Annotated in this window: 115 protein-coding genes, 2 tRNA genes and 1 pseudogene (2 of these 118 only partly in view); 72 read left to right on the top strand and 46 right to left on the bottom strand. The window is 55.7% G+C overall.

Annotated features, from left to right (window positions below; translation table 11 throughout):
• A pseudogene (locus O1722_RS14850) lies at window positions 1–174 on the bottom strand (winged helix-turn-helix transcriptional regulator) (its annotated part extends 6 nt beyond the left edge of the window); the annotation flags it as partial.
• 82 nt (window positions 175–256) lie between these two features.
• Between O1722_RS14850 and agp the strand changes: the two are divergent.
• Window positions 257–1,498 carry a bifunctional glucose-1-phosphatase/inositol phosphatase gene (gene agp / locus O1722_RS14845; protein WP_033487264.1) on the top strand — a complete coding sequence of 414 codons (1,242 nt, stop codon included), beginning with the start codon at window positions 257–259 and terminating at the stop codon, window positions 1,496–1,498.
• Between the two features lie 32 nt (window positions 1,499–1,530).
• Here the strand turns inward: agp and O1722_RS14840 are convergent, their stop codons facing one another.
• The gene (locus tag O1722_RS14840) at window positions 1,531–1,758 is read right to left on the bottom strand and encodes a YccJ family protein (RefSeq protein ID WP_032670920.1); all 228 of its coding nucleotides are present in this window, start codon (window positions 1,756–1,758) and stop codon (window positions 1,531–1,533) included.
• 18 nt (window positions 1,759–1,776) lie between these two features.
• Window positions 1,777–2,373, bottom strand: a complete 597-nt coding sequence (wrbA, locus tag O1722_RS14835; RefSeq protein WP_033487263.1) for an NAD(P)H:quinone oxidoreductase — start codon at window positions 2,371–2,373, stop codon at window positions 1,777–1,779.
• 390 nt (window positions 2,374–2,763) lie between these two features.
• Between wrbA and O1722_RS14830 the strand changes: the two genes are divergently transcribed.
• The 4 genes from O1722_RS14830 to O1722_RS14815 all read left to right on the top strand — a co-directional run bounded on the left by O1722_RS14830 (window position 2,764) and on the right by O1722_RS14815 (window position 4,821).
• Window positions 2,764–2,934, top strand: coding sequence for a con-10 family general stress protein (locus O1722_RS14830; protein WP_001273664.1), 171 nt, complete (start codon window positions 2,764–2,766; stop codon window positions 2,932–2,934).
• A gap of 116 nt (window positions 2,935–3,050) precedes the next feature.
• Complete coding sequence (locus O1722_RS14825) at window positions 3,051–3,950, top strand: DMT family transporter (RefSeq protein WP_033487262.1); 900 nt, start codon at window positions 3,051–3,053, stop codon at window positions 3,948–3,950.
• Window positions 3,951–4,023: 73 nt separating this feature from the next.
• Window positions 4,024–4,293, top strand: coding sequence for a type II toxin-antitoxin system TacA family antitoxin (locus O1722_RS14820; RefSeq protein ID WP_015570876.1), 270 nt, complete (start codon window positions 4,024–4,026; stop codon window positions 4,291–4,293).
• Window positions 4,294–4,299: 6 nt separating this feature from the next.
• The gene (locus O1722_RS14815) at window positions 4,300–4,821 is read left to right on the top strand and encodes a GNAT family N-acetyltransferase (protein WP_033487261.1); all 522 of its coding nucleotides are present in this window, start codon (window positions 4,300–4,302) and stop codon (window positions 4,819–4,821) included.
• 58 nt (window positions 4,822–4,879) lie between these two features.
• On the opposite strand, the gene rutG is transcribed toward O1722_RS14815, so the two are convergent.
• The 7 genes from rutG to rutA are packed head-to-tail and all read right to left on the bottom strand — an operon-like array spanning window position 4,880 to window position 10,314.
• Window positions 4,880–6,202 carry a pyrimidine utilization transport protein G gene (gene rutG, locus O1722_RS14810; RefSeq protein WP_032670921.1) on the bottom strand — a complete coding sequence of 441 codons (1,323 nt, stop codon included), beginning with the start codon at window positions 6,200–6,202 and terminating at the stop codon, window positions 4,880–4,882.
• Between the two features lie 21 nt (window positions 6,203–6,223).
• A complete protein-coding gene (rutF, locus tag O1722_RS14805; protein WP_015570873.1) occupies window positions 6,224–6,715 on the bottom strand; it encodes an NADH-dependent FMN reductase RutF in 492 nt (163 codons plus the stop codon).
• A gap of 12 nt (window positions 6,716–6,727) precedes the next feature.
• Window positions 6,728–7,318: a malonic semialdehyde reductase gene (locus tag O1722_RS14800; protein ID WP_017693662.1), complete on the bottom strand. Its 591-nt coding sequence runs from the start codon at window positions 7,316–7,318 to the stop codon at window positions 6,728–6,730.
• Between the two features lie 9 nt (window positions 7,319–7,327).
• On the bottom strand, window positions 7,328–8,128 hold the full coding sequence (gene rutD / locus O1722_RS14795) for a pyrimidine utilization protein D (protein ID WP_023296287.1): 801 nt from the start codon (window positions 8,126–8,128) through the stop codon (window positions 7,328–7,330).
• A gap of 7 nt (window positions 8,129–8,135) precedes the next feature.
• The gene (rutC, locus tag O1722_RS14790) at window positions 8,136–8,522 is read right to left on the bottom strand and encodes a pyrimidine utilization protein C (RefSeq protein ID WP_058686648.1); all 387 of its coding nucleotides are present in this window, start codon (window positions 8,520–8,522) and stop codon (window positions 8,136–8,138) included.
• 11 nt (window positions 8,523–8,533) lie between these two features.
• Window positions 8,534–9,223: a pyrimidine utilization protein B gene (rutB, locus tag O1722_RS14785; protein ID WP_023296288.1), complete on the bottom strand. Its 690-nt coding sequence runs from the start codon at window positions 9,221–9,223 to the stop codon at window positions 8,534–8,536.
• Window positions 9,223–10,314, bottom strand: coding sequence for a pyrimidine utilization protein A (gene rutA, locus O1722_RS14780; RefSeq protein WP_033487259.1), 1,092 nt, complete (start codon window positions 10,312–10,314; stop codon window positions 9,223–9,225). Before rutA ends, rutB begins: the two co-directional genes overlap by 1 nt.
• A 245-nt stretch (window positions 10,315–10,559) precedes the next feature.
• Here rutA and rutR point away from each other — a divergent pair, with 245 nt between their 5' ends.
• Window positions 10,560–11,198, top strand: a complete 639-nt coding sequence (gene rutR / locus O1722_RS14775; protein WP_033487258.1) for an HTH-type transcriptional regulator RutR — start codon at window positions 10,560–10,562, stop codon at window positions 11,196–11,198.
• Here rutR and O1722_RS14770 read toward each other — a convergent pair.
• Both O1722_RS14770 and putA read right to left on the bottom strand, forming a co-directional pair.
• Complete coding sequence (locus O1722_RS14770) at window positions 11,195–11,590, bottom strand: lysozyme inhibitor LprI family protein (protein WP_017384770.1); 396 nt, start codon at window positions 11,588–11,590, stop codon at window positions 11,195–11,197. The genes rutR and O1722_RS14770 overlap by 4 nt on opposite strands.
• Before the next feature lie 100 nt (window positions 11,591–11,690).
• A complete protein-coding gene (gene putA / locus O1722_RS14765) occupies window positions 11,691–15,653 on the bottom strand; it encodes a trifunctional transcriptional regulator/proline dehydrogenase/L-glutamate gamma-semialdehyde dehydrogenase (protein ID WP_033487257.1) in 3,963 nt (1,320 codons plus the stop codon).
• Between the two features lie 422 nt (window positions 15,654–16,075).
• Between putA and putP the strand changes: the two genes are divergently transcribed.
• Window positions 16,076–17,584, top strand: coding sequence for a sodium/proline symporter PutP (putP, locus tag O1722_RS14760; RefSeq protein WP_017384768.1), 1,509 nt, complete (start codon window positions 16,076–16,078; stop codon window positions 17,582–17,584).
• A gap of 72 nt (window positions 17,585–17,656) precedes the next feature.
• Window positions 17,657–18,076 carry a DUF3574 domain-containing protein gene (locus O1722_RS14755; protein WP_033487255.1) on the top strand — a complete coding sequence of 140 codons (420 nt, stop codon included), beginning with the start codon at window positions 17,657–17,659 and terminating at the stop codon, window positions 18,074–18,076.
• 72 nt (window positions 18,077–18,148) lie between these two features.
• Here O1722_RS14755 and O1722_RS14750 read toward each other — a convergent pair whose 3' ends face one another.
• Complete coding sequence (locus O1722_RS14750) at window positions 18,149–19,333, bottom strand: NupC/NupG family nucleoside CNT transporter (RefSeq protein WP_017384766.1); 1,185 nt, start codon at window positions 19,331–19,333, stop codon at window positions 18,149–18,151.
• Window positions 19,334–19,584: 251 nt separating this feature from the next.
• Here O1722_RS14750 and efeU point away from each other — a divergent pair, with 251 nt between their 5' ends.
• The 5 genes from efeU to O1722_RS14725 all read left to right on the top strand — a co-directional run bounded on the left by efeU (window position 19,585) and on the right by O1722_RS14725 (window position 26,088).
• Complete coding sequence (efeU, locus tag O1722_RS14745) at window positions 19,585–20,418, top strand: iron uptake transporter permease EfeU (protein ID WP_017384765.1); 834 nt, start codon at window positions 19,585–19,587, stop codon at window positions 20,416–20,418.
• 40 nt (window positions 20,419–20,458) lie between these two features.
• Entirely contained in the window at window positions 20,459–21,586 is a 1,128-nt protein-coding gene (efeO, locus tag O1722_RS14740; protein WP_033487253.1) for an iron uptake system protein EfeO, read from the top strand.
• 3 nt (window positions 21,587–21,589) lie between these two features.
• Complete coding sequence (gene efeB, locus O1722_RS14735) at window positions 21,590–22,873, top strand: iron uptake transporter deferrochelatase/peroxidase subunit (protein WP_023296295.1); 1,284 nt, start codon at window positions 21,590–21,592, stop codon at window positions 22,871–22,873.
• A 499-nt stretch (window positions 22,874–23,372) separates the two neighbouring features.
• The gene (gene phoH / locus O1722_RS14730; RefSeq protein WP_033487252.1) at window positions 23,373–24,164 is read left to right on the top strand and encodes a phosphate starvation-inducible protein PhoH; all 792 of its coding nucleotides are present in this window, start codon (window positions 23,373–23,375) and stop codon (window positions 24,162–24,164) included.
• A 418-nt stretch (window positions 24,165–24,582) separates the two neighbouring features.
• A complete protein-coding gene (locus tag O1722_RS14725; RefSeq protein WP_017384761.1) occupies window positions 24,583–26,088 on the top strand; it encodes an alanine/glycine:cation symporter family protein in 1,506 nt (501 codons plus the stop codon).
• Window positions 26,089–26,332: 244 nt separating this feature from the next.
• On the opposite strand, the gene O1722_RS14720 is transcribed toward O1722_RS14725, so the two are convergent.
• From O1722_RS14720 to O1722_RS14710, 3 genes are all read right to left on the bottom strand, one after another.
• A tRNA-Ser gene (locus tag O1722_RS14720) sits at window positions 26,333–26,420 on the bottom strand.
• A 137-nt stretch (window positions 26,421–26,557) separates the two neighbouring features.
• Entirely contained in the window at window positions 26,558–27,235 is a 678-nt protein-coding gene (locus O1722_RS14715) for an isochorismatase family protein (protein WP_003858068.1), read from the bottom strand.
• Between the two features lie 19 nt (window positions 27,236–27,254).
• The gene (locus O1722_RS14710) at window positions 27,255–28,115 is read right to left on the bottom strand and encodes a pirin family protein (RefSeq protein WP_033487251.1); all 861 of its coding nucleotides are present in this window, start codon (window positions 28,113–28,115) and stop codon (window positions 27,255–27,257) included.
• A 109-nt stretch (window positions 28,116–28,224) separates the two neighbouring features.
• Between O1722_RS14710 and O1722_RS14705 the strand changes: the two genes are divergently transcribed.
• A complete protein-coding gene (locus tag O1722_RS14705) occupies window positions 28,225–29,130 on the top strand; it encodes a LysR family transcriptional regulator (protein ID WP_017384759.1) in 906 nt (301 codons plus the stop codon).
• A gap of 120 nt (window positions 29,131–29,250) precedes the next feature.
• On the opposite strand, the gene O1722_RS14700 is transcribed toward O1722_RS14705, so the two are convergent.
• Window positions 29,251–29,338, bottom strand: a tRNA-Ser gene (locus tag O1722_RS14700).
• 229 nt (window positions 29,339–29,567) lie between these two features.
• Here O1722_RS14700 and ghrA point away from each other — a divergent pair.
• The 4 genes from ghrA (at window position 29,568) to O1722_RS14680 (ending at window position 32,481) form a co-directional block, all read left to right on the top strand.
• Window positions 29,568–30,506, top strand: a complete 939-nt coding sequence (gene ghrA / locus O1722_RS14695; protein ID WP_032670148.1) for a glyoxylate/hydroxypyruvate reductase GhrA — start codon at window positions 29,568–29,570, stop codon at window positions 30,504–30,506.
• A gap of 84 nt (window positions 30,507–30,590) precedes the next feature.
• Window positions 30,591–31,328 (top strand): phosphatase, encoded by a 738-nt coding sequence (locus tag O1722_RS14690; RefSeq protein ID WP_033487250.1) that lies wholly within the window; start codon window positions 30,591–30,593, stop codon window positions 31,326–31,328.
• Between the two features lie 19 nt (window positions 31,329–31,347).
• Window positions 31,348–31,902 (top strand): TorD/DmsD family molecular chaperone, encoded by a 555-nt coding sequence (locus tag O1722_RS14685; RefSeq protein ID WP_017693653.1) that lies wholly within the window; start codon window positions 31,348–31,350, stop codon window positions 31,900–31,902.
• Window positions 31,903–31,998: 96 nt separating this feature from the next.
• On the top strand, window positions 31,999–32,481 hold the full coding sequence (locus O1722_RS14680; protein ID WP_072203222.1) for a DUF1097 domain-containing protein: 483 nt from the start codon (window positions 31,999–32,001) through the stop codon (window positions 32,479–32,481).
• Window positions 32,482–32,524: 43 nt separating this feature from the next.
• Here the strand turns inward: O1722_RS14680 and csgG are convergent, their stop codons facing one another.
• The 4 genes from csgG to csgD are packed head-to-tail and all read right to left on the bottom strand — an operon-like array spanning window position 32,525 to window position 34,872.
• Window positions 32,525–33,358 carry a curli production assembly/transport protein CsgG gene (gene csgG, locus O1722_RS14675; protein WP_003858055.1) on the bottom strand — a complete coding sequence of 278 codons (834 nt, stop codon included), beginning with the start codon at window positions 33,356–33,358 and terminating at the stop codon, window positions 32,525–32,527.
• A 26-nt stretch (window positions 33,359–33,384) separates the two neighbouring features.
• The gene (gene csgF / locus O1722_RS14670) at window positions 33,385–33,801 is read right to left on the bottom strand and encodes a curli production assembly/transport protein CsgF (protein WP_003858054.1); all 417 of its coding nucleotides are present in this window, start codon (window positions 33,799–33,801) and stop codon (window positions 33,385–33,387) included.
• A 26-nt stretch (window positions 33,802–33,827) separates the two neighbouring features.
• On the bottom strand, window positions 33,828–34,217 hold the full coding sequence (gene csgE, locus O1722_RS14665; RefSeq protein ID WP_003858052.1) for a curli production assembly/transport protein CsgE: 390 nt from the start codon (window positions 34,215–34,217) through the stop codon (window positions 33,828–33,830).
• 4 nt (window positions 34,218–34,221) lie between these two features.
• Window positions 34,222–34,872: a biofilm master transcriptional regulator CsgD gene (gene csgD, locus O1722_RS14660; protein WP_017384754.1), complete on the bottom strand. Its 651-nt coding sequence runs from the start codon at window positions 34,870–34,872 to the stop codon at window positions 34,222–34,224.
• 743 nt (window positions 34,873–35,615) lie between these two features.
• Between csgD and csgB the strand changes: the two genes are divergently transcribed.
• The 5 genes from csgB (at window position 35,616) to ymdB (ending at window position 38,046) form a co-directional block, all read left to right on the top strand.
• Window positions 35,616–36,071 (top strand): curli minor subunit CsgB, encoded by a 456-nt coding sequence (gene csgB / locus O1722_RS14655; RefSeq protein WP_017384753.1) that lies wholly within the window; start codon window positions 35,616–35,618, stop codon window positions 36,069–36,071.
• A gap of 39 nt (window positions 36,072–36,110) precedes the next feature.
• Window positions 36,111–36,566: a curli major subunit CsgA gene (csgA, locus tag O1722_RS14650; RefSeq protein ID WP_003858043.1), complete on the top strand. Its 456-nt coding sequence runs from the start codon at window positions 36,111–36,113 to the stop codon at window positions 36,564–36,566.
• A 56-nt stretch (window positions 36,567–36,622) separates the two neighbouring features.
• Window positions 36,623–36,955 (top strand): curli assembly chaperone CsgC, encoded by a 333-nt coding sequence (csgC, locus tag O1722_RS14645; protein WP_017384752.1) that lies wholly within the window; start codon window positions 36,623–36,625, stop codon window positions 36,953–36,955.
• Between the two features lie 153 nt (window positions 36,956–37,108).
• A complete protein-coding gene (locus O1722_RS14640) occupies window positions 37,109–37,429 on the top strand; it encodes a type 1 fimbrial protein (RefSeq protein WP_017384751.1) in 321 nt (106 codons plus the stop codon).
• Between the two features lie 80 nt (window positions 37,430–37,509).
• Entirely contained in the window at window positions 37,510–38,046 is a 537-nt protein-coding gene (ymdB, locus tag O1722_RS14635; RefSeq protein ID WP_015570849.1) for an O-acetyl-ADP-ribose deacetylase, read from the top strand.
• 41 nt (window positions 38,047–38,087) lie between these two features.
• Here ymdB and mdoC read toward each other — a convergent pair whose 3' ends face one another.
• Window positions 38,088–39,227 (bottom strand): glucans biosynthesis protein MdoC, encoded by a 1,140-nt coding sequence (mdoC, locus tag O1722_RS14630; protein ID WP_017384749.1) that lies wholly within the window; start codon window positions 39,225–39,227, stop codon window positions 38,088–38,090.
• Between the two features lie 255 nt (window positions 39,228–39,482).
• Between mdoC and mdoG the strand changes: the two genes are divergently transcribed.
• The 3 genes from mdoG to O1722_RS14615 all read left to right on the top strand — a co-directional run bounded on the left by mdoG (window position 39,483) and on the right by O1722_RS14615 (window position 43,869).
• Complete coding sequence (gene mdoG / locus O1722_RS14625; RefSeq protein WP_015570847.1) at window positions 39,483–41,036, top strand: glucans biosynthesis protein MdoG; 1,554 nt, start codon at window positions 39,483–39,485, stop codon at window positions 41,034–41,036.
• Window positions 41,029–43,557 carry a glucans biosynthesis glucosyltransferase MdoH gene (gene mdoH / locus O1722_RS14620; RefSeq protein ID WP_003858032.1) on the top strand — a complete coding sequence of 843 codons (2,529 nt, stop codon included), beginning with the start codon at window positions 41,029–41,031 and terminating at the stop codon, window positions 43,555–43,557. Before mdoG ends, mdoH begins: the two co-directional genes overlap by 8 nt.
• A gap of 84 nt (window positions 43,558–43,641) precedes the next feature.
• Complete coding sequence (locus O1722_RS14615; RefSeq protein WP_003858030.1) at window positions 43,642–43,869, top strand: YceK/YidQ family lipoprotein; 228 nt, start codon at window positions 43,642–43,644, stop codon at window positions 43,867–43,869.
• A gap of 7 nt (window positions 43,870–43,876) precedes the next feature.
• Here the strand turns inward: O1722_RS14615 and O1722_RS14610 are convergent, their stop codons facing one another.
• The 3 genes from O1722_RS14610 to O1722_RS14600 form a co-directional block, all read right to left on the bottom strand.
• The gene (locus O1722_RS14610; RefSeq protein WP_015570844.1) at window positions 43,877–44,251 is read right to left on the bottom strand and encodes a MysB family protein; all 375 of its coding nucleotides are present in this window, start codon (window positions 44,249–44,251) and stop codon (window positions 43,877–43,879) included.
• A 79-nt stretch (window positions 44,252–44,330) separates the two neighbouring features.
• Window positions 44,331–45,566: a multidrug efflux MFS transporter MdtG gene (gene mdtG, locus O1722_RS14605; protein ID WP_017384746.1), complete on the bottom strand. Its 1,236-nt coding sequence runs from the start codon at window positions 45,564–45,566 to the stop codon at window positions 44,331–44,333.
• A gap of 141 nt (window positions 45,567–45,707) precedes the next feature.
• Window positions 45,708–46,634 carry a Kdo(2)-lipid IV(A) acyltransferase gene (locus O1722_RS14600; RefSeq protein ID WP_003858019.1) on the bottom strand — a complete coding sequence of 309 codons (927 nt, stop codon included), beginning with the start codon at window positions 46,632–46,634 and terminating at the stop codon, window positions 45,708–45,710.
• Window positions 46,635–46,852: 218 nt separating this feature from the next.
• On the opposite strand from O1722_RS14600, the gene trhO reads away from it, so the two are divergent.
• Complete coding sequence (gene trhO / locus O1722_RS14595) at window positions 46,853–47,902, top strand: oxygen-dependent tRNA uridine(34) hydroxylase TrhO (RefSeq protein WP_015570841.1); 1,050 nt, start codon at window positions 46,853–46,855, stop codon at window positions 47,900–47,902.
• A 38-nt stretch (window positions 47,903–47,940) separates the two neighbouring features.
• On the opposite strand, the gene O1722_RS14590 is transcribed toward trhO, so the two are convergent.
• The 9 genes from O1722_RS14590 to mdtH all read right to left on the bottom strand — a co-directional run bounded on the left by O1722_RS14590 (window position 47,941) and on the right by mdtH (window position 54,603).
• On the bottom strand, window positions 47,941–48,519 hold the full coding sequence (locus O1722_RS14590) for a YceI family protein (RefSeq protein WP_033487248.1): 579 nt from the start codon (window positions 48,517–48,519) through the stop codon (window positions 47,941–47,943).
• A 1-nt stretch (window position 48,520) separates the two neighbouring features.
• Window positions 48,521–49,087: a cytochrome b gene (locus O1722_RS14585; RefSeq protein ID WP_017384743.1), complete on the bottom strand. Its 567-nt coding sequence runs from the start codon at window positions 49,085–49,087 to the stop codon at window positions 48,521–48,523.
• A gap of 226 nt (window positions 49,088–49,313) precedes the next feature.
• Window positions 49,314–49,427 (bottom strand): YceO family protein, encoded by a 114-nt coding sequence (locus O1722_RS14580; protein WP_003858014.1) that lies wholly within the window; start codon window positions 49,425–49,427, stop codon window positions 49,314–49,316.
• A 50-nt stretch (window positions 49,428–49,477) separates the two neighbouring features.
• The gene (gene solA / locus O1722_RS14575; RefSeq protein WP_033487247.1) at window positions 49,478–50,596 is read right to left on the bottom strand and encodes an N-methyl-L-tryptophan oxidase; all 1,119 of its coding nucleotides are present in this window, start codon (window positions 50,594–50,596) and stop codon (window positions 49,478–49,480) included.
• A gap of 114 nt (window positions 50,597–50,710) precedes the next feature.
• Window positions 50,711–50,965, bottom strand: coding sequence for a biofilm formation regulator BssS (gene bssS / locus O1722_RS14570; protein WP_015570838.1), 255 nt, complete (start codon window positions 50,963–50,965; stop codon window positions 50,711–50,713).
• A 274-nt stretch (window positions 50,966–51,239) separates the two neighbouring features.
• A complete protein-coding gene (gene dinI, locus O1722_RS14565; RefSeq protein WP_003858011.1) occupies window positions 51,240–51,485 on the bottom strand; it encodes a DNA damage-inducible protein I in 246 nt (81 codons plus the stop codon).
• 75 nt (window positions 51,486–51,560) lie between these two features.
• Window positions 51,561–52,607: a dihydroorotase gene (gene pyrC / locus O1722_RS14560; protein ID WP_017384740.1), complete on the bottom strand. Its 1,047-nt coding sequence runs from the start codon at window positions 52,605–52,607 to the stop codon at window positions 51,561–51,563.
• Between the two features lie 128 nt (window positions 52,608–52,735).
• Window positions 52,736–53,296, bottom strand: coding sequence for a lipoprotein (locus tag O1722_RS14555; protein WP_023305855.1), 561 nt, complete (start codon window positions 53,294–53,296; stop codon window positions 52,736–52,738).
• 98 nt (window positions 53,297–53,394) lie between these two features.
• The gene (mdtH, locus tag O1722_RS14550; protein ID WP_003858008.1) at window positions 53,395–54,603 is read right to left on the bottom strand and encodes a multidrug efflux MFS transporter MdtH; all 1,209 of its coding nucleotides are present in this window, start codon (window positions 54,601–54,603) and stop codon (window positions 53,395–53,397) included.
• A 236-nt stretch (window positions 54,604–54,839) separates the two neighbouring features.
• On the opposite strand from mdtH, the gene rimJ reads away from it, so the two are divergent.
• From rimJ to murJ, 4 genes are all read left to right on the top strand, one after another.
• Window positions 54,840–55,424: a ribosomal protein S5-alanine N-acetyltransferase gene (gene rimJ, locus O1722_RS14545; protein WP_003858007.1), complete on the top strand. Its 585-nt coding sequence runs from the start codon at window positions 54,840–54,842 to the stop codon at window positions 55,422–55,424.
• A gap of 9 nt (window positions 55,425–55,433) precedes the next feature.
• Entirely contained in the window at window positions 55,434–56,084 is a 651-nt protein-coding gene (locus tag O1722_RS14540; RefSeq protein WP_032670133.1) for a YceH family protein, read from the top strand.
• 2 nt (window positions 56,085–56,086) lie between these two features.
• Window positions 56,087–57,010 carry a Gfo/Idh/MocA family protein gene (locus O1722_RS14535; protein WP_100151268.1) on the top strand — a complete coding sequence of 308 codons (924 nt, stop codon included), beginning with the start codon at window positions 56,087–56,089 and terminating at the stop codon, window positions 57,008–57,010.
• Between the two features lie 129 nt (window positions 57,011–57,139).
• The gene (gene murJ / locus O1722_RS14530; RefSeq protein ID WP_023303424.1) at window positions 57,140–58,675 is read left to right on the top strand and encodes a murein biosynthesis integral membrane protein MurJ; all 1,536 of its coding nucleotides are present in this window, start codon (window positions 57,140–57,142) and stop codon (window positions 58,673–58,675) included.
• A 59-nt stretch (window positions 58,676–58,734) separates the two neighbouring features.
• Here the strand turns inward: murJ and flgN are convergent, their stop codons facing one another.
• The 3 genes from flgN to flgA all read right to left on the bottom strand — a co-directional run bounded on the left by flgN (window position 58,735) and on the right by flgA (window position 60,211).
• Entirely contained in the window at window positions 58,735–59,160 is a 426-nt protein-coding gene (flgN, locus tag O1722_RS14525; protein WP_003858003.1) for a flagella biosynthesis chaperone FlgN, read from the bottom strand.
• A gap of 4 nt (window positions 59,161–59,164) precedes the next feature.
• Window positions 59,165–59,458: a flagellar biosynthesis anti-sigma factor FlgM gene (flgM, locus tag O1722_RS14520; protein WP_033487243.1), complete on the bottom strand. Its 294-nt coding sequence runs from the start codon at window positions 59,456–59,458 to the stop codon at window positions 59,165–59,167.
• Window positions 59,459–59,551: 93 nt separating this feature from the next.
• A complete protein-coding gene (gene flgA / locus O1722_RS14515; RefSeq protein ID WP_023303425.1) occupies window positions 59,552–60,211 on the bottom strand; it encodes a flagellar basal body P-ring formation chaperone FlgA in 660 nt (219 codons plus the stop codon).
• A 157-nt stretch (window positions 60,212–60,368) separates the two neighbouring features.
• On the opposite strand from flgA, the gene flgB reads away from it, so the two are divergent.
• The 11 genes from flgB to flgL all read left to right on the top strand — a co-directional run bounded on the left by flgB (window position 60,369) and on the right by flgL (window position 70,268).
• Window positions 60,369–60,785: a flagellar basal body rod protein FlgB gene (flgB, locus tag O1722_RS14510; RefSeq protein ID WP_003857999.1), complete on the top strand. Its 417-nt coding sequence runs from the start codon at window positions 60,369–60,371 to the stop codon at window positions 60,783–60,785.
• Between the two features lie 3 nt (window positions 60,786–60,788).
• Window positions 60,789–61,193, top strand: coding sequence for a flagellar basal body rod protein FlgC (flgC, locus tag O1722_RS14505; RefSeq protein WP_003857997.1), 405 nt, complete (start codon window positions 60,789–60,791; stop codon window positions 61,191–61,193).
• A gap of 11 nt (window positions 61,194–61,204) precedes the next feature.
• On the top strand, window positions 61,205–61,915 hold the full coding sequence (gene flgD, locus O1722_RS14500; RefSeq protein ID WP_003857994.1) for a flagellar hook assembly protein FlgD: 711 nt from the start codon (window positions 61,205–61,207) through the stop codon (window positions 61,913–61,915).
• A gap of 26 nt (window positions 61,916–61,941) precedes the next feature.
• A complete protein-coding gene (gene flgE / locus O1722_RS14495; protein ID WP_033487242.1) occupies window positions 61,942–63,192 on the top strand; it encodes a flagellar hook protein FlgE in 1,251 nt (416 codons plus the stop codon).
• 20 nt (window positions 63,193–63,212) lie between these two features.
• Window positions 63,213–63,968: a flagellar basal body rod protein FlgF gene (locus O1722_RS14490; protein WP_003857990.1), complete on the top strand. Its 756-nt coding sequence runs from the start codon at window positions 63,213–63,215 to the stop codon at window positions 63,966–63,968.
• Between the two features lie 11 nt (window positions 63,969–63,979).
• Entirely contained in the window at window positions 63,980–64,762 is a 783-nt protein-coding gene (gene flgG / locus O1722_RS14485; RefSeq protein ID WP_000625853.1) for a flagellar basal-body rod protein FlgG, read from the top strand.
• A 57-nt stretch (window positions 64,763–64,819) separates the two neighbouring features.
• Window positions 64,820–65,518, top strand: coding sequence for a flagellar basal body L-ring protein FlgH (gene flgH / locus O1722_RS14480; RefSeq protein WP_003857987.1), 699 nt, complete (start codon window positions 64,820–64,822; stop codon window positions 65,516–65,518).
• A 12-nt stretch (window positions 65,519–65,530) separates the two neighbouring features.
• On the top strand, window positions 65,531–66,628 hold the full coding sequence (locus O1722_RS14475; protein ID WP_015570830.1) for a flagellar basal body P-ring protein FlgI: 1,098 nt from the start codon (window positions 65,531–65,533) through the stop codon (window positions 66,626–66,628).
• The gene (gene flgJ / locus O1722_RS14470) at window positions 66,629–67,582 is read left to right on the top strand and encodes a flagellar assembly peptidoglycan hydrolase FlgJ (RefSeq protein WP_033487239.1); all 954 of its coding nucleotides are present in this window, start codon (window positions 66,629–66,631) and stop codon (window positions 67,580–67,582) included.
• Between the two features lie 75 nt (window positions 67,583–67,657).
• Window positions 67,658–69,298, top strand: coding sequence for a flagellar hook-associated protein FlgK (gene flgK, locus O1722_RS14465; protein ID WP_033487237.1), 1,641 nt, complete (start codon window positions 67,658–67,660; stop codon window positions 69,296–69,298).
• 16 nt (window positions 69,299–69,314) lie between these two features.
• Window positions 69,315–70,268: a flagellar hook-associated protein FlgL gene (gene flgL, locus O1722_RS14460; RefSeq protein WP_017384730.1), complete on the top strand. Its 954-nt coding sequence runs from the start codon at window positions 69,315–69,317 to the stop codon at window positions 70,266–70,268.
• 75 nt (window positions 70,269–70,343) lie between these two features.
• Here flgL and O1722_RS14455 read toward each other — a convergent pair whose 3' ends face one another.
• The gene (locus tag O1722_RS14455) at window positions 70,344–71,555 is read right to left on the bottom strand and encodes an MFS transporter (protein ID WP_032670128.1); all 1,212 of its coding nucleotides are present in this window, start codon (window positions 71,553–71,555) and stop codon (window positions 70,344–70,346) included.
• Between the two features lie 94 nt (window positions 71,556–71,649).
• On the opposite strand from O1722_RS14455, the gene O1722_RS14450 reads away from it, so the two are divergent.
• Entirely contained in the window at window positions 71,650–72,603 is a 954-nt protein-coding gene (locus O1722_RS14450) for a LysR family transcriptional regulator (protein ID WP_017693641.1), read from the top strand.
• 40 nt (window positions 72,604–72,643) lie between these two features.
• Here O1722_RS14450 and rne read toward each other — a convergent pair whose 3' ends face one another.
• Window positions 72,644–75,760: a ribonuclease E gene (gene rne, locus O1722_RS14445; RefSeq protein WP_023303426.1), complete on the bottom strand. Its 3,117-nt coding sequence runs from the start codon at window positions 75,758–75,760 to the stop codon at window positions 72,644–72,646.
• A gap of 570 nt (window positions 75,761–76,330) precedes the next feature.
• On the opposite strand from rne, the gene rluC reads away from it, so the two are divergent.
• Entirely contained in the window at window positions 76,331–77,278 is a 948-nt protein-coding gene (gene rluC / locus O1722_RS14440) for a 23S rRNA pseudouridine(955/2504/2580) synthase RluC (RefSeq protein ID WP_003857970.1), read from the top strand.
• Window positions 77,279–77,355: 77 nt separating this feature from the next.
• On the opposite strand, the gene O1722_RS14435 is transcribed toward rluC, so the two are convergent.
• Complete coding sequence (locus tag O1722_RS14435; protein WP_033487236.1) at window positions 77,356–77,940, bottom strand: Maf family protein; 585 nt, start codon at window positions 77,938–77,940, stop codon at window positions 77,356–77,358.
• Between the two features lie 140 nt (window positions 77,941–78,080).
• Here O1722_RS14435 and yceD point away from each other — a divergent pair, with 140 nt between their 5' ends.
• From yceD to ptsG, 14 genes are all read left to right on the top strand, one after another.
• Window positions 78,081–78,602 carry a 23S rRNA accumulation protein YceD gene (gene yceD / locus O1722_RS14430; RefSeq protein ID WP_003857966.1) on the top strand — a complete coding sequence of 174 codons (522 nt, stop codon included), beginning with the start codon at window positions 78,081–78,083 and terminating at the stop codon, window positions 78,600–78,602.
• A 16-nt stretch (window positions 78,603–78,618) separates the two neighbouring features.
• Window positions 78,619–78,792, top strand: coding sequence for a 50S ribosomal protein L32 (rpmF, locus tag O1722_RS14425; protein WP_003857964.1), 174 nt, complete (start codon window positions 78,619–78,621; stop codon window positions 78,790–78,792).
• A gap of 81 nt (window positions 78,793–78,873) precedes the next feature.
• On the top strand, window positions 78,874–79,908 hold the full coding sequence (plsX, locus tag O1722_RS14420; RefSeq protein WP_017693638.1) for a phosphate acyltransferase PlsX: 1,035 nt from the start codon (window positions 78,874–78,876) through the stop codon (window positions 79,906–79,908).
• Between the two features lie 6 nt (window positions 79,909–79,914).
• The gene (locus O1722_RS14415) at window positions 79,915–80,868 is read left to right on the top strand and encodes a beta-ketoacyl-ACP synthase III (protein ID WP_017384725.1); all 954 of its coding nucleotides are present in this window, start codon (window positions 79,915–79,917) and stop codon (window positions 80,866–80,868) included.
• Window positions 80,869–80,883: 15 nt separating this feature from the next.
• Complete coding sequence (fabD, locus tag O1722_RS14410) at window positions 80,884–81,813, top strand: ACP S-malonyltransferase (RefSeq protein ID WP_015570824.1); 930 nt, start codon at window positions 80,884–80,886, stop codon at window positions 81,811–81,813.
• Between the two features lie 12 nt (window positions 81,814–81,825).
• The gene (gene fabG / locus O1722_RS14405; protein WP_003857956.1) at window positions 81,826–82,560 is read left to right on the top strand and encodes a 3-oxoacyl-ACP reductase FabG; all 735 of its coding nucleotides are present in this window, start codon (window positions 81,826–81,828) and stop codon (window positions 82,558–82,560) included.
• Between the two features lie 154 nt (window positions 82,561–82,714).
• Window positions 82,715–82,951, top strand: coding sequence for an acyl carrier protein (acpP, locus tag O1722_RS14400; protein ID WP_003857954.1), 237 nt, complete (start codon window positions 82,715–82,717; stop codon window positions 82,949–82,951).
• A gap of 91 nt (window positions 82,952–83,042) precedes the next feature.
• Complete coding sequence (gene fabF, locus O1722_RS14395) at window positions 83,043–84,284, top strand: beta-ketoacyl-ACP synthase II (protein WP_032104090.1); 1,242 nt, start codon at window positions 83,043–83,045, stop codon at window positions 84,282–84,284.
• Window positions 84,285–84,405: 121 nt separating this feature from the next.
• A complete protein-coding gene (gene pabC / locus O1722_RS14390; protein ID WP_033487235.1) occupies window positions 84,406–85,215 on the top strand; it encodes an aminodeoxychorismate lyase in 810 nt (269 codons plus the stop codon).
• Window positions 85,216–85,217: 2 nt separating this feature from the next.
• A complete protein-coding gene (gene yceG, locus O1722_RS14385) occupies window positions 85,218–86,240 on the top strand; it encodes a cell division protein YceG (RefSeq protein WP_017384722.1) in 1,023 nt (340 codons plus the stop codon).
• Window positions 86,230–86,871, top strand: a complete 642-nt coding sequence (gene tmk, locus O1722_RS14380) for a dTMP kinase (RefSeq protein ID WP_015570821.1) — start codon at window positions 86,230–86,232, stop codon at window positions 86,869–86,871. Before yceG ends, tmk begins: the two co-directional genes overlap by 11 nt.
• On the top strand, window positions 86,868–87,872 hold the full coding sequence (gene holB, locus O1722_RS14375; RefSeq protein ID WP_017384721.1) for a DNA polymerase III subunit delta': 1,005 nt from the start codon (window positions 86,868–86,870) through the stop codon (window positions 87,870–87,872). The genes tmk and holB overlap by 4 nt, the downstream gene beginning before the upstream one ends.
• Window positions 87,873–87,882: 10 nt before the next feature.
• The gene (locus O1722_RS14370; RefSeq protein WP_017384720.1) at window positions 87,883–88,677 is read left to right on the top strand and encodes a metal-dependent hydrolase; all 795 of its coding nucleotides are present in this window, start codon (window positions 87,883–87,885) and stop codon (window positions 88,675–88,677) included.
• A gap of 297 nt (window positions 88,678–88,974) precedes the next feature.
• Window positions 88,975–90,408 (top strand): PTS glucose transporter subunit IIBC, encoded by a 1,434-nt coding sequence (gene ptsG / locus O1722_RS14365; RefSeq protein ID WP_003857942.1) that lies wholly within the window; start codon window positions 88,975–88,977, stop codon window positions 90,406–90,408.
• Between the two features lie 141 nt (window positions 90,409–90,549).
• Here the strand turns inward: ptsG and fhuE are convergent, their stop codons facing one another.
• The gene (gene fhuE, locus O1722_RS14360; RefSeq protein WP_033487233.1) at window positions 90,550–92,739 is read right to left on the bottom strand and encodes a ferric-rhodotorulic acid/ferric-coprogen receptor FhuE; all 2,190 of its coding nucleotides are present in this window, start codon (window positions 92,737–92,739) and stop codon (window positions 90,550–90,552) included.
• A gap of 353 nt (window positions 92,740–93,092) precedes the next feature.
• Here fhuE and hinT point away from each other — a divergent pair, with 353 nt between their 5' ends.
• From hinT to O1722_RS14320, 8 genes are all read left to right on the top strand, one after another.
• Window positions 93,093–93,452: a purine nucleoside phosphoramidase gene (hinT, locus tag O1722_RS14355; protein WP_006809243.1), complete on the top strand. Its 360-nt coding sequence runs from the start codon at window positions 93,093–93,095 to the stop codon at window positions 93,450–93,452.
• 1 nt (window position 93,453) lies between these two features.
• On the top strand, window positions 93,454–93,828 hold the full coding sequence (locus O1722_RS14350) for a YcfL family putative periplasmic lipoprotein (protein WP_003857939.1): 375 nt from the start codon (window positions 93,454–93,456) through the stop codon (window positions 93,826–93,828).
• Window positions 93,829–93,841: 13 nt separating this feature from the next.
• Complete coding sequence (gene lpoB / locus O1722_RS14345) at window positions 93,842–94,486, top strand: penicillin-binding protein activator LpoB (RefSeq protein ID WP_085929697.1); 645 nt, start codon at window positions 93,842–93,844, stop codon at window positions 94,484–94,486.
• The gene (gene thiK, locus O1722_RS14340) at window positions 94,467–95,291 is read left to right on the top strand and encodes a thiamine kinase (RefSeq protein ID WP_017384718.1); all 825 of its coding nucleotides are present in this window, start codon (window positions 94,467–94,469) and stop codon (window positions 95,289–95,291) included. The genes lpoB and thiK overlap by 20 nt, the downstream gene beginning before the upstream one ends.
• A gap of 11 nt (window positions 95,292–95,302) precedes the next feature.
• The gene (gene nagZ / locus O1722_RS14335) at window positions 95,303–96,328 is read left to right on the top strand and encodes a beta-N-acetylhexosaminidase (RefSeq protein WP_003857934.1); all 1,026 of its coding nucleotides are present in this window, start codon (window positions 95,303–95,305) and stop codon (window positions 96,326–96,328) included.
• 31 nt (window positions 96,329–96,359) lie between these two features.
• The gene (gene ycfP, locus O1722_RS14330) at window positions 96,360–96,902 is read left to right on the top strand and encodes an alpha/beta hydrolase YcfP (protein WP_006809239.1); all 543 of its coding nucleotides are present in this window, start codon (window positions 96,360–96,362) and stop codon (window positions 96,900–96,902) included.
• A 236-nt stretch (window positions 96,903–97,138) separates the two neighbouring features.
• Complete coding sequence (locus tag O1722_RS14325; protein WP_017693633.1) at window positions 97,139–98,443, top strand: NAD(P)/FAD-dependent oxidoreductase; 1,305 nt, start codon at window positions 97,139–97,141, stop codon at window positions 98,441–98,443.
• A 193-nt stretch (window positions 98,444–98,636) separates the two neighbouring features.
• Window positions 98,637–99,176, top strand: a complete 540-nt coding sequence (locus O1722_RS14320) for a glycine zipper 2TM domain-containing protein (protein WP_017384715.1) — start codon at window positions 98,637–98,639, stop codon at window positions 99,174–99,176.
• 60 nt (window positions 99,177–99,236) lie between these two features.
• On the opposite strand, the gene O1722_RS14315 is transcribed toward O1722_RS14320, so the two are convergent.
• A complete protein-coding gene (locus O1722_RS14315) occupies window positions 99,237–99,872 on the bottom strand; it encodes a TetR/AcrR family transcriptional regulator (RefSeq protein WP_033487231.1) in 636 nt (211 codons plus the stop codon).
• Window positions 99,873–100,117: 245 nt separating this feature from the next.
• Between O1722_RS14315 and bhsA the strand changes: the two genes are divergently transcribed.
• Entirely contained in the window at window positions 100,118–100,375 is a 258-nt protein-coding gene (gene bhsA / locus O1722_RS14310) for a multiple stress resistance protein BhsA (protein WP_006809234.1), read from the top strand.
• Window positions 100,376–100,452: 77 nt separating this feature from the next.
• Here bhsA and ldtC read toward each other — a convergent pair whose 3' ends face one another.
• From ldtC to O1722_RS14295, 3 genes are all read right to left on the bottom strand, one after another.
• Window positions 100,453–101,418, bottom strand: coding sequence for a L,D-transpeptidase LdtC (gene ldtC / locus O1722_RS14305; protein WP_017693632.1), 966 nt, complete (start codon window positions 101,416–101,418; stop codon window positions 100,453–100,455).
• A 145-nt stretch (window positions 101,419–101,563) separates the two neighbouring features.
• Window positions 101,564–105,010 carry a transcription-repair coupling factor gene (mfd, locus tag O1722_RS14300; protein ID WP_033487229.1) on the bottom strand — a complete coding sequence of 1,149 codons (3,447 nt, stop codon included), beginning with the start codon at window positions 105,008–105,010 and terminating at the stop codon, window positions 101,564–101,566.
• A 417-nt stretch (window positions 105,011–105,427) separates the two neighbouring features.
• A complete protein-coding gene (locus tag O1722_RS14295; protein ID WP_023296315.1) occupies window positions 105,428–106,501 on the bottom strand; it encodes an acyltransferase family protein in 1,074 nt (357 codons plus the stop codon).
• Between the two features lie 256 nt (window positions 106,502–106,757).
• On the opposite strand from O1722_RS14295, the gene lolC reads away from it, so the two are divergent.
• The 5 genes from lolC to cobB are packed head-to-tail and all read left to right on the top strand — an operon-like array spanning window position 106,758 to window position 111,697.
• Complete coding sequence (lolC, locus tag O1722_RS14290; protein ID WP_033487228.1) at window positions 106,758–107,957, top strand: lipoprotein-releasing ABC transporter permease subunit LolC; 1,200 nt, start codon at window positions 106,758–106,760, stop codon at window positions 107,955–107,957.
• Window positions 107,950–108,651 (top strand): lipoprotein-releasing ABC transporter ATP-binding protein LolD, encoded by a 702-nt coding sequence (gene lolD, locus O1722_RS14285; protein ID WP_015570809.1) that lies wholly within the window; start codon window positions 107,950–107,952, stop codon window positions 108,649–108,651. The genes lolC and lolD overlap by 8 nt, the downstream gene beginning before the upstream one ends.
• Complete coding sequence (gene lolE, locus O1722_RS14280) at window positions 108,651–109,895, top strand: lipoprotein-releasing ABC transporter permease subunit LolE (protein ID WP_032619921.1); 1,245 nt, start codon at window positions 108,651–108,653, stop codon at window positions 109,893–109,895. Before lolD ends, lolE begins: the two co-directional genes overlap by 1 nt.
• A gap of 54 nt (window positions 109,896–109,949) precedes the next feature.
• Complete coding sequence (nagK, locus tag O1722_RS14275; RefSeq protein ID WP_032670943.1) at window positions 109,950–110,861, top strand: N-acetylglucosamine kinase; 912 nt, start codon at window positions 109,950–109,952, stop codon at window positions 110,859–110,861.
• A gap of 14 nt (window positions 110,862–110,875) precedes the next feature.
• The gene (gene cobB / locus O1722_RS14270; RefSeq protein ID WP_006809226.1) at window positions 110,876–111,697 is read left to right on the top strand and encodes a Sir2 family NAD+-dependent deacetylase; all 822 of its coding nucleotides are present in this window, start codon (window positions 110,876–110,878) and stop codon (window positions 111,695–111,697) included.
• Window positions 111,698–111,731: 34 nt separating this feature from the next.
• Here the strand turns inward: cobB and potD are convergent, their stop codons facing one another.
• A protein-coding gene (gene potD, locus O1722_RS14265) for a spermidine/putrescine ABC transporter substrate-binding protein PotD (protein ID WP_015570806.1) crosses the window boundary here: on the bottom strand, window positions 111,732–112,306 show its 3' portion. The gene runs 460 nt beyond the window's last position; the window shows 575 of its 1,035 coding nt (coding positions 461–1,035); its start codon lies beyond the right edge, outside the window; the stop codon is at window positions 111,732–111,734.

The following is a 112,306-nucleotide window of genomic DNA, read 5'->3' as shown; positions in this document are numbered from 1 at the left end:
GTAGCGCGCGTCGCGAACAATCAGCAGCGACCACCAGTCGCCGATAATATCCAGCGAACGGGTGACGGGGCAGGTGCTCTCTTCAAGGCGGGTACGTTTCACAGCGAATTCTCCGGTGGGGTATGGTTTTTTTTCATAAAACTCATCGGCACACGCCGTAAGCACGTTAATCATCAGTTTGAGAAATGCTTCCCGAAAAACCTGTCACGGATCTGTCACACTCTGGGCGACATTAAAAACGTGTGAGGAATTAGGGATGAGAAAAGCACTACTCGCAGTTGCCGTGGCAGGTACCCTTTCCGTGACCTTTGGCGCACAGGCGCAGGACACGCCGGACGGCTATCAGCTGGAACAGGTGCTCATCATGAGCCGCCACAACCTGCGCGCGCCGCTTGCCAATAACGGCAGCGTGCTGGAGCAGTCCACGCCGAAGCAGTGGCCGGAGTGGGACGTCCCGGGTGGACAGCTCACCACCAAAGGTGGCGTACTGGAAGTGTATATGGGTCACTATATGCGCGAGTGGCTGGCAGAGCAGGGGATGGTGAAGACGGGTGAATGCCCGCCAGCGGATACCGTCTATGCCTACGCCAACAGCCTCCAGCGCACCGTGGCGACCGCACAGTTCTTTATCACCGGCGCGTTCCCCGGATGCGATGTTCCTGTGCATCACCAGGAAAAAATGGGCACCATGGACCCCACCTTCAATCCGGTCATTACCGATAACTCCCCTGAGTTTCGCGAGAAAGCGCTGAAAGCGATGGAGACGGAACGGCAGAAAATGCAGCTGGATGAAAGCTACAAACTGCTGGAACAGCTGACAAACTACAGCGACTCGCCGTCCTGCAAGGAGAAAAAAGTCTGCTCCCTGACGGAGGCGAAAGATACGTTCAGCGCCGATTATGAAAAAGAACCGGGCGTCTCCGGGCCGCTGAAGGTGGGTAACTCGCTGGTGGATGCGTTCACGCTACAGTATTACGAAGGCTTCCCGACAGACCAGGTGGCCTGGGGGGAAATCAAAACCGATCAGCAGTGGCGCGTGCTGTCGAAGCTGAAAAACGGCTATCAGGACTCGCTGTTTACGTCGACGGAGGTGGCGCAGAACGTGGCTAAACCGCTGGTGAAGTACATTGATAAAGCGCTGGTGACCGACCAGGCAAAAGCGCCAAAAATCACCCTGCTGGTGGGGCATGACTCTAACATCGCCTCGCTGCTGACCGCGCTGGACTTCAGGCCTTATCAGCTGCACGACCAGCAGGAACGAACCCCGATTGGCGGTAAAATTGTCTTCCAGCGCTGGCATGACAAAAACACTAATCAGGAGCTGATGAAAATTGAGTATGTCTACCAGAGTTCAGATCAGCTGCGTAACGCCAGCGTACTGTCGCTGCAATCCCCTGCGCAGCGCGTGACGCTGGAGCTGAAGGGCTGTCCGGTGGATGGCAACGGCTTCTGTCCTGTCGATAAATTCAATGCGGTGATGAACAACGCGGCGAAATAGAAGATAACCCCCCGCGTGGGCGGGGGGAACGTTCAGACGTTTTTACGTTCGATGGTTTGCTCGCCCCAGAACAGCGAGTCTTTGTCGGTTTTTTCGAAGGCGCGAACCAGCACTTCATCGTTGCCTTCTTCCCAAATCTGCTCAGCCAGCTTTTCGTCATAATTGGCGACTTCAAAGATGGCTTCGGCAATCTCCGGAGAGGTATTGCGTAAACTTGCCCATTCGCCCACGTGGTGAGCTTTGGATTCGTGAGTTGGCATACTTGTCCTCCTGTTGGGTTAGCCGTTCAGTTTTTTGGCAAGACCCGCGACGTATTCACCCTGATAGCGGGCGATTGAAAGTTCTTCATTGCTTGGCTGACGTGAACCATCGCCACCGGCAATGGTGGTCGCACCATACGGTGTCCCGCCACGAACCTGGGAAACATCGAACAGTTCCTGCGCGCCGTAGCCAATCGGCACAATCACCATCCCATGATGGGCAAGAGTAGTCCAGGTGGAGGTGATCGTCTGCTCCTGGCCGCCGCCCGTGCCGGTAGAGCTGAACACGCTGGCCAGCTTGCCGTATAACGCGCCGGAGGCCCAGAGCCCGCCCGTCTGGTCGAGGAAGGTGCGCATCTGGCCGGACATATTGCCGAAGCGGGTCGGGGTGCCGAAGATAATGGCATCATAGTCCGCGAGCTCCTGCGGGGTGGCGACCGGGGCGTTTTGTGTTTTCCCCCCGGCTTTGGAGAAGGCTTCCGCCTGCATGGTTTCCGGTACGCGTTTAACCACGACCTCAACGCCGTCTACTCTGTTTGCGCCTTCTGCTACTGCGTGAGCCATGGTTTCAATGTGTCCATACATGGAATAATAGAGCACCAGAACTTTTGCCATTTTGCATCACTCCTCGTTGGTTTTTCTTACAGCGGATCGCTGCGTTCCTTTAAAGATATGACATCACAGCCAGACTGCAAAAATGAACGGCATTTCTTTGATATATAACAATATCTTTTGGTTACGCGCCTTGTAGCAAAATGAAACAACTTTCGCGGCGCGGATTTTCAAAATATAAGAATGGCTTATGAATGACTTCACCGATATTACATACGAAAGGCTGAGATCATGTTGCAGAATATTACCTCTCGCTTGCCGGATAGCCGCATTACACTAAGCTTAGTTTCACGCGGCACAGATAAAGGCACTGTCCTTGAGCCGCGAGGTGAAAGAATCCTCTTTTACTGAATGCAATATGATGTCTAATGTTTCACACTCTGGAGGTTAGAGATGGCAAACCATCGTGGTGGTTCAGGTAATTTCGCTGAAGACCGTGAAAGAGCATCAGAAGCAGGTCGTAAAGGTGGCCAGTCTAGCGGGGGCAACTTTAAAAACGACCCTCAGCGCGCATCAGAGGCTGGTAAAAAAGGGGGTAAAAATAGCCACGGCAGCAACAAGTAGTACGCCGGGTTAACTCCCTGCCGCCGGGTTTCCCGGCGGTTTTTTTATGTCTGCTACATTGAACTGTCATCAAAGGCATCGCACACTACAGGATTGATTCTTCGTGCTGGTGTCCCATGTCCGTTTCCCGTTTTACCTTCTCCATTAAGCCTCAGGAAGCCATCCTGATTTTGATCACCATGTTCTGGGGCGGAACCTTTCTTGCTGTTCAGTACGCGGTCACGATGAGCGATCCGTTTTTCTTCGTGGGGCTGCGCTTTGCAACCGCGGCGATTGCCGTGGCGCTTATTTCGCTGAAAACCCTGCGCGGGTTGACCCTGAGAGAGCTTAAGGCGGGTGTCGCCATTGGTGTGGCGATTGCCATGGGCTACAGCCTGCAAACGTGGGGGCTCCAGTCTATCTCCAGCAGTAAATCCGCCTTCATCACCGCCATGTACGTACCGCTGGTGCCGCTGTTGCAGTGGCTGTGCCTCGGCAGAATGCCGGGCCTGATGTCGTGCATTGGCATCGTGCTGGCGTTCATCGGCCTTATTTTATTAGCCGGGCCGGAAAATAATCTGCTGGCGCTGGGGCCGGGGGAGATCATCACTCTGGTGGGGGCCGTCGCCATTGCGGCAGAAATTATCCTGATTAGCGCCTGGGCAGGAAAAGTGGACGTCAAGCGGGTGACGGTGGTGCAGCTTACCACCGCGTCGCTGGTGGCGTTCGCGACGATGGTGCCGGCAGGGGAGTCCGTCCCGCCGATGTCTACCGGGCTTATCGTCGTGGCGCTGGGCATTTTCAGCGCCATTATCCAGGTCACCATGAACTGGGCGCAGCGCAGCGTATCCCCAACTCGGGCGACGGTCATTTATACCGGTGAACCGGTATGGGCGGGTATTTTCGGGCGACTCGCCGGGGAGCGTCTGCCCCTGCTGGCGCTGGTGGGCGCGGCGTTTATTGTTCTCGGCGTGCTGGTGAGTGAGTTAAAGCTCAGAAAGCGTCGGAATGCGGTGAACGATTTAACGGCCGAATAAGCTTTTGATTGAAATAAAGGGCAGGTTTAACTACGATGTGTACGGATGAAAACCGTACACGATAAATGAAACCATGCCAGCACTCAAAAAACAGCGTATCGATCTTCGCCTGTCGGACGAAGACAAAACAATGATTGAAGAAGCGGCAGCGATGACCAACCAAACGATCACCCAGTTTATGGTGAACAGTGCGTCAGAGCGTGCTGCCGAAGTCATCGAACAGCATCGGCGTCTCGTATTAAACGAAGCCTCATGGATTGCCGTTATGGATGCCATCGACAATCCGCCAGAGCCAAATGAACGCCTGAAGCGAGCGGCGAAACGTCTTCGAAACATGGAGTGAAGCGTCGTGGCAAATCTCACGATCGAAATGTTATCAGAGGGAACCGATTACGATTTCGGCGATTTCGATTGTGGTGAACCCTCGCTAAATGCCTTCCTTACCGAGCACCTGGTACGTCAGCACGGCGGGCGTATTTTACGCGGCTACCTGCTTAAAGAACGCGACCATCCGCGTGTCCTGGGCTATTACACACTCTCGGGAAGTTGCTTTGAAAAAGCGATGCTTCCTTCAAAGACTCAGCAGCGCCGCATCCCATACAGCAACGTCCCCAGCGTGACGCTGGGGCGTCTGGCTGTCCATAAAGAACTCCAGGGAAACGAGTGGGGAACAACGCTTGTCACACACGCTATGCGCGTTGTTTATCTGGCGTCGCAGGCTGTTGGCGTCCACGGAATTTTTGTGGATGCGCTTAACGAACGGGCCAAACGATTTTATCTGAAGCTGGGGTTTATCCCGTTGGCAGGTGAAAACAGCAGTTCGCTGTTCTTCCCCACGCAATCTATCGAACGACTGTTTGAGCAGTCGTGATCGCTCTTAAGGAACATGCACGTCGGGTAAGGCGTCGCCGTCACCCGACGTGCAGATTTCATGGATCCTGAGTCGCCACGGCGCCCTGCGGCGCGGCAGCCACCCGGCGGCTCAGCAGGGCGTTGAGCAGGATCGCGCCGAAGGTCGCCGTGCCAATCCCGCCCACCGTAAACCCGCCCAGCGTCAGGGCGAAATCACCCGCCCCCAGCACCAGCGTTACCGCCACCATGATCAGGTTACCGTTCTGGCTCAGATCAACATGATTCTGCACCCAGATACGTGCCCCTGCCACGGCAATCAGACCAAATACCACAATCGAGGCGCCGCCAATCACGGGGGCCGGGATGGTGTGGATCAATGCGCCGAATTTCGGGGAAAAGCCGAGCAGCATCGCCATCACCGCCGCCGCCACGAAGACCAGCGTCGAGTAGACTTTGGTCACAGCCATCACGCCGATGTTTTCCGCGTAGGTCGTCACGCCGCTGCCGCCGACCGAGCCGGAGAGCATGGTCGCCAGACCGTCTCCCACAAACGCCCGCCCCATATACGGATCCATATTGCGCCCGGTCATTCCCGCTACGGCTTTCAGGTGGCCCAGGTTTTCAGCCACCAGAATCACCGCGACAGGCGCGATGAGCATCATCGCCTGAGCGTTAAAGGTGGGTGAGGTCATCTGCGGCAGGCCGAACCAGGCGGCCTGGTGAATCAGTGTGAAATCAACCGGTTTGCCGAGACCGAACACGTTCGCCAGCAGCGCGTAGACCAGACAGGCCGCAATCAGCCCGACCAGGATCAGCAGACGCTGGATCATGCCGCGCGTAAAGACCGCCACCACGCCGATGCACAGCACCGTTATCACCGCCATCCAGCTTTCAAACGGCGAGCCGGATACGCTCTTCACCGCAATCGGCGCGAGGTTCAGGCCTATCGCCATCACCACCGCCCCGGTGACGACGGGGGGCATCATCCGCTCGATCCAGCGCGTGCCGACTTTCATCACCACCAGACCGGTCAGGGTGTAGACCAGCCCACAGGCGATAATGCCGCCGAGGGCCACGCTCAGGTTGGGGTTAATACCCTGACCGTTAAACCCGGTCGCTGCAATGACCACCCCCACGAAGGCGGCGCTGGAGCCCAGATAGCTGGGCACACGCCCGCCGGTGACAAAAAAGAACAGCAGGGTACCCATACCCGACATCAAAATGGCGAGGTTAGGATCCAGCCCCATCAGCATGGGCATCAGCACCGTCGCACCAAACATCGCGACCGCATGCTGCACGCCCATCACCATGGTCTGCCCGAGCGGGAGCCTTTCATCCGGCGCGACCACGCCTTCTTCTGTGGAGGTCGATTTCAACTGCCAGTGGGGAAGTCCGAACATGATCTGTCTCCTGAATGCGGATTAACAGGCGGGTCGCATAAGTGCGTGATAGCCGCGGTCGAACCACACCAGCCCTTGCGGCGCCGGGTGGCGTACAATGGATACGATGTCGCAAAACAGAATGTCGTGAGTGCCAACGCTCACCACCTGGCTGATGCGGCAGTCGAACGAGGCCAGCGCATTTTCCAGACGCGGGCAGCCCGTGTCGCCTGTCTGCCAGCGGGCAGCGGCAAAGCGGTCCGCCATCGGCGTTTTTCCGCCAAACAGGTTGGATAAAGGCTCCTGTCCGGCACTCAGCGTGTTAACGCACAGGGTGCGGTTCTCGCTGAAAATCGGCCAGACCGACGCGCCGCGGTTCAGGCACACCAGCAGGGTAGGCGGGGAATCCGTGACGCTGCATACCGCGCTGGCGGTGAAGCCCGCCAGGCCTGCCGGGCCGTCGGTGGTAATGATATTGACCGCTGCGCCGACGCAGGCCATAGCGTCGCGAAAGGTTTGTTTATCCGGTGTCATCACGTTCGCTCCTTACGCCAGCCCGCAGGCATCGTCAAAGGCCAGACGCGGCAGGCGTCCGTAAAGTTTGGTCGTATCGCCATAGCCGATGTTAATCAGCAGATTGCTTTTGAGTAGCGTGCCCGTGAAAAAGGCCGCGTCCACTTTTTCCCGGTCAAAACCCGACATCGGCCCGGTGTCCAGCCCGAGCGCGCGGCAGGCGAAAATCAGGTACGCGGCCTGCATTGAGCTGTTGCGAAAGGCGGTCTCTTCCGCCAGCGCGGGGCTGGAGGTAAACCAGCTTCTGGCATCGCCGTGTGGGAACAGTTCAGGCAGGCGCTCATAAAACTCGCTGTCCCAGGCGACAATCGCCGTGACCGGGGCAGTGAGCGTTTTCTCAAGGTTGCCGCTGGAGAGCGCCGGGCGCAGCTTCTCTTTTCCTTCCGGGCTTCGCACAAACACAATGCGCGCCGGGGAGCAGTTGGCGGACGTCGGCCCCCATTTCATCAGGTCATAAATCTCGCGCAGCGTCTCGTCACTGACCGGTATATCCAGCCAGCCGTTATGGGTACGTGCGCCGGTAAACAGCGTTTCCAGCGCGGCGGGCGTGATGGCTTCGCTCATTCAAGCTCCTTACAAAGCGGGTTCTGGGCTGTGCAGCAGGCTGGCAAGCCCGTTCAGCAGCAGAGTGTTAAAGATGTCCGGCGCGGTCACATTGCAGGCATGCCCGCCCTGGCGCATGACCGTTTTGCGGGCGTGCGGGAGGGCGGCGTGCAGTTCAGCGGAGCAGACGGACGGCACCAGCAGATCGTCGGTGGAACAGATAATCTGTACGGGGCAGCGAACGCGTGCAGCGTGGCGGCTGAAATCGGCCTGTTTCAGGGCATGCAGCCTGCGCAGCAGATTGGCTTTGCCCTGAAAATGGGCCAGCGCCAGCGCGTGCTCGGCCTCCAGCCGCGGGGCGCGGGCGGCCATCCAGTCTGCCGGGTAGAGGAACAACGGCTGTGCCTCTACCCACGCCTGCGCGCCGCCCGCATGCAGCAGACGTTCGCGAACGTCAAAACAGCGGCGGGTATGGGCATTGAGGGTCAGCCAGCCGTTGACGCAGACCAGCGCGGTGAGGGCGTCGGGCTTATCGATGGCCAGCCGCAGGCCGACCAGCGCCCCCAGCGCGTGGCCGACCACGCAGTAACGGGCGATCCCGGCCTCGGCTAACGCCAGCGCAAGCTCGTCAGCCATGTGTGCGAGGGTGTAGTCTTCCGGCAGGGTATCCGGGTTATTCCCCGTGCCCCGCTGGTCGTAGCACACCACCTGATACTCCTGCCCCAGCACGGCGAGCTGGGGCAGCCAGTAGCTGCCGCTGCCGCCGAGCCCGGCAATCAGCACCACCACGGGCGCGCCCGCAAAGGGGGGCGGTGAAATGGACAGTTTCATGGCCGCCTCACTTCGCGATGTGCGCAACGGTGGCAATTTCAACCAGCGCTTCGGGCTTTACCAGCCCGCACTGGATGCAAAACCGCGCCGGTTTATCGCTGGGGAAAAACTCCGCGTAAATCTCGTTAATCGCGGCGTAGTTTTTCCAGTCGGTGATAAAGATGCTGTTGAAGGTCACGTCCTCCATAGTGCCACCCGCCGTTTCGATCACGGTTTTGATCGTCTCCAGCACGTGGCGGGTTTGCGCCTTTGGGTCATCGATAAACACCACGTTGTTGTCTTTATCAAACGGCAGCGTGCCCGATACATACACCACGCCGTCGGCGAGGGTGCCGGGCACAAACGGGGCAATCGGGGTGCTGGTGCCCGGCGGAATAATCACGGATTTCGGCATAGCGGTTCTCCTCAGGCGATGCGGGCGAGCGGGGGATCCAGCGCGTCGCAGAAATCATTGACGTTACTGACCCAGCCAAAAAAGGTTTCGATATTGAACAGGGCGGCTTTCTGGGCAAAATCCGGCCCGGCCTGATGGGTGGCATCCTCCAGTACCACCCCAAAATACTCGAGGAAAAAGCCGTCGCGCAGGGTCGACTCCACGCACACGTTGGTGGCGATGCCGGTGAACACCAGATGACGAATGCCCCGGCTGCGCAGCAGGCTGTCGAGCGGGGTATTGAAAAAGCCGCTGTAGCGCGGTTTCGGCAGCACGATATCGCCGGCCTCCGGTACCAGCTCATCCACCAGCTGATAATCCCAGCCGCCTTTCGCCAGCAGCGTGCCCTGGAGTTCGGGCCGTTGGCGCATGGTTTTCAGGGCGTTGGATTTGTGAAAGTTGGGTGAGCCGGGACCGCCAGCCTCGACGTACTGGTCGTCCCAGCCGTTCTGGAACCAGACGATCAGCATGCCCGCAGCACGTGCGGCGCTCACGGCGGTTTTGATGTTCTCAATCACCGGCTGCGTGGTGGAGACGTCAAACCCGGCCAGATCCAGATACCCGCCTTTACTGGCATAGGCGTTTTGCATATCCACCACGATCAGCGCGCTGCGCTGCGCGTCTAAGGTAATGGCTTCCGGGCGAGCGTTGAGGGTCGTCATTACGCCACCTCCTTCGTCACGGCAGGGATGTGGGCGCGGCACTGCATCAGCGGCTGAATGCGCTCGCCGAAAGTTTCCACGCCGGTGAGAAAATTATCGAAGGTCAGCAGCACGCCTTCGGCGCCGGGCACGGCAGCCACTTCGTCGAGCATTCTGGCCACGCTGGCATACGAGCCAACCAGGGTGCCCATGTTGATATTGACGGCAGACGTCGGGTCGGCCATCTGGCGAACGTTGGTGTCCGCGCCGGAGCGGGTATCCTTCTGGCTCTGCTCGGTAAGCCAGCTCAGCGCTTCGTCATCCGCGCCGTCCTTGTATCGTTCCCATTTGGCGCGCGCGGCGTCGTCGGTTTCGTCGGCAATCACCATAAACAGCACGTAGGAGCCCACGTCGCGCCCGGTTTTGTCGGCGGCCGCTTTCATACGTGCCGCGGTGGGCGCGAAGGCGGCCGGGGTGTTAACGCCTTTGCCGAAGCAGAAGTTGAAGTCGGCGTATTTCGCCGAGAATTCCATTCCCGCGTCGCTCTGTCCGGCGCATATCACCTTCATCGGCACCGACGGCTGCGGGCTGACGCGGCAGTCGTTCATGGTAAAGAAGTCGCCTTTGAAATCGCTTTTGCCGGTGCCCCATAGATCGCGCAGCACCTGCACATATTCAGTCAGGTAGTCGTAACGACGGGAGAAGTAATCGTCCCCCGGCCAGATCCCCATCTGCTCGTACTCCGGCTTTTGCCAGCCGGTGACCAGGTTAACGCCAAAGCGCCCGCCGGAGATGGAGTCGATGGTGGAGGCCATCCGCGCCACGATTGCCGGGGGAAGGGCAAGGGTGGCGGCGGTGGCGTAAATCTGGATGCGCGAGGTTACCGCCGCCAGGCCCGCCATCAGGGTGAAAGACTCCAGGTTGTGGTCCCAGAATTCGGTCTTACCGCCGAAACCGCGCAGCTTGATCATCGAGAGCGCAAAGTCGAAGTGGTAGTGCTCCGCTTTCTGCACGATGGCTTTATTCAGCTCAAAGGTCGGCATGTATTGCGGGGCAGTGGTCGAGATAAGCCAGCCGTTGTTGCCGATCGGTACAAATACGCCAATTTTCATCACGAACCTCTCTTCATTACGTCGCAGGTGTCACGATGTTTTTGCAAAGGCAGTGCCAGTTTTGAAAATCACTTTGTTATTAATGTGTTAAATGATGGTTGTTAAAATTAACAGCGAAAATGTGGACTGGATGGTCAAAATCATTGCACAGAAAACAGGCACTCATGCGCGCTGAGGGTGCAGAAGGTCGTGGCGAGACGGGGGTTTTGCTATGCTGAGCGCAGGACAGAAAATGGAGAGCGAAAATGACACAAGGCGCAGTGAAAACACCCGGTAAACGTTCGCAGGCGGTGAGCGCCAAGAAACAGGCGATCCTCAGCGCTGCGCTGGAGACATTTTCGCAGTTTGGTATTCACGGTACGCGCCTTGAGCAGGTGGCGGAGCAGGCCGGGGTGTCCAAAACCAATCTGCTCTACTACTACCCGTCAAAAGAGGCGCTCTATATCGCGGTGATGCAGCAGATCCTCGATATCTGGCTGGCACCTCTCAAGGCGTTTCGCGAAGAGCTGGCCCCGCTGGTGGCGATAGAGGAGTACATACGCCTGAAGCTGGAGGTATCGCGTGATTACCCGCAGGCATCAAGGCTGTTCTGCCTGGAGATGTTGCAGGGCGCGCCGCTGTTGCAGGCGGAGCTGACGGGAGATCTAAAGCAGCTGGTGGACGATAAATCGGCCATTATTGCCGGATGGGTCGCCAGCGGAAAACTGGCGCCCGTCGATCCGCATCATCTGATCTTCATGATTTGGGCCTCAACCCAGCACTACGCTGACTTCGCGGCCCAGGTCGAGGCGGTGACCGGTAAAACGCTCGAGGACGAGGCGTTTTTCCAGAGCACCCTGGAAAACGTACAGCGGATGATTATCGAAGGGATCCGCGTGCGCTAGTTTCCCGGCGGAAGAGGACAGCTTAAGTCGCCCTCTTCACACTGCATCAGCGTGGCCAGAAACGCTTCGCGCTCCGCGGTTTTCTCCGCCAGACACTGGTTAACAATCATTGGCTGAACGCTCCCACCTTCCGTACCCGAACCGATAAACGCACAGTCCGCGTCGCGCAGGCTAATCCACGCCTGCTGCGCCTTTTTCAGGAGATCGCGCTGAGGCGCTGCCGCACGTTTGATGGCGGCCTGATACGTCTCGTTGAGCTTTTTATCGGCGGCCTGGTACTGCTGCGCGCTACAGGTGTTCAGTTCAAGCTGGGTGGTCGCGTTATCGCACTCGTCGGCCAGCGCGCTGGCGCTCATGAGCAGGGCTGCACCTGCGAGAAATACTCTTTTCATCATCCCCTCCATGTAAAAAAGCCGGATACGCTGTGCTTATCCGGCCTGGGCTATTTTGTCGCCCCGGTAAGCGTAGCGTCACCGGGGAGAGTTTACACGATTAACCGATTGTCATCAGGCTGGCGTTACCGCCCGCCGCCGCGGTGTTAACGCTGAGCGAGCGCTCAACGTACAGGCGCTCCAGCAGCAGGTTGGTCTCCCCGCGGGCGAAGCCCTGCACCGAGACAATCGCGCCGCTGCGGGCCGCCACCTGCTCGCACAGTTCGCGCAGCTGGTCAGAATCACCGTGGTAGATCACCGCGTCAAACGGCTGGGTCAGCAGGGCATCGGCCTTCGCAAAGCGAATGCGGGCCGAGACCGCTTTTGGCAACTTTTTGGCGAGGTCGCGATGCAGGGCATCTTCCGGCCACAGCACCTCACAGCCCGTTGCCGTTGCGGCTGCCAGCTGCACCAGCGCATCCTCCTCGTTATCCGCCACGCACAGCACACGCTCGCGCGGCATCAGCGTCCAGGTGTTGCGCTCACCGGTTGGACCCGGCAGCAGACGCTGTGTTCCCGCCTGCGCCAGCTCGCCGTACTGCTGTGCAATCGCATGCAGCTCGGGACGATTTTCAGCCCACTTAATCAGCGCGTCCAGCGGCTGGGTCAGCACGGCTTTCACCTGCGCATCCACCGGATATTCCGCGTCCTGACGCGCCAGCGTCACGCCCAGCGCATTTTCCGGACGGTTTGCCAGCAGGCGGTACAGATAGAGCGGACCGCCCGCTTTCGGGCCGGTGCCGGAGAGACCTTCACCGCCGAACGGCTGCACGCCCACGACCGCGCCAACCATGTTGCGGTTGACGTACAGGTTGCCGACTTTAGCATTGCCGGTCACCTGGGCAATGGTTTCGTCGATACGGGTATGCACGCCAAGCGTCAGGCCGTAACCCGAGGCGTTGATCTGATCGATCAGCTCGTTGAGGTTGTTACGGTTGTAGCGCACCACGTGCAGTACCGGACCGAAGACCTCTTTTTTCAGCTCGTCGAAGCTTGCCAGCTCAATCAGCGTTGGCGGCACGAAGGTGCCTGTCTGCCACTCGCGGGCATCTTCGCTGTTCTCGCGCACCGCCTGGAACACCGGACGGCCTTTGGCACGCATGGTCTGAATGTGATTTTCAATGTTGGCTTTGGCTTCCGCGTCGATCACCGGCCCGATGTCGGTGGTGAGACGGCCCGGGTTGCCCATGCGGCATTCCGCCATCGCACCGCGCAGCATCTTCAGCGTGTGGTCAGCCACGTCATCCTGTAAGCACAGTACGCGCAGGGCGGAACAGCGTTGGCCCGCGCTGTCGAAGGCAGAGGCCAGCACGTCAACGACGACCTGCTCGGTGAGCGCGGAGGAGTCCACGATCATGGCGTTCATGCCGCCGGTTTCAGCGATCAGCGGGGTAGGACGGCCCTGCGCATCCAGACGGGTGGCGATGTTGCGTTGCAGCAGGGAGGCCACTTCGGTCGAACCGGTAAACATCACGCCGCGTACGCGGTTATCGGAGGTCAGTTTGGCCCCGACCGTTTCACCGCGCCCTGGCAGCAGCTGCACCACGCCCGCCGGTACGCCCGCTTCCAGCAGAATGTTAATGCCCTGGGCGGCGATCAGCGGGGTCTGCTCTGCCGGTTTCGCCAGCACGCTGTTGCCTGCGGCCAGCGCCGCGGCAATCTGGCCGGTGAAGATCGCCAGCGGGAAGTTCCACGGGCTGATACACACCACCGGGCCGAGCGGACGGTGGGTTTCGTTGTCGAAATCATCGCGCACCTGACCGGCGTAGTAGTGCAGGAAGTCGACCGCCTCGCGCACTTCGGCGATGGCGTTGCTGAAGGTTTTACCCGCTTCACGCACCAGAATGCCAATAAGCTGCTGCATCTGATCTTCCATCAGCACCGCCGCGCGTTCCAGAATGGCGGCACGCTCCTGCGGCGGGGTGGCAAACCAGATTGGCGCGTTGTTCACCGCGCTCTCCAGGGCCTGCTCCACTTCCGCTTCCGTGGCTTCGCGCACGTAGCCGACGATATCCTTCGGCTCTGCCGGGTTGATCACCGGCTGCATTTCACCGTCCTCAACGGACTGCTCAAGGATCGGCCTGGCCTGCCACTTCTGCAATGCGCTGTTTAGCAGGGCAGAAGAGAGCGACGCCAGACGGTGTTCGTTGGCGAGATCCAGACCCGCCGAGTTGACGCGACCTGCACCATACAGCTCGCGCGGCAGGGCAATCTTCGGATGCGGCAGACCAATCTGGCCTTCCTGCGCCGCCATCTTCTCAACGGCCTGTACCGGATCGGCCACCAGTTCGTCCAGCGGCAGGGTGGTATCGGCGATGCGGTTAACGAAGGAGGTGTTCGCCCCGTTCTCCAGCAGACGACGCACCAGGTAGGCCAGCAGGGTTTCGTGGGTACCTACCGGGGCATAGATTCGGCACGGACGGTTCAGCTTGCCGTCGGCCACTTTACCGGTCACTTGCTCGTACAGCGGTTCACCCATGCCGTGCAGGCACTGGAACTCGTACTGGCCCGGATAGTAGTTCTGACCCGCGAGGCTGTAGATCGCCGCCAGGGTGTGGGCGTTGTGGGTGGCGAACTGAGGATAAATCAGGTTCGGCACGCCGAGCAGTTTTTTCGCGCAGGCGAGGTAAGAGACGTCGGTATAGACCTTGCGGGTATAGACCGGATAACCTTCCAGACCTTCCATCTGGGCGCGTTTGATTTCGCTGTCCCAGTAGGCGCCCTTCACCAGACGGATCATCAGGCGGCGACGGCTGCGGCTGGCCAGGTCAATCAGGTAGTCAATGACGAACGGACAGCGTTTCTGGTAGGCCTGGATAACGAAACCAATCCCGTTCCAGCCCGCCAGCTCCGGCTCGAAGCACAGTTTTTCCAGCAGGTCGAGGGAGATCTCCAGACGGTCCGCCTCTTCGGCGTCGATGTTGATGCCGATGTCATACTGGCGCGCCAGCAGGGTCAGGGACTTCAGGCGCGGGTAGAGTTCTTCCATCACCCGGTCGTACTGCGCACGGCTGTAGCGCGGGTGCAGGGCGGAAAGCTTGATAGAGATGCCCGGACCTTCATAAATACCGCGACCGTTGGACGCTTTACCGATGGCGTGGATCGCCTGCTGGTAAGAGACCATGTAGGCCTGCGCGTCGGCGGCGGTCAGCGCCGCTTCACCCAGCATGTCGTAGGAGTAGCGGAAGCCTTTGTCTTCCAGCTTGCGGGCGTTCGCCAGCGCTTCGGCAATGGTTTCCCCGGTGACGAACTGCTCGCCCATCAGGCGCATCGCCATGTCCACGCCCTTGCGGATCAGCGGCTCGCCGCTCTTGCCGATGATGCGGTTCAGAGAGCGCGACAGGTTGGCTTCGTTATGGGTGGAGACCAGCTTGCCGGTAAACAGCAGGCCCCAGGTGGCGGCGTTAACGAACAGGGACGGACTGCGGCCAATGTGGGAGTGCCAGTTGCCGTTACTGATTTTGTCGCGGATCAGGGCATCGCGGGTGGCTTTATCCGGAATACGCAGCAGCGCTTCCGCCAGACACATCAGCGCCACGCCTTCCTGCGAGGAGAGGGAGAACTCCTGCAACAGACCCTGCACCATACCGGCGCGTCCGCTGGCGGTTTTCTGGTTACGCAGCTTGTCGGCGAGCTGATACGCGAGGCTGTGCGCCTGAGCGGCAACGGCTTCCGGCAGGCGCGCCTGCTCCAGGAGCATCGGCACGGCGTCGGTTTCGGCACGGCGGTAGGCGCCGGTAATGGCGGCGCGGCTGACGGACTGCGGCAGGATCTGCTCGGCAAATTCCAGGAACGGCTGGTGGTTCTCTTCAACGGCCGTCGCGGCCTCTTCGCTTTCGTTCGCTGCACCCGCCAGCAGGGCAGGCAGCTCCGGCAGACCTTCTTCACTCTCCAGTCTTTCCAGATAGTTAAAAATCGCCTGCTTGATTAACCAGTGCGGTGTGCGGTCGATGCGGGTCGCAGCGGTTTTAATCCGTTCGCGGGTAGCGTCATCCAGCTTAACCCCCATGGTGGTCATCCCCATGCCAAAACTCCTGTTGTTCTGTAATAGCGTTCTGTTGATAGCGTGAAATATCCACCATGTTGCAACTTTGTGCAACCGTGTTAAATGTGACCTGGTCTGCAAGCTGGAAAATGAATGGATTGTTAACGATTAGTTAGCTGTGAAAAAGAACGTGCGGCGGTTTCTGAGCCCAGTTTTTATGCGGTGCTTAACACTTTTTAAAGGTGCAACCCGTAAAAGCGTGAGCGAGTGCAACCTATAGGAAAGACGTATAAAACCAGGGATGAAATTCATGTAAATGCAGTGTTAAATCGTTTGTCAGTGGGATGCGTATACGGCAGGATAGCGCGCCCAACGGAAACACATACACACATCACTACGTTCCGGTGATGACATAACAAGGCAACCCGGACGGTTGTCGCTCGACATTTTGGAGAATTTGAATGGCTATTAGCACACCGATGCTGGTGACATTTCTCGTTTATATTTTTGGCATGATCCTGATAGGGTTTTTGGCATGGCGTTCAACGAAAAACTTTGACGACTACATCCTCGGCGGGCGCAGCTTAGGCCCGATGGTCACCGCACTCTCTGCGGGCGCTTCCGACATGAGCGGCTGGCTGCTGATGGGCCTGCCGGGCGCGATTTTCATCTCCGGTATCTCCGAAAGCTGGATCGCCATCGGCCTGACCGTTGGCGCGTGGATCAACTGGAAGCTGGTGGCAGGCCGTCTGCGCGTGCACACCGAAGCCAACAACAACGCCCTGACGCTGCCGGACTACTTCACCGGACGCTTTGAAGATAACAGCCGTATCCTGCGCATTATCTCCGCGGTGGTGATCCTGCTGTTCTTCACCATCTACTGTGCCTCCGGCATCGTGGCGGGCGCGCGCCTGTTCGAAAGCACCTTCGGCATGAGCTATGAAACCGCCCTGTGGGCCGGCGCCGCAGCAACCATCCTCTATACCTTCGTGGGCGGATTCCTGGCGGTAAGCTGGACCGATACCGTGCAGGCGAGCCTGATGATCTTCGCCCTGATCCTGACTCCGGTGATTGTCATTTTCACCGTCGGCGGCTTTGGCGAATCGCTGGAAGTGATCAAGCAGAAGAGCATCGAAAACGTCGATATGCTGAAAGGGCTGAACTTCGTCGCCATTGTCTCTCTGATGGGCTGGGGCCTGGGCTACTTCGGCCAGCCGCACATTCTGGCGCGCTTCATGGCGGCGGATTCTCACCACACCATCGTTCACGCGCGTCGCATCAGCATGACGTGGATGATCCTGTGTCTGGCGGGGGCGTGTGCGGTCGGCTTCTTCGGTATCGCGTACTTCAACAACAACCCGGCGCAGGCGGGCGCGGTGAACCAGAACGCCGAGCGCGTGTTCATCGAGCTGGCGCAGATCCTGTTCAACCCGTGGATTGCCGGTATTCTGCTCTCCGCGATCCTCGCGGCGGTGATGTCCACCCTGAGCTGTCAGCTGCTGGTGTGCTCCAGCGCCATCACCGAAGACCTCTACAAAGCGTTCCTGCGTAAGGGCGCGAGCCAGAAAGAGCTGGTGTGGGTAGGGCGCTTTATGGTGCTGGTGGTTGCGCTGGTGGCGATTGCGCTGGCGGCAAACCCGGAAAACCGCGTCCTGGGGCTGGTGAGCTACGCCTGGGCGGGCTTCGGTGCGGCATTTGGTCCGGTGGTGCTGTTCTCTGTACTGTGGTCACGCATGACCCGCAACGGCGCGCTGGCGGGGATGATTATCGGTGCGGTAACCGTTATCGTCTGGAAACAGTTCGCGTGGCTGGGCCTGTACGAAATCATTCCAGGCTTCATCTTCGGCAGCCTCGGTATCGTGGTGTTTAGCCTGCTGGGTAAAGCGCCGTCTGCGTCTATGCAGAAACGCTTTGCGGAGGCGGACGCGCACTATCACTCAGCGCCGCCGTCTAAGCTCCAGGCTGAGTAATTTTCCCCTCACCCTAACCCTCTCCCCGGTGGGGAGAGGGGATAGTCCTTTCACCTATGTGAGTCTTCATCAATGAGAATTAAAACAGGGTTAATGGTGGCAGCATTCGTGATGCTGGCGGGCTGTAGCGCACCCGCACAGCACGCGGCGGTGGAAACCTGCAAAGCAGAAAATCAGATGCAGCAGACCACGCTTTATTTCGGCTTAAACCGTCCTGCCGGGGCGCAAATCACAGGCAACGAATGGCAGCAGTTTGTCGACCAGGACGTGACGCCACGCTTTCGCGATGGTTTAACGGTATTTGATGCGCGCGGTCAGTGGCTGGGGAATGATGGAAAAGTGGCGCGCGAGCCGAGCAAGGCATTGATGCTGATCCACGCTAAAGACGCGCAGAGTGAGAAGAATATCGAAGCGTTGCGCGGGATCTATAAGTCACGCTTCGCGCAGGAGTCGGTGATGCGGGTCGACCAGCCGGTGTGCGTGCAGTTTTAATGAAAACGGCGGGATAACCCGCCGTTGTTGTATCGTAGGCCCGTGCAAGCGAAGCGCCGCCGGGCACAAAACTTACAGCACCAACCCCGCAAAGCTCGCCGACAGCAGGCTTACCAGCGTTGCCCCGTATACAAGGCGTAAACCAAACCGCGACACCACGTTACCCTGTTGCTCATTCAGACCTTTTATTGCCCCCGCCACAATGCCAATGGAAGCGAAGTTAGCGAACGACACCAGGAACACGGACAAAATCCCCAGCCCGCGCGGTGACATTTGATGGGCTATTTTTTGCAGCTCGATCATCGCCACAAATTCATTCGCCACCAGTTTAGTTGCCATAATGCTCCCCGCGCTTAAGGCATCGCTCAGCGGAATACCAATAAGCCACGCCAGCGGATAAAACACATAACCCAGAATCTGCTGGAAGCTCATGCCAAATATGCCGGAGAAGAGGGCGTTAATGGCGCTAATAAGGGCGATAAAGCCAATCAGCATCGCCAGAATAATCATCGCCACCTTAAAACCGGCCAGAATATACTCGCCAAGCATTTCAAAGAAGCTCTGGGATTCGTGCAGTTTTTCCAGCCTGATATCCGGCTCCGCTTCCGGGCGGGCCGGGTTAATAACCGAAAGAATAATAAAGGTGCTGAACATGTTCAGGATCAGCGCCGCGACGACAAATCTGGCGTCGAGCATAGTCATATAGGCCCCGACAATCGACAGCGAAACCGTCGACATGGCCGTGGCAGCCATCGTAAACAGACGACGCGAGGAGAGATCGCCCAGCACGCCTTTGTAGGCAATGAAGTTTTCCGACTGACCGAGGATCAGCGAACTCACCGCGTTAAAGGATTCCAGCTTGCCCATGCCGTTCAGTTTTGACAGCAGCGTCCCGATCACCCGAATAAAGATCGGCAGAATACGCCAGTGCTGAAGAATACCAATCAGCGCCGAGATAAAAATAATGGGGCAGAGCACGCCAAGGAAAATGAACGCCAGCCCTTTTTCACCCATCCCGCCAAAGACAAAATTCGTCCCTTCGGCAGCGAATTTAAGCAGCGACTCAAAGAAACCGGAAACGTATTTAATAATAAACAGGCCGCTTTCTGCGTGGAGGAAAAAGAACGCCAGCGCGATTTCGATCACGATCAGCTGTAAAACGAAACGAATACGAATTTTTCGGCGGTCGAAACTCACCAGCCAGGCGAGCGCAAGAATAATCACCAGCGCCAGCAGGAAATGGACAATTTTAAACATGGCTTATTTTCAGTTGGTTTTCGAGGCGGACATTTAGCCACAGCCCCGGTTAACCGTAAATGGGCATTTTCGTTATACCTTATAAACGTAACGGTTACTCAGGCAATTATTACTCCGCAATGCGTTTACATCTGGTCATCAAAACGCAACACATTTCGCTTGTTTTTCTTGTTGCCGTAATGATAATCACTATCACAAGAATTTACTTTTCTTTGCATCAGTTGACCGCGATAAACATTTAAGGTGTCGGCATGTTTGTTCCTTTTCTCATTATGTTACGTGAAGGCCTTGAAGCGGCCCTGATTGTTAGCCTTATCGCCAGTTATCTGAAGCGTACCCAGCGCGGACGCTGGATTGGCGTCATGTGGGTTGGGGTTTTCCTTGCTGCGGCGCTCTGCCTGGGCCTCGGTATCCTCATCAACGAAACCACCGGGGAGTTCCCGCAGAAAGAGCAGGAGCTGTTTGAAGGGATCGTCGCCGTGATTGCGGTGGTGATCCTCACCTGGATGGTGTTCTGGATGCGCAAGGTCTCCCGTAACGTGAAGGTACAGCTTGAGCAGGCGGTGGATAACGCCCTGCAAAAAGGCAACCACCACGGCTGGGCGCTGATCATGATGGTCTTTTTCGCCGTGGCGCGTGAAGGCCTGGAGTCTGTGTTCTTCCTGCTCGCGGCTTTTCAGCAGGACGTGGGCATCTGGCCGCCGCTGGGCGCGGTGCTCGGGCTGGCCACGGCGGTTGTGCTTGGCTTCCTGCTCTACTGGGGCGGCATTCGTCTTAACCTGGGCGCGTTCTTCAAGTGGACCAGCCTGTTTATTCTGCTGGTGGCCGCAGGGCTGGCGGCAGGGGCGATCCGCGCCTTCCACGAAGCGGGTCTGTGGAACCACTTCCAGGACGTGGCGTTCGATCTCAGCAACGTCCTGTCGACCCATTCACTGACCGGTACCCTGCTCGAAGGGATCTTCGGCTACCAGGAAACGCCCAGCGTCAGCGAAGTGGCGATGTACTTTATCTATCTGGTTCCGGCGCTGATCCTGTTCGCTATGCCGCCGCGTACCGGCTCGCAGACGTCGCGCGTAGCGCCGTAAGTGCTGTTTTAGTTACAACATACTTTTAAAGGGAAGAGTCATGGCCATTCAGTTCCGTCGTAGTGCGTTATGCGCAGGCATTACCGCGCTGTTCGTGTCTGCCTTCACCGCTCAGGCGGCAGATATTCCGCAGGTAAAAGTCACCGTCAACGATAAACAGTGCGAGCCGATGACCATCACGGTTAACAGCGGTAAAACGCAGTTTATTATTCAGAACCACAGCCAGAAGGCGCTGGAGTGGGAAATCCTGAAAGGGGTGATGGTGGTGGAAGAGCGCGAGAATATCGCGCCGGGCTTCAGCCAGAAGATGACCGCAAATCTTCAGCCCGGGGAATATGACATGACCTGCGGCCTGCTGACTAACCCGAAAGGTAAGCTGATCGTCAAAGGCGCAGCGACGGCGGACGCGGCCAAAGGCACGGCGCTGCTGAGCCTCGGCGACGCCATTACCGCCTATAAAGCCTACGTCACCAAAGAGACAGCGGACCTGGTGGCAGGCACCAAAGCCTTTACCGACGCGGTGAAAGCGGGCGACATCGAAAAAGCGAAATCCCTGTATGCGCCTACCCGTCAGCACTACGAGCGCATTGAGCCGATTGCCGAACTGTTCTCTGACCTCGATGGCAGCATTGACGCCCGTGAAGACGACTACGAGCAGAAGGCCGCCGATCCGAAATTCACCGGCTTCCACCGTCTGGAAAAAGTCCTGTTTGGCGATAACTCCACCAGTGGGATGGAGAAATACGCCGAGCAGCTCAACAGCGACGTGCTGGAGCTGCAAAAACGCATCAGCGAGCTGGCATTCCCACCGTCGAAAGTGGTGGGTGGCGCAGCGGGCCTGATTGAAGAAGTGGCCGCCAGCAAAATCAGCGGTGAAGAAGATCGTTACAGCCACACCGACCTGTGGGACTTCCAGGCGAACGTCGACGGCGCACAGAAAATTGTCGAGCTGCTGCGGCCTCAGCTGCAAAAAGAGAACGGCGAGCTGCTGGCGAAAGTGGATGCCAACTTTAAGAAAGTTGACGCTATCCTGGCGAAATACCGCACCAAAGACGGGTTCGAAACCTACGACAAGCTGACCGATGCTGACCGTAACGCGCTGAAAGGCCCGATAACCACCCTGGCGGAAGATCTCTCCCTGCTGCGTGGCGTACTGGGTCTGGATTAAGCGATGAACAAGCATGACGAATACGACGTGGCGGAACCTTCCCGACGTCGGTTGTTAAAAGGGGTAGGGGCGCTGGGCGGCGCGTTTGCCCTGGCGGGAGGCTGTCCGGTGGCGCATGCGGCAAAACCGCAAAGCGCCCCTGGCACGCTCTCCCCGGATGCGCGTATGGAAACGCAGCCGTTTTATGGTGAGCACCAGGCGGGGATCCTGACGCCGCAGCAGGCCTCGATGATGCTGGTGGCTTTCGATTCGCTGGCGAGTGATAAAGCCGACCTTGAGCGTCTGTTCAGGCTGTTGACCACGCGTATTGCCTTCCTCACCGCCGGCGGTCCCGCACCGGAAACACCGAATCCGCGCCTGCCGCCGATGGATTCCGGCATCCTCGGCGCGTTTATCGCTCCCGATAATCTGACCATCACCGTGTCGGTGGGGGAATCGCTGTTTGATGATCGCTACGGACTGGCGAAGCAGAAGCCGAAAGCGCTGCAAAAAATGACGCGATTCCCGAATGATTCTCTCGACGCGGCGCTGTGCCACGGCGATCTGCTGTTGCAGATCTGCGCTAATACCCAGGATACGGTGATCCATGCCCTGCGCGATATTATCAAGCACACCCCGGATCTGCTGAGCGTGCGCTGGAAGCGGGAAGGTTTTATCTCTGACCACGCCGCGCGCAGTAAAGGGAAAGAGACGCCGGTCAACCTGCTGGGCTTCAAAGACGGCACCGCCAACCCGGACAGCAGCAATACCGCGTTGATGAAGAACGTGGTATGGGTGACGGCGGATCAGGGCGAACCGGCCTGGGCGGTCGGAGGCACCTATCAGGCGGTGCGTATCATTCAGTTCCACGTGGAGTTCTGGGACCGCACGCCGCTGAAAGAGCAGCAAACTATCTTCGGTCGCGATAAGCAAACCGGCGCACCGCTCGGCATGAAGCACGAGCACGATGAACCCGACTACGCCCGCGATCCGAACGGGGATGTCATCGCGCTGGACAGCCATATTCGCCTCGCCAATCCTCGCACCAAAGAGACGCAATCCAGCCTGATGATGCGCAGGGGCTACAGCTACTCGCTGGGGGTGACCAACTCCGGTCAGCTTGATATGGGACTGCTGTTTGTCTGCTATCAGCACGATCTGGAGAAGGGATTCCTCACCGTGCAGAAGCGGCTCAACGGCGAAGCGCTGGAGGAATATATTAAGCCCATCGGCGGCGGCTATTTCTTTGCCCTGCCCGGCGCGCGTGACGCGAACGCCTGGCTCGCTCAGGGTCTGATAGAAGCCTGATAATCGTCCCTGCGACAGTTCGCGGGGACATTATTTTTTCGAAGGACTATCTTATTGTTATATTTCTGTAATATTTCTATATAAGACTGATTTTCCATGTAGGGGCAGTCCTAAAGTTGCATTCAGGTAAAATAAATGTTGCATTTATGATAATTCCTGATGTACTTAAGAGAAGACAGCGGTAGTTCCCGGCAGTGATGCTAACTCACTATGGAGATCGCGAATGGTTGCGTCCTGTACTGGACAAGGTAAACACATCAACCGCAGTACCCGGCGCGGAGGCTCAGACTCCGGCAGCGATTTCTTCACCACCAAATTCTCTCCTTCACCTCAAGAACCTTTTTCTACCGACGTGCATAACGGTGCGCGTAGCCGTTGTATATCGTCATCCGGTAATGCAAGCAATGGCTTACAAGGAAGCCAACCCTCTGATGTTCGTGCGCATAATCGTGCCGATGCTGGCGCGTGTGATGAATACCAACAACTCAAGGTGCTATCCATGGGAAGACAGAAAGCAGTGATCAAAGCTCGTCGTGAAGCAAAACGTGTGCTGAGACGGGATTCACGTAGCCATAAGCAGCGTGAAGAAGAATCGGTCACCTCGCTTGTGCAGATGAGCGGCGTAGAATCCATTGGCATGGCGCGGGACAGCCGCGATGCATCGCCAATTGTGGCGCGGAATGAAGCTCAGGCGCACTACCTGAATGCTATCGAGAGTAAACAGCTCATCTTTGCAACCGGGGAAGCCGGATGCGGGAAAACCTGGATCAGCGCCGCCAAAGCGGCGGAGGCGCTGATTCATAAGGACGTGGAAAGGATCATCGTTACCCGTCCGGTACTGCAAGCGGATGAAGATCTGGGCTTCCTGCCCGGCGATATTTCCGAGAAGTTTGCCCCGTACTTCAGGCCCGTCTATGACGTGCTGGTGAAGCGGTTGGGCGCTTCCTTTATGCAGTACTGCCTGCGACCAGAGATTGGCAAGGTGGAAATCGCGCCGTTCGCCTATATGCGCGGACGTACATTTGAAAATGCGGTCGTTATTCTTGACGAGGCTCAGAATGTGACCGCTGCGCAAATGAAGATGTTTTTAACGCGCCTCGGGGAGAACGTGACGGTTATCGTCAATGGCGATATTACCCAGTGTGACCTGCCGTCGGGCGTGAAGTCCGGCCTGAGCGATGCCATGTCACGTTTTGAGGAAGATGAGATGATAGGGGTGGTCCACTTCACAAAAGAGGACTGCGTCCGCTCAGCGCTGTGCCAACGAACGCTGGAAGTGTACTCCGACTAAGATCATTTCACATTTTAAGTCATTTCTTCCCGGCGTTATGCCGGGAAGCTTCCTTTATTCCCTCTGCACGCGTGGCTTTTTTAAATCATATTTATTTCCTATAGCATTCAACGGGATTTACGCCCCGTTTTGCGGTAATAATAATATTACTGTTAATTTGCTGCGAACGCTTTTTATACAGGTCACGGAAATGTGATATGTATTTATAATACCCACAAAATATCTATGAATATAATGATCATGCTAATTATTGGTTTAAAATTAAACGTGAATGTTGTCACAGAACATGACTAAGCAGTAAAAATTAAGTTGGTGTCTTTTGGGTAATTATCTATGTTTCGTACTTGTTCAGACAAAATTCTAAAAAGAAACTCGCCAGGGGATCGTTTCCTCTGGAACATCACGCTAAGGGTCATACATGAACGAACTGGTTAGTGCAATTAATGGTGTTATCTGGAGCCCGGCGTTAATATTTTTATGTCTGGGTGTCGGCCTCTATTTCTCGCTGCGTAGTCGCTTTCTGCAATTACGGCATATAAAACTTATGATTACCCTGATGTTTCAGGGGCGTCCTACCGAGGCAGGCGTGTCGTCGTTTCAGGCGCTGACGATGACGCTGGCGGGCCGCGTGGGGACAGGGAATATTGCCGGTGTAGCGACCGCCATTACCTTTGGTGGACCCGGTGCGCTTTTCTGGATGTGGATCGTGGCATTTTTGGGGGCAAGCTCTGCTTTTGTCGAATCCACGTTAGGTCAGGTTTATAAAGAGAAAATTAACGGCGAATATCGTGGTGGTCCTGCCTTTTATATTGAGAAAGGGTTAGGCGTGAAGTGGTACGCATGGTTATTTGCCATCGTAACGATTTTCTCCTGCGGATTATTACTGCCAGGTGTGCAGGCAAACTCTATTGGTGCGAGCCTGGATATTGCCTTTGGTCTGAGCCCAAATGTCACGGCGGCGTTACTTGCTGTGCTGTTGAGTTTTATTATTTTTGGTGGCGTAAAAAGGATTGCCAGCTTTAGCAGTATGGTGGTTCCGTTTATGGCGCTCGGCTATATTATTGTGGCGTGCGTGATTATCGCTATCAATATTGATCAGCTTCCTTCAGTTATATTGCTGATCTGGAAAAGTGCTTTTGGCCTTGAAGCTGGGTTTGGCGCTATTCTGGGCCAGGCCATCATGTGGGGCGTGAAGCGTGGCGTCTATTCCAACGAGGCGGCGCAGGGTACCGGGCCACATGCCTCCTCGGCGGCGGCCGTAAGCCATCCGGTGAAACAGGGGCTGGTTCAGGCGTTCTCCGTGTACATCGACACGCTGTTTGTCTGCTCCGCGACCGGGTTTATGCTGTTGATCACCGGGCTGTATAACGTGCAGGGCGTCGACGGCGCAGCGCTCTATACCGGAATAGCAGGCGTGGCCGCAGGACCGGGATATGTCCAGACGGCAATGGAAAGTATGATGCCGGGCTTCGGTAATTATTTTGTTGCCATCGCGCTGTTCTTCTTTGCCTTCACCACGATCATTGCTTACTACTACATCGCTGAAACGAATATCGCCTACATCAACCGTAAGATTCATCGCCCGTGGCTGACGTTCCTGCTCAAGCTGTGTCTGATGGCTTCGACGGTATATGGCACGGTACGCACCGCGGATCTGGCCTGGGGATTAGGGGATATCGGCGTAGGGCTGATGGCATGGCTCAACATTATTGCCATCGTTCTGTTGCATAAAAAAGCGTTTGCCAGCCTGAAGGATTATGAAATCCAGAATGCACAGGGGTTGGATCCACACTTTGACCCGGTTCGGCTGGGGATTAAAAATGCGGATTACTGGCTGGAGGAGCGTAAGGATGAAGCGGGTTTGAATATTGGCCAGAGACTTGCTCCCGAGGGAAAGCAACCGGCTGGAAAGCTGAATAGCTGAGGAATGGTTGAGACAGGCCCGTGCTTTTGTACGGGCTTTTTTTTGTAGGTGAGGCAGCTCGTGTCGCACCGGGGGGGATTGACTCGCTTCGCTCGCCCTGCGGGCAGCCTGTTCGCTATGCTCTCAGTCTGTCCAACTGGCTGCCGCCAGTTGTCGAACCCCAGTCGGGGGTTCTCATCCCCCCCTTTTCGGAGAATATAAAAGAAAAAAGCCCGTACTTTCGTACGAGCTCTCATCTTAAATATGGCGGTGAGGGGGGGATTCGAACCCCCGATACGTTGCCGTATACACACTTTCCAGGCGTGCTCCTTCAGCCACTCGGACACCTCACCATATTGTTTTGCTGCCTGACCGCTTGGGGGGCAACGGGGCGCTACTATAGGGAGTTGCGCTAAAACGGTCAAGCAGATTTTCAGCATTCGTGCTTGTTCGGTTAAGCCTTAATCAGCTTATGTCGCAGCGCGCAGGATTAACGCTGCGAATCGAGCACTTCGCTATTTTTCACCACGTCCTGCGCTTTGCTGTAGCTTTCGATCAGCAGCTGGTAGGCCGGGAAGATGTGTGTGTACACCTCAGCCCATTCACCCGCATCTTCACGGTTCCACGTGCGCTGAATTTCGGAAGCAACAGCAGCCGTGTCCATCGGCACCACGCCTGCCTGCACTACGCGCGCCAGGGTGATCTCCTGCGCCATTTTGCTGTAGGTGCCGGAGGCATCAATCACCGCAAACACTTTATATCCGTCCGCCACCGCGCTGATGGACGGGAAGGCCATGCAGACGCTGGTGATCGTCCCCGCGATAATCAGCGTTTTGCGCCCGGTGGCTTTCACCGCCGCCACGAACTCCGGGTTATCCCAGGCGTTGATCTCACCCTTGCGTGCCACATACTGTGCGTGCGGCGCGTTGGCGTGGATCTCCGGGATAAGCGGGCCGTTCGGTCCCTGTGGAACCGACGCCGTGGTGATCACCGGGATCTTCGCCAGCGAGGCGATTTTTGCCAGCGCTGCTGCACGGGCGCGCAGCTCAGGCATTGGCATGTCTCCTACGGTCTGGAACAGCCCGCTCTGGTGATCGATAAGCAGCATAACGGCATCGTTTACGTCAATAACGGGACGTGCACCGTTGAAGTTTGCAGGGGTAGACATAATGCGCTCCTTATTACGTTTAGATTTGGCCAAAGCGGCCGGAGTTGAAATCGCGAATAGCCTCGGCAATTTCGGTTTTACTGTTCATCACAAACGGGCCATAGCCCACGATGGGTTCATTCAGCGGCTCCCCGGCCATCAGCAGCACTTTGGCATCGCTGCTGGCTTCGAGATGCAGTTTGTCACCGCTCTGACTCAGCACGACCAGTTGCGCCTCACCGGCAGGCGTGATGCCGTTCACCGTCACGCTGCCTTCAACGACAACCAGCGCCGTGCTCCAGCCTTCGGGCTGATTGAGCGTCAGATGGCTACCCTGGCGCAGCGCGAGATCCCACACGTTCAGCGGTGAGAAGGTATGCGCCGGGCCGGTTACCTCTCCAAAACGGCCAGCAATCACGCGCAATGTTCCGCTGTTATCCGGCAGGGTGACCACCGGGATATCCGCCTGAGTGATGCTCTGGTAGCCAGGCGTCGCCATTTTGTCTTTGGCGGGCAGGTTGACCCACAGCTGCATCATTTTCAGTTCACCGCCTTTCTGCGAAAACGCGCTGGAGTGGAACTCCTCGTGCAAAATGCCTGCGCCTGCCGTCATCCACTGCACGTCGCCTGGGCCAATAACGCCGCCTCTGCCGGTGGAATCACGGTGCTCCACTTCGCCTGAGTAGACGATGGTCACCGTTTCAAAACCGCGATGAGGGTGCTCGCCCACGCCGCGTTTCGCGCCGTCCGCCGGGAAGGTATGCGGTCCGGCGTAGTCCAGCAGCAGGAACGGGCTCAGGGGCTCGCCGTGCGTCTGGTAAGAAAACATCGAACGAACCGGAAAACCGTCACCGACCCAGTGCGGACGAGGTGCGGTATACACGCCTGTTACGTTTTTCATGATTAACTCCTGATGTCCTGTTGATGGAATTAGCTTATATTCAGGGTTAATATCCCGGTAGATAGCAAAAATGACATACACTGTTCCTTAAATGGAACAATGGAGGCGTATGCAGGATCTCAATGATTTTGTATGGTTTGTGAAGGTGGTGGAGCATGGTGGCTTTGCGGCGGCGGGTCGGGCGCTCGATCAGCCTAAGTCGAAACTGAGCCGTAGGATTGCGCAGCTGGAAGAACGCCTGGGCGTTCGGTTGATCCAACGTACCACGCGGCAGTTTGCGGTGACGGAGGTGGGGCAGACGTTCTATCAGCACTGTAAAGCCATGCTGGTGGAAGCTGAAGCTGCGGAGGAGGCGGTGGCTGCTTTACAGGCTGAGCCGCGCGGTATGGTCCGGATCACCTGTCCTGTCACCTTGCTGCACGTTCACGTGGGGCCCATGCTGGCACGGTTTATGGCGCGCTATCCGGGGATCAACCTCCAGCTTGAAGCCACCAACCGCCGGGTCGATCTGGTGGCGGAGGGGGTGGATGTGGCAATCCGCGTTCGTCCTCGTCCGTTTGATGACAGCGATTTAGTATTAAGGGTGCTGGCGGACAGGGGTCACTGTCTGGTTGCCGGGCCGGCACTGATTGAACGGATGGGCAACCCGGCGATGCCCTCTGAACTCAGCGAGTGGCCGGGGTTAAGTATGGGGGCGGGCAAGCACCTGCATAAGTGGGAGTTGAGCGGGCCGGAGGGCGCAAAGGCAGAAATTCACTTCACGCCGCGCCTGGTGACTACCGACATGCTGGCGCTGCGGGAGGCGGCGATGGCGGGCGTGGGCGTGGTACAGCTGCCCATTTTGATGGTGAAGGATCAGCTGGCTTCAGGTGAACTTGTTCGGGTGTTGAATGCCTGGGAACCCAGACGGGAAGTGATCCACGCGGTGTATCCATCCCGGCGCGGCCTGCTGCCATCGGTCAGGACGCTGGTGGATTTTCTCACCGAAGAGTATGCAAAGATGGTTGAAGACTAGCTTTTTGTAGGTCGGGTAAGCGTAGCGCCACCCGACATAAAGAACGCAGGGAGCGAATCTCCTTACGGAGAATATAAAAGAAAAAAGCCCGTACTTTCGTACGAGCTCTTGTCTTGAATATGGCGGTGAGGGGGGGATTCGAACCCCCGATACGTTGCCGTATACACACTTTCCAGGCGTGCTCCTTCAGCCACTCGGACACCTCACCATATTGTCATCCCGTTGTTGTCGGGACGGGCGCTAATGTAAGGAAAAGCCGTACTGCCGTCAACCCACTTTTTCAGTAATTTAGCGTGTTTAGACAAACTTCAGGCAACCTGATTCCGAAATGTGCGAAATGCGCCTCTTTTATCAGCAACGCGGTTTAGCGATAAATTTGTTATGCTGGCAAGCCAGTTGAAAATGAAAATAAAACAGCGCAATAAAAGGCAATGACTATGGATATTATCTTCTATCACCCCACTTTTGATACGGCTTACTGGATTAACGCGCTCACGGCGGCACTGCCTGGCGCACGCGTTCGCGAATGGAAACAGGGCGATAATGAACATGCCGACTACGCGCTGGTCTGGCATCCCCCGGTCGAAATGCTTCAGGGACGCCGTTTGAAGGCGGTGTTTGCTCTTGGTGCGGGTGTGGATTCCATTCTCAGTAAGCTGAAGGCACACCCTGAAATGCTGCCGGAGGATATTCCCCTGTTTCGTCTGGAAGATACCGGTATGGGGCAGCAGATGCAGGAATATGCCGTGAGCCAGGTGCTGCACTGGTTCCGCCGTTTCGACGATTATCAGGCGTTTAAACAGCAATCCCACTGGGAACCGCTTCCGGATTATCAGCATGAAGATTTCACCATCGGCATCCTCGGCGCGGGTGTACTGGGTTCGAAAGTCGCCGAAGCGCTCGCGCCGTGGGGCTTCCCACTGCGCTGCTGGAGCCGGAGCCGTAAGGATTATCCAGGCGTCGAGAGCTTTGCCGGAACGGACGAACTCCCGGCGTTCCTGAAAGGGACTCGCGTCCTTATTAACCTGCTGCCGAATACGGCGGAAACGGTCGGCATTATCAATGGCACGCTCCTCAACCAGTTGGCAGAAGACAGCTACTTAATGAACCTGGCGCGCGGGGTACACGTTGTGGAAGACGATCTGCTGAAAGCGCTGGATAGCGGTAAACTGAAAGGCGCAATGCTGGATGTGTATAGCCGCGAACCGCTGCCAAAAGACAGCCCGCTCTGGGCACATCCGCGCGTGGCGATGACGCCTCATATTGCGGCCGTGACGCGACCGGCGGAGGCCGTGGCGTACATCTCGCATACCATCAGCGAAATAGAGAAGGGCAACGCGGTGACCGGACAGGTCGACAGACAGCGAGGCTACTGAGAGAAACCCGGCGTTCGCCGGGTTTTTGCTAATATTCGCCGCTGATAACTGCTATCCTTTGGAAAAACCGCAGAGGAGAGAAAGATGTATCCCGTTGACCTGCATATGCACACCGTCGCCAGTACCCACGCTTACAGTAACCTCCATGATTATATCGCTCAGGCGAAGCTGAAAGGCATTAAACTGTTTGCGATAACCGATCACGGTCCGGATATGGCGGATGCGCCGCACTACTGGCATTTTGTGAATATGCGTATCTGGCCACGCCTGGTGGACGGTATCGGGATACTGCGCGGCATCGAAGCGAACATCAAAAATACTGACGGTGAGATTGACTGCACCGGCCCGATGCTGACCTCGTTAGATCTGATCCTCGCCGGCTTCCACGAGCCGGTCTTTGCGCCCCAGGATAAAGAGACCAACACCGCAGCGATGATTGCCACTATTGCCAGCGGCAACGTGCACATTATCAGCCACCCGGGAAATCCGAAATACCCGATTGATATTCAGGCCGTGGCGCAGGTGGCAGCGAAGCACCGCGTGGCGCTGGAGATTAACAACTCCTCCTTTGTTCACTCGCGTAAGGGCAGTGAAGCCAACTGCCGCGAAGTGGCGGCGGCCGTGCGTGACGCGGGCGGCATGGTGGCGCTGGGCTCTGATTCACACATGGCCTTCACGCTGGGTGATTTCAGCGAGTGCCTGAAAATATTGCGGGACGTGAATTTCCCGGAAGAACAGATCCTGAACGTAACGCCGCGTCGTATGCTCGACTTCCTTGAGTCGCGCGGCATGGCGCCGATTGATGAATTTGCCGATCTTTAATTAATAACGGAATAAAAACATGAATGAGTTTTCCATCCTTTGCCGCGTGCTGGGCACCTTATATTACCGCCAGCCGCAGGATCCGCTGCTGGTTCCGCTGTTTACCCTGATTCGTGAAGGTAAACTGGCGCAGAGCTGGCCGCTGGAACAGGATGAGTTGCTGGAACGCTTGCAAAAAAGCTGCGATATGCAGCAGATTTCAACGGATTACAACGCGCTGTTTGTGGGGGAAGAGTGTCGCGTGTCGCCGTATCGTTCTGCCTGGCAGGAAGGTGCGACCGAAGCGGAAGTTCGGGCGTTTCTTTCAGAACGCGGCATGCCGCTGACGGATATGCCTGCCGATCATATCGGTACCCTGCTGCTGGCGGCCTCCTGGATTGAAGATAATGCAGGTGATGATGAGAACGAGGCGATTGAAACCCTGTTCGAAACGTATTTGCTTCCGTGGGTTGGCACCTTCCTGGGTAAAGTTGAAGCCCATGCCACCTCGCCGTTCTGGAGAGCGCTGGCTCCGCTGACGCGTGACGCCATCGCTGCCATGTGGGACGAGCTGGAAGAAGAGAACGAAGAGTGATTTGAATCACAAAAATCCTGCAACGATACATTTCAACTTGCACGTAATGTGCTTCTGATCTCATTTCTATGGTGCGCATCTGCTAAGATGCGCACCATGAACATACTACTTTGTATTGCAATCACGACTGGCATCCTCTCCGGCCTCTGGGGTTGGGTGGCTGTCTCTCTCGGCTTGTTGAGCTGGGCTGGTTTTCTTGGCTGCACGGCCTATTTCGCCTGCCCGCAGGGTGGTCTCAAAGGGCTCTTCATCTCCGGCTGTACTCTGATGAGCGGTGTGATTTGGGCGCTGGTCATTATGAAAGGCAGCGCGCTGGCGCCGCAGGTGGAAATCCTGGGGTACGCCATCACCGGCATTGTGGCCTTCCTGATGTGCGTTCAGGCAAAACATCTGCTGTTGTCCTTTGTGCCCGGCACGTTCATGGGTGCCTGCGCGACCTTTGCGGGGCAGGGGGACTGGAAGCTGGTGGTCCCTTCGCTCATGCTGGGGTTACTGTTTGGCTACGCCATGAAGAACAGCGGCCTCTGGCTTGCGGCCCGACGCGAGAAGAGCCAGAGCGTTCCTGCGGTAAGTAAATAAAAAAAGGCGAGACGGAAATCTCGCCTTTTTTATGCGCCGCCGATTATGACTCCGGCGGCACCGACATCTCACGGTATTTCACCAGCACCGCATTACTCACGTCACTTTTATTCTGAAGATCCCACAAGCCGCGATCGATACCGTCATTAATCAGGAAAATCACGCCGGTTTCGATGGCCGACATCAGACACAGCATGACCGGCTCGTTAGAGGTATAGCCAATTTCACCCTCCAGCAGACGCTGGTAATCGATAAAGCGGAACACCCCGGCCTGCACTTCATAAGAGAGAATCGTTTTGCTGGTGGTCACGGAGGATAATATCTCACCCGTGCTCACGTTAACCACGCGCAGGTTGACGGCAATCTGATCCAGCTGATACTGCGTGTCGGCCCCGATGCCAAAGTAACGCGCACCCGCGCCGCCCGATTTCACGTTACTTTCGTAGCCGATAATCGAGCCTTCCACCATGATATTGGCTGCGGTGAGAGACTGTAGCGGCATGCGGTTATTGACGCCAACGGTACCATTCTCCTGCGCGGCACGAATGATTTTTCGTTCGTTAAGCAGGTTTTGCAGCCCCTGACGTTCCAGCGGGATAAACCAGCGAGAATCTTTCAGGGCGGTGACCAGCATCGCGGTGGCGCTCTGCGGTACGGCCGTCGAGAAGTTACTGGCCGGATACGGTTTGAACTGGCCCGTCTCATCCTGAATGTTATAGACCGAGACGAATATCTTCCCGGTAGGGACCGGCAGATGCGTCAGATCCCGGTAGCTCTGGGCACGAGGCATCAGGGTGGGTTTAGCGGCTTCTTTTGGCGGGGCAGTTAAACAACCGCTTAATAAGCACACTGCAACTAAAATAAAAAAGCGCTGCATAATAATTGTCCTTATTTCGGGGTTGTTTAGAAATCAGTTGAACTGGTCTGCAAACCGGAAACCTGGATTGTCGACGTTTTACCGGTTTTTCGGTCTGTCACATTTAACTGAAGCTGCCCGTCTTTATTGGCAATATCGACGATAAAGTCGTTAGTGACCATCCGGCCGGGTTTTCCGGTATTAATGTTGGTTAATAAGCCACCTAATATTTGCGACTGGATGGCCTGAGTGAAATTATCCAGGGCCGACGGGGTCTCGATACCGAAATCATCGTCATAGCTGGGGTCTTTATAAGAGTTTTGAGCCTGAGCCTGGTTAAGCATAAAGGCTCCGTTATTCGGGTTGCCGCCAAAATTAGGGTTGCGGAACTGGAATGTCATATTTCCGGCCCAGCTCAACGGCGCAATGAGCATTAACGAAATCACTGTGTGTGCGAGACGCATTACAGCCTCCGAAATAGGTGTCGTTGCTAGAACTCATCTTTTGCTAAATCGCCTGTGCTCAAAAGGGCTTTGTCTAACTGTAGGCGGTTAATAGCTTCTTCTGTTTGTGCCAGCGCGAAAGCGACGTTCTGATCGAAGTCTCTTTTCGTTGGGAATAAAAAAGTCTGGTAAATAACGTCCTGATTAGCGGTTATTGTGATCCAGCTTCCCCACCGCGCACTGGGCCGTTCGTTGATGGTTAAGTTACCCGGATAATCGCTTTCCCACTTATCGCTGAAGGCACGATAAAAATCGTGTCCGACAGAGGTGACGGTGTGGTCGGTCAACAGTCCGGGAACTTCCACCTCAACAGCCTGAAGGTTTCCGGCAGCAAGCATAATGCCTGCTGCGGCAATCCAACTTAGGGTGCGTTTCATGCTATTAACGCCTGAGGTTATCGTTTGCCCACGACACCGCCTGCGTGCGATTTTTAACAGCTATCTTTTTGAAAAGATTATAAAGATGCGTCTTAACCGTATTTTCGCTGATAAATAACGAACGGGCGATTTCAATATTTGAAGCACCAATACGCAGTTTGTTCAGGATCTCTTTCTCACGGTGCGTCAAAAGTGCAGATTCTGAACTGTTATAGCGATAATTTCCGGAGTGGGTAATGAGGTAGCTGGCCAGTTTTTGCGAGAAATAACACTCCCCCCGCAATATGCCCTGCAAACCCTCCACGACACGGTTTTCTTCTTCAGTGACGTAAAACACGCCGTTAATATGCGGCCAGCTCTCAATATCGCGGAAAGGATACTCATCAGGCGTATTTAATAACAATACGCGGATATTATTGTTTTTCCTGCTTAAATTATCCTGCCAGTAATGGACCAGTTTTTTATCCGCTTCCATCATATCGAGAAGAATGATGCTGCCAGGAGCGATATCATCAAAAGAACGTTGAATATTATGCAGTTTCCCGTTAAGCGAGAGGCATTGTTTTAAATGCTGCAATAACGCTGTCGCTTGTAGGGAAGGTTTTGTGATCAACAATAATGTATGACCGGGTAAGCTATGGACTTCATTAAACATGATGAAACCCCACGTTATTTATGACACCCGGCAGCTGCCCTCGTATTATTGAAAAAGGCACCAGAAGTACTGACAGGTGTGGCACTGCTGTGTGTAGTTAAAAAACCTTCCTCCAAAGGAGGCGGTAAAATTAAAAACAAATAACGTACTGCTGTTTTCAATCTAGCTATTGCAAACTTTAAAGCAAGTGTTAATCATGTAACAGAATGTAAAATTCGATATTAAGTTGTGTATTTTGCAGGGTAAATAGATTTTAAGATAAGGGGAAAGTTGTACAGGTGTATAAACGTGCATAGATTTTGAAAGTCATACAATATATTATAAAGAATTGAATTATTGAGCTTTTAATTATTGTAAGCCAGCCGGTAAAAAGTATGAACTCAGCTAAAAAGTTAAGACTTCTCTAAGCTGGAAATTTTTCTTAAGAAAACTTGCTTCGTGTCACGCACCGGGCAAAAGACATTGCCATGTTTGTCTGTAGAAGCCGGTACAGGTTGGACAGCCTGTCTCGCTGTTGTCCAGGCGCTCAGACAAGAATTTATTTCTGCATTAGTGGTGTGTCGCGTCGTTTCAGGCGAGATTTACGACTTTGAGGTGAATGAGCATATAAAAATAAGGCACACGGGTGAGATATTAAATATGTTTCGGCAGACATACTCTTTTCCGTAACGCGGCGTTAACAAAACGAATCGCGTTAACGGGTAAAGACATACCTATTTTATAGCCAGGTCCAGGGTGACAGCATGAAAAACAAAATGTTGTTTATGATGTTTACATTACTGGGTGCGCCTGGGTTTGTAATCGCAGGTGATTCAGATTTAGCCAGTTCTGAATATAATTTTGCGATAAATGAATTAAGTAAAGCTTCATACAATCAGGCAGCCATTATTGGTCAACAGGGCTCAGGTAATAATGCTGATGTACGCCAGGGCGGTTCTAAATTGCTGTCCATTATTTCCCAAGAGGGCGGGAATAACCGCGCGCATGTTGATCAGTCAGGGACGTATAACCTTGCTTATATCGATCAGACCGGTAACGGCAACGATGCGAGTATTAAGCAGGGCGCTTTTGGCAACACCGCCATGATTATCCAGAAAGGCTCGGGTAACAGGGCGAATATAACGCAGTATGGTACGCAGAAAACAGCAGTTGTAGTACAGAGACAGTCGCAAATGGCTATTCGCGTTATTCAACGCTAGCGATGTGTGACGCCTTAATCAATCCGATGGGGGTTTACCATGAAACTTTTCAAAGTGGCAGTTATTGCAGCAATCGTAGTTTCTGGCAGTGCTTTCGCAGGTGCGGTACCACAATTTGGCGGCGGCCACGGTGGTGGCTGGGGTGGCGGCAATAACGGCCCTGACTCAACCCTGAGCATTTACCAGTACGGCGGCGGTAACTCCGCGCTTGCTTTGCAGACGGACGCCCGAGATTCTGAATTGACCATTACCCAGCACGGTGGCGGTAACGGCGCAGATGTTGGTCAGGGCTCTGATGACAGTTCTATCGATCTGCTGCAAAAAGGCTTTGGTAACAGCGCCACCATCGACCAGTGGAATAGCAAAGACTCTGTTATCAACGTGAAACAGTTCGGCGGCGGCAACGGCGCGGCGGTAGACCAGACAGCGTCCGGCTCAACGGTGACTGTGCACCAGGTTGGCTTTGGCAACAACGCGACCGCACATCAGTACTGATTCAATTCTGTACCAAAAAACAGGGCATGTGCCCTGTTTTTTTTCGGGAGGATCTCATGAGCACCTTCATTCTCCTTGCTGCGCTTGCCAGCCAGATAACGTTCAGCACCTCACAGCAGGCAAATATGACAACCATTATTCCTCAGGTCACGCTGGCAGACGCCTGCGAATGTCAGGTTGAGGTGTTATCTGTCCGACAGGGGCAAGCGGGACAAAGTACATCGCGGCAGAAAAATACTCTTTTTATACCCGCTAATCAGCCGATTGATTTAACGCGAATCAGTTTAAATATTCGTTCAGGGGATGCGGTAAAAATAATCGTCACCGTTTCCGATGGAAAATCGCTTCATTTATCACAGCAGTGGAACGCACCGGTAAGTACGCTTTAATAATTCATGAAATCAATGATTTAATAAAGTGGCGGCGCTGCACAGGTAAGCTATGCTGATATCAAGAACCCAGTCATCGGGTTGCTTAAATTGATACGTCATAACGGAGCGTTTTTACCCCTCAAGGACGAATTTCATTGAGGAGTACAAATAATGTTCAAATCCGCAGCGTGTATTATTTCTGGTCTGGGACTGATCCTGTCCTCTTTTTTATCTCCGGCTTATTCAGCAACTATAGAAAATGGTGGGGTGATTCATTTTCGTGGCGCGGTGGTCGCTGACCCGTGCGAAGTCACGCCCCGGCATCAGCAGTTTGCGATCTCCTGTCCGGAAAATAACCGTATGAAAACGCATACCATCAGTTATGACGAGGCGCTCCGGGGCCATCATCCTCATTCAGCTCTGGCCGCTGTCAGCATGAAATACCTGAATGAACAGAAAACGCTTGCGGTCGTTCAGGTCGATTACCGATAACCGACGTTTTTTTCACGGCAGTTTTTCTCCTTCTCCCTCTGCGATACACTGATGAAAAAGGCGGGTTGCAGAGGGTGTTTATGAGACCGCAAATCGACGTTATTCATGGCGATATCACGACGGTACACGTTGACGTGATCGTCAACGCAGCCAATTCCTCCCTGATGGGTGGGGGCGGGGTGGACGGTGCCATTCACCGGGCCGCAGGCCCTCAACTCCTTGAAGCATGCAAAACCGTGCGTCAGCAGCAGGGAGAGTGCCCGCCGGGGCATGCTGTTATTACGCTTGCAGGCGATCTCCCGGCCAAAGCGGTGATCCATACCGTTGGACCCGTCTGGCACGGTGGCGACCGCCATGAGGCTGAGATTCTGGAGCAGGCGTATCGGAACTGCCTGCGGCTTGCGGCGGATAACGGGTATAAGACCATGGCGTTCCCCGCCATTAGCACCGGCGTGTACGGTTATCCAAAGGAAGCGGCAGCTACAATCGCCGTGAATACCGTTTATCACTACCTTTCCCTCAAACCCATGCCGGAAAAAGTCATTTTTGTCTGTTTCGATGAGCACACCGCCGACCTGTATCAGCGGATTTTGACCGCGCGCAGCCAGGCATTTTGATGTCTGAAGTGCAAAAACGGCGCCCTGGAGGCGCCGTTTTGTTATCCCGCTTTAACCTGAGGTTTGCCTGAGAACAGGAAACGCAAAAGCGGGATCCGCAGATGGATTTCATACAACACGATGGCAATGCCAACCACAAAGACCAGGCCGGTGAAGAAGCCCAGCGCATTCGAGGCGATATGCGGCGTTATGTACGCCCCGAAAAACAGCGTCAGCGGATGGTGAACCAGGTAGATAAACAGCGAAGCATTAACGAAATAGGTGACGCGACTGGATTTAAAATTCAGCAGACGATGGCCAAGGGCGAACACCACGTTAACCATCCACAGGCCCATCAGCATCGTTATCACGCTCTCTGTCTCATACATCCACGCGTCCCCGCTGCCATAGCGCTGATTGAGAAGATAGGCGGCAAAGGCCAGCGCAGCACCCACCGCACACCAGGGGGAGGGGGTGGTAAACAGCGCTTTAAGCCGAGGATGAATAAATGCCAGCGCCCCAATCAGGAAGAAGGGAATGTAAAACAGGGTCTGCATCACCACGAAATTAAACAGCCCATCGCTCAGAATGGGAGGGTAGACAATGAGCAGGGTACGCCTGACGGCGGCATACGCGACCCCCAGCGCAAGAAACAGCAGAGACAGCTTGCCCAGGGTGATGTTGGCGAAGAAGGTCGAGGATGCGGTGCTCGCACGCTGGCGCAGCTGGCTGAAGATCAACAAACTCACCGTGGTTAGCACCACCAGTACCAGCAGGAACCAGAGGTGGGAAATCAGCTCCCAGACCAGGGTGTTGTATTTCTCATAGAAGGAGAGATTCGGCCAGTTTTCCGCCTTGCCTTTAACATGCTGCAACATGATGAACTGCGGCAGCGTCAGCAGCGGAATGGCCGTCAACATCGGTATGCCCACGCGCTCCACGCGCACTTTCCACCATCGTTTGAGGGGATAGCGCAAGAAGAGCATGTAAGAGAAATAACCGGAAATGACAAAAAACACCTGCATGCGGAAGGCATGGATAAAATCATTAAACAGCGTCAGCCACCAGGAGGGCATCTGGCTGTTCACGTGCCAGGTGTGGCTGGAATAGATCAGTGAAATATGAAAAGGGATCCCCAATAGCATGAGCCATGCGCGGATCGAGTCGAGGAAATATTCACGTTGTACAGGGGTTGTGCTCATATAACTTTGCGCATTCTCAGACTTTTCGCCTTATCCCTAAGGCTCATAATGGTTACATTCGGAGCCAACCCTACACCAAGACCGACACCCTGTCTCCAGGATAAGCACGCAAAGTGAAAAGCGGGTTCTTTCATTTGCTTAATCCATGAGCCAGCGAGCTGAACAAAGCAGTGATAATGTTGTCGGATTGCCTGAGTTTCCATTAAAATGGATCGGATCGATATAAGCACACAAAGGGGGAAGTGCTTACTTATTATGAAACATAAACCACAAATGATGAAAATGCGTTGGTTGGGTGTAGCAGTGCTGTTGTCACTGTATACCTCATCTGCACTGGCCTTTAACATCGATGATGTCGCAAAACAGGCTAAATCGATGGCGGGCAAGAGCTACGAAGCGCCAAAAAGTAACCTGCCCTCCGTTTTCCGCGACATGAAATACGCGGACTATCAGCAGATCCAGTTCAATCACGATAAAGCGTACTGGAACAATATTAAAACCCCGTTCAAGCTTGAATTTTACCACCAGGGTATGTACTTCGACACGCCGGTTGCCATCAACGAAGTGACGGCGACCGCGGTACGCAAAATCAAGTACAGCCCGGATTATTTCAATTTTGGCGATGTGCAACACGATAAAGACACGGTAAAAGACCTCGGCTTCGCAGGCTTCAAGGTGCTTTATCCGATTAACAGCAAAGATAAAAACGACGAAATCGTCAGCATGCTTGGCGCCAGCTACTTCCGCGTGATTGGCGCGGGGCAGGTGTACGGGCTTTCTGCGCGCGGTCTGGCAATTGATACCGCGCTGCCATCAGGTGAAGAATTTCCACGTTTTCGCGAGTTCTGGATCGAACGTCCAAAACCAACCGACAAACGTCTGACAATTTATGCGCTGCTGGACTCCCCTCGTGCGACAGGCGCTTATCGCTTCGTGATCATGCCAGGGCGTGACACGGTGGTTGACGTACAGTCTAAAGTTTACCTGCGCGATAAAGTGGGCAAACTGGGCGTCGCGCCGCTGACCAGCATGTTCCTGTTCGGGCCGAACCAGCCCTCTCCGGCGACCAATTTCCGTCCTGAACTGCATGATTCCAATGGCCTCTCCATTCATGCGGGTAATGGCGAGTGGATCTGGCGTCCGCTGAACAACCCGAAACACCTCGCCGTCAGCAGCTTTGCGATGGAAAACCCGCAGGGCTTTGGTCTGCTGCAACGTGGCCGTCAGTTCTCCCGCTTTGAAGATCTGGATGACCGCTACGATCTGCGTCCAAGCGCCTGGGTTACGCCGAAAGGCGACTGGGGTAAAGGCAAGGTTGAGCTGGTTGAAATTCCAACTAACGATGAAACCAACGATAACATTGTGGCGTACTGGACACCGGATCAGCTGCCTGAAGCCGGTAAAGAGATGAACTTCAAGTATGCGATCACCTTCAGCCGTGACGAAGACAAACTGCACGCACCGGATAACGCGTATGTGATGCAGACGCGCCGTTCGACGGGTGACGTGAAGCAGTCCAACCTGATTCGTCAGCCGGATGGCACGCTGGCATTTATCGTGGACTTCACCGGGCAGGATATGAAAAAACTGGCCCCGGATACTGCCGTGACGGCACAGGCCAGCATTGGCGATAACGGTGAAATCGTTGAGAACGCCGTGCGTTACAACCCGGTCACCAAAGGGTGGCGTTTGACCCTGCGCGTGAAGGTGAAAGATCCGAAACAGACCACTGAAATGCGCGCCGCGCTGGTCAGTAACGATAAGCCGCTGAGTGAAACCTGGAGCTATCAGCTACCTGCCAATGAATAATACATCTGAATATATTGATGCCATGCCGCTGACGGACATTGAAAAAGCGGCACTCCCTGCGAGCGACATCCGCGCGGTTCATACCGCGCTGGATGGTGAACATCGTCACTTTTCCCGTGATGATGATACGCCGCTGGGGTCAGTGAAGGCACGTCTGGAGCAGGCATGGCCGGACTCGCTGGCAGAAGGGCAGCTAATCAAGGATGACGAAGGGCGTGACCAGCTACAGGCGATGCCGAAGGCCACGCGTTCCTCCATGTTCCCCGATCCGTGGCGCACCAACCCGGTGGGCCGCTTCTGGGATCGCCTGCGTGGGCGTGACGTGACGCCGCGCTATCTGTCACGTCTGACCAAAGAACAGCAGGCATCCGAGCAGAAATGGCGTACCGTGGGAACGATTCGTCGTTACATTCTGCTGCTGCTGACGCTGGCGCAGACGGTTGTCGCCACCTGGTACATGAAAACCATTCTGCCGTACCAGGGCTGGGCGTTGATTAACCCTGCTGACATGATTGGCCAGGATATCTGGGTCTCCTTCATGCAGCTGCTGCCGTATATTTTACAGAGCGGCATTCTTCTGCTGTTCGCGGTGCTGTTCTGTTGGGTCTCCGCCGGGTTCTGGACGGCGCTGATGGGCTTCCTGCAACTGCTGATGGGGCGTGACAAATACAGCATTTCCGCGTCGACGGTCGGGGATGAGCCCCTCAATCCTGAGCACCGTACCGCGCTGATCATGCCTATCTGTAACGAAGACGTTGACCGCGTATTCGCCGGGCTGCGTGCTACCTGGGAGTCCGTGAAGGCGACCGGTAACGCGGCGCATTTCGACGTCTATATCCTGAGCGACAGCTACAATCCGGATATCTGCGTGGCGGAGCAAAAAGCCTGGATGGAGCTGATTGCCGAGGTGCAGGGCGAAGGGCAGATCTTCTACCGTCGTCGTCGTCGTCGTGTTAAGCGTAAGAGCGGAAACATCGATGACTTCTGTCGTCGCTGGGGTAACCAGTACAGCTACATGGTGGTACTGGATGCAGACTCCGTGATGAGCGGCGACTGCCTGAGCGGGCTGGTCCGTCTGATGGAAGCCAACCCGAACGCGGGAATTATTCAGTCCTCGCCAAAAGCGTCCGGTATGGACACGCTGTATGCGCGCTGCCAGCAGTTTGCGACCCGCGTCTACGGGCCGCTGTTTACTGCCGGTCTGCACTTCTGGCAACTGGGTGAATCCCACTACTGGGGCCACAACGCCATTATCCGCGTGAAGCCATTCATCGAGCACTGCGCCCTGGCGCCGCTGCCGGGTGAAGGGTCGTTTGCCGGGTCCATTCTGTCGCATGACTTTGTGGAAGCCGCGCTGATGCGTCGCGCAGGGTGGGGCGTCTGGATAGCCTACGATCTGCCTGGCTCGTATGAAGAGCTGCCGCCGAACCTGCTGGATGAGCTCAAACGCGACCGCCGCTGGTGTCACGGTAACCTGATGAACTTCCGCCTGTTCCTGGTGAAAGGGATGCACCCTGTTCACCGTGCGGTGTTCCTGACGGGCGTTATGTCCTATCTGTCTGCGCCGCTGTGGTTTATGTTCCTGGCGCTCTCAACCGCGTTGCAGGTTGTGCATGCCCTGACGGAGCCGCAGTACTTCCTGCAACCGCGCCAGCTGTTCCCGGTGTGGCCGCAGTGGCGTCCGGAGCTGGCGATCGCGCTGTTCGCGTCGACCATGGTGCTGCTGTTCCTGCCTAAGCTGCTCAGTATCATTCTGATCTGGTGCAAAGGTTCGAAGGAGTACGGTGGTTTCTGCCGCGTGACCCTTTCACTGCTGCTGGAAGTGCTGTTCTCGGTCCTGCTGGCGCCGGTGCGTATGCTGTTCCATACGGTGTTTGTGGTGAGCGCGTTTCTGGGATGGGAAGTGGTGTGGAATTCACCGCAGCGTGACGATGACTCTACGCCGTGGAGTGAAGCCTTTATGCGCCACGGCTCTCAGCTGCTGCTGGGCCTGGTGTGGGCCGTTGGTATGGCCTGGCTGGATCTGCGTTTCCTGTTCTGGCTGGCGCCAATCGTCTTCTCGCTGATCCTGTCGCCGTTTGTGTCGGTGATCTCCAGCCGTTCCACGGTGGGCCTGCGTACCAAACGCTGGAAGCTGTTCCTGATCCCGGAAGAGTATTCTCCGCCGCAGGTGCTGGTGGATACCGATACCTATCTGGAGCAGAACCGCAAACGCACGCTGGATGATGGCTTTATGCATGCCGTGTTTAACCCGTCATTCAACGCGCTGGCAACCGCGATGGCGACAGCGCGTCACCGCGCCAGCCAGGTGCTGGAGATCGCCCGCGATCGCCACGTTGAGCAGGCGCTGAACGAGACGCCAGAAAAGCTTAACCGCGACCGTCGTCTGGTGTTGTTGAGCGATCCGGTGACGATGGCACGGCTTCACTACCGCGTGTGGTCCTCTCCGGAGAGATACTCTTCGTGGGTGAACTACTACAAGGACGTGAAGCTCAATCCGCTGGCCCTGAAGGCGAAGTAAGTTGTTAAGTAGGGCGGGTAAGCGAAGCGCCACCCGCCAAATAAAATACCGGCTTAATCGCCGGTATTTTTTTAGAGGTCAGAAATGAAAGTAATCATTGTCGTCATGATGGCATGCCTGCTCAGCGGTTGCGGCAGCATTATCAGCCGCACCATCCCCGGGCAGGGCCACGGGAATCAGTACTACCCCGGCGTACAGTGGGATGTCCGTGATTCCGCATGGCGCTATCTCACCGTGCTCGATCTGCCGTTTTCGCTGATTTTCGACACGCTACTGCTGCCCATCGATGCCAGCCACGGCCCCTACGAGTAGCGGTGACTTATCGCTCGTCCCATTCGTCCGCTGCGGCCTGACCCTCTTCGGTATCCAGCGGCGGTTCGAGCTGAAACTCACCTTCGTCCCATTCGTGCAGCGTATTTTCTTCCAGCCACTCCTGACGTAACTCAATTTCGTCATAGTCGCCGTCGAATACCGCCTGCGCACCTTCACCACTCAGTATCGGCAGACATTCACCATCTTCACCTTCATCAGCAAAGAATTCGGCCTGCCACATAATATCACCGTCCTGTAGGACGTATTTTTGGATATTGAGTTGTTGCACGTCAGCATCTTCTTCCTCAACGCCGGGATTATCGGCGAGGAACTCTTCGCGAGCGGCATCAATTGCTTCTTCCAGCGTGGCGTACATGGTCATTGGTGTCTCCCTGTTTTTCGTGAAGGTATTCAGGGAAAGAATAGCTGATTATGTGATTTTGCAAGTATGAATGCGAAAATTAGCCGTCACGATGTTGTCTTATTCGCGCCGGGCGTAGCGCCCGGGATAAGCTGAGCCACGAATAAACGGCGTTGAACAGCACGACGCCTGCCGTCACGATAAAGACCGCCCGGAAACCGAAGCTGGCCGAAATCCCCGCGCCAACCAGCGGTCCGGTGACGTTACCCAGATCGCGAAACGACTGGTTATAACTGAAAATACGACCGGCTATCTGGTTGGTGGAGTTATAGACCAGCAGCGTCTGTACAGCCGGGAGTAGCGCACCATCCGCAGCCCCCAGCAGGAAGCGCAGGACGCCGAGCTGCCACGGAGACTGCACCAACGCCATGGGGATCAGCAGCAGGACGGAGACGATCAGGGCGCAGATCAGGATCTTTTCCGGGCCGATACGGTCTCCCAGCTTGCCGAGCCTCGGCGCGCTCAGTAGCGCCGCCACGCCGGGAACAGAGGCGATTAGGCCGCTGATAAAGGCGATATTGCTGACGTTTCCCGCCAGGTCGCGTACGTAGAGCGTCAGTATAGGCGCGATTGAACCGGTGGCCACCTGGATAATCATGGTGGTTACAAACAGGCTCAGCACCAGCTTTGGGTTTTTCAGCGAGGCCAGCACATCCCGGGCGTGCAGCATCTCTTTTTTGGCCACGGGCGTGAAATTCTCGCGGATACAGATAAGCGTCACCAGGAAGCAGAGGAACAGCACGCTGGCGGTAATGAAGAATACCGGCCGCAGTCCGTAGTGGTCGGCCAGCAGCCCGCCCGCCAGTGGGCCCAGCAGTGCGCCGCTTACGCCGCCAGTGGATAGAGTGCCCAACGCCCAGCCGCTTTTCTGGCGCGGGATTTGGGTGGCGATCAGGGCGTTGGCGTTAGGGATAAATCCCCCGAGCAGGCCCAGAAGCGCGCGTAGTATCAGGAACTGCCAGACATTCTGCGCCACCCCCATCAGCAGCATAATGATCGCCATGCCGAGCGCGGAGCGCAGCAGCATAATTTTGCGGCCTTTGCGATCCGCCAGCCCACCCCAGAAAGGCGACGCAATGGCGGAGAACAGGAACGTAATGCTGAACACCAGGCCGGACCACATATTCAGGGCGCTATGTCCGGTGACGCCGAGCTGTTCAACGTAGAGGGGCAGGAAGGGCATCACCAGGCTAAAGGCGGCGCCAGTAAGAAAACAACCCAGCCACGCAACCGTCAGGTTACGTTTCCAGTTTATGGGAGCATCTGTGGGGGACATAACTATCCGCATAATGAGGTGCAGGGCACCGTGAACAGTGAGGTAATAAGCCTGCTAATTATGCGCCCGGGGTATGATTGCCGCAATGACGGGGAGCTTTTAAAGCTAAAACAACATGCGGCCCGGAAGGCCGCACGCAGGTTAATACCGGGAAGGAACGCCCTGAGGCCGGGTTTTAAAGCGGCGATGCAGCCACATGTACTGCTCCGGGGCGAGCATAATGCATTTCTCGACAACGCCGTTCATCCAGCGCGCGGTGGTTTCTGCATCAATCAGCGGTGGCGCGAGTTCCGGCTCCAGCATGATGAGCTGATAGCCTGAACCGTCTGGTTTACGGCGCGGTACAAACGGCACGATAGCCGCTTTGGACATCCGCGCCAGCATCCAGGTCCCGGTGGTCGTCGCGGCATCTTCCACCGCAAAGAACGGGACAAACACGCTGGATTGCGGGCCATAGTCATGATCCGGGGCATACCAGACCACTTCACCTGATTTCAGGGCGCGGATCATCCCTTTCAGGTCTTTGCGATCGATCATGCTTTTATTGGATCGCATGCGTCCGTTGGTCTGGATCAAATCGATCACCGGATTATCGTTAGGACGATAAACGCCTATACCCGGCGCCTGCATGCCGAACATGCGCGCGCCAATTTCGAGCGTCAGGAAATGAACGCCAATCAGCAGGACGCCAGTCTGGTTGGCCTGAAGAGTATGCACCGGCTCCATGCCGGTCCCGGCCACTTCCGTCCAGCGCGCCATGCGTTTATCCGACCAGAACCAGGCCATACCGGTCTCCATCAGCCCCATGCCGACAGATTCGAAGTTTTTAACCACCATGTCGTGGCGCTCAGATTCACTCATCTGAGGAAAACAAAGCTCAAGGTTACGATACGCGATCCTGGCGCGACGCTTCATAAACTGCTGAGCAATGCGGCCCAGTCCTTTACCCATGCGGAAAATGACGGGATAAGGCAACTGTACAATTAGCCACAACAAGCCAATGCCTGACCATGTTAACCAATAGCGGGGATGCAAAAGCGCGGCAGTAAATTTCGGTAACTGGGTCATGTCTGTCCTGTGTTCTAACGTCCTGAAAGGATATTGTCTCATTTTTTAAGGCATAGCCAAAATGTCTGTCATCGAAACATGAAAGAATATGCAAATGTTAAGTCTGATTAATCAGGTTGACTGAAATGTAGCGTAAATTGTGTGGATGTAAATTGTCTTTGTTTGCTATATCATGCCGACCGATTTTTAATTCTCAACGATTGCAGGACTTGTACACCATGCCAGTGTTACACAACCGCGTTTCGAATGAGATGTTGAAAGCGCGTATGTTGGCCGAAACCGAACCGCGCACAACGATCTCTTTCTATAAGTATTTCACCATTGATGATCCCCAGGCGACCCGCGATGCGCTTTACCAGGCTTTTACCGCCCTGAACGTGTTTGGTCGCGTCTATCTGGCGCGTGAGGGGATTAACGCGCAGATCAGCGTGCCGGAAAGCAAGGTCAGCGCCTTCCGCGACCTCCTTTACGGGTTTGATCCGGCGCTTAACGGCTTACGCCTGAACATTGCGCTGGATGATGACGGTAAATCATTCTGGGTGCTGCGCATGAAGGTGCGCGAGCGTATTGTGGCGGATGGCATTGACGATCCGAGCTTCAATGCCGCTAATGTGGGGGAGTACCTGAAGGCCGCTGAAGTGAACGCGATGCTCGACGATCCGGATGCGGTGTTCATTGATATGCGTAACCACTATGAATATGAAGTGGGGCACTTCGAGAATGCGATGGAAATTCCTGCCGACACCTTCCGCGAGCAACTGCCAAAAGCCGTTGAGATGATGCAGGAGCATAAAGACAAAAAGATCGTTATGTACTGCACCGGGGGGATCCGCTGTGAAAAAGCCAGCGCCTGGATGAAGCACAACGGGTTTAATAAAGTCTGGCACATTGAGGGTGGGATCATTGAGTATGCCCGTCGCGCCCGTGAGCAGGGTTTACCGGTGCGTTTTATCGGTAAGAACTTTGTGTTTGACGAGCGTATGGGCGAGCGAATTTCAGAGGACGTTATCGCGCACTGCCACCAGTGCGGTACGCCGTGCGATACGCATACCAACTGCAAAAACGACGGGTGTCATCTGCTGTTTATTCAGTGCCCTGCATGTGCCGAGAAGTTTAATGGCTGCTGTAGCGAGCTGTGCAGTGAAGAGAGTATCTTGCCTGAAGAAGAGCAACGTCGTCGCCGTGCCGGACGCGAGAACGGGAATAAGATCTTTAATAAATCCCGGGGCCGACTGAATACCAAACTGGGTATTCCGGACCCGGAGTAAAACACTGCCCGGCGGCGCGAAAGCCTGCCGGGCCTGTTTTATGACTTCTGCTGAACGCCTTCCACCGAAATAATCAACTCAACATCCTGCGATGCCGGGCCTAAATCCGTGGTGATATTAAAATCTTTTAGATGAATTTTGCCTGCGGCTTCAAATCCAGCACGTTTGCCACCCCACGGATCGTCGCCCTGTCCAATTAATTTGGCATCCAGTGTGACCGGTTTTGTTACGCCGTTCAGCGTCAGATTACCGGCAATAGCGAGCTTATCACCGTCTTTCTTCACCTCTGTCGACGCGAAAGTAGCTTGCGGGAATTTGCCCACGTTCAGAAATTCAGCGCTGCGCAGATGTTTATCACGCTCGGCGTGATTAGTGTCGACGCTGTTGGTATTAATGGTGACGTTCACTTTATCGGCAGCAGGGTTTTTCTCGTCGAAAGTAAATGTGCCATCGAAATCATTGAATGTGCCATATAACCAGCTGTAACCCAGATGCTGAATACGGAAATTGACAAAGGCATGCTGGCCCTCCTTATCAATTTTATAGTCAGCGGCAATGGCCGAACCGGTGGTAAATAGCAGCGAACCTAATGCGATACCCAACAGGCGTTTTTTCATTTTATGCTCCAGAGTCAACTGACGAACGGCCAAGCATGCGCTTCAGCGTATCGTCTTTATCAATAAAGTGGTGTTTCAGGGCCGCAAGGCCATGCAGGACAGACAGGATCACCACGCTCCATGCCAGCCACAGATGAACCACACCTGCGGTGTCAGCCTGTGAACCGGCGTCAGCCAGCGTGGCTGGGACGTCAAAAAGCCCAAACACGCTGATCGGTTTACCGTCTGCGGTGGAAATGAGATAGCCGCTGATCAGAATGGCGAACAGCAGGGCATAGAGTGCGATATGTGCGCCAACAGCGCTTATGCGGGTAAGTCGGCCATGGCTTTTGGGCGCTGGAGGGGGCGGAGAGATATGTCGCCAGATCACGCGAAAAACCAGACCCATCATCAGCAGAACCCCAATGCTTTTGTGCAATTCGGGGGCCTGATGATACCAACCGTCATAATAGCTTAATGTCACCATCCAGAGGCCAAGACCAAACATGGCATAGACGGCAAGTGCAAAAAGCCAGTGTAAACACATGGATATTATTCCGTAGCGACGGGAGGAGTTACGCCATTGCATATGAATTTCCGTTCTCAAATGACTGAGCAATAAAAATGGACGGGTTAAATAAATAATGCAACTGAAAAAAATGAATAATGTTTTTTATTTAATTTATTTCAGCGAATTTGAATGTGTTTCCGCAATGTATTTCAATCGCTTCGTTCAATAAATTTGAGGTGACGTTTTTTAAAAAATATAAGTTAAATAAATTTAAAGGAGTGTCAATAAACGTCAGCGAGGATTTTCAGAAGAATACAATATAGATAACGTCAATGATCGCCAGCAGCGACCAAAGAACAATGTAGAGCATGAAATGCTCGCGGATGTTATTGATAAGGTAATTCACCAGTCTGCGCATCATGCCCCTCTCGCTAAACAGGCCCCGGTTATTCGGAGCCTGTAGAGGTATTATCGGTTAAAGCGCGAGAGCGCGAAGGGCTTGAGATCAAACGAAGGCGCGATCCCCTGCGCAAACTGGGCGGCGATTTCACCTAACACAGAGGCAAATTTAAACCCGTGACCGCTGAGCCCGGTTACGAGCAGGGTGTTATCGTGTCCCGGCAGGGTGTCGATGATAAAATCTTCATCCGGGGTGTTGTCGTAGGTGCACGCTGCGCCGTAAAGCAACCCGCCTACGCCCGGCAGGATATTACGCAGGAACGTGAAGGCTTCGGAACCATCCTGCGGATAAGCGCCGTACGGCTTGCGTTCTTCCGCAGAGGAAATTACCTGCCCGCCGTTATGTTTGCCAATCTTGAGCGCGTCTTTTTCCGAGGGAAAACCGTAGAACTGGTCGCCATTGGGTAACTCGCCTGTAAACGCCGGGAATTTGTTCTGACTGCTGTAACGCCCGTCAGACTGGAACCAGGAGAAGACTTTTCGCACCGGCTGGATGGGCAGGTCCGGCAGCAGTTTCGTCACCCACGTTCCCGCACTCACCAGCAGACGCGTGGCGGTATATTCACCTTCAGAGGTGGTGACGGTTGAACCCTCTGCATGGTGGGTGATGCCCGTGACCGGACAGTTGAACAACTGTGCGCAGCCCGCTTTGGCGGCGAGATCAATCCAGGTCTTAATGGCCGTTTCGCTGTGCAGTACCCCGGAATTGGCTTCAAACAATCCAATGTAGTCTTCAGGAACAGAAATTTCCGGCCAGCGCGCCATGATGCCGTTTGCATCCAGACGCTCGACGTCCAGGCGGTAGGCTTTCGCGCTCTCCTCGACGGTCGCCAGAAACGTGGAGCTGGCTGGCCCCAGGTTAACGACCCCGGTGCGCTCAAAAATGCGATCTTCGGTGAGGGCGGCCAGCTCATCCCACAGCGTCTGAGCCCGAAGCACCAGCGGTACATAACGTTCACCTTCACCATAAGCGTGACGGATCAGACGGGTATCGCCGTGATGGCTTCCTTCAGAGTGGGGGGGAAGGTGGGCGTCAATCATCAGCACTTTCAGACCCGCCTGCGTGGCGTAATAACCGGCGGCAGATCCTACGGAGCCGCTTCCGATAATGATTAAATCGTATTTCATAGGCTTCTCTTTACTAACGCTTTGTTAGCAGAGTAATTAACTAAGCGGGCTTATACAAGAGCGAAATAAATAAGGCACCGCGAGGGTGCCTGTTGAGTGAAAAGGGGTATAAGGTCAATGCCGTTTATACTCATTTTCCTGATAGTCGCCAGATTCTATTTTTGCGATGCCTGCTTCTAAAATAGAGATAAACTGACGGGCGACGTCTGTTGTAAGCCACAGCGTCTGTCCAACTTCCGCTTCATCACGGTTTTGCTGATTTGGGGTCTGGTAGTGCAAACGCAGCATCAGCGCATCGTAGCTGTCTACGGTGCTGATATCCCAGCCAACAAGCGGATGGGTCTGGATGACTTCACTATTCTTTTCCATTATAACCCCCTTAATGCGTGTTAGAAGACAACGACTTTGAGGTTCAATGCATGTTTTTCTGAAAGCAATTTCAGTATATCAATTAATAAGGGTTCAGAAGGAAAAAATAAACGGGTAGCAACACATTTTTATGCTTTTTAGGATTGTTCGAACAATAAAACGCCATCTTGTTCACGATTTTCTAAGAAGATGCTGAAATATTTTGAACTTTCAGGAGACGAAACGAAAAAAAGCCGGGGCGACCCGGCAAAAAAACACAATGAGGGAGCAAATTTTAATCAGTGATGAACCAGTCGTCGGCGCTTTCCCATGTTTCCTGCAAAATTTCGCTGATGCGTTCTTTGTCTTCTTTCGCGCCGCCGATGACGGAAAGATGGTTTGCTGTCGCATAACGTACCGTTACGGCGCCATCGTTTTCAGGAAAAGTGCTGTTAATACGTCGGGATAGTTCACCCGCCAGAGCGTCGAGTGCGCCAGCAGGCAGGACGGTGGATTTGGCTATGGTGACTTCGATACGCATAAATGCCCCCTGTGCAATATACTGTTTATTTATACAGTTATATTGTCGGTTTGACAACAGGGGGGCGCGATTTTTTTAGCGTTTTACCGTCCAGTTTACGGTTTCACCGGCCAGGAAGGGGATCAGCGTATCGTCGGTGAGCGCAATCGACGCTTCAACCTGGCTTTCTTTGCGCTCCAGCTCAATGAACGTGTCATTAACCGGCAGACCGTAGAAACGCGGGCCGTTAAGGGAGCAGAAGGCTTCGAAATGGTCTAACGCATTCATCTCTTCAAACACGGTTGCGTAACTTGCCAGGGCGGTCGGGGCGTTAAAACAGCCTGCACAGCCGCAGCTCGCCTCTTTACGGTGACGGGCATGCGGGGCGGAATCCGTGCCGAGGAACGCGCGCGGGAAGCCGCTGGCGACCAGCTCACGTAGCGCCTGCTGGTGGATGTTGCGCTTGAGGATCGGCAGACAATACAGATGTGGGCGAACGCCGCCCACCAGCATGTGGTTACGGTTAAACATCAGGTGCTGAGGGGTGATGGTGGCAGCGATCAGCTCGTTACCGTCGCGGACGTACTCTGCGGCATCTTTAGTCGTAATGTGTTCAAACACCACTTTCAGCCCTGGAAGACGCTGGCGCAGCGGCTCCATGACCGTTTCGATAAAACGTGCTTCGCGATCGAAAATATCAATGTCAGCGTGGGTCACTTCCCCGTGCACCAGCAGCGGCATGCCCAGTTTTTGCATACGCTCCAGAACGGGCATGATGGCGTCAATGCTGGTCACCCCATGGCTGGAGTTGGTGGTGGCATTCGCCGGGTAGAGCTTCGCGGCGGTGAACACACCTTCGTTAAACCCGCGCTCAACTTCATTCGGATCCAGCGAGTCCGTCAGGTAGCAGGTCATCAATGGGGTAAAATCGTGTCCGGCCGGAACGGCGTCAAGGATACGCTGGCGATAGGCAATCGCGGCCTCGACGGTAGTGACTGGCGGAACCAGGTTAGGCATAACAATCGCACGGCCATAAATTTCGCTGGTATACGGCACGACGGTTTTCAGCATGTCGCCATCACGAAGATGGATATGCCAGTCGTCTGGGCGGCGGATTTTGAGAACCTGGGATTGTACAGTCATGGAAGCTCCGGCTTGAAAGAGATCAGTCATAAGAGGGCTGTTTTTGCCGGACACAAATCATAAGCGGAAACGTTTTCGTTTGCACACTATTCCGTTAAAAAAAACGGGCGCCTGAGCGCCCGGAGTGTTTAGTCGGTGAAAGGGATGATGATTTCACCCGGTTTCACCTCTATCCCTTTGGCATATTTTTTCGCCAGAGATTCGCCTTTGCTCTTGTCTTCGCTCAGAACATAGGCAGGCTGTTGGTTAAAGTAGTTCTGCAACGACTGGTTGAGATACGGCATCAGCGTTTGCAGCACCGGTTTCATTTTATCCGGCGTCACAACCGCATCGACGATTTCCATCTCTTGCAGGAATATTGCCCCTTTCTCTTTATTAAAGACCGGCAGCGCCTTGAGCTTCAGCTTGATATCCGCTTTCTGATTGCCGAAGAGCGAGGTCATATCGAGGCTGGCATCGCCGGAAAGGGTGACTTTGTTAGGCTCCTCGCGCCCAATCTGGCTGGCGAGATTTGTCAGGACGATATGCGCATCCGCAAGGCCGGGCACGCCGATATCTTTTGAAAAGTTATTATGTTTTTCCAGCGCCTGATTAATTTCCTGCTCACTGACGGTGTACTGCGTAAGCTGGTTACATCCCACCAGCAGACCACTGACAATTAACGCAGCGGCAATAACGATCTTTTTCATGGCGTTCCTCAACATAAAATCGGCGCATCTGTCCTGATACGCCAGTATGTCAGGGTGATCCAACAGAAACCAGCAGAAAAAACTGATAATGAAAGGGGTCAGGCGCCAGGCTCCAGCATCCCGCGGGTGCTGCGTTTATCACTGAACTGCCACCAGAGGGCAATCAGCGTCATAAAGCCGACCATGCCGAGCATGACCCACGGCAGCTCCGGCTGATGGAGCGCTTTTCCGGCATCAAACAGCCAGCCGCCACCGGTGTAACCCAGTGCGCCGCCAAGCGCCAGCCCGAGACGGCTGAAGCCCATGTAGCTGCCGCGGGCCCGGGCGTCGGCAAGTGACGCGCTCAGCGTTTCACGGGCTGGCTCGGCAATGATTGAACCAATATAGAAGGTGCAGATGAGCATAAACAGTTGCTGAAGCGAACTCACCAGGCCGATGGGCATCATGCTCAGCGTCATCAGCAACAGCCCGGCCATCAGACGGTGCTCAAGCCGGAAACGGCGCTCGCTCCAGCGGGCAATCGGATAGAGCAGCGTCAGAGAGAGGCAGGCCTCAATGGCATACATCCATTTCACCGCTGCCGGCGTGCCGGCAATATCGTTAACCATAATGGGCAGCATCAGCATGACCTGCACGGCGAGCATGTAGTAGCCGGTCAGGGTTAACACATAGGTGACGAAGCGTTTATCGCTCAGCACGCGGTCAAGCCCTTCCCGCACAGGCGCCTTCACCGTCGACAGCTTCCACGCGGGCAGAAACAGACCGTTAAACAGCGCGCAGAGAATAAACAACACCGCGCCGGTGGCGCAGACCAGGCGGAAATCGTATTGCAGCAGCCAGCTTCCCAGCAGGGCGCCCACCACCGCGCCAGCGCTGTCCTGCATCATCAAAATGGAGAAGAAGCGCCCCCGGTGTTGCGGACGGATAAGCTTAACCACCAGCGCGGTACGCGGTGGGTCGAAAAGGGTGCCGCCAATCCCGGAAAGGAAACAGGAGAACCACAGCAGCCAGGGTTCATGAGCGATTGCCATGGTGGCGAATCCCGCCGCACGTAACAGCATGCCGGTGACGATCATCGGTTTCGCGCCGAAGCGGTCGGCTATTGCGCCGCCAAACACGCCCAGACCCTGTTGTACAAACTGGCGTAGACCCAGCGCGATCCCGACCATCAATGCCGCCCAGCCCATTTGATCGACAAAACGAATCGATATAAGCGGAAAAACGACAAAAAAGCCGAGCACGACCAGCATGTTATCGACGAGCAGGAAATATTTACCCAGGCTCCTGGCCTGTGATACGCGGGACATTTTCCCTCCAGGGAAAATAAAAGGTGAGCACGCTAACATTCTGCGGTGTCGCCGGGCTTTTTCCCATACCCGCTGGCGACAATATTTTTTTATCAAAAAGGTGCTTTGATAGAGAGTTCTCATCGAAAAATGTGAAAAGCGATCAAAATGGTATGTCACTGTTTTCACAGAAGGCACAGGCGCAGGTATAGTAAAGCTAACAGGCAGAGCAGAAGCGACGGGAAGGAGTGGTAACGATGTTTGGCTATCGCAGTAATGTGCCAAAAGTGCGTCTGACGACGGACAGGCTGGTCGTTCGTCTGGTGCATGAGCGTGATGCCTGGCGTCTGGCGGATTATTACGCCGAGAATCGCCAGTTTTTAAAACCCTGGGAACCCGTTCGGGACGAGAGCCACTGCTACCCCTCTGGCTGGCAGGCGCGCCTCAGTATGATTGCGGAATTTCATAAACAGGGAAGTGCGTTTTATTTCGCGCTTCTCGATCCGGAAGAGAAAGAGATCGTTGGCATTGCCAATTTTTCAAACGTGGTACGCGGGTCGTTTCACGCCTGTTACCTCGGGTATTCCATCGGTCAGAAATGGCAGGGGCAGGGGCTCATGTTTGAGGCGCTGACGGCGGCGATTCGCTACATGCAGCGCACGCAACATATCCATCGCATTATGGCCAACTACATGCCGCACAATAAGCGCAGCGGCGATCTGCTGGCCCGCCTGGGGTTTGAGAAAGAGGGCTATGCCAAAGATTATCTGCTGATTGACGGCGAGTGGCGGGACCATGTGCTCACCGCGCTCACCACGCAGGAGTGGACCGCGGGTCGTTAAGGAGAAAAAATGAAATATCAGTTAAATGGCGCCGAAGCGCGCGTGGTCGGCTGCCTTCTGGAAAAGCAGGTCACCACGCCGGAACAGTATCCTCTGTCCGTGAATGCCGTCACGATGGCCTGCAACCAGAAGACGAACCGTGAGCCGGTGATGAACCTTGGCGAGCACGAGGTGCAGGATACCCTTGACGAGCTGGTGAAGCGCCACTACCTGCGCACCGTCAGCGGCTTCGGTAATCGCGTCACTAAATATGAACAGCGCTTTTGTAATTCCGAATTTGGCGATTTAAAACTCAGCGCCGCAGAAGTGGCAGTGATCACCACGCTGCTGCTGCGCGGAGCGCAGACGCCGGGTGAACTGCGCACACGCGCCTCCCGCATGCATGAGTTTCAGGATATGCAGGACGTTGAACAGACGCTGGAGGGGCTGGCCTCACGCGAGGACGGTCCTTACGTGGTGCGTCTGCCCCGCGAGCCGGGCAAGCGTGAAAGCCGCTACATGCACCTGTTTAGCGGCGACGTTGAGCCCTCTGCGCTGGCCGTAGAATCCGACACGCCAGCATCAAACGACAGCCTGAACGCGCGCGTGGCGGCCCTGGAAGACGAGGTTGCCGGGCTGAAGCAGCGTCTGGATGCGTTACTCGCACATCTGGGAGATTAATCGTGACAACATTACGCATTGGTGTTGTGGGGCTGGGAGGGATCGCGCAAAAAGCCTGGCTGCCCGTTTTAGGCGCCGCGTCCGACTGGACGCTGCAAGGGGCGTGGTCGCCCACCCGCGAGAAAGCAGAGCGCATCTGCAAAACCTGGCGCATCCCTTATGCCGGTTCGCTACAGGATTTAGCCCGTGAATGTGATGCGGTATTTGTGCATACCTCAACCGCGACGCACTACCAGATGGTGAGCGAGTTGCTGAACGCAGGCGTTCACGTCTGCGTGGATAAACCCCTGGCGGAAAATGTACAGGATGCTGAGCGACTGATTGAGCTGGCCGCGCGTAAAAAGCTGACGCTGATGGTCGGCTTCAACCGCCGTTTTGCGCCGCTCTATCAGCAGCTTAAAGCGCAGTCCGGCTCGTTCGCCTCTCTGCGTATGGATAAGCACCGTACCGACAGCGTGGGGCCTAACGACCTGCGCTTCACGCTGCTGGATGATTATCTCCACGTCGTGGATACGGCCCTGTGGCTGAGTAACGGAAAAGCCCAGCTGCAAAGCGGCACGCTGCTGACCAACGAGCAGGGTGAGATGGTTTACGCCGAACATCATTTTGCCGTTGAGCATTTGCAGTTGACGACCAGCATGCATCGTCGGGCGGGCAGCCAGCGCGAGTCCGTGCAGGCCGTTACGGATGGCGCGCTGTATGACGTCACCGATATGCGAGAGTGGCGGGAAGAGAAGGGCAATGGCGTGGTCGCGTTACCGGTTCCCGGCTGGCAAAGCACCCTGGAGCAGCGTGGCTTTGTGGGCTGCGCGCGTCACTTCATCACCTGCGTGCAGAATCAGACGGTTCCTGAAACGTCCGGGGAGCAGGCTATTCTGGCGCAGCGCATTGTGGAACGACTCTGGCGCGAAGCCATGTCGGAATAACGCGTTGTAACATCTGCCGATAGTAATTCGTTGAAATCCGGTTAGACTAAGCGCCGCTTGTTGGCTTTGCCGGGTGGCGCTAACGCTTGCCCGTCCTGGAAATCCGTAGGGTTGTGGAACTTCACGTTAATGAACTTATTAAAATCGCTGGCGGCCGTCAGCTCGATGACCATGTTTTCCCGCGTGCTTGGCTTTGCGCGCGACGCCATTGTGGCAAGGGTCTTTGGCGCCGGGATGGCGACTGACGCCTTTTTCGTCGCCTTTAAGCTGCCGAACCTGCTGCGCCGTATTTTTGCCGAAGGGGCCTTTTCACAGGCATTTGTTCCGATCCTCGCAGAATATAAAAGCAAACAGGGCGAAGATGCCACCCGCGTCTTTGTGGCCTACGTTTCCGGATTACTGACGCTGGCGCTGGCGATCGTGACCGTCCTGGGGATGCTGGCAGCGCCCTGGGTGATCATGGTGACGGCGCCGGGTTTTGCTGACACAGCGGATAAATTTACCCTGACCACCCAACTGCTGCGTATAACCTTCCCCTATATTCTGCTGATTTCGCTGGCGTCGCTGGTGGGTGCCATCCTGAATACCTGGAACCGCTTCTCCGTTCCGGCCTTTGCCCCCACGTTCCTCAACGTCAGCATGATTGGCTTTGCGCTGTTCGCCGCGCCGCATTTTAACCCACCGGTGCTGGCGCTGGCCTGGGCCGTGACCGTCGGCGGCGTGTTACAGCTTGCTTACCAGCTTCCGCACCTGAAAAAAATCGGCATGCTGGTTCTGCCGCGCATTAATTTCAAAGATGCGGGCGCAATGCGCGTTATCAAACAGATGGGACCGGCGATACTCGGCGTGTCCGTTAGCCAGATCTCGCTGATCATCAATACCATCTTCGCCTCTTTCCTGGTGTCGGGCTCGGTGTCCTGGATGTACTACGCCGATCGTCTGATGGAGTTTCCATCCGGGGTGCTGGGCGTGGCGCTGGGGACTATTCTGCTGCCGTCGCTGTCGAAAAGTTTCGCCAGCGGCAACCACGATGAATACTGCCGCCTGATGGACTGGGGCCTGCGTCTCTGTTTTCTGCTGGCGCTGCCAAGCGCGGTGGCGCTGGGGATCCTGGCAAAACCGCTGACGGTTTCATTGTTCCAGTATGGAAAGTTCACCGCCTTTGATGCCGCCATGACCCAGCGTGCGCTCGTAGCCTACTCGGTGGGGCTGATGGGGCTGATTGTCGTGAAGGTGCTTGCGCCCGGTTTCTATTCACGTCAGGACATCAAAACGCCGGTTAAGATTGCCATTGTGACGCTGATCATGACGCAGCTGATGAACCTGGCGTTTATTGGACCGCTGAAACACGCGGGGCTGTCATTGTCGATTGGTCTGGCGGCCTGTCTGAACGCCGGGCTGCTGTACTGGCAGCTGCGCAAGCAGGATATCTTCACACCGCAGCCGGGCTGGGCAAGCTTCCTGCTGCGTCTGGCGATTGCGGTAGTGGTGATGGCGGCCGCGCTGGTTGGCATGTTGTATGTCATGCCTGAGTGGGCGCAGGGCACCATGCCTTACCGCCTGATGCGTCTGATGGCCGTGGTGGTGGTCGGTGTGGTGGCGTACTTTGCCACGCTGGCGGTGCTTGGCTTCAAAGTGAAAGAGTTCACCCGCCGCACGGTATAAACGCCAAAAGGGGAGTTCACCGGAAGGTGCTCCCCGCTTCATGACGTGCCGCTACTGCGTCAAATCGAAATCTTTTTCCCACCCGTGATACGTGCCGTGGCCGTCTGACCATCCGCACCGTACAGCCCCGGCTCTTTATAGGGCTTTAACACTTCAAGCGCCTGCTGATTACGGATAATCTGTCCTTCCAGCAGCCAGCCGTTATGCTGGTTGAGATCGCGAAGATGCTGGGTTTTTTCTGTAATGGTCTGCCAGCGTTCGTTGATCTCATCATTGGCGCTGCGTTTCGCGTCTTGCTCAGCGCGTCGCTGTTTTTCCAGATAATCCAGGGTCGCCAGCAGCGAGCTTTTATCTTCAGTTATGCGTTGCAACGCGCTGCCGTTGATTTGACCAGAAGAGAGGTGGTGCTGTTCTGCATCCATCACCGTTTTCAGGTCGTTCAGGACCACCGTCATCTGATCCAGTATTTCTGACAGTCGACTCATACGGTTAGTTACTCTGGAGGAAACTCTGTGCGTCCTGAATCAGCGCATCAGCGATTTTGCTGGTATCCATTTTCAGTTCGCCGTTACGGATAGCCGTTTTCAGCGCTTCAACACGTTCCATGTTGATATCGCTGCTGCCTGGCTGCATCAGCTTCGACTGCGCATCGCTCAGCGTGACGCTGGTGCTGTTAGCCGTCGACGTTTTTTCCAGACGCGTTTTATGCGGGGCAGCCTCATTCGTTTCGCGAGGTTGTACAGTGCTAACCGGCTTCAGGGCTGATGTACGATCAATGCTCATAGTGTTGTCCTCATCGAGGGTTCGCGGCGTTTGCGCCTGACATCATCATTTGTTGAATATTTATCGGCAGTCGCCGCGAAATCTTTAAAAAGATTACAGGTTAATCAGAATATTCCCATCAGGACCGACCGTGCCGCTGACCACCTGGCCTGAGGACATTCTGACCCGGGCATTTTGCGCCACTGCGGCATTATTCAGCGCTTTTCCTTCACTGTTGATACTAAAGCCTTCGCCATTGGCGACCACCATCACCTGTTGTCCCGCTTTCACCCGCCACGCCTGGCGCAGCATGGATAGCTGTATCGCCTGTCCAGGAGCGACATCGCGCAGGCTGACCGCCTCCTGAGCCTGGTTGATATCCAGCATCGTCCGCGGTGGAAGCTGATCCAGACGGCCTCGCTTCAGCGTTACGCTGTCAGGTTGCAGCAGGCTGCCCCGGGGAATGGGAACGGCGGCGACAACATAATTGCCCGTCGCCTGAACCGCAACCTGTAAGTAGCGTTTTTCATTGGCGCAACGCGCCAGCACGTTCACGTTGCCCCATAAGCGGGTGCTGCCGGTCACGCTAAATGACGGGGCTTCGCAGGAAGGGTAAAGGTTAGGCGGGGAGCGCACGGTCACGCGTACGTCATCGCTGAAACCGGCCAGTTTCTGCGCAAAGAATGCATTGAGCTGGTCCTCTAACCCCTCAGCCTGCACCAGAGGGCTTAAAAGCAGTAGGGTCGCCGCCAGGCCACGTTTAAAAGTCCGCATCGCACGTTCCACCATGTCCAGAATTTAGCAAATTCTACCCGCAGTGGTTTTCCATCAACGCAACAAATAGCGACGCATTTTGCGCTTATTCCGTCGATAGGGGAGACGGGGTGAGATTTAAGCTGTGAACTGAAATTTTCTCATCAGCGGAGGAGACATGCTCGATAAACTCGACGCCGCGTTACGTTTTCAGCAGGAAGCGCTCAATTTACGCGCCCAGCGGCAGGAGATTTTAGCCGCCAATATCGCCAACGCGGATACCCCCGGGTATCAGGCGCGCGATATTGATTTTTCCAGTGAACTCAAAAAAGTGATGGAGCGTGGACGTGCCGAAGGAACGGGTGTCTCACTGGCCCTGACATCCTCACGTCATATTCCCGCTCAGGCGATGACCGCGCCAACGACCGACCTGCTTTACCGTATTCCCGATCAGCCCTCACTTGATGGTAACACCGTCGACATGGACCGGGAGCGCACACAGTTTGCCGATAACAGCCTGCAATACCAGACAGGTCTGACGCTACTCGGCGGGCAAATTAAAGGCATGATGACCGTCCTACAGGGGGGCAATTAGTAAATGGCCTTGCTGAATATTTTTGATATCGCCGGTTCGGCATTAACGGCGCAGTCCAAACGACTGAACGTGGCCGCCAGTAACCTGGCCAACGCCGACAGCGTGACCGGCCCTGACGGGCAACCGTATCGCGCTAAACAGGTTGTCTTCCAGGTTGATGCTGCACCGGGTGCGGCAACGGGCGGCGTAAAAGTGGCGGACGTGGTTGAGAGCCAGGCACCCGACAAGCTGGTTTACGAGCCTGGCAACCCGCTCGCGGATGCCAGCGGCTACGTGAAAATGCCGAACGTGGATGTGGTCGGGGAGATGGTGAACTCCATGTCCGCGTCGCGTAGCTACCAGGCAAACGTCGAAGTGCTTAATACCGTGAAGAGCATGATGCTCAAAACACTCACTCTCGGCCAGTAAAGGAGACACGCATGTCCATCGCCGTAAACGTGAATGACCCGACAAATACCGGCGTCAACAGCACCAGCAGTGCGACCGGTTCCAGCTCTCTCACCGGGAGCAATGCCTCCGATTTACAGAGCAGCTTTCTGACCCTGCTGGTGGCACAACTGAAAAATCAGGACCCGACCAATCCGATGCAGAACAACGAACTGACCACGCAGCTTGCGCAGATCAGTACCGTCAGCGGCATTGAGAAACTGAACACCACGCTCGGCTCGGTCTCCGGTCAAATCGATAACAGCCAGTCCTTGCAGGCCGCCAACCTGATCGGTCACGGGGTGATGATCCCGGGGACCACGATTCTGGCGGGCACCAGCACTACCGATGGCACGTCCACCACCACCACGACGCCGTTTGGCGTTGAGTTGCAGCAGCCGGCCGACAAAGTCACCGCCACAATCAAAGACGCCAGCGGCAACGTGGTGCGCACGATTGAGATTGGCGAGCTTAAAGCGGGCGTTCATACCTTTACCTGGGATGGCAGCCTGACCGACGGCACTAAAGCGCCTAACGGCTCGTATCAGGTTGCGATTAGCGCCAGCAACGGCACCACTCAGCTGGTGGCTCAGCCGCTACAGTTTGCCCTGGTTCAGGGCGTCATCAAGGGTAGCGATGGCAACAAACTGGATTTGGGTACCTCCGGTACCACCACACTCGACGAAGTTCGGCAGATTATCTAAGCCTTCATACTTATCAGGAGTAAGTCATGGCCTTTTCTCAAGCGGTCAGCGGCCTGAATGCTGCGGCCACCAACCTGGACGTCATTGGCAACAACATCGCCAACTCCGCGACCTATGGTTTTAAATCCGGTTCTGCGTCTTTTGCAGATATGTTTGCAGGCTCTAAAGTGGGTCTGGGCGTGAAGGTTGCGGGTATCACCCAGGACTTCACCGACGGGACGACCACCAACACCGGTCGCGGTCTGGACGTCGCCATCAGCCAGAACGGTTTCTTCCGTATGGTGGATGCCAACGGTTCCGTGTTCTACAGCCGCAACGGCCAGTTCAAGCTGGATGAAAACCGTAACCTGGTGAACATGCAGGGGCTTCAGTTAACCGGTTATCCGGTTGCCGGCACGCCGCCTACGGTGCAAACCGGTGCGAATCCGCAGGCGATCTCCATCCCAACGACGCTGATGGCGGCGAAGTCCACCACCACGGCCTCTCAGCAGATCAACCTGAACTCCACCGATACCGCGCCAACCGTCGCCTTCGATCCGTCCACCCCTGACTCTTACAACAAGAAAGGCACCGTGACGGTGTTTGACAGCCAGGGTAATGCGCACAACATGAACCTGTTTTATGTCAAAACAGCTGACAACAAATGGGATGTGTATACCCAGGATGGAAGCGTAGCGGGTGCTTCTGCAAGAAAAGCAGCACAGATGAACTTCGACAGCAACGGTAACCTGGCGGGAGTTTACAACTACAATGCTGCTGGCGTAATAAGCGCTACGCCAAATGCCACCCCAGCTATCAATATCACTACAGGCACCATTAGCGGTGCGGATCCTGCCGTGTTCTCTCTGAGTTTCCAGAGCTCCATGCAGCAAAACACCGGTGCGAACAACATCGTGGCGACGAGCCAGAACGGCTATAAGCCGGGCGATCTGGTGAGCTACCAGATCAACGATGACGGTACCGTTGTCGGTAACTATTCGAACGAACAGACCCAGGTGCTGGGCCAGATCGTGCTGGCAAACTTCGCCAACAACGAAGGCCTGAAATCCGAAGGGGATAACGTCTGGTCTGCCACGCAGTCTTCCGGTGTTGCCCTGCTGGGTACCGCGGGTTCCGGTAACTTCGGCACGCTGACTAACGGCGCGCTGGAAGCCTCCAACGTCGATCTGAGTAAAGAGCTGGTGAACATGATCGTCGCGCAACGTAACTACCAGTCCAACGCGCAGACCATCAAAACCCAGGATCAGATCCTCAACACGCTGGTTAACCTGCGTTAAGCAGCTGACGGGAAAGCGCAATGGATCACGCAATATATACAGCGATGGGCGCAGCAAGCCAGACGCTCAATCAGCAGGCTGTTACCGCCAGCAACCTGGCAAACGCCTCCACGCCAGGTTTTCGTGCGCAGCTCAACGCGCTGCGTGCGGTGCCGGTAGAAGGTCTGTCATTGCCTACGCGTACGCTGGTCACCGCCTCCACGCCGGGCGCCGACATGACGCCAGGCCAGATGGATTACACCGCGCGTCCGCTGGACGTTGCCCTTCAGCAGGACGGCTGGCTGGCGGTGCAAACGGCGGACGGCGGGGAAGGGTATACCCGCAACGGTAATATCCAGGTAAGCGCCACCGGGCAGCTGACGATTCAGGGGCATCCGGTGATGGGCGAAGCCGGTCCGTTGACGGTGCCGGAAGGGTCCGAGCTGACCATTGCGGCAGACGGGACGATCTCGGCGTTAAACCCGGGCGACCCGGCGAACACCGTTGCGCCTGTCGGTCGTCTGAAGCTGGTGAAAGCGGAAGGCAACGAAGTGCAGCGTGGCGATGACGGGATGTTCCGTCTGACCCAGGCGGCGCAGGCCACGCGTGGCGCCACGTTACAGGCCGACCCGACCATCCGCGTGATGTCCGGCGTGCTGGAAGGCAGTAACGTCAAACCGGTGGAAGCCATGACCGACATGATCGCCAGCGCCCGCCGCTTCGAAATGCAGATGAAAATCATCAGCAGCGTCGATGAAAACGCAGGCAAGGCTAACCAACTTCTGGCTATGAGTTAACAGGACTCCCTATGATCAGTTCTTTATGGATCGCGAAAACCGGTCTGGACGCACAGCAAACCAATATGGATGTGATTGCCAACAACCTGGCAAACGTCAGCACCAATGGTTTCAAGCGCCAGCGTGCGGTTTTCGAAGATTTGCTTTATCAAACGATTCGTCAGCCAGGGGCGCAGTCTTCTGAGCAAACCACGCTGCCGTCCGGTCTGCAAATTGGTACCGGCGTGCGCCCGGTCGCCACCGAGCGTCTGCACAGCCAGGGCAACCTGTCCCAGACCAACAACAGTAAAGACGTTGCCATTAAAGGTCAGGGTTTCTTCCAGGTGCAGCTGCCTGACGGGACCTCCGCCTATACCCGCGATGGTTCGTTCCAGGTGGATCAGAACGGCCAGCTGGTGACGGCGGGCGGTTTCCAGGTTCAGCCTGCGATCACCATCCCGGCGAACGCGCTGAGTATCACCATTGGTCGTGACGGCATCGTCAGCGTCACTCAGCAAGGTCAGGCCGCGCCGGTCCAGGTTGGACAGCTCAACCTGACCACCTTCATGAACGATACCGGACTGGAAAGCATCGGCGAGAACCTCTACACCGAAACGCAGTCTTCCGGCACGCCAAATGAAAGTACCCCGGGCCTGAACGGGGCGGGGCTGCTGTATCAGGGGTATGTGGAAACCTCGAACGTTAACGTGGCGGAAGAGCTGGTGAATATGATCCAGGTCCAGCGCGCCTATGAAATTAACAGTAAAGCAGTGTCGACGACCGACCAGATGCTGCAAAAACTGACGCAACTCTAAGGTGTAGCCCGGTGCGGTAAACGTCGCACCGGCTCCCTGTTTTCGAAGATGAAGGCAATGCAAAAAAACGCGGCGTTTCGTTATCCGATCCTGACTGTTCTGGCCGTCACCCTCAGCGGGTGTGCCTGGATCCCGTCTAAACCATTGGTACAGGGTGCGACTACCGCCCAACCCGTTCCCGGCCCCGCGCCGGTGGTGAACGGCTCTATTTTCCAGACCGCGCAGCCGATTAACTACGGTTATCAGCCGCTGTTTGAAGACCGTCGTCCGCGTAACGTTGGCGATACGCTGACCATTGTGTTGCAGGAAAACGTCAGTGCGAGTAAGAGCTCGTCGGCGAACGCCAGCCGCGACGGCAAAACCAATTTTGGCTTCGACACCGTGCCGCGCTATCTGCAAGGGCTGTTCGGCAACGCCCGTGCGGATGTGGAAGCCTCCGGCGGCAACACCTTTAACGGTAAAGGTGGTGCGAACGCCAGCAACACCTTCAGCGGAACGCTGACGGTTACGGTTGACCAGGTTCTGGTGAACGGCAACCTGCACGTGGTGGGCGAAAAACAGATCGCCATTAACCAGGGTACGGAATTCATTCGCTTCTCCGGTGTGGTTAACCCTCGCACTATCAGCGGCACCAACACCGTACCGTCCACCCAGGTGGCGGATGCGCGCATTGAGTACGTCGGCAACGGCTACATCAACGAAGCGCAAAATATGGGCTGGCTGCAACGCTTCTTCCTTAACTTATCGCCGATGTAAGCGAGGTGACCTATGTATAAATTTCTCTTCGCCGTGGCGCTGTCGCTGGTCGCTACCGTTGCGCAGGCCGATCGCATACGCGATCTCACCAGCGTGCAGGGCGTGCGCGAAAACTCGCTGATTGGCTACGGCCTGGTGGTGGGGCTGGATGGGACGGGTGACCAGACGACCCAGACGCCGTTCACCACCCAGAGCCTGAACAATATGCTCTCGCAGCTCGGTATTACCGTACCGGCCGGGACCAACATGCAGCTGAAAAACGTGGCGGCCGTGATGGTGACCGCGTCTTATCCGGCCTTTGCGCGTCAGGGGCAGACCATCGACGTGGTTGTCTCGTCGATGGGTAACGCTAAAAGCCTGCGCGGCGGTACGTTGCTGATGACGCCGCTGAAAGGCGTCGACAGCCAGGTGTATGCTCTGGCGCAGGGTAACATTCTGGTTGGCGGAGCAGGCGCGTCGGCGGGCGGCAGCAGCGTGCAGGTGAACCAGCTGAACGGGGGACGTATTACCAACGGCGCGATCATCGAACGTGAGCTGCCGACCCAGTTCGGCACCGGCAACACCATTAACCTGCAATTGAATAACGAAGACTTCACGATGGCGCAGCAGATCGCTGACACCATCAACCGCAGCCGGGGCTACGGCAGCGCCACCGCGCTGGATGCCCGCACCGTGCAGATCCGCACGTCAACCGGCAGCAGCAACCAGGTGCGGATGCTGGCCGATATCCAGAATATGGAAGTGAACGTGCCGGTGCAGGATGCGAAAGTCATTATCAACTCCCGTACCGGCTCGGTGGTGATGAACCGCGAAGTGACGCTGGACAGCTGCGCCGTGGCGCAGGGCAATCTCTCCGTCACGGTTAACCGCTCGGCCAACGTCAGCCAGCCGGATACCCCGTTTGGTGGCGGTCAGACGGTAGTGACCCCGCAAACGCAGATTGATTTGCGACAGAGCGGCGGTTCGTTGCAGAGCGTGCGCTCCAGCGCCAACCTGAACAGCGTGGTGCGTGCTCTGAATGCGCTGGGTGCAACGCCAATGGATCTGATGTCCATTCTGCAATCCATGCAAAGTGCAGGCTGCCTGCGCGCCAGACTGGAAATCATCTAAATGCTGACCGATAGCAAACTGTTGACCAGTGCCGCCTGGGATGCCCAGTCGCTCAACGAGCTGAAAACCAAAGCGGGCAAGGATCCGGCGGCGAATATCCGCCCGGTGGCCCGTCAGGTGGAAGGCATGTTCGTACAGATGATGTTGAAAAGCATGCGTGAAACCCTGCCGAAAGATGGCATGTTCAGCAGCGATTCCACGCGGCTTTACACCAGCATGTACGATCAGCAGATTGCCCAGCAAATGACCGCCGGAAAGGGGCTCGGCCTGGCGGACATGATCGTGAAGCAGACCGCAGCCGCTCAGGGGCTCCCGCCTGAAGAGGCCCTGCAGCAGGTGCCGCTGAAGTTTGATCTGGAAAAGGTGACCAGTTATCAAAATCAGGCGCTGACGCAGATGGTGCGTAAGGCGATGCCGAAGCCGGCAGAAACGCGTGACGAGCCGCTCTCCGGCGACAGCAAAGACTTCCTGGCGCAGCTCTCCCTGCCGGCGCGTCTTGCCAGTGAAGAGAGCGGCGTGCCGCACCATCTGATTCTGGCGCAGGCGGCGCTGGAGTCGGGCTGGGGGCAACGTCAGATCCGCAGGGAGAACGGTGAGCCGAGCTTCAACATCTTTGGCGTGAAGGCCACCTCCAGCTGGAAAGGGCCGACCACCGAGATCACCACCACCGAATATGAGAACGGTGCGGCAGTGAAGGTGAAAGCCAAATTCCGCGTCTACAGCTCTTATCTGGAAGCGTTGTCGGATTATGTCGGGCTGCTGAGCCGGAATCCGCGCTACACCGCCGTGACCCAGGCCGCCACGCCAGAGCAGGGCGCTCAGGCATTGCAGAATGCTGGCTACGCGACCGATCCAAATTATGCGCGCAAGCTGACCAGCATGATCCAGCAGCTGAAATCTATGTCTGAGAAGGTCAGCAAAGCGTATAGCACAGATCTCGAAAATCTGTTCTGAAAGTTCTCAAGTCCCGGTGGAGGTTGCCGATAACCTTCATCAGGACTCGTGTCTGAACGTATAAAAGGAACCCCCATGTCCAGTTTGATTAACAGCGCCATGAGTGGCCTCAGTGCTGCGCAGTCGGCACTCAATACCGTCAGTAATAATATTTCAAGCTACAACGTGGCAGGTTATACCCGCCAGACCACCATTCTGGGGGCATCAAACAGCACCCTGACCGGCGGTGGCTGGGTGGGTAACGGGGTCTATGTCTCCGGTGTTCAGCGTGAATATGATGCGTTTATCACCAACCAGCTGCGCGCGGCGCAGAACCAGAGCAGTGGGCTGACCACGCGCTACCAGCAGATGTCAAAAATTGACGACGTGCTTTCTGATACCACAAACTCGCTTTCTGCCAACCTCCAGGATTTCTTTAAAAGCCTGCAAACGCTGGTGAGTAACGCTGAAGATCCGGCTGCACGCCAGACGGTACTCGGGAAGGCGGATGGTCTGGTAAACCAGTTTAAAACCAACGATCAATATCTCCGCGATCAGGATGCACAGGTCAATACGGCGATTTCTACCAGCGTCGATCAGATCAATAACTACGCGAAACAGATTGCTAATCTTAACGATCAGATCTCCCGGCTGACTGGCGTCGGTGCGGGCGCATCCCCGAATGAACTGCTCGATCAGCGCGATCAGCTGGTGAGTGAACTGAACAAGATTGTCGGTGTGGACGTCACCGTACAGGACAGCGGCACCTACAACATCTCTATCGCCAATGGTTACACACTGGTACAGGGCAGCAACGCCAGCCAGCTGGCGGCGGTGAAATCCAGTGCGGACCCAGCGCGTACAACAATTGCGTATGTGGATGCCGCTGCGGGCAACGTGGAAATCTCAGAAAAACAGATCACCACGGGGTCGCTTGGGGGGCTGTTAACGTTCCGTTCTCAGGATCTGGATCAGGCGCGAAACACCCTTAACCAGATGGCGCTGGCGTTTGCGGATGCCATGAATACCCAGCACCAGGCTGGCTTTGATGCCAACGGGGATGCAGGCGGCAAGCTGTTTGATTTTGGCTCTCCGGCAGTGCTGAGTAACGGTAAAAACACCGGAAGCGCGTCCGTTACGGCCACGATGACGGACAGTACAAAGGTTCAGGCGACAAACTATAAAGTTGAGTACAACGGTACTGACTGGACAATCACGCGTCTGTCGGACAACACCAGCTTCACGGCCAAGCCTGACGCCAGCGGTAATCTGTCGTTTGATGGTCTCAACGTTAAGATTAGCGGCTCAGCCAATAATAAAGACAGTTTCATCGTCAAACCGGTGAATGACGTCATTGTGAATATGGACGTAGCGATCAGCGACGAATCCAAACTGGCGATGGCCTCCGCGAAAGGAAGCGGTGAAAGCGACAATACCAATGGCCAGAAGCTGCTGGATTTACAGAGCGCCAAATTGGTGGGAGGGAACAAAACCTTTAACGATGCTTATGCCGCGCTGGTCAGTACGGTGGGCAGCACCACGGCGTCGCTGAAAACCAGCAGCGAAACCAAAGTTAACGTGGTGACGCAGCTGACCAAACAACAGCAGTCAATCTCCGGGGTTAACCTGGATGAAGAGTATGGCAACCTGCAACGCTATCAGCAGTACTATCTGGCGAATGCGCAGGTGCTGCAAACGGCGAGCACGCTGTTTGATGCATTGATCAATATCCGCTAAGGCTGAGGCATAAAAAATGCGTATTAGTACTCAAATGATGTATGAGCAAAGCATGCGCGGCGTGACGAACTCCCAAAGTCTCTGGCTCAGCTACGGCGAGCAGATGTCTACGGGGAAGCGTATCAACCGTCCGTCTGACGATCCGATTGCCGCCTCGCAGGCCGTTGTGCTCTCTCAGGCCCAAACGCAAAACAGCCAGTATGCGCTGGCACGTTCTTTCGCTACGACGAAAGTCTCGCTGGAAGAGAACGTGTTATCGCAAGTGACAACCGCCATCCAGGCTGCTCAGGAAAAGATTGTCAATGCGGGCAACGGTACGTTAAGTGACGATGACCGCGCTTCGCTGGCCACGAACCTGCAAGGTATTCGCGATCAGCTCATGAACCTCGCTAACAGCACGGACGGTAACGGTCGCTATATTTTTTCCGGTTACAAGACCGAAGCGGCGGCTTTCGACCAGGCAACGGGGGATTATAAGGGCGGCGGAACGCCAATCAGCCAGCAGGTTGACTCCGCGCGCACGATGCAAATCAGCCATACGGGCACTGAAGTTTTCGATAGCTTCACCAGTAATGCCAAGCCAGAGCCAGATGGTAGTGCGCCGGAAACGAATTTGTTCAAGATCCTCGACTCCGCAATTGAAGCGCTGAATACGCCGATTGGGGAGGACGAAACGAAAGCCGAGGCGTTTACGGCGGCTATTGATAAAGCCAACCGTGGCCTGAGCAACTCCCTCAACAACGTGCTGACCGTGCGCGCCGACCTCGGCATCAAGCTGGATGAGCTGGGCAAGCTGGACGCTCTGGGTGAAGACCGCGCGCTGGGTCAGACGCAGCAGATGAGTAACCTGGTTGACGTGGACTGGAACTCGGTGATTTCGTCCTACACCATGCAGCAGGCGGCGTTGCAGGCCTCGTATAAAGCCTTTAGCGATATGCAGGGTATGTCTTTGTTCCAGATGAACAAATAAGACTCTGACCTGTTTGACATGTCTTGAAACTGGGCATGTTTTGACTGCCCAACCCGTCCGGGTTGGGCATTTTTTTTATACACTTTCTGCCTGTGCGGACAGCACCCGGGCGCTTTCAATCACTCTGATAGCCAGCGCAATGGCACCACACAGGGTTGCCAGAGCCACCACGCCAGACCAGCCTGCCAGCGTATAGATATTGCTGCCTAATGCCGAACCCAGCGCCATTCCGATGAAAATGACGGTAAACAGCAGGGCGTTCAGGCGTCCGCGGGCCTGCGGCTCAAGGCTGTAGACCAGGTTCTGGTGGGCCACGAGGCTGGACTGCAAGCCGAGATCGAAACCGACCGCGGAGAGGGCAATCAGGATCAACTGACCGTGTACACCAAGTGCCGGCATCAGGAACATCAGGGCAAACGAGAGGGTCACCAGCGCGGCACCCAGCTGGGTCACTTTACCTGCGCCCAGCTTATCGGCAAGACCACCCGCCAGCGGTGCGGCCAGCGCGCCAGCGGCTCCGGCAATACCAAATCCACCCGCTATGGCACTGCCAAGGTGATACCGTTCCAGCAGCATGACCGCCAGCGTTGACCAGAATGCGCTAAAGGCAATCGACAGAAAACCCTGGGCCAGCGCGGCCCGACGCAGCGCCGGATATCGGCGCCAGAGGTGTTCCATGGAGCGCATCAGCGCCGGGTAGCTCAGCGTGGAGTGAACGGCGAAGCGGGGAAGCACGGCCCACATCACCACGCCAATAAAGGCAATACTTGCGGCGGCCAGCTGATACATCACCCGCCAGCCAAAGGCCTCACCCACCACGCCGCTCACGGTTCTGGAGAGCAAAATCCCCAGCAGCAGGCCGGTCATCACCGTGCCGACCGTTTTTCCCTGTTTACCTTCCGGCGCGAGGATCGCTGCGGCCGGGACAATATCCTGCGCCATGGTGGCGGCCATGCCAATCAGCAGGCTGGTGAGCAGCAGGGAGTGCAGTTGTCCGGTCAGGCTACAACCCAGCAGGAACAGCGCCAGGGCCGCGCTTTTTATCAGGATCAGCGTTCTGCGGTCATGACGATCGCCGAGCGGGAGCAGAAACAGGATGCCCAGGGCATAACCCGCCTGGGTGAGCGTCGGGACCATGCCCATGCCTTCGATGCTCAGATGCAGGTCTGAGCCCATCAGCGGCAGCAGAGGCTGGGCATAATAGATGGATGCCACGCTAAAGCCCGCACCGAGCGCCAGCATTAAGATTACCCAGCGGCTTACTGCCCGGGTGGTGGTTGTGTTCATAAGATGTACCTCATTCGTCGTGTGCGGCTATTTTTTATCAGTACGCCTTGCGACGGTAGCGGGCGCGGTGGTAAAACGCTTATACGTGTGGCGTATGGGTAAAAATGGTATGAAAAGGTCTGAGCGTATAGATCGGGTAGAACTGATGCGAACGTTTGTTCGCATTGTGGAGGCGGGGTCTCTTTCTGCGGCGGCACGTCAGCTGGCAACAACCCAGGCCACGGTGAGCCGACGGTTGCAGTCGCTTGAGACCATGCTGGGAGTACGCCTGATGCTGCGCACAACCCATACGACCCGGCTGACCGATGACGGCGAACGCTGCTATCAGCATGCCCGACGGGTGATTGACAGCTGGCTGGCGCTGGAAGACGAGGTAGGGCAGACGGAAGATGAACCGGTTGGGGTGCTGAGGGTGCGCGCCCCGCACGCGTTTGGCCAGGATCAGCTTCTGAAACCGTTAACCGAATTTTTACAGCGCTATCCCCAGCTTTCTGTTGAGTGGATGCTTAACGATCGCTCGGTTGATTTCCTCGGCGACAACCTTGACTGTGCTATTCGGGTGGGTGTGGAAGTCGATCCGGCAACCGTGTCCGTGCTGCTGGCTGAAGTGCCGCGCTCGGTGGTGGCTTCACCGGAATTACTGGCCCGTTATCCCGCGGTTAAAACGCCGGAAGATTTGCAGCAGCTTCCCTGGATTGCCATCAGCTCTTTTTATCAACGTCATGTGGAGCTTTTCCTCGATGCATCATCTGCCCCGGCGCGGGTTACCATTACGCCACGCCTGAGTACCGACAGCCTGTATGTGGCGCGCAATACGGCACTCACCGGGCTGGGCGTGGCGGTGGTATCCAGCTGGACAGTACAGGATGATATTCAGGAAGGACGACTGGTGCATCTACTGCCAGAGTGGCAGCCGGCAGCGTTACCGGTACATCTGGTTTACCCCTGGTCTCGTTATTATCCGGCGCGCTTGCGGCGTTTTCTGGAGCTGATGCGGCAGATAATGCCGGAGGTCACCGGAATGAGAAAGCCCCTGCAACAGCCATAAAAAAGCCGACCCGAAGGTCGGCTTTCAGTCTTAGCGTGCGTTATTCAACAGGCTGAGGACGGGTCGCTGGCGCAGTAGCCATGTGCGTTGCACTGTGACCACCGGCAGCACCTTTGCCTTCGAAGTTGAATGCCGGACGAACCCAGTCGCTATGGCGTGGCGCTTCAGGTACATACTCAGGTGCCGGGGCGCGAGTCATCGGCGCGGTAGCAACGTGAGCAGGCGCTGGAGCGGCAACGACCTCAACCGGCTCGGATTTCACTTCAGCCTCTTTGACCTCTTCGACAACAGGCTCAACCTGAATCTCGACGTCCTGAACAACCTCTTCCGTCACCGTTTCGACGGTAACGTCTGCGGGTTCTTCTGCTGCGGAGACCGGCTCAGCTTCCTCCGCGACTTCTTCAGCCACCACGGTATCTTCTTCGGCAATGATCTGCGGGGCGGCATCAACCGGCGCAGCAATGACTTCAGGATGGGTCGTTTCAACTTCCACAGCCTGCGGTGCCACCGTGTCAACAACCTGCGGTTCAACCACGGTTGCTGCTTCAGTCACGACGTCTTCCACCGCTGCTACCGGTGCAATCACCTCTTCGGTCACAGCCTGTTCTTCAACAGCCTGCTCCGGGCGAGCAACCGGATAACGGATCCAGACTTTACCGGATGCCATCTCAGGTGACGCGCACGCCACGGTCAGCGGCATTGGCGACTGAGTCGGGTAACGCTCGTCACGGTAGCGACGACGACGCTGGCCGCTCACGCGCAGGTGACGCGGAGAACGACGGGAGCGACGCGGCATACCTGCGTTGTCACGGTTTTCGCTGCTTTCGTCCTGCTCAACCTGATTTTCCACTACGGCTGGCAGGTCAACTTTCGCGACCTGGGTACCCGTTGTGCTTTCTGCTGCTTCAACCGCGATAACGTCGTTTTCTTCCGTCTGAACAGCACCCACACGTACTTTCTGGGTCAGCTGACGCTGCTTACGACGCGGCATAACCTGAGTACGCTCTTCCTGCTCCGTGTCCTGCTGTTCAACAGGCGCTTCGCGGTTCAGGTTTTTGACTTCCTGCTGGGCCTGGCGTTTCTCGTCGTTACGACGACGGTTACGCTCGCGGCGAGGTTGCTGCTCGTCACGCTGTTTGCTCTTCTCGGACTCATCGCCCGCCTGCTGGCGAATTTCACGATCTTCAACGTTCTGCTGTTGCTTCTCGCGACGGTTGCGACGGTTGTCCTCGCGTTGTTCACGACCTTCGTTGTTCTCGGAACGATTATCACGGCGCTCGTTACGATCGCTACGGTCGTTGCGGTCATTACGATCGCGACGATTGTTCTGACGCTTACGACGGTCCTGCTGACGCTCTGGTTTCGCTTCTTTTGGCGCTTCTTTCGGCTGCTCAGGCTGAACTTCTTCGCCAGCAAACATTTTTTTCAGCGCGCCGAAGATGCGGCTCAGGAGACCCGGCTGCTCAGGCTGCGCTTTTGGCGCGGCAGGGGCCGCCTTTTGCACGGCAGGTTTTGCCGCTGGTTTTTCCAGCGTCGCTTCCGGCGGGGCTTCCGGCATGATGAAGGTTGCTAATGCAGGCTGCTCAGGCAGTTTACGCTCGGCAGGCTCTTCATCCGATGGCAGCGCCATTTCTTCTTCATGCAGCTTCGGTAGCAGGTAGCTGAGGGTGCTTGTCTCTTCGCCTTTACGCACGCGCAGCACGTGATAGTGCGGGGTTTGCATCTCGTCGTTTGGCACGATGATGCAGCGAACGCCGCCCTGACGCGCTTCGATTGCGCTTACCGCTGCACGTTTTTCGTTCAGCAGGTAGGAGGCAATCGGCACCGGAACGATGGCGTGAACCTCTTTGGTGTTCTCTTTCAGCGCTTCTTCTTCAATCAGACGCAGAATAGAGAGGGAGAGCGATTCATTGTCACGCACGGTACCCGTACCGGAACAGCGCGGGCAGACGTGATGGCTGGACTCGCCGAGTGACGGGCTCAGACGCTGACGGGACATTTCCAGCAGGCCGAAGCGCGAGATATGGCTAATCTGGATACGTGCGCGATCCTGGCGCACCGCTTCACGCAGACGGTTTTCAACCGCACGCTGATGGCGAACCGGGGTCATGTCGATGAAGTCGATAACAATCAGACCACCCAGGTCGCGCAGGCGGAGCTGGCGGGCGATTTCATCAGCGGCTTCAAGGTTGGTGTTGAAGGCGGTCTCTTCGATGTCGCCGCCACGGGTTGCACGCGCGGAGTTGATGTCGATAGCGGTCAGCGCTTCGGTGGTATCAATTACGATAGAACCGCCGGACGGCAGACGCACTTCACGCTGGAAGGCAGACTCGATCTGGGATTCAATCTGATAGTGGCTGAACAGCGGGATTTCACCGGTGTACAGTTTAATTTTGCTGGTGAAATCCGGGCGACCCAGCGCGGCGATGTGCTGGCGAGCCAGCTCAAGCACTTTCGGGTTATCAATCAGAATTTCACCGATGTCCTGACGTAGATAATCACGGAAGGCACGCACAATAACGTTGCTTTCCTGGTGGATCAGGAACGGAGCAGGACGGCTCTCAGCCGCTTTCTTGATGGCTTCCCAGTGCTTCAGACGGAAGCTCAGGTCCCACTGCAACGCTTCGGCAGATTTGCCGACGCCTGCGGTGCGCACGATAAGGCCCATGCCGTCTGGCAGCTCGAGACTTGCCAGCGCTTCTTTCAGCTCGGTACGGTCATCGCCTTCGATACGGCGAGAGATGCCACCCGCACGCGGGTTGTTTGGCATCAATACCAGATAGCTTCCTGCCAGGCTGATAAAGGTGGTCAGTGCGGCACCTTTGTTGCCACGCTCTTCTTTATCGATCTGGACGATAACTTCCTGACCTTCACGCAGAACATCTTTAATGTTCGGACGGCCATGGGAGTTGTAGTTTGCAGGAAAATATTCGCGGGCGATTTCTTTGAGAGGAAGGAAACCGTGACGCTCAGCACCGTAATCGACAAATGCAGCTTCAAGGCTTGGTTCAATGCGGGTGATTTTGCCTTTGTAAATGTTCGCTTTTTTCTGTTCGTGTCCAGGACTTTCGATATCCAGATCGTACAGGCGCTGCCCATCCACAAGGGCGACACGCAACTCTTCTTGCTGAGTTGCGTTGATTAACATTCTTTTCATCGTAACTTACTCGTTATTCTTACATTGACGACAAAGCTGCGGGCAAGGTGACGCTTTCCGGGGTATGAACCGATGGCCTCGTGTCTATTCACGTCGCCAACCTCACGGTTGTCGCTCGCTTAAGAGGCGCAGAGTGTCGGTTGCCTGTGTTTCATACGGAAACACAGCGCAATTATCAGGGGAATTGCCTGGGAAAACTCTCCAGAGAACAATCCTTATACCGGGAAGTACTGCAACCCGCAGCCCGCTAACTGCCTGAAAGATCAATACGTCTTACGCCATTGCTGCGTGGATGATCGGTCAGACAAAATTGGTCATTCCGTCGACATCCTTACAAAACCCGGATTTAACGCGGAAAACGGATTCATTATTCCACTGCTCGCCGGGTTATAGCAAGATGACTTTTACCAATTATCACCCGGTTACTCACAGTTTCTTCACTTCAACGGGGTGATTGGTTTAATAACCACCAAATCGATTGCGCGAAAGGGGAGTGGTCCGGATAAAAGTAAATATAAGCATAGAAAAATGAGTGGCGCTAATGTCTGACGCTATTTAGAATCGCCAACCATGAAAACAGAGACTCCAGCCGTAAAAATGGTTGCCATCGCCGACGACGAGGCGGGGCAACGTATCGATAATTTTTTGCGCACCCAGTTGAAGGGCGTGCCAAAAAGTATGATTTATCGCATCTTGCGTAAGGGCGAGGTGCGGGTGAACAAAAAACGCGTGAAGCCAGAGTATAAGCTCGAGGCGGGCGATGAAGTCCGGATCCCACCGGTACGTGTTGCAGAGCGTGAAGAAGAGGTCGTTTCTCCGAAGCTGCAAAAAGTCGCGGCCCTGAGCGACGTTATCCTTTATGAGGACGACCACATTCTGGTGCTGAATAAACCGTCCGGAACGGCGGTACACGGGGGGAGCGGTCTGAGCTTCGGCGTGATTGAAGGGTTACGCGCGCTGCGCCCGGAAGCGCGTTTCCTCGAACTGGTTCACCGTCTTGACCGCGATACCTCTGGCGTGCTGCTGGTGGCGAAAAAACGTTCTGCGCTGCGTTCACTGCATGAACAGCTGCGCGAAAAAGGGATGCAGAAAGATTACCTGGCGCTGGTGCGCGGCCAGTGGCAGTCCCACGTGAAAGTGGTGCAGGCGCCGCTGCTGAAAAATATTCTGCAAAGCGGCGAGCGTATTGTTCGTGTTAATCAGGAAGGGAAACCGTCTGAGACGCGCTTTAAAGTTGAAGAGCGCTACGAATTCGCCACGCTGGTACGCTGTAGTCCGGTGACGGGGCGTACCCACCAGATTCGCGTCCATACCCAGTTTGCGGGCCATCCGATTGCGTTTGATGACCGCTATGGCGATCGCGAATTTGATAAGCAGCTGGCGGGAACAGGGCTGTCGCGTCTGTTCCTGCACGCGGCAGCGCTGAAATTTACCCATCCTAATACCGGCGAAGTTATCCGTATTGAAGCGCCGCTGGATGAGCAGCTCAAACGCTGTCTGAAAGTTCTGCGCGGCTGATTTTGTGCCGGGTGGCGCTGCGCTTACCCGGCCTACATGTTTTTCTCCCTCTCCCTGTGGGCATCAGGCCGCAACGGTCACATCGTCAGCGGATTACACTCTTCTCGCCTTAACATCTGGCACAGCGCAATCAGCGGCAACCCCACCAGCGTGTTGGGATCGCGGCCATCGAGCTTGTCGAACAACGCAATCCCTAGTCCTTCACTTTTAAAGCTCCCTGCACAGTTTAGCGGACGTTCCCGACGCACATAATCCATAATCTCCTGCTCGCTGAGATGACGGAAGTGCACGTCGAAGGGTTCACATTCCGTTTGCAGATGGCCTGAGGCGGAGTTGTAGAGCGCAAGACCCGTATAAAAGGTTACGATAGTGCCACGTGCTCGCATCAACTGCTGGCAGGCGTTTTCTTCCGTATGCGGTTTACCGGTGATTTCGCCGTCCAGCACACAAACCTGATCGGAGCCTATAATCAGATGAGCGGGGTAACGTACGGCCAGCGACTGTGCTTTCTCTTTCGCGAGACGGGTCACCAGATGACGCGGTGACTCGCCCGGCTGTGGCGTTTCATCCACCTCCGGCGTGGCGCATTCAAACGGGATCCCGAGCTTTTCCAGCAGCATTCGGCGATAAGGTGAAGTGGAAGCAAGGACGAGATTTGGCATATTTTTATCACCAGATATAGCGTATCGATGCCAGCCATTTTAAACTACAGGCCGCAATGTGTGCGAATAATTGGCAAAAGGCAGCTCTGGTTGCCTTTTTCTTTGACTCTATGACGTTACAAAGTTAATATGCGCGCCCTATGCAAAAGGTAAAATTACCCCTGACTCTTGATCCGGTTCGTACGGCTCAAAAACGCCTCGATTACGAAGGAATCTATTCTTCCGATCAGGCTGAGCGTATTGCCGAATCTGTAGTCAGTGTGGACAGTGATGTAGAATGCTCCATGTCGTTCGCTATCGACAACCAGCGTCTCGCCGTGTTAACCGGTGATGCAAAGGTGACGGTAACGCTCGAATGTCAGCGTTGCGGGAAACCGTTTGTACAGCATGTTCACACAACGTATTGTTTTAGTCCGGTTCGTTCTGACGAACAGGCTGAAGCACTCCCGGAAGCGTATGAGCCGATTGAGGTTAACGAATTCGGTGAAATCGATCTTCTGGCGCTGGTTGAAGATGAAGTCATCCTCTCCCTGCCAGTCGTTCCGGTGCATGATTCTGAACACTGTGAAGTGTCCGAGGCGGACATGGTCTTTGGGGAACTGCCTGATGAAGCGCAAAAACCAAACCCATTTGCCGTATTAGCCAGCTTAAAGCGTAAGTAATTGAGGAGTAAGGTCCATGGCCGTACAACAGAATAAACCAACCCGTTCCAAACGTGGCATGCGTCGTTCCCATGACGCGCTGACCGCAGTTACCAGCCTGTCTGTAGACAAGACTTCTGGTGAGAAACACCTGCGTCACCACATCACCGCTGACGGTTTCTACCGCGGCCGCAAGGTTATCACTAAGTAATCACGCGTCAGCGTGATTAGGCTTAGTGAGGAACTTCCCCGTGCAAACGGGGAGTTTACCGAACCAGGCTGCGACGATACCTTGACACGTCTAACCCTGGCGTTAGATGTCATGGGGGGAGATTTTGGCCCTACCGTGACAGTGCCTGCAGCATTGCAGGCACTGAATTCTAATTCGCAACTCACACTTCTTTTAGTCGGTAATCCCGACACAATCACGCCATTACTTGCAAAAGCTGACTTTGAACAACGTTCGCGTCTGCAGATTATTCCTGCGCAGTCAGTTATTGCCAGTGATGCCCGGCCATCGCAGGCTATTCGTAATAGCCGCGGCAGCTCTATGCGAATGGCGCTGGAGCTGGTGAAAGAAGGGCGAGCGCAGGCTTGCGTCAGCGCGGGAAATACTGGTGCGCTGATGGGGCTGTCGAAATTATTGCTCAAGCCGATTGAGGGCATTGAGCGTCCGGCGCTGGTGACGGTATTACCGCATCAGCAGAAGGGCAAAACGGTGGTGCTGGATCTGGGCGCTAACGTGGATTGTGATAGTACAATGCTGGCTCAGTTTGCCGTTATGGGGTCGGTGCTGGCTGAAGACGTGGTCGGGATTAACAATCCCCGCGTTGCTTTACTGAATATTGGTGAAGAAGAGACTAAAGGCCTGGACAGTATCCGCGACGCTGCGGAAATACTCAAACAGGTCCCCTCCATCAACTATATTGGTTATCTCGAAGCCAATGAGTTGCTGACGGGCAAAACGGATGTATTAGTGTGTGATGGCTTCACCGGAAACGTGACGTTGAAGACCATGGAAGGGGTCGTACGAATGTTCCTTTCTCTGCTGAAATCGCAGGGAGAAGGTAAAAAAAGGTCCTGGTGGCTGATTTTATTAAAGCGTTGGTTACAAAAAAGCCTGACGCGGCGATTCAGTCACCTCAACCCCGACCAGTATAATGGCGCCTGTCTGTTAGGATTGCGCGGCATCGTGATTAAGAGTCATGGCGCCGCCAATCAGCGAGCATTTACCGTCGCGATTGAACAGGCAGTGCAGGCGGTGCAGCGACAAGTCCCTCAGAGGATTGCCGCTCGCCTGGGATCTGTATTAGCTAAAAGTGACTGAGCGTACATGTATACGAAGATTTTAGGTACCGGCAGCTACCTGCCAAAACAAGTGCGTACCAACGCCGATCTTGAAAAAATGGTAGATACGTCTGACGAGTGGATTGTCACGCGCACAGGTATCCGTGAACGTCGTATCGCCGCGCCAGACGAAACTGTGTCCACCATGGGCTACGAAGCCGCTCAGCGAGCGCTTGAGATGGCTGGCATTGATAAAGAACAGATCGGGCTTATTGTGGTGGCGACAACCTCTGCCACGCATGCCTTCCCAAGCGCAGCGTGCCAGGTGCAGAACATGCTCGGCATCAAAGGCTGCCCGGCATTTGATGTTGCAGCAGCGTGCGCGGGTTTCACCTATGCGCTGAGCATCGCCGATCAGTATGTAAAATCGGGCGCCGTAAAATATGCGCTGGTGATCGGCGCTGATGTGCTGGCGCGTACCTGCGATCCAACCGATCGCGGCACGATCATTATTTTTGGCGATGGCGCGGGCGCGGTGCTGCTGGGGCAGTCCGAAGAGCCGGGCATCATCTCCACGCACCTGCATGCCGATGGCCGCTACGGCGAGCTGTTAACGCTGCCTAACGCCGATCGCGTTAATCCTGATAACTCCATTTACCTCACCATGGCAGGTAATGAAGTATTCAAGGTGGCGGTGACTGAGCTTGCGCATATTGTCGATGAGACGCTGGAAGCCAATAACCTTGAACGCACCGCACTCGACTGGCTGGTGCCGCATCAGGCGAACCTGCGTATCATCAGCGCGACGGCGAAGAAGCTGGGCATGTCTATGGATAACGTTGTGGTGACGCTTGATCGCCACGGCAACACCTCTGCGGCATCGGTACCGTGCGCATTTGACGAAGCGGTACGCGATGGACGAATTAAACGGGGCCAACTGGTCTTGCTTGAAGCCTTTGGTGGCGGGTTCACCTGGGGTTCCGCGCTGGTTCGTTTCTAGGATAAGGATTAAAAAATGACGCAATTTGCTTTTGTGTTCCCGGGACAGGGCTCGCAAACTGTTGGGATGTTGTCTGAAATGGCAGCAAACTATCCGGTTATTGAAGAGACTTTCCGTGAAGCCTCTGACGCGCTGGGTTATGATCTGTGGGCGCTGACCCAACAGGGTCCCGCTGAAGAGCTGAACAAAACCTGGCAGACTCAACCGGCACTGCTGGCAGCCTCCGTCGCATTGTGGCGCGTATGGCAGCAGCAGGGCGGCAAAGCGCCGACGCTGATGGCGGGTCATAGCCTGGGTGAATACTCTGCGCTGGTCTGCGCAGGGGTGATTGCCTTCGCTGACGCGGTACGCCTGGTTGAATTGCGTGGTAAATTCATGCAGGAAGCGGTGCCAGAGGGCACGGGCGGCATGTCTGCCATCATCGGTCTGGATGATGCGTCTATCGCTAAAGCCTGTGAAGAATCTGCTGAAGGTCAGGTCGTTTCTCCGGTAAACTTTAACTCGCCAGGCCAGGTGGTTATCGCGGGTCATAAAGAAGCGGTTGAGCGTGCAGGTGCTGCCTGTAAAGCTGCGGGCGCAAAACGTGCACTGCCCCTGCCGGTGAGCGTACCGTCTCACTGCGCGCTGATGAAGCCCGCTGCCGATAAGCTGGCGGTTGAGCTGGAAAAAATGACCTTTAACGCACCGACGATTTCCGTTGTGAATAACGTCGATGTGCAGTGCGAAACCGCGCCGGAGGCTATCCGTAACGCGCTGGTTCGCCAGCTCTACAGCCCGGTTCAGTGGACTAAAACCGTTGAATTTATGGCGTCTCAGGGCGTTGAACATCTGTATGAAGTTGGTCCAGGTAAGGTACTTACCGGTCTGACAAAACGTATTGTAGACACCCTGACTGCCTCGGCGATTAACGAGCCGGAAGCCATGAAAGCGGCACTCTCGCAATAAAAGAGGAATACCATGAGTTTTGAAGGAAAAATTGCCCTGGTGACCGGCGCAAGCCGCGGTATTGGGCGCGCTATTGCTGAAACACTGGTTGCGCGCGGCGCGACGGTGATCGGGACTGCGACCAGCGAGAATGGCGCACAGGCCATCAGCGACTATCTGGGTGCGAACGGTAAAGGTCTGGTACTGAATGTGACTGAACCAGCATCTATCGAATCTGTTCTGGAAAATATTCGCGCAGAGTTTGGCGAAGTGGATATTCTGGTCAATAATGCCGGGATCACTCGCGACAACCTGCTGATGCGAATGAAAGACGACGAGTGGAACGATATTATCGAAACCAACCTGTCATCTGTATTCCGTCTGTCAAAAGCGGTAATGCGCGCTATGATGAAAAAGCGTCATGGTCGTATTATCACTGTAGGTTCTGTGGTTGGTACCATGGGAAATGCTGGTCAGGCTAACTACGCTGCGGCGAAAGCAGGTCTGATCGGTTTCAGTAAGTCGCTGGCGCGTGAAGTCGCGTCCCGCGGAATTACTGTAAACGTTGTTGCTCCGGGCTTTATTGAAACGGACATGACGCGTGCGCTGACTGATGAGCAGCGTGCGGGTACGCTGGCGGCAGTTCCGGCGGGTCGTCTTGGCGACCCTAAAGAAATCGCTAGCGCGGTTGCATTTTTAGCCTCTGACGAAGCGGGTTACATCACTGGTGAAACCCTCCACGTCAACGGCGGGATGTACATGGTTTAATCACGATCGAAAATATTTGCGTTATTTGGGCAAATGGCCTCAAAATAACGTAAAATCGTGGTAAGACCTGCCGGGATTTAGTTGCAAATTTTTCAACATTTTATACACTACGAAAACCATCGCGAAAGCGAGTTTTGATAGGAAATTTAAGAGTATGAGCACTATCGAAGAACGCGTTAAGAAAATTATCGGCGAACAGCTGGGCGTTAAGCAGGAAGAAGTTGTGAACTCCGCTTCCTTTGTTGAAGACCTGGGCGCAGATTCTCTTGACACCGTTGAGCTGGTAATGGCTCTGGAAGAAGAGTTTGATACTGAGATTCCGGACGAAGAAGCTGAGAAAATCACCACCGTTCAGGCTGCCATTGATTACATCAACGGTCACCAGGCGTAAGTGAACATCTCCAGGCGGTCATTCGACCGCCTGAGTTTTATCTTTTGTTGTCCCACGAATCTCTTTTTTTATCCCTCCCTGGAGGACAAGCGTGTCTAAGCGTCGTGTAGTTGTGACCGGACTTGGCATGTTGTCTCCTGTCGGCAATACCGTAGAGTCCACCTGGAAAGCTCTCCTTGCCGGTCAGAGCGGCATCAGCCTAATCGACCATTTCGATACTAGCGCCTATGCAACGAAATTTGCTGGCTTAGTAAAGGATTTTAACTGTGAAGAGATCATCTCGCGCAAAGAACAGCGCAAGATGGATGCCTTCATTCAATATGGAATTGTCGCTGGCGTTCAGGCCATGCAGGATTCTGGCCTTGAGATTACGGAAGAGAACGCGACCCGTATCGGCGCCGCTATCGGCTCCGGGATTGGCGGTCTTGGTCTGATTGAAGAAAACCATACATCTCTGATGAATGGCGGCCCGCGTAAAATCAGCCCGTTCTTCGTTCCGTCTACGATTGTCAACATGGTGGCAGGTCACCTGACCATTATGTTCGGCCTGCGTGGCCCAAGCATCTCAATCGCGACAGCCTGTACGTCTGGCGTGCATAACATCGGCCAGGCCGCGCGTATCATTGCGTACGGCGATGCAGATGCTATGGTTGCGGGCGGCGCTGAAAAAGCCAGTACCCCGCTGGGCGTCGGTGGCTTCGGTGCAGCGCGTGCGCTCTCTACCCGAAACGATAATCCTCAGGCGGCGAGCCGTCCGTGGGATAAAGACCGTGATGGTTTCGTGCTGGGTGACGGTGCAGGTATGATCGTACTGGAAGAGTACGAACACGCGAAAAAACGTGGCGCGAAAATTTATGCTGAAGTTGTTGGCTTTGGCATGAGCAGCGATGCTTATCACATGACGTCTCCTCCAGAGAACGGCGCAGGCGCTGCGCTGGCGATGGAAAACGCCATTCGCGATGCGGGCATTACGCCGGCACAGATTGGCTACGTTAACGCCCATGGGACGTCTACCCCTGCGGGCGATAAAGCAGAAGCGCAGGCTGTTAAGTCTATCTTCGGCGAATCTGCCGGCCGCGTAATGGTAAGCTCCACGAAATCCATGACCGGTCACCTGCTGGGTGCTGCGGGGGCAGTAGAGTCAATCTACTCTATCCTCGCGCTGCGCGATCAGGCTGTACCGCCAACCATCAACCTGGATAATCCGGATGAAGGTTGCGATCTGGACTTCGTTCCTCACGAAGCGCGCCAGGTTAGCGGTATGGAGTATACCCTGTGTAACTCCTTCGGCTTCGGTGGGACTAACGGCTCTCTGATCTTCAAAAAGGTCTGAGTCTGGTTGGTCGCTGACGATAAAAAAAGGTCCGCTTGCCGGGCCTTTTTTATTAGGCGGAATCCCCTTGTCCGGCTGTCCACATCCTGCCAGACTGAGCCTCCACGCATAAGGAGCCACCATGTTTTTAATTAATGGCCTTGAGCAAGACACGCTGCCGGCAAGCGACAGGGCGACCCAGTTTGGCGATGGCTGTTTCACGACTGCGCGTATTCTCGACGGTGGCGTGTGTCTGCTCGGGGCCCATATCCTTCGTTTACAAAAAGCCTGCGAAGCATTACTGATCCCCTTCTCGCAGTGGGACATTCTTGAAAGTGAAATGCGTCGGCTGGCGTCAGATAAAGCAAGCGGCGTCCTGAAAGTCATTGTTAGCCGCGGGAGCGGTGGCCGGGGCTATAGCGGTTCTGCCTGTCTGCATCCTACGCGGATCCTTTCCGTTTCAGATTATCCTTCCCATTATGCGCACTGGCGTGAAGAGGGCGTAGCCATGGCGTTAAGTCCGGTACGTCTGGGGCGAAACCCGATGCTCGCTGGCATAAAACATCTCAACCGCCTTGAACAGGTGCTTATTCGTACTCATCTTGAGCAGACGGAGGCCGGGGAGGCGCTGGTTCTTGACAGCGAAGGGTACATTACGGAATGCTGTGCGGCTAATTTACTCTGGCGGAAGGGCAGTGACGTGTTCACGCCTTCGCTGGAGCAGGCCGGCGTCAACGGCATTATGCGGCAGTTTTGTCTGCACCAGCTGGCACGCGCAGGCTTTCGCGTTGTCGAAGTCAACGCTAAGGAAGAGGCGCTGCTGTCTGCCGATGAAGTCGTAATCTGCAATGCGCTGATGCCCGTTGTCCCCGTTCGCGCTTATGGCCGCAAATGCTGGTCATCCCGCGAGCTGTTCCAGTTTCTGGCCCCGTTATGTGAGCAAACCAGGTAGTCATGAAGAAAATGTTACGCTTTGTCCTCCTTCTTATCGTTGCGTTCGGTATCGCTGGCGGAGCGGGAGTGTGGAAAGTCCGTCAGCTGGCGGAGAGTCAGATTCTGATAAAAGACGAGACGATTTTTACCCTGAAAGCGGGGACCGGGCGGCAGGCGCTTGGTCAGCAGCTGTATGACGACAAAATTATCAATCGCCCACGCGTATTCCAGTGGCTGCTGCGTATTGAACCGGACCTGTCCCATTTCAAGGCCGGCACCTATCGCTTTACCCCTGGCATGACCGTGCGCGAGATGCTGCAACTGCTGGAGAGTGGTAAAGAAGCCCAGTTCCCGCTGCGTTTTGTGGAAGGTATGCGTCTGAGCGATTACCTCAGGCAGCTGCGGGACGCGCCATACATTAAGCATACGCTGAAAGATGACCGCTACCAGACCGTGGCAGACGCCTTAAAATTCGAACATCCCGAGTGGGTGGAAGGCTGGTTCTGGCCCGATACGTGGATGTATACGGCAGGCACTACCGATGTGGCCATTCTGAAGCGCGCGCACAACAAAATGGTCGCGGCGGTAGACGCTGCCTGGAAAGGGCGAGCAGAGGGCCTGCCTTATAAAGATCAAAACCAGTTCATGACGATGGCCTCGATCATCGAGAAAGAGACGGCCGTGGCTGCCGAACGTGACCAGGTTGCCTCGGTGTTTATTAACCGTCTGCGCATCGGCATGCGTTTGCAAACCGATCCTACCGTCATCTACGGCATGGGCGAAAACTACAACGGCAGGATTTCCAGAAAAGATCTGGAGACGCCAACGGCGTATAATACCTACGTGATTAGCGGCCTGCCGCCTGGACCGATTGCGACGCCGAGTGAAGCTTCGTTGAAGGCCGCCGCGCACCCGGCCAAAACGCCGTATCTCTATTTTGTGGCTGACGGAAAAGGGGGGCATACGTTTAATACCAACCTGGCCAGCCACAATCGCTCCGTTCAGGACTATCTGAAGGCACTTAAGGAAAAAAATGCGCAGTAAATACATTGTCATTGAGGGACTCGAAGGGGCGGGCAAAACAACTGCCCGTAACGTGGTGGTGGATACGCTTACGTCGCTTGGCGTCGCCGACATGGTCTTTACCCGCGAGCCGGGCGGTACGCAGCTGGCGGAAAAACTGCGCAGTCTGGTTCTGGATATCAAATCCGTTGGCGATGAAGTTATTACCGACAAAGCGGAAGTGCTGATGTTCTATGCTGCGCGCGTTCAGCTGGTGGAGACGGTGATCAAACCCGCTCTGGCAGAAGGGAAATGGGTGATTGGCGATCGCCACGATCTCTCAACCCAGGCGTATCAGGGCGGGGGCCGGGGTATCGATCAGGCCATGCTGGCTACGCTTCGCGACGCGGTTCTGGGCGATTTCCGTCCTGACCTGACGCTGTATCTGGACGTAACTCCTGAGGTGGGCCTGAAGCGCGCCCGTGCCCGCGGCGAACTGGACCGCATTGAACAGGAGTCTTTTGATTTCTTTAACCGCACCCGTGCGCGTTATCTGGAACTGGCCGGGCAGGACAAGACCATTCGTACCATCGATGCGACGCAATCCCTTGAAGACGTTACGCGTGATATTCAGCAGACCGTTACGCAGTGGCTACAGGAGCAGCAGGCATGAAATGGTATCCATGGTTGCGCCCACACTTTGAACAGCTGATCGGCAGCTATCAGGTTGGTCGGGGGCATCATGCGTTACTGATCCAGGCGCTGCCGGGAATGGGTGATGATGCGTTGATTTACGCCATCACCCGCTTTCTGATGTGCCAACAGCCGGAAGGACATAAAAGCTGCGGTAAATGCCGGGGTTGCCAACTCATGCAGGCGGGCACGCATCCTGACTATTACACCCTCGAACCCGAGAAGGGCAAAAATACGCTCGGTATCGACGCGGTGCGTGAGGTCAGTGAGAAACTGTACGAATATGCGCGTCTGGGGGGGGCGAAAGTGGTGTGGCTGAATGACGCCGCGCTACTCACGGAAGCCGCAGCCAACGCCCTGTTAAAAACCCTGGAAGAGCCGCCAGAGAATACCTGGTTTTTCCTCTCCTGCCGCGAGCCGGAACGCTTGCTGGCGACGCTGCGCAGTCGCTGCCTTCTTCACCACCTCGCTGTCCCTCAGGAATCCTGGGCGCTCGCCTGGCTTGAGCGAGAAGTGACGGTGTCACAAGATGCGGCGCGCTCGGCGTTGCGCCTGTGCAGCGGTGCGCCTGCGGCTGCGCTGGCCTTATTGCAGCCGGAAGTGTGGTCCCAGCGTGAAACGCTATGTCGTGCGGTTGAATCAGCCCTCGACAGCCATGACTGGCTTAGCGTGCTGCCAGCGCTGAACAGCGATCAGGCACCGGAACGGCTGCACTGGCTGGCCGCGCTGCTGCTGGATGCGCTCAAAATCCAGCAGGGGGCGACGCTTCTGACTAACCCTGACGTGTGGGCGCTGGTCACCACGCTGGCGAATCGCCTGTCAGGGCAGTCGCTGCACGCTATCCTTCATGATATCTGCCAGAGTCGTGAACAACTTTTGACGGTAACCGGTCTCAATCGCGAGCTTTTACTGACCGACCAGTTACTGCGTATCGAACACTACCTGCAACCAGGCGTCATACCGCCGGTTTCCCACCTCTGAGAGAGACATTATGTTTTTAGTCGACTCACACTGCCATCTCGATGGCCTGGATTATCAGTCCCTGCATAAAAATGTGGACGACGTGCTGGCGAAAGCCGCCGCGCGCGATGTGAAATTTTGCCTGGCCGTGGCGACCACGTTGCCGGGTTACCGCGCCATGCGTGAACTGGTAGGCGAGCGCGATAATGTCGTCTTCTCCTGCGGCGTGCATCCGCTGAATCAGGATGAAGCGTACGACGTTGAGGATTTACGCCGTCTTGCCGCAGAAGAGGGCGTAGTGGCGATGGGCGAGACCGGTCTCGACTATTTCTACACCCCGGAAACGAAACCTCGCCAGCAGGAATCCTTCCGCAACCACATCCGTATTGGCCGTGAACTGAATAAGCCTGTTATCGTTCATACCCGCGATGCGCGCGCCGACACGCTGGCGATCCTGCGGGAAGAAAAGGTGACGGATTGCGGTGGCGTACTACACTGTTTCACTGAAGACAGAGAAACGGCGGGTAAGCTGCTTGATTTAGGCTTTTATATCTCGTTCTCGGGGATTGTAACGTTCCGGAATGCTGAGCAACTGCGTGATGCGGCGCGATATGTTCCGCTGGATCGTATTCTGGTGGAAACCGATTCCCCGTACCTGGCACCGGTGCCTCATCGCGGCAAAGAAAATCAGCCAGCGATGACCCGGGATGTCGCTGAGTATATGGCCGTTCTGAAAGGTGTCAGTATTGAAGAGCTGGCTCGCGTGACAACGGAAAACTTCGCCAGTCTGTTCCATATCGACCCCGCCCACCTGCAATCTGTCTGATACGCCTGTTATTTTTAGGCTCGTAATTAATAAGTAAAACGAGTAAAGTTCACCGCCTCATTTGGGGCGGTGATGGCGTTTTTAGACACATCCAGACATGCTTTATGTAAATATCTGCAAGTTTTTTGGCCGTCTTGAACTGAAACGTGATAGCCGTCAAACAAACTCAGAGGGAATTATTTTACTCTGTGTAATAAATAAAGGGCGCTTAGATGTCCTGTCCACGGCGCGGTACTCCCCCCGGGCCAATGCGTGAAAACGTAAAAAAAGCACAAATACTCAGGAGCACTCTCAATTATGTTTAAGAATGCATTTGCTAACCTGCAAAAGGTCGGTAAATCGCTGATGCTGCCAGTATCCGTACTGCCTATCGCAGGTATCCTGCTGGGTGTCGGTTCTGCAAACTTCAGCTGGCTGCCAGCCGTAGTTTCCCACGTGATGGCCGAAGCAGGCGGTTCTGTTTTTGCTAACATGCCGCTGATCTTCGCTATCGGTGTTGCTCTGGGCTTCACCAATAACGACGGTGTATCCGCGCTGGCGTCCGTTGTTGCTTACGGCATCATGGTGAAAACCATGGCTGTGGTTGCGCCGCTGGTACTGCACTTACCTGCTGAAGAGATTGCCGCTAAGCATCTGGCGGACACCGGTGTTCTCGGTGGTATCATCTCCGGTGCGATTGCAGCGTATATGTTTAACCGCTTCTATCGCATCAAGCTGCCTGAGTATCTGGGCTTCTTCGCGGGTAAACGTTTTGTGCCGATCATTTCTGGTCTGGCCGCGATTTTCACCGGTGTGGTTCTGTCTTTCATCTGGCCACCAATCGGTACAGCAATCCAGACCTTCTCTCAGTGGGCGGCTTACCAGAACCCGGTTGTGGCGTTCGGTATCTACGGCTTCATTGAGCGCTGCCTGGTACCATTTGGTCTGCACCACATCTGGAACGTTCCATTCCAGATGCAGATTGGTGAATACACCAACGCAGCAGGTCAGGTGTTCCACGGCGACATCCCACGCTACATGGCGGGTGACCCAACGGCAGGTAAACTGTCTGGTGGCTTCCTGTTCAAAATGTACGGTCTGCCGGCCGCCGCAATTGCGATCTGGCATTCTGCTAAACCAGAGAACCGTGCAAAAGTGGGCGGTATCATGATCTCCGCAGCGCTGACCTCGTTCCTGACCGGTATCACCGAGCCGATCGAGTTCTCCTTCATGTTCGTTGCGCCGATCCTGTACATCATCCACGCGGTACTGGCAGGTCTGGCATTCCCAATCTGTATCCTGCTGGGTATGCGTGACGGTACGTCCTTCTCTCACGGTCTGATCGACTTCATCGTTCTGTCCGGTAACAGCAGCAAGCTGTGGCTGTTCCCAATTGTGGGTGCGGGCTACGCAGTGGTGTACTACACCGTCTTCCGCGTGCTGATCAAAGCACTGGACCTGAAAACGCCGGGTCGTGAAGATGCAACGGAAGACAGCAAAGCCGGTGCGACCAGCGAAATGGCGCCTGCTCTGGTAGCTGCCTTCGGTGGTAAAGAGAACATCACTAACCTGGACGCGTGTATCACTCGTCTGCGTGTGAGCGTTGCCGACGTTGCGAAAGTAGACCAGCCGGGTCTGAAAAAACTGGGCGCAGCGGGCGTCGTTGTTGCAGGTTCTGGTGTTCAGGCAATCTTCGGTACGAAATCCGATAACCTGAAAACCGAAATGGATGAGTACATCCGCAACAACTAAGCTGTGACCTGGGGAGACTAAGGCAGCCGAATGGCTGCCTTTTTTATTACTGCGGCTTGTGGTGCCGGGTGGCGGCGGCACCTTACCGGGCCTACGTGATGGGTAGGCCCGGTAAGCGCAGCGCCACCGGGCTTCTGTCACTCAGAAATCGTAGCTCGCGCTCACCGAGACGTTCAGCGGCGCGCCATACACTACATAAGAGCCGACGTAATCGTAATACTCTTTGTCGAACAGGTTGTTGACGTTAGCCTGCACCGCAAAATCTTTGGTGACCTGATAACGGCTGAACAGGTTCACCAGCCCATAGCTGCCTTGCTCCGCGCGGGAACGTCCTGCCGGGCCGCCTTCCACGTCCGTCCACACTTTGTTCTGCCAGTTTACGCCACCGCCCACGGTCAGTTCCGGCAGCATTGGCAACTGATAGCGGGTGAAGAGCTTCATGGTTGTGCGCGGCTGATCGGAGCTGACGGCGTTGCCATTCTTATCTTCTGCGATGTAACGCGTCGCGCCGAAGGTCAGCTGCCAGTTATCGGTCAGGGCACCATTGAGCTCGAACTCGACCCCTTTGCTGACCACCCCGTCCAGCGATTCATAGATCGACTCACCGCTCGGCATGTAGGTATAGGTGTTGCTGGCGACGTTATCCTGCTCAATGCGGAAAATCGCCAGCGAGGTGGTGAGGCGGGTATTAAACCAGTCCGCCTTCACCCCGGCTTCGTAGCTTTTACCCGTGGTAGGGTCAAGATAACGTCCGCTGGCATCGCGCTTATCCTGCGGCTGGAAGATAGAGGTATAGCTGACGTAGGTCGACCAGTCCTCATTGATGTCATACACCAGGCCGGCGTACGGCGTGACATCATCTTTGGTGCTTTCCAGACGGGTATTCGGCGATCCTGCCGGGTTATAACGAATGTTATATTGGGTGTAGCGCGCGCCCAGGATCAGGTGCAGCGGATCGGCCAGCGAGAAACGAGCCGACGAATAGGCTGAAGACTGGCGAATATCATCCTTGCTGTAGAGTTTCCACGGCGTCCACTGGGGATCGGCGATGTTCCCGTTCCAGTTCTTAAAGTTGCCGACATCAACCATGCCGTATACCGCATCCGGCATGGAGTTGTCGTAATGGTTACGCTGACGGCTGAAGCTGCCGCCGAACATCATTTCGTGCTGACGGCCAAAGAGATCGAAGCCGCCGCGCAGGAAGGCGTCAACCGCATCCTGTTTACGTTCCCCACGGTTCCAGCCTCCGTAACCCACCAGGCCCGCACCGGTCTCTTTATCCGGATAGCCGGACATATACATCAGTTTGGAGTCGAAGTTGGTTTCAGCGTGCATACCGTTGATGTGCGCTTCCCAGCCATTATCGAAACGCTGAGTCAGGTTAGCGAAGATGCGGGTGCTGTCTTTATCTGAATAAGCCCAGTCAGGTGCGACGGTCTGGCTACGATTGTAGTGGGTCTTACTTCCGTCGCTGTACCAGGTCGGCAGCCCGCCCCAGGTCGGGTCGGCGGTATGGCTTTCCTGATACTCATACCCTACCGAGAGGGTGGTGCTGTCGGTGACATCCGCGTCCATCACGCCGTAGAGGAATTTCTTCCGGTAGTGGTAGTTATCCACGAAGCTGTCGTTGTCCTGATAACCCGTAATCAGACGGCCCCGTACCTTACCTGACTCTACCAGCGGCGCCTGGAGATCCAGCACGTAGCGCTGCTTGTCCCAGCTGCCGTAACTGGCGGAGACGTTACCTTTAAATTCCGGGCTGTCCGCGTGCTTACGCACCATATTAACGTACGCCGCCGGGTTGCCCGTGCCGGACATCAGGCCGGTGGCGCCGCGAACCACTTCGATGCGGTCATAAATCGCGGTATCCGCGGCGGTATCACCAAAGTTCCACACTTCACTGATGGAGGTTGGCAGGTCGTCATAGGCGTAGTTGCTGACGAAAAAGCCGCGTGAGTAAAACACGGTACGGTCGCTGTCCTGCACCTGGGCCGTAATGCCCGTGGTATTCGTCAGCACCTGTCCGATGGATTGCAGATTCTGGTCAGCCATACGTTGCTGGCTGATAACGCTGACGGACTGTGGGATGTCGCGGGGAACCAGCAACAGTTTGGTGCCGGTGGTGGTGGTTTTTACGCTGTAATCCTGATCCTGGCTGGCAGAAAGATCCTGTGTGTTGTCAAAACCCCCGTCTACGACGACGGTATCTTCGGTTGTTGAAGCAGCGAAAGCGGCGGTTGGCGTCAATGCCATAGCAATGCAGGCGGCCAGCAACGAAGGTGTTGCGGCAGGCTGACGTTGCCCATCCCTGGTGTGATTAATGAAAGACATCATCAAACCCTTAGTGAATGGTGAAGGTAATTCGCGACAGTCCCGCTAGCACGGGCTGACGTCGTTTTCTATGTTAAAAATGCGCATGAAAATGCAAATGCGAAATATACGCATTGTGATTAACGCTGTAAACAGATGTTTCGGGATGAACTGAAATAAGGTTTCAGAAAAGAAATGTCCTAAAGCGATGCCTCTTCAGCCAGATGGCGGACAATCAGGAAAGAAATCACGGGAGAAGGTTGAAAGGACAGGAGAAACTCGCTCATACTCTTGTCTTGTGTCACGCAGTAAATCAGACAATGTGTGTTAACAACGGACGCACGACGCCAGATTAAACTTAAAAGGAAAAGGTCATGGCTGAAGAAACGATTTTCAGTAAAATTATCCGCCGCGAAATTCCGTCGGATATTGTCTATCAGGATGAACTGGTCACGGCTTTCCGCGACATTTCTCCCCAGGCGCCGACGCACATCCTTATTATTCCCAATATTCTGATCCCGACCGTGAATGACGTTAAAACCGAGCATGAAGTGGCGCTGGGCCGTATGCTTACGGTAGCCGCGAAAATCGCTGAGCAGGAAGGGATTGCTGAAGACGGATACCGTCTGATCATGAACTGTAATCGCCATGGCGGCCAGGAAGTCTATCATATTCATATGCATCTGCTGGGTGGACGTCCACTGGGACCGATGCTGGCACATAAAGGTCTTTAATATGTTAACTGGGCGTATTGCAGCGCTGATCGTGACGCTGGTAATGGTTGGGTGCAGCGCGCGTCCCGCCATCCCGGTCAGTGAAGAACAGACGCTGGTGATGGAGTCCTCAGTGCTTGCTGCGGGCATCACGGCGGAGAAACCTTCGCTGACCATAAGCGAAATCCAGTCTTCAGCCTCCTCTACGCTCTATAACGAAAGGCAAGAGCCAGTGACTGTGCATTATCGCTTCTACTGGTATGACGTGAGAGGTCTTGAGATGCACCCGCTTGAGGCGCCGCGCAGCGTGACCATCCCGGCAAGATCGTCGGTCACGCTCTACGGCAGCGCCAGCTATCTGGGTGCACATAAGGTGAGACTTTATCTTTATTTGTAAGGAGTGAACCTTGATTAAAACAATGAGCCGTTATGCGCTCCTGAGTGCCTTTGCACTCTTTCTGGCGGGTTGTGTGACGCGAACGGAAGAGCCAGCACCGGTAGATCAGGCGAAGCCGGGAACGGAACAGCCAACAACGCCAGCGCAGCCTGTTCCAACCGTGCCGTCTGTACCGACCATTCCGGCGCAGCCTGGCCCGATCGAACATCCGGACGACACCGCACAGCCTGCGCCGCGAGTACGCCACTATGACTGGAACGGCGCGATGCAGCCGATGGTGGGCAAAATGTTGCAGGCACAGGGCGTTACGCCCGGCAGCGTGCTGCTGGTGGACAGCGTGAACAACCGTACAAACGGTTCCCTGAATGCGGGAGAAGCGACGGAAACCCTGCGCAACGCGCTGGCAAACAACGGTAAATTTACGCTGGTATCAGCTCAGCAGCTCGCGGTCGCCAAGCAGCAGCTTGGTCTGTCGCCTCAGGACAGCCTGGGTTCGCGCAGTAAAGCGATTGGTATTGCCCGCAACGTTGGCGCGCAGTATGTCCTTTATTCTAACGCGACAGGCAACGTGAACACGCCGTCGTTGCAGATGCAGTTAATGCTGGTTCAGACCGGCGAAATTATCTGGTCAGGTAAAGGTGCCGTTACGCAACAATAAGCGCACGCGTCATGACGTCCTGACGCGTTATTTCCCTCAGTACCGTGTTATCGCGCCGCAAGCCCCCGCCGGGCTTGGCGGCGCGAGTTGCATTATTGAGCGTGGCGACCATCGGCTGGTTTTACGTCAGCATCACGATGCCGCCGCGCCTGCCTCCCATTTTCGTCGCCAGTTCCGCGCCCTGAAGCGCCTGCCCGCCGACCTTGCGCCACAACCTCATCTCTTTATCAGAGACTGGATGGCGGTGGCGTTTATTGCGGGTGAGATCAAAAGCGAGCTTCCCGATACGCCTGCGCTTGCAGCCATGCTGTATCATCTGCATCGCCAGCCGCGTCTGGGCTGGCGGGTAACGTTACTTCCTTTGCTGGATCACTACTGGCAGCAGGCTGCGCCTGGACGACGCACGCCCTACTGGCTGGCGCAGCTTAAGCGGCTACGCAGAGCGGGAGAGCCGCAGGCGTTACGTCTGGCGCCGCTGCATATGGATGTCCACGCGGGTAATATCGTTCATACCACGGCAGGCGAGAAACTTATCGACTGGGAATATGCCGGAGACGGTGACGTGGCGCTCGAACTCGCTGCGGTCTGGATGCCTGATGAGGCGTCGCGCGAGCAGCTGATAACCGCCTATGCCCGAAACGCCAACATCAATGCGCTCACCCTTGCGCGGCAGGTCGCGCGCTGGCGTCCGTGGGTGTTGATGCTGATGGCGGGATGGTTTGAAATGCGCCTTCAGCAGACAGATGACAAACAATTTATTGCGCTGGCAAATGATGCCTGGCGTCAGTTACAAACGAAAGGATAAGAGAGGTAGGTGTGGGTCCAGTAATGTTGGATGTCGAAGGGTTTGAGCTGGATGCGGAAGAGCGCGAAATTCTGGCGCATCCGCTGGTAGGGGGGCTGATTCTTTTCACCCGCAATTATCATGATCCGGAGCAGTTGCGTGAGCTGGTTCGCCAGATCCGTGCGGCGTCGCGCAATCACCTGGTGGTGGCCGTAGACCAGGAAGGTGGGCGTGTGCAGCGTTTCCGCGAAGGGTTTACCCGTTTACCCGCCGCGCAATCTTTTGCTGCGCTGCTGGGGATCGAAGAGGGCGGTCAACTGGCGCAGGACGCCGGCTGGCTGATGGCCAGCGAGATGATCGCCATGGATATCGACATCAGCTTCGCCCCGGTGCTGGACGTAGGACACATTAGCGCGGCAATTGGTGAGCGTTCGTATCATGACGATCCGCGTATTGCGCTGGCAATGGCGACGCGCTTTATTGACGGTATGCATGCTGCGGGCATGAAAACCACCGGCAAACATTTCCCGGGCCACGGGGCGGTGACGGCGGATTCCCATAAAGAAACCCCGCGTGATCCGCGCCCGGAAGCAGACATTCGCGCTAAAGACATGTCGGTTTTCCGCTCGCTGATCGCTGATAACAAGCTGGATGCCATCATGCCTGCGCACGTCATCTACAGTGAGGTCGATCCGCGTCCGGCCAGCGGCTCTCCGCACTGGCTTAAAACCGTGCTGCGTCAGGAATTAGGCTTCAATGGCGTAATTTTCTCTGACGATTTATCCATGGAAGGGGCGGCGATCATGGGAAGCTATGCCGAACGTGGGCAGGCTTCGCTGGATGCGGGTTGCGATATGATCCTCGTCTGCAATAATCGTAAAGGGGCGGTGAGCGTGCTGGATAACCTGTCGCCGATCAATGCTGAACGTGTTACACAATTGTATCATAAAGGTTCATTTAGTCGTCAGGAGCTGATGGACTCGGCGCGCTGGAAAACGGTAAACGCCCGGCTTGAAGCCCTGAACGAGCGCTGGCAGGCACATAAAGCAGCCCTTTAATTCATCCCGGAAGGCGTAGCGTGGTGAGACGATGATCATTTATTTACACGGTTTTGACTCAAACAGTCCTGGTAATCATGAGAAAGTGCTGCAATTGCAGTTTATCGATCCGGATGTCCGGCTGATCAGTTACAGCACACGTCATCCGAAGCATGACATGCAGCATCTGCTTAAAGAAGTGGATAAAATGTTGCAGCTCAATATCGACGATCGCCCGCTGATCTGCGGCGTGGGGTTAGGAGGATACTGGGCAGAGCGCATCGGTTTTTTGTGCGATATCCGTCAGGTCATTTTTAATCCTAACCTCTTTCCGAACGAAAACATGGAAGGCAAAATCGATCGCCCGGAGGAGTACGCCGACATCGCAACTAAATGCGTGAGCAATTTCCGTGAAAAGAACCGCGATCGGTGTCTTGTGATCCTCTCCCGCAACGATGAAGCGCTGAACAGCTCCCGCGCCGCCGAGCTTCTGCACCATTACTACGAAATTGTCTGGGACGAAGAGCAGACCCACAAGTTCAAAAACATTTCCCCGCACTTGCAGCGTATTAAAGCCTTTAAAACGCTGGGCTGATCTCCCTGAACCTGATAAAGGCCCGGTACGTGAAAGCGTACCGGGCCTCTTTTTTGTCAGAGTTGTCTACTTTTAAACCATCAAAACTTGATACATATCAATTTTGGTATGACCAATGCGCCTGACGTGCTATTCTCAATGAATCTGAATGGTTTCAGCGCAGTAACCTGTTGTTAATTAAGGGTTATTTCTATAACTTTTAATTAACAATTGGTTAATAATTTGAGGGGGTCACGTTGACTACGCCATTGAAAAAGATAGTGATTGTCGGCGGTGGTGCTGGCGGACTGGAGCTGGCGACACAGCTGGGTAAGAAGCTGGGTCGCGGTAAGAAAGCCAAAATCACGCTGGTGGATCGTAACCACAGTCATCTGTGGAAGCCGTTACTGCACGAAGTGGCGACCGGGTCGCTGGATGAGGGCGTGGATGCGCTGAGCTATCTGGCGCATGCGCGTAACCACCACTTCCAGTTCCAGCTGGGTTCGGTGGTGGATATCAATCGTGAAAACAAAACCATCACGCTGGCTGAGCTGCGTGATGATAAAGGCGAGTTGCTGGTTCCTGAGCGCAAGCTGGCCTATGACACGCTGGTGATGGCCCTGGGCAGTACCTCCAATGATTTCAACACCCCAGGCGTAAAAGAGCACTGCATCTTCCTGGATAACCCGCATCAGGCGCGTCGTTTCCATCAGGAGATGCTTAACCTGTTCCTGAAGTACACCAATAACATGGGTGCTAACGGCAAGGTCAACATTGCTATCGTGGGCGGCGGCGCAACGGGCGTTGAATTATCGGCGGAGTTGCACAATGCGGTCAAACAGCTGCACAGCTACGGCTACAAAGGGCTGACTAACGAAGCGCTGAATGTGACGCTGGTGGAAGCAGGTGAACGTATTCTGCCTGCGCTGCCGCCGCGTATTTCCGGCGCGGCGCACAACGAGCTGACCAAACTGGGCGTGCGCGTGCTGACCCAGACCATGGTGACCAGCGCGGATGAGGGCGGCCTGCATACCAAAGACGGCGAATATATCCAGGCCGACCTGATGGTTTGGGCTGCGGGGATCAAAGCGCCTGATTTCATGAAAGATATCGGTGGGCTGGAGACGAACCGCATTAACCAGCTGGTGACAGAGCCGACGCTGCAAACCACGCGCGATCCGGACATCTTCGCCATTGGCGACTGTGCCTCCTGCGCACGTCCGGAAGGCGGATTTGTACCGCCTCGCGCTCAGGCCGCGCACCAGATGGCAAGCCTCGTGCTGCATAACATCCTGGCGCAGATGAAAGGCAAACCGATGAAAGCCTATGTCTACAAAGACCACGGCTCTCTGGTGTCGCTCTCAAACTTCTCCACCGTGGGCAGCCTGATGGGTAACCTGATGCGCGGTTCCATGATGGTGGAAGGGCGCATCGCCCGCTTCGTGTACATTTCTCTGTACCGTATGCACCAGATTGCGCTGCACGGCTACTTCAAAACCGGCCTGATGATGCTGGTTGGCCGCATCAACCGCGTGATCCGTCCACGCCTGAAGCTGCACTAATTTCTCTCTCCCTCCGGGCCCTCCGGAGGGAATTCTTAGCACATCATGCTGTGCATTTCCCTCCTGACGCTTAAGAGTTCTCTTAAACCCACGTTGTCCCGGTCAACAGCCCTGATTTTGATCCTTTATCTTATTGGCGAAGCGTTTATTGCGCTGCAAAATTGCTACCAATTGCAACAAAGGAGGAAGTCCCGTGAATAAATCAATGTTGGCGGGTATAGGGATTGGCGTCGCAGCTGCGTTAGGTGTGGCTGCCGTTGCCAGTCTGAACGTACTTGATCGTGGCCCGCAGTATGCGCAGGTGGTTTCCGCTACACCGATCAAAGAGACGGTCAAGACGCCTCGTCAGGAGTGCCGTAATGTTTCTGTCACCCATCGTCGTCCGGTTCAGGATGAAAACCGTATCGCTGGCTCCGTGCTGGGCGCGGTTGCTGGTGGGGTGATTGGTCATCAGTTTGGTGGCGGCCGTGGTAAGGATGTCGCGACGGTGGTTGGTGCGCTGGGTGGCGGTTATGCCGGTAACCAGGTACAGGGCGCGATGCAGGAAAATGATACCTACACCACAACGCAGCAGCGCTGTAAAACCGTGTATGACAAGTCTGAAAAAATGTTGGGCTACGACGTAACCTACAAAATTGGCGATCAGCAGGGCAAAATCCGCATGGATAAAGATCCTGGCACGCAGATCCCTCTCGACAGCAACGGTCAGCTGATACTGAATAACAAAGTGTAAAAAAGATGTTCTCTGAACTTAGCTCCTCATGCGCTCAGGCTGAGGAGCTTTTTTTTTGCGTCAGAGTTTAAGAAGTTCAGGCCACAGGCGCAGCGTTGTTTGCGTAATCCCCTGCAATTTTTCCAGCGTCGCGCCTTCACGGGCGCTGATGGACATCCCCTGTAAAATACAGCTCAGATACTGGGAAAGCTCCTGCGGACGGCAATGCGCCGGTATTTCGCCGCGCTGCTGACGCTGAGCCAGAAACGTGCTGAGCGTCTCCTCCTGCATCGCATGTCGCGATTTGACCGTGTTGGCAATCTCTTTAGACGATGCCGCGAGGGTCGCGGAGGTGTTGATCATAAAACAGCCCGCAGGCGTGTCCTTGCTGGTATAGCAGGTCGCGATTGCCGTGAAATAATCCTGCAATGCCTGCTCAACCGTTTTTTCTTCGCAGAACAGCTGGGCTTCATGTTTTGCCGCGAAGCGCGAGATGTATCTGTCCAGAACGGCCCGGAATAAGCCTTCTTTGTTGGTGAACTCTGCGTACAGGGTAGGGGCTTTCGCGCCCGTTGCTTCCACGAGATCGGAAAGCGACGTAGCTTCATACCCATGCTGCCAGAAGAGCGTCATGGCCTTATCGAGCGCCGCATCCCTGTCGAACACTTTTGGTCGGCCACGGCTTTTCTTCGCGCAACGCGTAACATCGGTTGTCATGTGCCGTTGGTCCTCTGTTGTTTTGTTGAATAGTCATTATAAAAATAAACGTCTGCAACGACCAGCGGTGATTTCTGAAAAATAATTTAATTTTATCTTTATGAAATATAAGGCAAATGAAATTAATTTAACGACCATTATAAAAATGGGTTGACGTGTGACCTGGATCACATCTATCATTTACCTATCGATCGTTAACTAAATAACTAACGACCACTACATCATCTGCCTAAAGGTATAAAATCATGAAAAACGTTAAAACCCTCATCGCTGCCGCCGTTCTGAGTTCACTCTCTTTCGCAAGCTTCGCTGCTGTTGAAGTGCAATCCACGCCAGCAGACCAGCAGAAAGTCGGTACCATCTCTGCCACTGCCGGGACTAATCTGGGCTCTCTGGAAGATCAGCTGGCACAAAAAGCTGACGAAATGGGTGCGAAATCATTCCGCATCACCTCTGTGACCGGTCCTAACACCCTGCACGGTACCGCTGTTATCTACAAATAAGCGTAACGCAACCCTCCGTTATGCCACTGCAATAAAAAACGCCCTGCTGATGCAGGGCGTTTGTCGTTATTACTGCTTTACATTGATTGCTGAGCAACCTCATGATGCCGCGTGACATCGGTTGGCATCCCCGAGCGCGCTTCCATCGCCCGCTCCATCACCGCGCCATCGGTATTGGCATTCGTTTTAAAGCTCACCATCGAGGCATTCAGATTAATCGGCAGCGTCTGCGGATCGTCATTGATGTTTTTCGATAGCGGCTGGTGGATCTCAACCAGACGAACGCCACCCGGCTCTTCAGACACTTTAATCGGCGTATTAATGATATTCACTTTCGTGCCAGGGGCGATCACGCGGTAGAGCGTTTTGATATCGTCATCGCGCAGGCGAATGCAGCCGGAGCTGACGCGCATCCCGATCCCGAAATCCGCATTCGTTCCGTGCAGAAGATAAACCCCACCGTATGCCGCCAGGCGAATCGCATGGTGCCCCATCGGATTATCCGGGCCAGCAGGCACCACGGCAGGCAGGTCGATACCTTGAGCTTTATAACGGGCGCGAATGTTTGCCGTCGGGGTCCAGGTTGGATTAGCGCGCTTATCAGAGACGGTGGTGATCATGGTAGGCGTGAGCGTATCGCCCCCCAGCTGACCAATACCGATAGGGTAGACGGTCACTTCGTTCTTGCCCGGCGGGTAGTAATACAGACGCAGCTCGGCGAGGTTAATCACAATGCCCTGACGCGGCGCGTCCGGCAGGATGGTTTGCAGCGGAATCGTCAGTACGCTGCCTGCACGGGGCACGTATGGATCTACGCCCGGGTTGGCCTGCAACAGCGCCAGGAACCCGACGTTATATTTTTTGGCAATCGCTTCCAGCGAACCGCCATCGTTTTCAACCACGTGAAAGCGGTTTTCACCTACGACATTGCTGCCGGCAGGCGGAAGAGGCCAGGTATTGGCACGAGCAGGGAGCGCGACGGCAACCGTCGCGGCCAGCGCAAACAGAGTTAACCAGCGGGTAAAACGCGAAGAAATCATCATTATCATAATCCATACAAATGATAAGGTTATTGTTTTATAAGGCGTTAATCATAATTATGGCGAATGTATAGTCGGGAAGTTCGGGCGAAGTGCAAAGAGTTTGTAAATTGTCCCCCCGCCAGCCGGGCGCTGGCGGGGGATACCATTATGCGATGGCGTTCTCTTCCAGCTGACGCATAAAGTTACGCACCCAGTCCATGCGGGTTTTACGTTCCGTCAGATCCTGAGTAAATTTCAGACGCGTCGGGCCATCAAGACGGAAATGCTGCGGCTGTTTTTGCAGGAGGCCAATCAGCCACATCGGATCGACGTGGTTCTTCTCGGCAAACTCAATGACGCCGCCTTTCTCATTGCCTTCAAGTTTGCGAATGCCCAGCTTCTGCGCCTGCTGACGCAGGCGGGCAATATCCAGCAGGTTGCGCGCCGCATCGGGCAATATCCCAAAACGGTCAATCAGTTCGACTTTGATCTCTTCCAGCTCGCCTTCGCTTTTCGCGCTGGCAATGCGTTTGTAGAACGACAGACGGGTATTCACGTCAGGAATAAAATCATCCGGCAGCAGAGAAGGCATGCGCAGTTCCACTTCGGTCTGCTGGCTGGTGAGATCTTCCAGAGACGGTTCACGTCCGGCTTTAAGCGCATCGACGGCATTTTCCAGCAGCTCCATATACAGCGAGAAACCGATGGTTTCCATGGAGCCGCTCTGGTCTTCACCCAGCAGCTCACCGGCGCCGCGGATCTCCAGGTCGTGGGTCGCCAGCGCAAAGCCAGCGCCCAGATCTTCCAGCGAGGCGATAGCTTCCAGACGCTTTTGCGCGTCGGTGGTCATCGCCTTCGGATGCGGCGTCAGCAGCCAGGCGTAGGCCTGATGGTGCGAGCGCCCGACGCGCCCGCGCAGCTGGTGCAGCTGGGCCAGACCGAAGTGATCCGCACGTTCGATAATGATGGTGTTCGCCGTTGGAATGTCGATCCCGGTCTCAATGATGGTGGTACACACCAGCACGTTGAAACGCTGGTGGTGGAAATCGTTCATCACCCGCTCCAGCTCGCGCTCGCGCATCTGGCCGTGACCAATGGCGATGCGCGCTTCCGGTACCAGCTCTGCCAGCCTGTCGGCGGCTTTCTGAATATTTTCAACGTCGTTATACAGGTAATACACCTGGCCGCCGCGCAGCACTTCGCGCAGGATCGCCTCGCGCACCACCAGATTGTCGTACTCGCGAACAAAGGTTTTCACCGCCAGACGGCGCGCCGGTGGGGTGGCGATTATCGACAGATCGCGCATGCCGCTCATCGCCATGTTCAGGGTGCGCGGGATCGGCGTTGCGGTCAGGGTCAGAATGTCGACGTCGGCGCGCATCGCTTTGATGCGCTCTTTATGGCGCACCCCGAAGCGGTGCTCTTCATCCACGATCAGCAGCCCCAGATCTTTCCACTTCACGTCGCTTTGCAGCAGCTTGTGAGTGCCGATCAGAATATCAATTTTGCCTTCGCTTGCCTGTTCCAGGATTTGCGTCTGCTCTTTGGCGCTGCGAAAACGCGACAGCATCTCAATGCGCACCGGCCAGTTGGCGAAGCGGTCGCGGAAGTTGTCGAAGTGCTGCTGGGCGAGGAGGGTAGTCGGCACCAGCACCGCCACCTGCTTGTTGTTTTCCACCGCCAGGAAGGCGGCACGCATCGCCACTTCGGTTTTGCCGAAGCCCACGTCACCGCAGACCAGGCGGTCCATGGCCAGCGGCTGGCACATGTCGCTCAGCACGGCGTTAATGGCCTGGGCCTGATCCGGCGTAGTTTCAAACGGGAAGCTGTCGCAGAACAGCTGATACTGCTCTTTATCATGCTTAAACGCATAGCCCTCTTTGGCCGCACGCTGGGCGTAAATATCCAGCAGCTCGGCGGCCACGTCGCGCACTTTTTCCGCTGCCTTCTGGCGCGCACGCGCCCAGGCATCGCCGCCCAGCTTATGCAGCGGCGCGTTGTCTTCCGCGCCCCCGGCGTAGCGACTGATCAGGTGCAGGGACGACACCGGCACGTACAGTTTGGCGTCGTTGGCGTAGGTCAGCATCAGGTATTCACCTTTGATGCCGCCTGCTTCGAGGGTGGTCATCCCCTGATAGCGACCCACCCCGTGTTCCAGGTGAACGATCGGCTGACCGGGGTGCAGTTCGGCCAGGTTACGGATCAGGGTGTCCGGGTTGATGGTGCGACGGCTGTCCTGACGACGGCGCGCGACGCGCTCGCCCAGCAGGTCGCTTTCACAAATCAACGCCAGGTTATTGAGCGTATCAATGAATCCGTGCTCGGCGGCGCCGATCATCAGGTAACGGCCATTTCCGGTCGCTTCGCTCAGGCGAAGAATGCGCTTCGGCGCAACTTTGATCCGTCCCAGCAGTTCGCCCAGCGCTTCACGGCGACCCTCACTTTCAACGGAGAAGACCACCGGCCCGGTGAAGGACTCAAGAAACTTACGCAGATTATCAAGGGGGGATTTCTGCTGCGCCTGAACGGCCAGGTCAGGCAGCGTCCGGAACGCGAGATTGGTGTTCGCCGCCTTCTCGGCAAGCGCGTCGGTTTTGAGCTGCATGCGCGGCCAGCGTTTCAGCTCGGCGTTGAGCTCGTCGGTACGTAGCCACAGCATTTCCGGCGGCAGCAGCGGACGCATCGGGTCAACGCCCCGGTTTTCAAAGCGGGCGCGCGTTTCGCTTTCAAAGCGGCTGGCACTGGCGTCGATATCCCCGGTGTTAACAATCAGCGTATTCGCCGGGAAGTAGCTGAACAGCGCCGGCAGCGGTTCGTTAAAGAACAGGGGCTGCCAGTACTCGATCCCTGCCGGAAGGGTGCCCTTGCTGACTTGCTGGTAGATATGTTCGGCATCGCGCTTCACGTCGAACCTGTCGCGCCACTGGCTGCGGAACAGCTCGATGGCGGTTTTATCCGTCGGGAACTCATGGGCGGGCAGTAGGTTAATGGAGTCCACTTCCTCCAGCGTGCGCTGGGTGTCAACGTCGAACACGCGCAGGCTGTCGATCTCATCATCAAAGAAATCCAGACGATATGGCCGATCGCTGCCCATCGGATAGAGATCCAGCAGCGCACCGCGCGTCGCGTATTCGCCGTGCTCCATCACCTGGTCGACATGTCGATAGCCGGCTCCGTCCAGCTGCACGCGCAGGGCATCGCGCGACAGGCGCTGGCCTTTTTTCATCACCAGCGCATGGCCGTGCAAATAGCTGTGCGGACAGACGCGCTGCATCAGCGTATTCACCGGTACAATCAGCACGCCGCGCTGCATGGTGGGAAGCTGATACAGCGTCGACAGGCGTGAAGAGATGATCTCCTGGTGCGGAGAAAAACTGTCGTAGGGAAGCGTTTCCCAGTCGGCCAGGCTGAATACCAGACTGTCGGTGAACTGACGAATTTCATCGTGCAGGCGCAGGGCGTTTTGCATGTCCGGGGCAACCAGCACCACCGGCCCAGGATGCCGCTCAGCAATTTCCGCCACCAGGGTGGCGCAGGCCGCGCCCGTGAGTTCGCCCAGCTGGCGCTGGTCGCCCGCTTTGACAGGCAAGGAGTAACGATAGTGTTCAGGCATGGCTATGTCAGAGTCTCTTGGGGATATACCAACAGTATTGGGGCATATCACTGATACGCAATGTCTTTATTATCCTCGATCGTTTTACATAAGCAAATCGTAACCGCACAAGAGGGAAAGTGCCCCCGGATGGGTAGAGGGTTCCTCAGTAATTTGAAAGCAGAAGCAATAACGTTGTCTTCAGACTAACTGAGGGCTTTCAGCGATGCCCTGGTCCGGCTGTAAATCGCTGAGGCGTTTCCTGAAGGCCGGGGCGAGGCGCAGGGATGCGCCGAGAGGGCGTGGCCTGCATGGATGCAGGCTCATGCCCGACCCGATAGCCGGAAGGAATAAGCCGAGGGTATCGCGAAGCGACGATTTACCGCCGGGAGCCGTCTGTGCAGGCCTTATTTTGTAGCCCGTATGGGACAGGGTTAGTTAGCGGGTCGTGGGCACGGGCGAAAGCCGCGCGGGAGGGGAGAAGAAAAGATCGCCAAAGAGGGCGGTCGAGAGCTTACGTGCCCCCAGCCCAACCAGCGTGCAGACGAGCAGGCTGATAAATGGATAAACCAGAATCAGCGTTAACTCCGCCCAGATCGGCCAGTACGCCGCATTCATTTCGCGGATCAGGAGCAGGCTAAATGCCTCGATTAAAATGCGGTGGGTGGTATATATCGCGATGGTGTTTGAACCGATGACGTTCAGCAGGTTATTGGGATGAACGGCATAACGCTGCTCGAAGCTGTAAAAGAGCTTCATGATAACCACGATTGACAGCAGAGAGAGCGGCAGAGGGACGTTAGCGAACCACAGCACCACCGACACCGCACCAGAGGCGATGAGGATCAGCCAGCTGCGGCGCAAATTCATCCCTTTCATCCACGCCATCAACTGCGCGCCGTACCATGCGCCGAGGCTGTAGTAGACCATGTTGCGCACCACGCTGTTCATTCCCCACCACGGTAACGGCAGGAAGTTGATGGCGATGCTTGCCAGCGCCAGAAGCCCCAGCATCGGCAGTTTCCAGCGGCTCAGCAGCTTACAGAGCGTAAAGTAGACCACTAAGGCGTACAAATACCATAGGCTGGTGCTGGCCGTGAGCATTCCCCGTACAAACCCTGAAACGGAATCGGCGTAGGCCGCATTGGATGCTGTCGCCAGCTCTCGCTCGGGGGCGAGCCAGGCATTCAGATGAGTCAGCGCCTGCCATTGCAGGACGCCCCACAGGGCCAAAACCCAGACAATGCTCCAGATCCGCTTGTCGAGACTGGTGCGCCAGTTCACCTCGTCAATATATCGACGGATCAAATAGCCGGAGATAAAGAAAAACACCGGCATACGGAACGGGGCAAGGTAAAGATTAAAGTAGACCCAGCATTTGGCGAGCAGGCCCGATAACGGATGCTGTAGCCCGTCCAGGTGAGGATAAAAGGTGATCACCGAGTGGTAAATCACCACCAGGCAGATACACAGACCTTTTATCTGGTTAATCCATAATGCTTTTTGTTTCATTGTGCGTGACGACCTTGTTGCCATAAACGAAAGGTCGATTGTTGTAAAATGAAACCCTGATGTAACGGGTAACAGTCTGTATCAGGACGATTTTCGGAAAAGGTGGAGGCTGTCTGGCGGAAGTTCAGTCAGTAGCATGATGATTTATCTGAATTTTTCGGAAAAATGATTACCGAATCTTACGGTTTCAGTCATTTACGCTTAGCGGATTCGCTTATATACTCGTGGGTCTGCTATCAGCAAACAGACGGATTTCATGTATCAACCTGTCGCACTCTTTATAGGCTTACGTTACATGCGTGGGCGCGCCGCGGACCGCTTCGGTCGCTTTGTCTCCTGGCTTTCGACTATTGGCATTACGCTTGGCGTGATGGCACTGGTGACGGTGCTTTCCGTCATGAACGGCTTCGAGCGCGAGCTGCAAAACAATATCCTGGGGCTGATGCCGCAGGCCGTTCTCTCTTCCACTCAGGGGTCCGTTAACCCGCAACAGCTGCCGGAAAGCGCGGTGAAGTTACAGGGTGTCACGCGCGTTGCGCCGCTCACGACGGGCGATGTGGTGCTGCAAAGCGCCCGTAGCGTGGCGGTCGGGGTGATGCTGGGTATCGATCCGGCGCAAAAAGATCCGCTGACGCCGTTCCTGGTCAATGTGAAACAAACCGACCTGGAAGCGGGTAAATACAACGTCATCCTCGGCGAGCAGCTTGCCGGGCAGCTCGGGGTCAACCGTGGCGATCAGCTGCGCGTGATGGTGCCGTCAGCCAGTCAGTTTACGCCGATGGGGCGTCTGCCAAGCCAGCGCCTGTTCAACGTGATTGGCACGTTTGCGGCGAACAGCGAAGTTGATGGTTACCAGATGCTGGTGAACATTCAGGACGCCTCGCGTCTGATGCGCTACCCCGCGGGGAATATCACCGGCTGGCGTCTGTGGCTTGATGCGCCGCTGAAGGTGGATACCCTTAGCCAGCAGATGCTACCGGAAGGGACGAAATGGCAGGACTGGCGCGACCGGAAGGGCGAACTGTTCCAGGCCGTGCGCATGGAGAAAAACATGATGGGGCTGCTGCTGAGCCTGATCGTGGCCGTTGCCGCGTTTAATATCATCACCTCGCTCGGGCTGATGGTGATGGAGAAGCAAGGCGAAGTCGCCATTCTGCAAACTCAGGGGCTGACTCCGCGCCAGATCATGGCGGTATTTATGGTCCAGGGCGCCAGCGCTGGCATCATCGGCGCGCTGCTCGGCGCGGCGCTGGGGGCGCTGCTCGCCAGCCAGCTCAACAATCTCATGCCGATTATCGGCGCGCTGCTTGATGGCGCGGCGCTGCCGGTGGCAATCGAGCCGCTCCAGGTGGTCGGTATTGCGCTGGCCGCGATGGCCATTGCGCTGCTTTCTACGCTTTATCCTTCCTGGCGGGCTGCCGCCACTCAACCCGCTGAGGCTTTACGTTATGAATAAGATCCTGTTGCAGTGCGACAACCTGTCCAAACGCTATCAGGAAGGCACTGTGCAGACCGACGTGTTGCACAATGTGAGTTTTAGCGTGGGCGAAGGCGAGATGATGGCGATTGTCGGTAGCTCTGGCTCCGGTAAAAGTACGTTGCTGCACCTGCTTGGCGGGCTGGACACGCCAACCGAAGGCGATGTGATCTTCTCCGGGCAGCCGCTGAGTAAAATGTCGTCTACGGCGAAAGCCGAGCTGCGTAACCGCGAGCTGGGCTTTATCTATCAGTTCCACCATCTGCTGCCGGACTTTACGGCGCTGGAAAACGTCGCAATGCCGCTGCTGATTGGTAAAAAGAAACCCGCGGAAATTAATGCCCGCGCCAGCGACATGCTAAAAGCGGTAGGGCTGGGTCATCGCGGAAATCACCGTCCGTCTGAGCTTTCCGGCGGTGAGCGTCAGCGTGTGGCCATCGCCCGTGCGCTGGTCAACAACCCGCGCCTGGTGCTGGCGGATGAACCGACAGGTAACCTCGATGCGCGTAACGCAGACAGTATTTTCCAGCTTCTCGGCGAACTGAACGCCGCGCAGGGAACCGCGTTTCTGGTGGTCACCCACGATTTACAACTGGCTAAGCGGATGGGGCGTCAGCTGGAAATGCGCGACGGTCGTCTGAATGCTGAACTGACGCTGATGGGAGCGGAGTAATGGCTTCACCGTTATCGTTACTCATTGGGTTACGCTTTAGCCGCGGTCGTCGCCGGAGCGGGATGGTATCCCTTATCTCCGTGATCTCCACCATCGGTATCGCCCTGGGCGTGGCGGTGTTGATCGTGGGCTTAAGCGCCATGAACGGCTTTGAGCGTGAACTGAATAACCGCATTCTGGCCGTTGTCCCCCACGGTGAAATCGAGCCGGCTAACCAGCCGTGGTCCAACTGGCGTGATGCCCTTAACAAAGTGGAAAAGGTGCCCGGCATTGCGGCGGCTGCACCTTACATCAACTTTACCGGGCTGGTAGAGAGCGGGGTAAACCTGCGCGCCATTCAGGTGAAAGGGGTAAATCCTCGTCAGGAAGAGCGTCTGAGTGCGCTGCCGCGCTATGTGCAAAATGGCGCATGGGCAAACTTTAAGGCTGGCGAGCAGCAGATCATCATGGGCAAAGGCGTTGCCGATGCGCTGAAGGTGAAGCAGGGCGACTGGGTCTCGATCATGATCCCGAACGCCAGCGCTGATCACAAATTGCAGCAGCCTAAGCGCGTACGTCTGCACGTCACCGGTATTTTGCAGCTGAGCGGCCAGCTCGATCACAGCTTCGCGATGGTGCCGCTGGAAGATGCGCGCCAGTATCTGGATATGAGCGACAGCGTGACGGGCATTGCCATTAAGGTTAATGACGTCTTCAACGCCAATAAACTGGTGCGTGACGCTGGCAGCGTGACCAATAACTATGTCTACATCAAAAGCTGGATCGGCACTTACGGGTATATGTACCGTGATATCCAGATGATCCGCGCGATTATGTATCTGGCGATGGTGCTGGTGATTGGGGTGGCGTGTTTTAATATCGTCTCGACGCTGGTCATGGCCGTTAAGGATAAGAGCGGCGACATCGCCGTGCTGCGTACCTTAGGGGCGAAAGACGGTCTTATTCGCGCCATCTTCGTCTGGTACGGTTTGCTGGCGGGGCTGTTTGGCAGCCTTTGCGGTGTGGCGATCGGCGTGGTGGTTTCCCTTCAGCTGACGCCGATTATTAACGGAATTGAAGCGCTTATTGGCCATCAGTTCCTGTCAGGCGATATCTATTTTATTGACTTCCTGCCGTCTGAACTGCACTGGCTGGACGTTATTTATGTGCTGGTGACAGCACTTTTACTGAGTCTGCTGGCAAGCTGGTATCCGGCGCGTCGCGCAAGCCGAATTGATCCGGCGAGGGTATTAAGTGGCCAGTAATTTCGTCATGGTTTAGCGGTCTTTTGGCCGCTGAATCAAACAGAGGAATGCATCATGTATTACGGATTTGATATTGGCGGCACCAAGATTGCGCTCGGCGTGTTCGATAAAGACCTTAAGCTACAATGGGAAACCCGCGTACCCACGCCGCGCGAAAGCTACGATGAATTTTTAACCGCCATTGCCGCGCTGGTGGCGCAAGCGGATGAACGCTTTGGCGTCAAAGGCAGCGTCGGCATTGGTATTCCGGGTATGCCCGAAACCGACGATGGCACGCTGTATGCCGCCAACGTTCCTGCTGCCAGCGGCAAACCGCTGCGTGCCGATCTTTCTGCTCTCCTTGAGCGCGACGTGCGCTTAGACAACGATGCCAACTGTTTTGCTCTCTCAGAGGCCTGGGACGACGAGTTTCGTCGCTATCCGCTGGTTATGGGGCTGATCCTCGGAACCGGCGTGGGGGGCGGGATAGTCATTAACGGTAAGCCCATTACCGGGCGCAGCTACATTACCGGCGAATTTGGTCATATCCGTCTGCCGGTGGATGCGCTGGATGTTGTCGGACGTGATTTCCCGTTGATCCGCTGCGGTTGTGGTCAGCACGGCTGTATTGAGAGTTACCTTTCAGGCCGTGGGTTTGCATGGCTTTATGAACACTTCTATCATCAGAAACATGACGCCCCCCAAATCATTACCCTGTGGGAACAAGGGGATGCGCAGGCGCGAGAGCACGTTGAACGCTATCTCGACCTGCTGGCCGTGTGCCTGGGGAATATCCTGACCATCGTCGACCCGGATCTGCTGGTGATCGGGGGAGGGCTGTCAAATTTCACTGCGATTACGGAACAGTTGTCCGGGCGTCTGCCCCGACATTTATTGCCGGTCGCCCGCGTGCCGCGCATTGAGCGTGCGCGACACGGGGACGCAGGAGGCATGCGCGGAGCCGCATTCCTTCATCTCACCGATTAGTTTACGAGGTTATTATGCTGTCGCGTCGCCAGGGTCGACTCAGCCGTTTTCGCAAAAATAAACGCCGCTTACGTGAACGCCTGCGTCAGCGGATCTTTTTCAGAGACAGGATGATGCCAGAAGCGATGGATAAACCCAGAGTGGTGGTGTTGACCGGGGCGGGGATCTCCGCCGAATCCGGTATTCAGACCTTCCGCGCGGCGGACGGACTGTGGGAAGAACACCGAGTTGAAGATGTGGCGACGCCGGAAGGTTTCGCCCGCGACCCGGCGCTGGTGCAGGCGTTCTACAACGCCCGCCGTCGCCAGCTTCAGCAGCCGGAGATTGCACCGAATGCGGCGCACCTGGCGCTGGCAAAGCTGGAGGAAGCGCTGGGGGATCGTTTTCTGCTGGTCACGCAGAACATCGACAATCTTCACGAAAGGGCCGGAAACCACAACATCATTCACATGCACGGCGAACTGCTCAAGGTGCGGTGCGCATGGAGTGGTCAGGTGCTGGACTGGAAAGAGGACGTGCTGGACGAAGACCGCTGCCACTGCTGTCAGTTCCCTTCGCGTCTGCGTCCGCATGTGGTCTGGTTTGGCGAAATGCCGCTGGGAATGGATGAGATCTACAGCGCCCTGGCTATGGCGGACGTCTTTATCGCCATTGGTACCTCAGGACATGTCTATCCGGCGGCAGGATTTGTTCACGAAGCGCGACTGCAAGGTGCCCATACGGTGGAGCTTAATCTGGAGCCAAGCCAGGTCGGGAGCGAGTTTGAAGAGAAACATTACGGTCTGGCGAGCGAGGTGGTGCCAGCCTTTGTGGATAAACTCCTGAAGGGGCTGTAAGAGTAACGGGCGACATTGCGTCGCCCGTTACGCATTAACGGCCTGCTTTTAGCTTCTGATAATACTCTTCATACAGGCGGCTCGCGTCACCGACGTCGTTCTGCCATTCCCCTTTGCTGATGGTTTCAGCGTCCGGATAAAGCGATTTATCATTTGCCACTTCAGGGCTGAGCAGCTTCCGCGCGGCCAGGTTTGGCGTCGGGTAGCCGATGGTTTCCGCCACCTCTTTTGCCACATCCGGGCGCAGCAGGAAATTGATCAGCTTCAGGGCGCCCTCGACGTTTTTCGCATTCGCCGGGATCGCGAGGCTGTCCATCCAGAAGATGCCGCCCTCCTTCGGCCAGACCACCTCCAGCGGCGTCCCGGCCTGACGCGCCACAAACGCAGAGCCGTTCCAGACCATACCCAGATTCACTTCACCTTCCATATACGGGTTAGCCGGGTTATCCGAGTTGAACGCCGCCACGTTTGGCATCAGCTTTTTCAGTTCGTTATACGCCGCTTCGATCTCTTTCGGATCGGTGGTGTTACCGGAATAGCCGAGTTTACGCAGCGCAACCTGGAACACTTCGCGCGCATCGTCGGTTAACAGCAGGCTGCTTTTGTATT

The organism is Enterobacter cloacae complex sp. HYC003_NIDB, from assembly GCF_056673375.1.
This window is presented reverse-complemented; position numbering and strand designations above follow the sequence as displayed.

What these genes read in the sequence shown, in the direction of transcription:
- agp (WP_033487264.1), top strand. Translation starts at nt 257, where the DNA reads ATGAGAAAAGCACTACTCGCAGTTGCCGTGGCAGGTACCCTTTCCGTG.
- O1722_RS14840 (WP_032670920.1), bottom strand. Translation starts at nt 1,758, where the DNA reads ATGCCAACTCACGAATCCAAAGCTCACCACGTGGGCGAATGGGCAAGT.
- wrbA (WP_033487263.1), bottom strand. Translation starts at nt 2,373, where the DNA reads ATGGCAAAAGTTCTGGTGCTCTATTATTCCATGTATGGACACATTGAA.
- O1722_RS14830 (WP_001273664.1), top strand. Translation starts at nt 2,764, where the DNA reads ATGGCAAACCATCGTGGTGGTTCAGGTAATTTCGCTGAAGACCGTGAA.
- O1722_RS14825 (WP_033487262.1), top strand. Translation starts at nt 3,051, where the DNA reads ATGTCCGTTTCCCGTTTTACCTTCTCCATTAAGCCTCAGGAAGCCATC.
- O1722_RS14820 (WP_015570876.1), top strand. Translation starts at nt 4,024, where the DNA reads ATGCCAGCACTCAAAAAACAGCGTATCGATCTTCGCCTGTCGGACGAA.
- rutG (WP_032670921.1), bottom strand. Translation starts at nt 6,202, where the DNA reads ATGTTCGGACTTCCCCACTGGCAGTTGAAATCGACCTCCACAGAAGAA.
- rutF (WP_015570873.1), bottom strand. Translation starts at nt 6,715, where the DNA reads ATGACACCGGATAAACAAACCTTTCGCGACGCTATGGCCTGCGTCGGC.
- O1722_RS14800 (WP_017693662.1), bottom strand. Translation starts at nt 7,318, where the DNA reads ATGAGCGAAGCCATCACGCCCGCCGCGCTGGAAACGCTGTTTACCGGC.
- rutD (WP_023296287.1), bottom strand. Translation starts at nt 8,128, where the DNA reads ATGAAACTGTCCATTTCACCGCCCCCCTTTGCGGGCGCGCCCGTGGTG.
- rutC (WP_058686648.1), bottom strand. Translation starts at nt 8,522, where the DNA reads ATGCCGAAATCCGTGATTATTCCGCCGGGCACCAGCACCCCGATTGCC.
- rutB (WP_023296288.1), bottom strand. Translation starts at nt 9,223, where the DNA reads ATGACGACCCTCAACGCTCGCCCGGAAGCCATTACCTTAGACGCGCAG.
- rutA (WP_033487259.1), bottom strand. Translation starts at nt 10,314, where the DNA reads ATGAAAATTGGCGTATTTGTACCGATCGGCAACAACGGCTGGCTTATC.
- rutR (WP_033487258.1), top strand. Translation starts at nt 10,560, where the DNA reads ATGACACAAGGCGCAGTGAAAACACCCGGTAAACGTTCGCAGGCGGTG.
- O1722_RS14770 (WP_017384770.1), bottom strand. Translation starts at nt 11,590, where the DNA reads ATGAAAAGAGTATTTCTCGCAGGTGCAGCCCTGCTCATGAGCGCCAGC.
- putA (WP_033487257.1), bottom strand. Translation starts at nt 15,653, where the DNA reads ATGGGGATGACCACCATGGGGGTTAAGCTGGATGACGCTACCCGCGAA.
- putP (WP_017384768.1), top strand. Translation starts at nt 16,076, where the DNA reads ATGGCTATTAGCACACCGATGCTGGTGACATTTCTCGTTTATATTTTT.
- O1722_RS14755 (WP_033487255.1), top strand. Translation starts at nt 17,657, where the DNA reads ATGAGAATTAAAACAGGGTTAATGGTGGCAGCATTCGTGATGCTGGCG.
- O1722_RS14750 (WP_017384766.1), bottom strand. Translation starts at nt 19,333, where the DNA reads ATGTTTAAAATTGTCCATTTCCTGCTGGCGCTGGTGATTATTCTTGCG.
- efeU (WP_017384765.1), top strand. Translation starts at nt 19,585, where the DNA reads ATGTTTGTTCCTTTTCTCATTATGTTACGTGAAGGCCTTGAAGCGGCC.
- efeO (WP_033487253.1), top strand. Translation starts at nt 20,459, where the DNA reads ATGGCCATTCAGTTCCGTCGTAGTGCGTTATGCGCAGGCATTACCGCG.
- efeB (WP_023296295.1), top strand. Translation starts at nt 21,590, where the DNA reads ATGAACAAGCATGACGAATACGACGTGGCGGAACCTTCCCGACGTCGG.
- phoH (WP_033487252.1), top strand. Translation starts at nt 23,373, where the DNA reads ATGGGAAGACAGAAAGCAGTGATCAAAGCTCGTCGTGAAGCAAAACGT.
- O1722_RS14725 (WP_017384761.1), top strand. Translation starts at nt 24,583, where the DNA reads ATGAACGAACTGGTTAGTGCAATTAATGGTGTTATCTGGAGCCCGGCG.
- O1722_RS14715 (WP_003858068.1), bottom strand. Translation starts at nt 27,235, where the DNA reads ATGTCTACCCCTGCAAACTTCAACGGTGCACGTCCCGTTATTGACGTA.
- O1722_RS14710 (WP_033487251.1), bottom strand. Translation starts at nt 28,115, where the DNA reads ATGAAAAACGTAACAGGCGTGTATACCGCACCTCGTCCGCACTGGGTC.
- O1722_RS14705 (WP_017384759.1), top strand. Translation starts at nt 28,225, where the DNA reads ATGCAGGATCTCAATGATTTTGTATGGTTTGTGAAGGTGGTGGAGCAT.
- ghrA (WP_032670148.1), top strand. Translation starts at nt 29,568, where the DNA reads ATGGATATTATCTTCTATCACCCCACTTTTGATACGGCTTACTGGATT.
- O1722_RS14690 (WP_033487250.1), top strand. Translation starts at nt 30,591, where the DNA reads ATGTATCCCGTTGACCTGCATATGCACACCGTCGCCAGTACCCACGCT.
- O1722_RS14685 (WP_017693653.1), top strand. Translation starts at nt 31,348, where the DNA reads ATGAATGAGTTTTCCATCCTTTGCCGCGTGCTGGGCACCTTATATTAC.
- O1722_RS14680 (WP_072203222.1), top strand. Translation starts at nt 31,999, where the DNA reads ATGAACATACTACTTTGTATTGCAATCACGACTGGCATCCTCTCCGGC.
- csgG (WP_003858055.1), bottom strand. Translation starts at nt 33,358, where the DNA reads ATGCAGCGCTTTTTTATTTTAGTTGCAGTGTGCTTATTAAGCGGTTGT.
- csgF (WP_003858054.1), bottom strand. Translation starts at nt 33,801, where the DNA reads ATGCGTCTCGCACACACAGTGATTTCGTTAATGCTCATTGCGCCGTTG.
- csgE (WP_003858052.1), bottom strand. Translation starts at nt 34,217, where the DNA reads ATGAAACGCACCCTAAGTTGGATTGCCGCAGCAGGCATTATGCTTGCT.
- csgD (WP_017384754.1), bottom strand. Translation starts at nt 34,872, where the DNA reads ATGTTTAATGAAGTCCATAGCTTACCCGGTCATACATTATTGTTGATC.
- csgB (WP_017384753.1), top strand. Translation starts at nt 35,616, where the DNA reads ATGAAAAACAAAATGTTGTTTATGATGTTTACATTACTGGGTGCGCCT.
- csgA (WP_003858043.1), top strand. Translation starts at nt 36,111, where the DNA reads ATGAAACTTTTCAAAGTGGCAGTTATTGCAGCAATCGTAGTTTCTGGC.
- csgC (WP_017384752.1), top strand. Translation starts at nt 36,623, where the DNA reads ATGAGCACCTTCATTCTCCTTGCTGCGCTTGCCAGCCAGATAACGTTC.
- O1722_RS14640 (WP_017384751.1), top strand. Translation starts at nt 37,109, where the DNA reads ATGTTCAAATCCGCAGCGTGTATTATTTCTGGTCTGGGACTGATCCTG.
- ymdB (WP_015570849.1), top strand. Translation starts at nt 37,510, where the DNA reads ATGAGACCGCAAATCGACGTTATTCATGGCGATATCACGACGGTACAC.
- mdoC (WP_017384749.1), bottom strand. Translation starts at nt 39,227, where the DNA reads ATGAGCACAACCCCTGTACAACGTGAATATTTCCTCGACTCGATCCGC.
- mdoG (WP_015570847.1), top strand. Translation starts at nt 39,483, where the DNA reads ATGAAACATAAACCACAAATGATGAAAATGCGTTGGTTGGGTGTAGCA.
- mdoH (WP_003858032.1), top strand. Translation starts at nt 41,029, where the DNA reads ATGAATAATACATCTGAATATATTGATGCCATGCCGCTGACGGACATT.
- O1722_RS14615 (WP_003858030.1), top strand. Translation starts at nt 43,642, where the DNA reads ATGAAAGTAATCATTGTCGTCATGATGGCATGCCTGCTCAGCGGTTGC.
- O1722_RS14610 (WP_015570844.1), bottom strand. Translation starts at nt 44,251, where the DNA reads ATGACCATGTACGCCACGCTGGAAGAAGCAATTGATGCCGCTCGCGAA.
- mdtG (WP_017384746.1), bottom strand. Translation starts at nt 45,566, where the DNA reads ATGTCCCCCACAGATGCTCCCATAAACTGGAAACGTAACCTGACGGTT.
- O1722_RS14600 (WP_003858019.1), bottom strand. Translation starts at nt 46,634, where the DNA reads ATGACCCAGTTACCGAAATTTACTGCCGCGCTTTTGCATCCCCGCTAT.
- trhO (WP_015570841.1), top strand. Translation starts at nt 46,853, where the DNA reads ATGCCAGTGTTACACAACCGCGTTTCGAATGAGATGTTGAAAGCGCGT.
- O1722_RS14590 (WP_033487248.1), bottom strand. Translation starts at nt 48,519, where the DNA reads ATGAAAAAACGCCTGTTGGGTATCGCATTAGGTTCGCTGCTATTTACC.
- O1722_RS14585 (WP_017384743.1), bottom strand. Translation starts at nt 49,087, where the DNA reads ATGCAATGGCGTAACTCCTCCCGTCGCTACGGAATAATATCCATGTGT.
- O1722_RS14580 (WP_003858014.1), bottom strand. Translation starts at nt 49,427, where the DNA reads ATGCGCAGACTGGTGAATTACCTTATCAATAACATCCGCGAGCATTTC.
- solA (WP_033487247.1), bottom strand. Translation starts at nt 50,596, where the DNA reads ATGAAATACGATTTAATCATTATCGGAAGCGGCTCCGTAGGATCTGCC.
- bssS (WP_015570838.1), bottom strand. Translation starts at nt 50,965, where the DNA reads ATGGAAAAGAATAGTGAAGTCATCCAGACCCATCCGCTTGTTGGCTGG.
- dinI (WP_003858011.1), bottom strand. Translation starts at nt 51,485, where the DNA reads ATGCGTATCGAAGTCACCATAGCCAAATCCACCGTCCTGCCTGCTGGC.
- pyrC (WP_017384740.1), bottom strand. Translation starts at nt 52,607, where the DNA reads ATGACTGTACAATCCCAGGTTCTCAAAATCCGCCGCCCAGACGACTGG.
- O1722_RS14555 (WP_023305855.1), bottom strand. Translation starts at nt 53,296, where the DNA reads ATGAAAAAGATCGTTATTGCCGCTGCGTTAATTGTCAGTGGTCTGCTG.
- mdtH (WP_003858008.1), bottom strand. Translation starts at nt 54,603, where the DNA reads ATGTCCCGCGTATCACAGGCCAGGAGCCTGGGTAAATATTTCCTGCTC.
- rimJ (WP_003858007.1), top strand. Translation starts at nt 54,840, where the DNA reads ATGTTTGGCTATCGCAGTAATGTGCCAAAAGTGCGTCTGACGACGGAC.
- O1722_RS14540 (WP_032670133.1), top strand. Translation starts at nt 55,434, where the DNA reads ATGAAATATCAGTTAAATGGCGCCGAAGCGCGCGTGGTCGGCTGCCTT.
- murJ (WP_023303424.1), top strand. Translation starts at nt 57,140, where the DNA reads ATGAACTTATTAAAATCGCTGGCGGCCGTCAGCTCGATGACCATGTTT.
- flgN (WP_003858003.1), bottom strand. Translation starts at nt 59,160, where the DNA reads ATGAGTCGACTGTCAGAAATACTGGATCAGATGACGGTGGTCCTGAAC.
- flgM (WP_033487243.1), bottom strand. Translation starts at nt 59,458, where the DNA reads ATGAGCATTGATCGTACATCAGCCCTGAAGCCGGTTAGCACTGTACAA.
- flgA (WP_023303425.1), bottom strand. Translation starts at nt 60,211, where the DNA reads ATGCGGACTTTTAAACGTGGCCTGGCGGCGACCCTACTGCTTTTAAGC.
- flgB (WP_003857999.1), top strand. Translation starts at nt 60,369, where the DNA reads ATGCTCGATAAACTCGACGCCGCGTTACGTTTTCAGCAGGAAGCGCTC.
- flgC (WP_003857997.1), top strand. Translation starts at nt 60,789, where the DNA reads ATGGCCTTGCTGAATATTTTTGATATCGCCGGTTCGGCATTAACGGCG.
- flgD (WP_003857994.1), top strand. Translation starts at nt 61,205, where the DNA reads ATGTCCATCGCCGTAAACGTGAATGACCCGACAAATACCGGCGTCAAC.
- flgE (WP_033487242.1), top strand. Translation starts at nt 61,942, where the DNA reads ATGGCCTTTTCTCAAGCGGTCAGCGGCCTGAATGCTGCGGCCACCAAC.
- O1722_RS14490 (WP_003857990.1), top strand. Translation starts at nt 63,213, where the DNA reads ATGGATCACGCAATATATACAGCGATGGGCGCAGCAAGCCAGACGCTC.
- flgG (WP_000625853.1), top strand. Translation starts at nt 63,980, where the DNA reads ATGATCAGTTCTTTATGGATCGCGAAAACCGGTCTGGACGCACAGCAA.
- flgH (WP_003857987.1), top strand. Translation starts at nt 64,820, where the DNA reads ATGCAAAAAAACGCGGCGTTTCGTTATCCGATCCTGACTGTTCTGGCC.
- O1722_RS14475 (WP_015570830.1), top strand. Translation starts at nt 65,531, where the DNA reads ATGTATAAATTTCTCTTCGCCGTGGCGCTGTCGCTGGTCGCTACCGTT.
- flgJ (WP_033487239.1), top strand. Translation starts at nt 66,629, where the DNA reads ATGCTGACCGATAGCAAACTGTTGACCAGTGCCGCCTGGGATGCCCAG.
- flgK (WP_033487237.1), top strand. Translation starts at nt 67,658, where the DNA reads ATGTCCAGTTTGATTAACAGCGCCATGAGTGGCCTCAGTGCTGCGCAG.
- flgL (WP_017384730.1), top strand. Translation starts at nt 69,315, where the DNA reads ATGCGTATTAGTACTCAAATGATGTATGAGCAAAGCATGCGCGGCGTG.
- O1722_RS14455 (WP_032670128.1), bottom strand. Translation starts at nt 71,555, where the DNA reads ATGAACACAACCACCACCCGGGCAGTAAGCCGCTGGGTAATCTTAATG.
- O1722_RS14450 (WP_017693641.1), top strand. Translation starts at nt 71,650, where the DNA reads ATGGGTAAAAATGGTATGAAAAGGTCTGAGCGTATAGATCGGGTAGAA.
- rne (WP_023303426.1), bottom strand. Translation starts at nt 75,760, where the DNA reads ATGAAAAGAATGTTAATCAACGCAACTCAGCAAGAAGAGTTGCGTGTC.
- rluC (WP_003857970.1), top strand. Translation starts at nt 76,331, where the DNA reads ATGAAAACAGAGACTCCAGCCGTAAAAATGGTTGCCATCGCCGACGAC.
- O1722_RS14435 (WP_033487236.1), bottom strand. Translation starts at nt 77,940, where the DNA reads ATGCCAAATCTCGTCCTTGCTTCCACTTCACCTTATCGCCGAATGCTG.
- yceD (WP_003857966.1), top strand. Translation starts at nt 78,081, where the DNA reads ATGCAAAAGGTAAAATTACCCCTGACTCTTGATCCGGTTCGTACGGCT.
- rpmF (WP_003857964.1), top strand. Translation starts at nt 78,619, where the DNA reads ATGGCCGTACAACAGAATAAACCAACCCGTTCCAAACGTGGCATGCGT.
- O1722_RS14415 (WP_017384725.1), top strand. Translation starts at nt 79,915, where the DNA reads ATGTATACGAAGATTTTAGGTACCGGCAGCTACCTGCCAAAACAAGTG.
- fabD (WP_015570824.1), top strand. Translation starts at nt 80,884, where the DNA reads ATGACGCAATTTGCTTTTGTGTTCCCGGGACAGGGCTCGCAAACTGTT.
- fabG (WP_003857956.1), top strand. Translation starts at nt 81,826, where the DNA reads ATGAGTTTTGAAGGAAAAATTGCCCTGGTGACCGGCGCAAGCCGCGGT.
- acpP (WP_003857954.1), top strand. Translation starts at nt 82,715, where the DNA reads ATGAGCACTATCGAAGAACGCGTTAAGAAAATTATCGGCGAACAGCTG.
- pabC (WP_033487235.1), top strand. Translation starts at nt 84,406, where the DNA reads ATGTTTTTAATTAATGGCCTTGAGCAAGACACGCTGCCGGCAAGCGAC.
- yceG (WP_017384722.1), top strand. Translation starts at nt 85,218, where the DNA reads ATGAAGAAAATGTTACGCTTTGTCCTCCTTCTTATCGTTGCGTTCGGT.
- tmk (WP_015570821.1), top strand. Translation starts at nt 86,230, where the DNA reads ATGCGCAGTAAATACATTGTCATTGAGGGACTCGAAGGGGCGGGCAAA.
- holB (WP_017384721.1), top strand. Translation starts at nt 86,868, where the DNA reads ATGAAATGGTATCCATGGTTGCGCCCACACTTTGAACAGCTGATCGGC.
- O1722_RS14370 (WP_017384720.1), top strand. Translation starts at nt 87,883, where the DNA reads ATGTTTTTAGTCGACTCACACTGCCATCTCGATGGCCTGGATTATCAG.
- ptsG (WP_003857942.1), top strand. Translation starts at nt 88,975, where the DNA reads ATGTTTAAGAATGCATTTGCTAACCTGCAAAAGGTCGGTAAATCGCTG.
- fhuE (WP_033487233.1), bottom strand. Translation starts at nt 92,739, where the DNA reads ATGTCTTTCATTAATCACACCAGGGATGGGCAACGTCAGCCTGCCGCA.
- hinT (WP_006809243.1), top strand. Translation starts at nt 93,093, where the DNA reads ATGGCTGAAGAAACGATTTTCAGTAAAATTATCCGCCGCGAAATTCCG.
- O1722_RS14350 (WP_003857939.1), top strand. Translation starts at nt 93,454, where the DNA reads ATGTTAACTGGGCGTATTGCAGCGCTGATCGTGACGCTGGTAATGGTT.
- ycfP (WP_006809239.1), top strand. Translation starts at nt 96,360, where the DNA reads ATGATCATTTATTTACACGGTTTTGACTCAAACAGTCCTGGTAATCAT.
- O1722_RS14315 (WP_033487231.1), bottom strand. Translation starts at nt 99,872, where the DNA reads ATGACAACCGATGTTACGCGTTGCGCGAAGAAAAGCCGTGGCCGACCA.
- bhsA (WP_006809234.1), top strand. Translation starts at nt 100,118, where the DNA reads ATGAAAAACGTTAAAACCCTCATCGCTGCCGCCGTTCTGAGTTCACTC.
- ldtC (WP_017693632.1), bottom strand. Translation starts at nt 101,418, where the DNA reads ATGATGATTTCTTCGCGTTTTACCCGCTGGTTAACTCTGTTTGCGCTG.
- mfd (WP_033487229.1), bottom strand. Translation starts at nt 105,010, where the DNA reads ATGCCTGAACACTATCGTTACTCCTTGCCTGTCAAAGCGGGCGACCAG.
- O1722_RS14295 (WP_023296315.1), bottom strand. Translation starts at nt 106,501, where the DNA reads ATGAAACAAAAAGCATTATGGATTAACCAGATAAAAGGTCTGTGTATC.
- lolC (WP_033487228.1), top strand. Translation starts at nt 106,758, where the DNA reads ATGTATCAACCTGTCGCACTCTTTATAGGCTTACGTTACATGCGTGGG.
- lolD (WP_015570809.1), top strand. Translation starts at nt 107,950, where the DNA reads ATGAATAAGATCCTGTTGCAGTGCGACAACCTGTCCAAACGCTATCAG.
- lolE (WP_032619921.1), top strand. Translation starts at nt 108,651, where the DNA reads ATGGCTTCACCGTTATCGTTACTCATTGGGTTACGCTTTAGCCGCGGT.
- nagK (WP_032670943.1), top strand. Translation starts at nt 109,950, where the DNA reads ATGTATTACGGATTTGATATTGGCGGCACCAAGATTGCGCTCGGCGTG.
- cobB (WP_006809226.1), top strand. Translation starts at nt 110,876, where the DNA reads ATGCTGTCGCGTCGCCAGGGTCGACTCAGCCGTTTTCGCAAAAATAAA.